Raw genomic sequence first — 115,343 nt, forward strand, 5'->3', positions numbered from 1 at the left:
TCATGGCCCGGCAGTTCCCGCGTGCGAAGATCACGGCGGTCTCCAACTCGCACTCGCAGCGCCGCGCGATCGAGGAGATGGCGGCCGCGCGCGGCCTGCTCAACCTGCGGGTCGTCACCGCCGACATGAACGGGTTCGCTCCCGACGCGCGCTTTGATCGCATCGTCTCGGTCGAGATGTTCGAGCACATGATGAACTGGCGCGAGCTGCTGTCGCGGGTCAGATCATGGCTCGCGCCGGACGGCCGCCTGTTCATGCACATCTTCACCCACCGCACCGGATCCTACCTGTTCGACCGCAACGATCGCGAGGACTGGATCGCGCAGCACTTCTTCACCGGCGGCATCATGCCGAGCCACGGCCTGATCCGGCAGTACGCGGATCTGTTCGCGGTCGAGAAGGAATGGCGCTGGAGCGGCACGCATTATCAGCACACGGCACGGGACTGGCTCGCCAATTTCGATGCCGATTACAACCGCATCCTGCAGGTGCTGCAGCCGGTCTATGGCGACGACACGGCGCTGTGGATGCGCCGCTGGCGCTGGTTCTTCCTCGCCACCGCGGGTCTGTTCGGGCACGACGAAGGCCGTGAATGGGGCGTCAGCCACTACCGCCTGCGGCCGGCGAACTAATTTGTTCGCTGCGGCGGGATGCCGCAGTGCTGGAGGGGGATTCGCGTTTCGCTCTGCGGAACCTGCTGGGAACCTGCTGCCACAAAGCACTCACAATTAGGTGAGTCCCGAAAAAGCTTGATCTATCAGTTATGTAGTTCGTGTGACATCAAGCCGCCTGGGTTTCGCGTTGCGTCGCAGCAGCTCTTTTCTATGTTGCAGCAAGGCGAGCGCCAGAATGGCGCCATGACTGGGCCATCCGGTCGACTGGGTTTCATCATCATCATCGAGGGGGCTCCTCCACGCATGTCACGTTTTCGCGCGTCGCTGGTCAGCAGTGCATTGATGCTCGCGGCCGCCGCGCCGCTGCTGGCCGGCTGTAACGACCCCATCCAGGCTCAGGCCTCCGCCAATGAGCAGATCGTCATTCCGGACGTCGGCATCGTGACCGTCGAGCAGAAGGCGCGAGCGATCGTGCGCGAGCTGCCCGGCCGCATCGCGCCGACCCGCGTCTCCGACGTCCGTCCGCGCGTCTCGGGCATCATCGTCGAGCGGCTGTTCCGCCAGGGCAGCGAGGTCAAGGCGGGCGATCCGCTCTATCGCATCGATCCGAAGCCGTTCGAGGTGGAGATCCTGTCGAGCCGGGCGGCGCTGGCCAAGGCCGAGGCGGTGCATGAGCGCGCGGTGCAGCAGGCCCACCGCATCAGCCTGCTGTTCAAGGAGCGCGCAGCCCCGGCGGTCGAGAACGAGAAGGCGATCTCGACCGAGCGCGAGGCAGCGGCCGACATCGAGGCCCGCAAGGCCGATCTTGCGCGTGCCCAGCTCAATCTCGACTATGCGACCGTGCGCGCGCCGATCGACGGCATCGTCGGCGCGGCCCAGGTCAGCGAGGGCGCCATCGCGGTCCAGAACGAGACCTCGCTGGTCACGATCCAGCAGCTCGATCCGATCTATGCCGACTTCACCCAGTCGGTGAGCGAGCTCAACCGCCTGCGCCGGGCGTTCGAGTCCGGCGACCTCGACCAGATCGCGCCCGACGCGATCAAGGTCCGTCTCGTGCTCGACGACGGCACGCCGTATTCGATTCCGGGCAAGCTCCTGTTCTCCGACGCCAAGGTCGATGCCGCCACCGGTCAGGTCACCTTGCGCGGCGAGTTCGCCAATCCGAAGCGCGAGCTCCTGCCGGGCATGTATGTCCGCGTCCGCATCGAGCAGGGCATCGACAGCGACTCCGTCGGCGTGCCGCAGCAGGCGGTGCAGCGCAACGCGGCCGGCGGGTCCGAGGTCTACGTCATCCGCGACGACAACCGCGCGATCGCCAGGCCGGTGCGCACCGGCCCGACCCAGGATGGCCTGGTGCTGATCACCGACGGTCTGCGCGCCGGCGACAAGGTCGTGGTGGACGGCTTCCAGAAGTTCGCCGCCGGCGACAGGGTCGCGCCGCAGGTCTGGACCGAGGTCAGCGCCGCGACGCAGCTCGAATCGAAGTCGGCGACGCGGTAAGTCGCCATGCCGAGCTTCTTCATCGACAGGCCGATCTTCGCCTGGGTGGTCGCGCTGTTCATCTGCCTGATCGGCGCGATCGCGATTCCGCTGCTGGCGGTGGCGCAATATCCGATCATCGCGCCGCCCTCGATCTCGATCTCGACCAGCTACCCCGGCGCGTCGCCGGAGAATCTCTACAACAGCGTGACGCGGCTGATCGAGGAGGAGCTCAACGGCGCCTCCGGCATTCTCAACTTCGAATCCACCAGCGATTCGCTCGGCCAGGTCGAGATCACGGCGAACTTCGTGCCGGGCACGTCGACCAATGACGCCTCGGTCGAGGTGCAGAACCGCCTCAAGCGTGTCGAGGCGCGGCTGCCGCGCGCCGTCATCCAGCAGGGCATCCTGGTCGAGGAAGCCTCCGCCGCGGTGCTGCAGATCATCACGCTGCAGTCGACCGACGGCAGCCTCGACGAGGTCGGCCTCGGCGACTTCATGATCCGCAACGTGCTCGGCGAAGTCAGGCGCATTCCCGGCGTCGGCCGCGCCACGCTGTATTCGACCGAGCGCTCGCTGCGCGTCTGGCTCGATCCCGCCAAGCTGATCGGCTACGGCCTCACTGCCGACGACGTCACCAAGGCGATCGGCGCGCAGAACGCGCAGGTCGCCTCGGGCAGCATCGGCGCCGAGCCCGCGACGACCTCGCAGCGCACCTCGGCTCTGGTGCTGGTCAAGGGCCAGCTCGATTCGCCCGACGAGTTCGGATCGATCATCCTGCGCGCCAATCCCGACGGCTCGACGGTGCGGCTGCGCGATGTCGCGCGCGTCGAAATCGGCGGCCTCAGCTATCAGTTCAACACCCGCCTCAACGGCAAGCCGACCGCGGGTCTCTCGGTGCTGCTGTCGCCGACCGGCAATGCGCTGGCGACCGCGAGCGCGGTCGAGGCCAAGATGAAGGAGCTGTCGCGCTTCTTCCCCTCCAACATCAGCTATGAGATTCCCTACGACATCACGCCGGTGGTGAAGGCGTCGATCAAGCGGGTGCTGATGACCCTGGTCGAAGCCGTGGTGCTGGTGTTCGTGGTGATGTTCCTGTTCCTGCAGAACATCCGCTATACCATCATCCCGACCATCGTCGTCCCCGTGGCGCTGCTCGGCACCTGCGCGACGCTGATGCTGGTCGGCTACTCCATCAACATGCTGACGATGTTCGGCATGGTGCTCGCGGTCGGCATCCTCGTCGACGACGCCATCGTCGTGGTCGAGAACGTCGAGCGCATCATGACCGAGGAGGGGCTGTCGCCGAAGGAGGCGACGCGCAAGGCGATGGGCCAGATCACCGGCGCCATCATCGGCATCACGCTGGTGCTGATGGCGGTGTTCGTGCCGATGGCGTTCTTCCCCGGCTCGGTCGGCATCATCTACCGGCAGTTCTCGGTCACCATGGTGGCGGCGATCGGCTTCTCGGCGCTGCTGGCGCTGTCGCTGACCCCGGCGTTGTGCGCGACGCTGCTGAAGCCGGTCACGGCCGGCCACGGCCACGCGAAGAAGGGCGTGTTCGGCTGGTTCAACCGCTTCATGGACAACAGCCGCAACCGCTACACCGGCGTGGTCGGCGGCGCGCTGAAGCGCACCGGACGGCTGGTGCTGATCTATGCGATCTTCCTGGTCGGGCTGACCTTCGCCTTCATCCAGTTGCCCGGCGGCTTCCTGCCGGTCGACGACCAGGGCTTCATCACCACCGACGTCCAGACGCCGGCGGACTCGTCCTACGCGCGGACGCAGGCCGCGGTGGAGGCCGTCGAGAGGTATCTCGCCAAGCGCGAAGGGATCGAGGACGTCACCTTCCTGACCGGCTTCAGCTATGCCGGCCAGGGCGTCAACACCGCCCAGGCCTTCATTTCGCTGAAGGACTGGTCGGAGCGCGGCAAGCGTGACAGCGCCGCGGCGCTGGTCGCCGACATCAATCGCGATCTCGCCGGCTTGCGCGACGCCAAGATCACGGCGCTGCAGCCGCCGCCGATCGACAATCTCGGCAACTCCTCGGGCTTCAGCTTCCGCCTGCAGGACCGCGGCCAGAAGGGCTATGCTGCGCTGACCGCTGCCGCCGACCAGCTGATCGCGGAAGCCAATGCGAGCCCGGTGCTGCAGAAGGTCTATGTCGAGGGTCTGCCGCCGGGACCCCAGGTCAATCTGATGATCGACCGCGAGAAGGCCGGCGCCTTCGGCGTCACCTTCGAGGACATCAACAACACGATCTCGACCAATCTCGGCTCTACTTACGTGAACGACTTCCCGAACCGCGGCCGCATGCAACGCGTCGTGGTGCAGGCCGACCGCATCAGCCGCATGAACGTGGACGACATCCTCAACTACAGCGTCAAGAACGCCAAGGGGCAGCTGGTGCCGTTCTCGTCGTTCGCGACCATCCAATGGGCCAAGGGACCGAGCCAGATCGCCGGCTTCAACTACTATCCGGCGATCCGCATCTCCGGCGAGGCCAAGCCGGGCTACACCTCGGGCGATGCGCTCAAGGAAATGGAGCGGCTCGCCGCCAAGCTGCCGCGTGGCTTCGGCTATGAATGGACCGGACAGTCGTTGCAGGAGAAGCTGTCGGGTTCGCAGGCGCCGCTGCTGCTCGGTCTCTCGGCGCTGGTCGTGTTCCTGTGTCTCGCTGCGCTCTACGAGAGCTGGACGATCCCGCTCGCGGTGCTCTTGACCGTGCCGCTCGGCATCCTCGGCGCCGTCGTCGCCGCCAATCTGCGCGGCCTGTCCAACGACGTGTACTTCACGGTGGCGCTGATCACCATCATCGGTCTCGCCGCCAAGGACGCGATCCTGATCATCGAGTTCGCCAAGGATCTGCGCGCCCACGGCAAGCCGCTGGTCGCGGCGACGATCGAGGCCTGCTCCTTGCGCTTCCGCCCGATCATCATGACCGGTCTCGCCTTCGTCTGCGGCGTGCTGCCGATGTCGATGGCGACGGGCGCCGGCGGTGCCAGCCAGCAGGCGCTCGGCACCAACGTGATGGGCGGCATGATCGCGGTGGTGATCCTGGCGCTGTTGATGGTCCCCGTGTTCTTCGTCTCGGTCCAGCGCGTGCTCGCGGGGGATCGGGAGAAGACGGAGCCGGTGGCGGAGCTTGAGGCTTATGGGCCGCCGGCGCCGGTGAAGCCGTGAGTGAGGTTGAATAGGCCTTTTCGGAGGATTGTGCCGCGGTCTTGCCTCACAGGCGCTCCGCTTCCCTCTCCGCAAGGGGGAGGGGAGCACACCGCTCGTGCCGGGAGAACGGAACTCCACCGACGCCGGCTGGAGTTCGCCACTCTCCGCGTGTATGCTCCCACAGCATGTAAACGGTCACGGCATGTCGATGGTCTCTCGCAAATCTGTCTTCGCAATCGCGCTTGCTGGTTTCTCCTTTGTCAGCCACGCGGCTCACGCCCAGTCGGGCCCCGTGAAATACTGGCTGCCGGGCTGGCCGGTCGGCTTCAGCGATGCCGGCAGCCTCGACTCCTACGGCAACTTTCCGAGCTTCACGACGAACGGCAGCGACAGCGGCTTCTTCTCGCGGCGCTACAGCGTGACGAACAATTGGGCGGCGCTTTCGGGAGTCGGCCTGAGCCCGAACATCGTCAATCGCTATGGGGCGCTCGGCTCGTATACCACCGAGGGCGCGCAATACGGCTACACGTTCAAGAGCGGCGTCAGCCTCTACGGCGGCTTCGACACGCTGAAATACAATCCCGGCCTGGGCGGCCCGTTCGCAACATTCGACGGACGCTCGACGTCTGCGCCGGCCTACGCGATCAATGGCGGCGTCGAGTTCAAGCCGACATCCAATGTCAGCCTGTCGCTCGGCTTCAGCTATGCCGGCCAGTCGTCCGATCGCATCGACAGCGACATCAATTCCCCGGCATTGCCCGGCGCGACGCCACAGGCGTTCACCAGCGGGCGGCGATAGCGTTCAGCCTGTAGATAGCTTTCCGGCGGTAGAGCTCGGCCGCCAACTCCATCCTCGGCGTCGTCCCGGAGAAGCGCGCGTATGCGCGCGCGGATCCGGGACCCATACCCCCAGGGAGATGTTTGAGGCGCGCAGGTCGCCCCATCTCGCTCCATCAGAACAGCCGGTGGTTATGGGTCCCGGCTCAAGGCCGGGACGACACCGTATGTGAAGCGAGCGGTGCGAACGGCGTGGCCGCGCAGAAGCAAAGCTACGCCGCCGCCTTCAGCACCTTCACGAGCTCGCGGTGAATGACCTCGTTGCCGCACACGACGTGCCCGGTCGCCAGCGCGTCCTCCTTGCCGTCGATGCCCGACACGGTGCCGCCGGCCTCGCGCACCATGATCAGGCCGGCCGCGATGTCCCAGGGCTGCAGGTCGCGTTCCCAATAGGCGTCGAAGCGACCGGCGGCGACGAAGGCGAGGTCGAGCGAGGCGGCGCCGAAGCGGCGGAGCCCTGCGACCTTGACCTGCAGCGAGGTCATCTCGCGCAGGAACAGCTGGTGGTCGCCGCGGCCGATATGCGGCAGGCCGCAGGCGATGACGCATTCATGGAGCTGGCGCCGTGCGGCGACGCGCAGCCGCTGGTCGTTGAGGAACGCGCCCTTGCCGCGCTCGGCGATGTAGAGCTCGTCATTGGCGGGATTGTAGATCACGCCGGCGATCACGGTGTCCTCGCGCTGGAGCGCGATCGAGATCGCGAATTGCGGGATGCCGTGCAGGAAGTTGGTGGTGCCGTCGAGCGGATCGACGATCCAGGTGTGCGACTTGTCGCTGCCTTCCCGCTTGCCGCCTTCCTCGCCGAGAAAGCCGTAGCCGGGCCGGGCCTTCGAGAGGTCCTCGTACAGCATCTCCTCGGCTTTCTTGTCGGCGCGGGAGACGAAGTTCGCCGGGCCCTTCAGCGACACCTGCAGGTGCTCGATCTCGCCGAGATCGCGCTTGAGGTTGCGGCCGGCGCGGCGCGCGGCCTTGACCATGACATTGATGAGGGCGGAATGGATCATGAGCTCGATGCGCTGGGCTGACCGCACCTCGCGGTGCGCGCCTTCCCCGGAAGCGGACGAAGGCGGGTGAAATGGCTGGCTGTGGGTGCCCTGCCGGGGCCGCCGCGTCAAGGCCGGATCAGCGGCCGATCACTTGATGGTGCCCAGCCAGCGCTTGGCGGCCTGTTCGCCCTTGGCGCGGTCTTCGGGGGGCATGTCGGCGAATTTCTCGTCGAGCTTGGGATCGCCCTTGCCGGCTGTCTTGGCCACCAGGTGCCATTTGTAGGCCTCGACCTTGTCCATCTGGGTGGCGATTCCATACAGCAGCACCCATGCCAGTCGGTTCTGGGCGACCGGGCTGTTCTGCCGCGCGGCCCTGCGCAGCAGCGCGATTGCCGCGGGCTGGTCCTTCGGCACGCCGGTGCCGTTGAACAGCGCGATCGCGTATTCGACCTCGGCGTCGATATTGTCGGCGATCGCGGCCGCCTTCAGCAATTGGGCGGCCTTCTCGAGGTCTTTCGGCACGCCGGTTCCTTCCTTGTAGAAGGTCGCCAGCGCGTATTGCGCCTCGGCGTTGCCGGCATCCGCAGCAAGGCGCAGCAGCTCGGCCGAGCGTCTGAGGTCCTGCGGAAAGGTCTGGCCGTCGAGATAGAGCAGCGCGAGATTGTAGGCCGCCTTGGGCTCGCCGAGCTTGGCGGCGGAGGCCAGCAGCTTGACCGCCTCGAGCTTGTCGACAGGGCCGCCGCGCCCGGCCAGCCGCATCATCGCCAGCGCGAACATCGCTTCGCGGTCGCCGGCCTCGGCGGCGCGTTTGTACCAGATCGCCGCCTTGTCGTAGTCGCGGCGGATGCCCATGGCGTTTTCGTAGAGCTGGCCGAGCATCGCCATGGCCTTGGGGTCGCCGGCCTGGGCGCGCGGCGACGCCAGATCGAACGCGGTCTTGTACTGGCCGCGCTGATAGGCGCCGTAGACCACGTCGACATTGGGATCATTGGCGGCGGGCTGTGGCGTCGCGGCCGGCGCCGGGGCGGCCGGCTTGGCCGACGGGGCAGGGGCTGGCTTCTTCGCAGCGGACGGTGCCGGCGGCTTGGGCCTCTCCGCCGGCCTTTCGACCGGCTTGGGCTTTTCCGTCGGCGGCTGCTGAGCAGGCGGCGTCAACGAGATCTGCGCGGCCGCGCCCGTCGTCGCCATGGCGAGCGCAGCAACAACACATGTCAGGCGCAGGATCGTCATCGGCGGCCGTTCAGCTCTGTCCCGGCGCGTCGGCCGGAACGGCCGTATGCGCGCTCCGGATCGCGGCGCTGATCTCGTCAAGAGCGGCGGCCGGACCGCGGGCGTCGTTCCAGACGAGGTCGTCGACCAGCACGAAATCGGCTCCCGCGGCGACGAAGTCCGCGGCCTCCTTGAGCGAGATCGCATAGCCGACGCAGGGCGGCTCGAACAGCTCGGCCCACCAGGCCAGGCGCTCGTTGACGGCATCCGGCGAGGGCCGCCGGCCCTGCGCGTCGCGCTCGCCGAACAGCACATAGTCGGCGCCAAGCTCGCCGGCACGCATCGAATCATGCCGTGTCGACAGGCCGCCGCAGCCGGCGATGCGGTCCGGCTTCAGGCCGGGCAGCGCCTCTTCCAGCGCGGCGACGCCGGTCAGATGCGCGCCATCGGCGCCGGCGCGGGCCACGATGTCGGGATGGCCGTCGATCAGCAGCGCCGCACCGGCGCCCTGGATCGCCGGCGCCAGCGTCTTGACCGTCGTGATCATGCTGCGCGGATCGCTCTCCTTCAGCCGCACCAGCACCGCTGCCACATCGGCGCTGGCGAGGATCGCCGGCAGGCCGGCGGCCAGCGCCGCCGCGTCGGTCACGACCGGCGTTGCCAGATACAGGCGCGGCGCGGGCCGCGCGGATGTCGTCTTGCCGGACACTAGGCGGCCTCTTTCTCGAGCGCGGCGGTCCACTGGCCGCGGCTGGCAAGCGCGTTCATGCGAGCGCGGTGGGTGAAGGCCCGCTGGCCGGTAGCGACGTTCGCCGCCTTGCCGGCCCATGCCTGTTGCGGCGCGGCCTGCAACGCACGGCCATAGGAGAAGGTCAGCCTCCAGGGCAGCGGACCGAGCCGGTTCATCGCGTCGAGATGCGCGGTCGCGCTCTCGTCGGATTGTCCGCCGGACAGGAAGGCGATGCCGGGCACCGCCGCAGGCACGCATTCCTTCAGCAGTTGGACGGTCCTTTCGGCGACCTCCTGCACCCCGGCCTGGTCCGGCGATTGCTTGCCCGGGACCGCCATGTTGGGCTTCAGGATCATGCCTTCCAACGCGACGCGCTGGATGCGCAATTCACGAAACACCTCGTTCAGGACGCGGCGCGTGACGTCGAAGCAGCGAGCGATGTCATGATCGCCGTCCATCAGCACCTCCGGTTCGACGATCGGCACGATGTTCGCGGCCTGGCACAGGGCGGCATAGCGGCCGAGCGCATGCGCGTTGACATGGATCGCTGTCATCGAAGGGATATTGTCCTTGTCGATATCGATCACGGCCCGCCATTTGGCGAAGCGCGCACCCAGCGCGTAGTACGTCGCCAGCCGATCCGCAAGCCTGTCGAGCCCGGCCGTGACCCGCTCGCCGGGGCAGCCGGGCAGCGGTTGCGTTCCCTCGTCGACCTTGATGCCGGGAATGGCGCCGGCCGCTTCGATCAGCTTCACCAGCGGGGTGCCGTCGGCGGCGTTCTGCCGGATGGTTTCGTCATAGAGAATGACGCCGGAGATGAACGACATGCCTGCGCTGCGGAACAGCATCTCGCGATAGTCGCGGCGATTCTGTTCGGTCGATTCGACCTTGATGGCATCGAAGCGCTTCTTGATCGTCCCGGTGGATTCATCGGCGGCGAGAATGCCCTTGCCCGGCGCGACCATGGCAAGGGCCGTGGTGTTCAGTGCGGAGAGGTTCATGCTTGGCTCCAGACGCACCTGCCCTGCCCATCAAAATAGACGGTTCTCGGGCGGTTGCCGAGCAAACATTGGCCGTAGGTGAGGCGGACTCTCGGAGAGGTGAAGGGGAGGTTGCTGATGGGGCAACCTTGTCAACTCAGCGGCAGTCGGCTCCCCTCCCCGCACGGGCAGGGCGATCGCATTTGACGAAATTCGGCAATCGCGGCACGAACTGCTGCCAACGAGTTACTCCGTCATGGCCGGGACAAGCCCGGCCATGACGAAGTGGAAAAAGGCGGGCGCAAGACGTAAAGCGCCAGATGCGATAGCCCTACCCGCAAGGGGTAGGGGAGCACACCGAGTTCAGGGCGAAGGTCGAACTACACGACGAACGCTCACGCGACCTTCGGGGCGAGCTCGCCGTTGGCGTAGCGCTTGGCCATCTCGGCCGTCGTCAGCACGCGCTTGATCTTCGAGGCCTGGCCGGCGGTGTTGAACTCCTGCAGGCGCTGCTTGCACAGCTTGGCCATCGCCTCCATCGCCGGCTTCAGGTACTTGCGCGGATCGAATTCCTCCGGGTGCTCCGACAGCACCTTGCGGATCTGGCCGGTCATCGCCATGCGGTTGTCGGTGTCGATGTTGATCTTGCGGACGCCGTTCTTGATGCCGCGCTGGATCTCGCTGACCGGCACGCCCCAGGTCGGCTTCATCTTGCCGCCATAGGTGTTGATGATCTCCTGCAGATCCTGCGGCACCGAGGACGAGCCGTGCATCACCAGATGCGTGTTCGGCAGCTTGCGGTGGATCTCCTCGATCACGTTCATGGCGAGGATGTCGCCGTCCGGCTTGCGCGTGAACTTGTAGGCGCCGTGCGACGTTCCCATCGCGATCGCGAGCGCGTCGACCTGCGTCTCACGCACGAACTTCACGGCCTCGTCCGGATTGGTCAGCAACTGGTCGTGCGACAGCTTGCCCTCGGCGCCGTGGCCGTCCTCCTTGTCGCCCATGCCGGTCTCGAGCGAGCCGAGCACGCCGAGCTCGCCCTCGACCGAGATGCCGCCGAGATGCGCCATGGTGGCGACCGTCTTGGTGACGCCGACATTGTAGTCCCAGTCAGCCGGGGTCTTGCCGTCGGCCTTCAGCGAGCCGTCCATCATCACCGAGGTGAAGCCGGCCTGGATCGCGGTCATGCAGGTGTCCGGGCCGTTGCCATGGTCGAGATGCACGCAGACCGGAATGTGCGGATAGATCTCGGTGACCGCGTCCATCATGTGCTTGAGCATGACGTCGTTGGCATAGGAGCGGGCGCCGCGCGAGGCCTGGATGATGACGGGCGCGTCGACCGCATTGGCCGCCTCCATGATCGCCAGCGCCTGCTCCATGTTGTTGATGTTGAAGGCCGGGACGCCGTAGTCATTTTCCGCCGCGTGGTCGAGCAATTGACGCAACGTGATACGAGCCATGGCTGGAACTCCCTGATTAAGAATTGGACGGTGCGGCGGCTGACGCACGTGTCGAAACTGCTGCACCGTGCATAACGCGGTGGTCGGGAGATTCCAAGGGTTGCGGGCGACGCAGGCGACCAGACCGGGCTGTCAGCTGCCATTCACAGGTTAGCAGCCAAATCCGTCGCAACGGACACGTAAGAGCTGGCTCAGCTCTTCCTGGCTTCGAGAGCCGCGATGCGCTCCTCGACCGCACTGACCCGCTCATCGAAGTCACTGGCGGCCGCGCGCATCATGACCAGCATGCCGGCCGCATCGCGACGTTGCTTGCGGATCAAGGTTTCCAAGCTATCGAGCCGCGTCTCGGTCGATTGTCTGAACTGTCCAAACTCCGATCGGAACGCAGCAATGCTCTCCTGGATCTTGATCAGGATCGAGTGGACGGCGTCTGTGGGGCTCTCGGCCATGAATGGAACATAACAGAAACATCCATGGCCGACAAGCGTGGAAAGATCAGGCCTTCAGCACCTCGACGCCCGGCAGCGGCTTGCCTTCCATCCACTCCAGGAAAGCGCCGCCGGCGGTCGAGACATAGGTGAAGTCCGAGGCAACTCCGGCCTGGTTGAGCGCGGCGACGGTATCGCCACCGCCGGCCACCGAGACCAGCTTCTTGGCCTTGGTACGCTCGGCCGCGTGCTTGGCGGCGACCATCGTGCCGCGGTCGAACGGCGTCAGCTCGAAGGCGCCGAGGGGACCGTTCCACACCAGCGTCGCGGCGTCGTCGATCGCGGCATGGATGCGGGCGGTCGATTGCGGGCCGACGTCGAGGATCATGCTGTCCGGCGGGATGGCGTCGAGGCCATAGGCGAAGGACGGCGAGTTGGCCGCGAAGTGATACGAAACGGTGGCATCCACCGGCAGGATGATGGCGCAGTTCGAGGCCTCGGCCTTCTCCATGATCCTGAGCGCGGTGGCGGCGAGATCCTTCTCAGCCAGCGACTTGCCGATCTGCACGCCCTGTGCATGCAGGAAGGTGTTGGCCATGCCGCCGCCGATCACCAGCGCATCGACCTTGGTGACGAGGTTTTCCAACAGGTCGATCTTGGTCGAGACCTTGGCGCCGCCGACGATCGCGATGACCGGCTTGGCCGGCCGGCCCAGCGCCTTGTCGAGCGCGTCGAGCTCGGCCTGCATGGTGCGGCCGGCATAGGCCGGCAGCTTGTGGCCGAGGCCTTCGGTCGAGGCGTGGGCGCGGTGCGCGGCGGAGAAGGCGTCGTTGACCCAGATGTCACCGAGCTTGGCGAGCTCGGCGACGAACGCCGGATCGTTCTTCTCTTCCTCCTTGTGGAAGCGCGTGTTCTCCAGGCACAGCACGTCGCCGTCCTTCATCGCGGCGATGGCGGTCGCCGCCGGCTCGCCGATGCAATCGTCGGCAAAGGCGACAGGACGCTTGATCACCTGCGAGAGCGCAGTGGCGACCGGCTTCAGCGAGTCCTTGGCATCGCGCCCCTTCGGCCGGCCGAAATGCGCGAGCAGGATGACCTTGCCGCCCTTGGTCGCGATCTCATTGATGGTCGGCGCGACGCGCTCCAGGCGCGTCGCATCGCTGACGTGGCCATTCTCCATGGGCACGTTCAGGTCGACGCGCAGCAGCACGCGTTTGCCTTTGACGTCGACGTCGTCGAGGGTGCGGAATTGTTTCATTGAAGCCACCGTTGAACGAGGGACTATCAGGGCTGATTGTAGCCGTTGGTGTTTTCCGGCGGATCGCCTTCCTGCTTCGTCGTCACTCGCATGCCTTGGCGGAAACCATAGGCAATCAAGCCGATCAGCAGCAGCGCGCCGGGGATTCCAAGCCAGTTGGGAAGGGTCATCGCGCTTCCTCAGCCGTCGTTCCGGGGCGGTCCGCAGGACCGCACCCGGAATCTCGAGATTCCGGGGGCCTCTCTGCGAGGCGCCCGGAATGACTGGGCGAGAGTTAGAGCAGCTTGCCCATCGCGACGGCGGTGTCGGCCATGCGGTTGGAGAAGCCCCACTCGTTGTCGTACCAGGACATCACGCGCACGAGGTTGCCGTTCATGACCTTGGTCTGGTCCATGTGGAACGTCGAGGAGTGCGGATCGTGGTTGAAGTCGATCGAGACGTTCGGCGCGGTGGTGTAGCCGAGCACGCCCTTGAGCTCCTGCTCGGCGGCGCGCTTCATCGCCTCGTTGATCTCCTTCGGGTCGGTGTTGCGCTTGGCGACGATCTTGAGATCCACCACCGAGACGTTCGGCGTCGGCACGCGGATCGCGACGCCGTCGAGCTTGCCCTTCAGCTCGGGCAGCACCAGGCCGATCGCCTTGGCCGCGCCGGTCGAGGTCGGGATCATCGACATCGCCGCCGCGCGGCCGCGATAGAGATCCTTGTGCATGGTGTCGAGTGTCGGCTGGTCGCCGGTGTAGGCGTGGATCGTGGTCATGAAGCCGGTCTCGATGCCGACGGTGTCGTTCAGCACCTTGGCGATCGGCGCCAGACAGTTGGTGGTGCAGGAGCCGTTGGAGACGACGAGGTGATCCTTGGTCAGCGTCGTGTGATTGACGCCGTAGACGATGGTGGCGTCGGCGCCGTCGGCCGGGGCCGAGACCAGCACGCGCTTGGCGCCGGCGGTCAGATGCGCGGAGGCCTTGTCCTTGGAGGTGAAGATGCCGGTGCATTCCAGCGCGATGTCGACGCCGAGGTCCTTCCAGGGCAGCTTCGACGGATCACGCTCGGCGGTGACCTTGATCTTGCCGTTGCCGATATCGATCGTGTCGCCGTCGACGGTCACGGTATGGGGGAAGCGGCCGTGCACGCTGTCGAAGCGCAGCAGGTGGGCGTTGGTCTCGACCGGGCCGAGATCGTTGATGCCGACCACCACGATGTCCTTGCGACCCGATTCCGCGATGGCGCGCAGAACGTTGCGGCCGATGCGGCCAAACCCGTTGATCCCGACCCGGACTGCCATTTTCGTCTCCTTCAATGACGTTTCTCGTCCCTCGTAGCCGGCCCCTGGCAAGGGCTCTACGAGGGTTTGGACCTGTTGACGCCCGGTTCTGCCGGGCGCGAGCGGACGATATGGCCCTTTCGTAGTCCTTTTTTTGCGCTCGCTCAACCGTCGCGAATCATGTTCGCGCGGCGCTCCTGATTTGGTGAACCGCCGCGGAGGAGCGAGCGGGCTTTACGCCAGCCGCTGTACGGCCGCCGCAACAGCCGCCTCGGCGGTGATGCCGAAATGCTTGTAGAGCTCCTTGGCCGGGCCGCTCTCGCCGAACGAATGCATGCCGATGAAGATGCCGTCCTGGCCGATCACCGCATCCCAGCCCCAGCGCACCGCGGCCTCGATGGCGATCTTGACCGGAGCGTTGCCGATGATCTTGGCCCTGGCCTCGGCCGGCTGCTCGAGCAGCAGCTCCAGCGAGGGTACCGAGACGACGCGGGCTGGGATGCCACGCTCGGCGAGCTGCTTCTGCGCCGCAACGGCGATCTCGACCTCGGAGCCGGTCGCGAACAGCGAGACCTTGGCCTCGCCCTGCGCGGCGACGAGCTCGTAGCCGCCGCGGCTGCAGGGGTTGTCCGCCGGCGCGGAGGTGCGCAGCTGCGGCAGGTTCTGCCGCGTCAGCGCCAGCACCGTCGGGCCGTGGGTGCGGTTCAGCGCCAGCTCCCAGCATTCGGCGGTCTCGACCGCGTCGCACGGCCGGAATACGCGCATGTTGGGGATCGCGCGCAGCGCGGCCAGATGCTCGACCGGCTGGTGCGTCGGGCCGTCCTCGCCGAGGCCGATCGAATCATGCGTCAGCACATAGACGACGCCCGCGCCCATCAGCGCCGACAGCCTGATAGCACCGCGCGCGTAGTCCGAGAACACCAGGAAGGTGGCGCCGTTCGGCGCGAAGCCGCCATGCAGGAAGATGCCGTTCATGCAGGCGGCCATGCCGTGCTCACGGATGCCGTAATGGATGAAGCGTCCCTTCGGCGTCTTGGCCGAGAACGAGACGGCCGACTTCGCCTTGTTGTTGTTGGAGCCGGTGAGGTCGGCGGAGCCGGCCACGAACTCGAACGGCATCGCGGCTGCGATCACCTCGATCGCGGCCTCCGACGATTTGCGGGTGGCGACGTTGAGCGGGGTCTCCAGCAGCGCCTTCTTGTGGTCCTTCAGCGCCTTCGCCAGCGCGGTGGGCCGCTCGTGGCGCAGCCGGCGCTCGAACTCGGCGCGCTTGCGCGGGCCCATCTCGCCGAGCCGGGTCTCCCACTCGGCCCGTGCGGTTGCGCCGCGGCGGCCGGCCTCACGCCAGGCGGCGAGCACGTCGTCGGGCACGGAGAACGGCTCCTGCGAAATGCCGAGCTTCTCCTTGGCGCCCTTCAATTCCTCCGCGCCGAGCGCCTCGCCATGCACCTTGGAGGTGCCGGCCTTGGTCGGCGCGCCGTAGCCGATGGTGGTCTTGCAGGCGATCAGCGACGGCTTCGACGACTTCTGCGCCCGCGCGATCGCGCCCGCAATCGCCTCGGGATCATGGCCGTCGATCAGCTCGGCGGCCCAGCCGCACGCCTTGAAGCGCTTCACCTGGTCGACCGAGTCGGCGATCGACAGCGGGCCGTCGATCGAGATGCCGTTATCGTCCCACAGCACGATCAGCTTGTTGAGCTTCCAGTGCCCGGCCATCGCGATCGCTTCCTGGGAGATGCCCTCCATCAGGTCGCCGTCGGAGGCCAGCACATAGGTGTGGTGGTCGACGATCTTCTTGCCGTATTCCGCAGCTAGCATCTTCTCGGCCAGCGCCATGCCGACCGCGGTGGAGATGCCCTGGCCGAGCGGGCCGGTGGTGGTCTCGATGCCCTTGGTGCGGAAATTCTCCGGATGGCCGGGGGTGAGCGAACCGACCTGGCGGAAGCGCTTGATCTGGTCGAGCGTCATCTCCTCGTTGCCGGTCAGATACAGCAGCGCATAGAGCAGCATCGAGCCGTGGCCGGCCGACAGCACGAAGCGGTCGCGATCCGGCCAGGCGGGCGCTGCGGCATCGTATTTCAGCACGCGGGTGAACAGCACGGTGGCGACGTCCGCCGCGCCCATCGGCAGGCCCGGATGGCCCGATTTGGCCTTCTCGACGGCGTCCATTGCGAGCCCGCGGATGGCGTTGGCCATGCGGGAATGATCGACCTGCGTCATGCTGGAATCCGTCCAAACGTGAAATGCTGATGACAGGAGCGCCGCCGGTATTGCTGGCGGGCCGGGATTTTGCGGGCTGATTAGCACCTCGGTTCCGGGAATCAAAGGTTCTGCAACGCCGGGAACCTCCCAAAAGTTGCTTAGTAGTGCATAGTTTCGGCCGAGCGTTGCGCTTGGCTCGCCCACCACGTAAGATTTTGCCCGTAACCGCTTGCCGGACAGCGCTTTTGTCGCCTCCCGCTTGCTCCGAGGGCCTCGCATCCGTGCCATGAACGATCACCCTGCCAATCTTACCGGCCAGGTGGAACCCGGCGCCGCCGATCTCGAGGCGGCGACGCGGCGACTGATGACGGCCCTCGACGCGCTGGAGAGCGCGGTCGAGCGGCGGCGCGAGGCGGATCGTGACGAGGACGAGCTGGCGACGCGCATCCAGGCGCTGGGCGCCGACCGCTCGCGTCTCGCCGACGAGCTCGACGGCTCCCTGATGAAGACGCGCCGGCTCGAGCGCACCAACCGCGAGATCGCCGAGCGCCTGGACACCGCGATCGGCACCATCCGCGCGGTGCTCGCTGGCGGCGACGGGCAGGACGCCGCGCATGATGATGAGGACGAGGAATGAGCCACATCAACGTCACCATCAACGGCCGCCAATATCGCATGGCCTGCGAGGAGGGCCAGGAGCTGCGGCTGCTGAAGCTCGCGGAGAGTCTCGAGACGCGCATCACCAATCTGCGCGGCAAGTTCGGCGAGATCGGCGACGCCCGGCTCACCGTGATGGCGGCGCTCACCGTGTGCGATGAGCTGATCGATGCCAATCAGCGCGTCCAGGTGCTGGAGCAGGAGCTCGAAGGCCTGCGCAACGTCCGCAACCAGGCCAGCGACCGCGCCCGTGCCACGCAGGTCGCGGTGGCGAAGGCGCTGAACGCCGCCGCCGAGCGCATCGAGCGCACCACACAGGTGCTGAACCGCACCATCGGCGGTGGTGTGGCGATCGGGTGAGACGATTCAAGCCCTCGCGACAACGTATCATCGTGTTGTGGGTCTCTCCATCAGCGATTGTCTGACCTGCCGCCTCATCCAAGGTGTCGTCCCGGCCTTGAGCCCATTGGGGCGGCTGGTGCCGCCACGCGTTCGCATTCACAGCTGCGCCTCGATTGCGGCCTTGTCGATGACCGACCACACCTCCACGATCTTGCGCTCGCGGAATTCGTAGAACACGTTCTCGGTGAAGGCGACGCGCTGGCCGTCGATGGCGAGCCCGAGAAATTCGCCGGATGGCGTGCAGTCGAAGTACAGCCGGCTCGCGACGCGGGGCGGGTCTGATAGCAGCAGGCCGATGTTGAAACGGAGATCGGGAATGTCGGCGAAGTTTCCGATCAGCATGTCGCGATAGCCGGAGAGTCCGAGCTGCCGGCCGTTGTGAACGACGTGCTCGTGCACGAAATCGCCGAGCTGCGGCCAAGCCTGCGCATTCAGGCACACGATATAGCCGCGATAGTGATTGGCGAGCTCGGGTCCGGTCATGGCGCGGCTGTTTGGACGAACGCGTTGCATCGAACAACACGGGGCCGGCATGGCGGTTCCCAGCCCGTAGCCTCAATGAAGGTCAGCGATATCCGAGACCATCTCGGTGCCCGCGCTTTCCCGGACGTCGCTTCGCTCATGCGGGCTACATGGCCCTCGCGTCAAAGACCCTCCAACAGCGTCGCGATCGTCTCCAGCGGGTAGGCCGCCGCCAGGCTACCGACGCCCAGGCCGATGACGCCGAGGACAATGGCGCCGATCCAGCCATGATAGTGAAAGCCGACGGCTGCGCCGACGAAGGCTCCGGTCGCAAGCGTACAAATGGCCCAGAGCGTGTGAAGGATGAGTCCGATTGTCCTCAGCATGCGTGATCTCGCGTGTCAGCGGTCTCACCCGTCCCCTCCGATTGGTCGCGCGGATACGCCGTTGTGCGGCAGCGAAGCCGATCACGTCATCGCGATGCGATCGTGTTGCGACCGCTTGTCGTTCCTCCCTGTGTCCTCTACTCATTGTCCAGGCGGAGCCATTGAATCCCGTGGCGACAAACGGGATCGCCCGCGCATCAGGGAGTGCCCATGAAGACGCTGCTCAAGGCGGCCGTAGCCACAGCCTTCACCATGATCATCACGCAGCTCGCGGCCGCGCCGCTGCCGGAAGCCAAGCCCGACGAGGTCGGCTTCTCGCCGGCGGGTCTCGCGCGAATGGATGATTTCTTCGCCCGCGAGATCGCCGCCAAGCGCGTGCCCGGCGCGGTCGTGGCGATCGCGCGCGACGGCAAGCTCGTGCATTACAAGGCCTACGGCCAGCTCGATCCGGTCAAGGGCACGCCGATGCCGCTCGACGCGATCTTCGCCCTGGCCTCGATGACCAAGCCGATGACTGCGGTCGGCGGGCTGATGCTGATGGAGCAGGGGCGGCTGCCGCTGCAGGCCAGGCTCGCCGACTACTATCCGGCATTCGCCGACATGAAGGTCGGCGTCACCCAGGAGAACGGAGCGCTGCTGCTGGTGCCGCAGGCTCGCCCCATCCTGATCCATGATCTCTACCGCCACACCTCGGGCCTGATGTATGGCGGGCGGCCGGACAGCTCGAGCGCGGTGGCGCGGCTCTATCCCGACGGCACCGCGCCTGCGATCGAAGGCGACACCCAGGCGTTCATCGAGCGCATCACCAAGCTGCCGCTGGCGCATCAGCCCGGCACGCAGTTCGAATACGGCTTCTCCATCGACGTGCTCGGCGCCGTGATCGAGAAGGTCAGCGAGCAGCGGCTCGGCGAATATCTGTCGGCCAATCTCTGGAAGCCGCTCGGCATGGCCGATGCGACGTTCGCGCCGACCGACGCACAGCGCCCGCGGCTGGCGCATCCGTTTCCGAACAATCCGCTGACCGGCAAGCCGCAGGCGATCAAGCTGCTGGACACGCCGACCAGGTCGGACTGCGGCGGCGTCTGCTCGTTCGCCACCATCGGCGACTACGTCCGCTTCGGCCAGATGTTGCTCAATGGCGGCGAGCTCGACGGCGCGCGTATCCTGAGTCCGAAGACGGTGCACCACATGACCTCCAACCATCTCGGGCCCGAGATCAAGAACACCGTCGCCAATGTGGAGCCGCATCGCGCCGGCTTCAGCTTCGGGCTCGGCGTCGCCGTGCGCGTCAGCGAGGGCCTGTCGGCGGTGCCCGGCAATCCCGGTGAGTTCAGCTGGAACGGCGCCTATGGCACGCAGTTCTTCTGCGATCCCAGGGAGCGTCTCGTCGTCGTGGTCGGCACGGCGGCGCCCGGGGACTTGCGCAAATATTATCGCGAGCAGGTGCAGGACATCGTCTATGGCGCGATGGTGAAATAGCGCATGCTCACGGTTCATCACCTCGGCAAGTCGCAGTCCGAACGTATCGTCTGGCTCTGCGAGGAGCTGGAAATTCCGTACGAACTGAAATGCTACACGCGCGACGCCCGGACGATGCTGGCGCCGCCCGAGTACAAGGCGCTGCATCCGATCGGCGCGGCGCCCGTGATCACCGATGGCGATCTCGTGCTCGCCGAATCCGGCGCGATCGTCGACTACGTCACCGCGACCTACGGCCAAGACCGCTTGCGGCCTGGGCCTGATGATCCCAGCTTCGCGCCGTTCCTCTACTGGCTTCATTTCGCCAACGGTACGTTGCAGGCGGCGATGGGCCGACTGATGATCCTCAACCGGCTGCATCTGCCCGACGACAATCCGGTTCTCGGCGCCATCAGGGCGAGGCTCGACCGTGCCTTCGCGCTGGTCGAGGCGCGTTGCGGCGAGGCGGATTATCTCGCGGGAAACGCGCTCACCACCGCCGACATCATGACGGTGTTCTCGCTCACCACGATGCGCTACTTCCTGCCCTACGATCTCGGACCCTTCCCCAACATCCACGCCTATCTCGCCCGCATCGCCGCGCGCCCGGCCTATCAGCGCGCGATGGCCAAGGGCGATCCCGGCATGGTGTTGTTGTTGAGCTGATCGTCGCGGGTCGGAAGATCGCTTTGGCGGCTTGCTCGGTGTACCTCGCCCCGCTTGCGGGGAGAGGTTGGATTGCATCGTCAGATGCAATCCGGGTGAGGGGGGGACAGGTCTCACCACGTGCACTCCCGTGCGTCGGCCCCTCACCCCAACCCTCTCCCCGTGAGAACGGGGAGAGGGAGCAGACTGCCCGAGCCGCCATATCTCGTCCCACTATTTTTCAGCGTCTCGCAACACGCCAGCGTTAGGGCGAGAATGCAAATGAACTTATGGTCGACAGCCCACCACCTCGCCCGCTGTCATCAGCCCATCGCCTGCTCACTTCTGCCGCTTGCGGCTCCAGTCCAGGAAGGAGCGATACAGCTCCTCCTTCTCCGCCTTCGAGGTCGGCGCCTTGGCCTGCGATTCGAGAAAGGCATCGAAGCGCTCCTGCTGCGAGAGACTGCCGGCCGCGGCGGGCGGCAGGCCGACATTGGCCTCCTTCTTCATCCGCTCCAGCACGGCGTCGACATACGGATAGCGCTGCCAGCCCGGCACCTGGGCCTCGAGATTGAGATCCTTCCAGCCCGGATGGAACGGCGGCTGCTGCAGCCGCGCGAGGTTGGTGAACAGCGTGTCGACGAAGCGGTTGACGCGGTCGGCGCGGTCGCTGCCGGGCTTCCAGTTGTAGACGGCCAGCACCGACGGCACGGCGATGGTTTCCACGGCGGTGTCGGGTGCGACCAGCCCTGGATAGGTGTCGGCCTTGATGCTGGTCGGATAGTAGAAGTCCGAGAATTGCTGCGTGTACGGCACCGGCACGAAGTGGAATCCAGGATCCGCCTTCTTGCCGCTGAACAGTTCGCCGGGCTTGGAGGCGACATATACCATCGCGGCGATCTCGCCCTTGTGCAGCTTCTCCAGTGCGACGGGGCCACCGACCGCGACCGGCTCGATGTCGATGCCGAGGCGCCGGAAGATCAGTGGGCCGGTGTGGGCGGCGGCCACGCCCGCCGTGCCCACCGCGACCTTCTGGCCCTTCAGGTCCTGCAGCGACTTGAACTCCTCGCGCGCATAGATGTGCACGTCGGAGATGAAGAAGCGCAGCACGTAGCGGATGCGGTCGTTGATGTTGGAAAGGCCTGCCTGCCTGGCATAGAAGTCGAATGCATCGGCATAGGTGATCGCGACGTCGACACCGCGCAGATAGAGCAGGTCGGCGATGTTCGAGGTGGTGCCGCGCGTCACCATCGGGATCAGGCGCATGTTGTCGCCGTCGTCCATGGTCCGCGCCATCTCGCTGGCGAAGCGCACGAAGCCACCGTCGGGCAGGCCCGCGGCCAGGCCGACGGTCCATTGGTTCATGCGCGTCTTGATGGCGGCTTCGTCCGAGGCGCTCCGTGGCTCGGGCGCGCGGGTCTCGGAGACCCGAGGCTCGACGGCCCGCCGTTCCGACGCGCGCGCAGGCTTGATCGAGAGCGGAGCGGCGGACTGCCCTTGCGCAAGCACCGCGCCGACGGGGGTGAGCAAGGCAGCCGAAAGCGTTGCCAGCGCCAGCAGCGCCGGCCGGGCGAGTACTCTGTGCATGTGACTAGTCCCCGATCGCGTCTGCTCGCCATCCCCCGAGCAGACTGATGACACAGCTCAATCCAAGGTCGTATCTCAATGAGCCCTAAAGCTGGCAGTTTTGGGGCAGAAACTACCTAAGGTTTCAGGTAGCTCCAGCCGCTCTCCTGCAGTTCCATCAGCCTGACGGCGCCCGATGGCACCAGGCTCGCTTCGGTGACGATCGCAATCGGATGTCCTTCGCGTTTCTCCATGCCGCGCTTGGTGATGTTGCAGGCGGAGAACTTGATCTTGGCGGGAAAGCTGAGCTCGGCGATCTGCTTGAGCCGGTCCTTCACCGGCGAGGTATCCTCGCGCAGCATGTTCAGCCCGGGTCCATAGGTGACGAGTTCGATCTCGACCTCCTCGCCCTTCTCCTTGAACGTCTCCATGATGTTGGTGGCGTTGTTCAGCGCGAGATTCATGATCGCCGGATCGTTCTGATCGACCTGGATCGAGACGCGATGAATCTTGACGTCGGCGGCGAGGCTCGCAGCAGCCGACGCGATCAGTAGCGCGCAGGCGGCCGTGACGGTTTTGAGATCGAAGCGCATGCCAGGACTCCAATGTACGATACAGGGCATTGGGATGTAGGCATGATCTGCCACAACCTCAGCTCCAAGTCGATGAGCCTGAATCGTGGCAAGACTATGCGCTGCCGACGCGGCGCTGCCGCGGGAGCGCCGTCATCACCACGGCGTCATTGCGAGCGCAGTGGCGAGGCGAAGCAATCCAGGCTGCATCTGCGGAGAGATCCTGAATTGCCTCGGCGCAAGGGCGCGCGAGGCCGGGACGACGGCGGAATGTTGAGCTGGCGGCACGGGAGCAGATGCACGTCGTAAACTGCACGACGGGCAAACCGCGCATGTCGATCATGCGTAAACTGCCCGTCGCGTTACGATGTCGCAGGCCGCATGGCTTGCCGTGTCGGGCAAATCAGGCGGATGCTTCCGCTCGTCCTGCTGCCGCATGAGGGGCGTGTCGCGACCGTCACGAGGCGTTGGCAGTGGGATGCGATGGGCGTGGATTGCCGCAGCGTGAGTTGATCGCGCGGACGAACGGCGATGCACGTACGGTCAAGTCGCGTGGTCCTGACACCCCGATGCTGGTGTCCCGCGCAACGCGCGCAAGCGCGTTGTCGCGCATGGTGGCCAACAAGCCCGGCGCACCAGGGAGATCGCGAAGCAGCCGTTCAAACCGTCGCGCAGGGAAGGCCGGGTGTTTCCGGCTGCACCTGTGGTACCTGCCGCCTGCATTTTTTACGCAGGCGGGCCACGGGCGTCAGCCGACGCCCGGCCTTCCCTGTGCCCTCTGTGTCGAGAGGGCGAGCCAAATGAACAACTCGGACGCCGAGCGCCACGAGGACGCGATGCCATGCCTATTCTGATCTGCTCTGCCGTGTTCGGCCCGGCTCCTACCACCCGACAACTGTCATCGCCCGCGAAAAGCGGGCGATCCGGTACGCCGCGGCCTGTCGGCTCAACCACTGCTGCCTCGGCGTACGGGGGCGCCCGGTCAAGCCGGGCGACGACGCCGAGGTTGGACAACGGCAGCGCGCGTCAATCCGCTTCCACCGCTGGCAAAATCACCCCGCCATGGTTACATTGCGTCAGCGAGGCTGCGACGCGCGTCCGGAACCAACATATCCCCGGGGCCTTATCGATCCTTTAGGGAACTGTCCCTGGCCAGGTCCGTGGACCTGGACATATGGTGCCCACCTACTTTCGTAGGGAACTCCGGGATCGAGCGTTTCAACGGCGATTGCGGCTTCGCGCTTGTCTCTCTCCCTCTGTTCTGTCCCCTTGATTGCCGATCTGCTGCGTTTCTGAGAACGTTGGAGTGCCCGCGTCCGCGAGCTCTTGACGGAGATCCCGCCGCATGCCGATGAAGGCCGTCCAGCACACCAAGCAGCAGCTGCGGGCTGCAGCCCTCGCCGCGCGCGACGCGCTGAGCGACGAGGCGCGCAGCGCCGCCGCGCAGGCCATCGCGGCGCGCGGGCTCCCCTTCGCGCTGGAGCCGGGCCAGGTGGTCTCCGGCTATGCGCCGATTCGCAACGAGCTCGATCCGGTGCCGCTGATGCGCGTGCTGGCGGCGAAGGGCGCGCGGCTGGCACTGCCGGTCATCCTGGCGCGCGGCCATTCGCTCTCCTTCCGGGCGTGGTCGCCGGGTGATCGGCTGACATTGGGCTCGCTCGGTATCCCCGAGCCGTCGCCCGTTGCGGCCGAGCTGGTGCCGGACGTGATGCTGGTCCCGCTCGCCGCCTTCGACCGCACCGGCCATCGCATCGGTTACGGCGGCGGCTACTACGACTACACCTTCTCGCACTTGCGTAAATCGCATCACCTCATCGGCGTCGGCCTCGGCTTTGCCGTGCAGGAAACCGAGGCGATCCCGGCCTTGGCCCACGACGCGGCGCTGGATTATGTGCTAACCGAGCGCGAGACCTTGGATTTCCGGAGCAATTGAGTTGCGAATTCTCTTCGTCGGCGACGTCGTCGGCCGGGCCGGCCGCAGCGCCGTCTCGGACCACCTGCCAGGCTTGATCCGCGATTGGGCGCTCGATCTCGTCATCGTCAATGGCGAGAACGCGGCCGGCGGGTTCGGCATCACCGAGGCGATCTATCAGGAGCTGGTCGATGCCGGCGCCGACGCGGTCACGCTCGGCAACCACTCCTGGGACCAGCGCGAGGCGCTGGTGTTCATCGAGCGCGCACCGCGCCTGGTGCGCCCTGCGAATTATCCGGCGGGCACGCCCGGCCGTGGCGCGGCGCTGGTCGACGCCAAGAACGGCGCCCGCGCGCTGGTGGTCAACGTGCTCGGGCGCGTGTTCATGACGCCGTTCGACGACCCGTTCGCGGCTGTCGGCCGCGAGCTCGGCGCCTGCCCGCTGCGCGAGGCGGCGGATGCGATCGTGGTCGACGTGCATTGCGAGGCCTCCAGCGAGAAGCAGGGCCTGGGCTATTTCTGCGACGGCCGCGCCAGCCTCGTCGTCGGCACCCATACGCATGTGCCAACGGCCGATCACCAGATCCTGCCCGGCGGCACCGCCTACATGACCGATGCCGGCATGACCGGCGATTACGACTCCATCATCGGCATGCAGAAGGACGAGCCGCTGCGCCGCTTCCAGTCGGGCATCCCGTCGGCGCGCTTCGAGCCGGCCTCCGGCGAGGCGACGTTGAGCGGCGTGGCGGTCGAGACCGACAACGGCACCGGGCTTGCGATCAAGATCGCGCCGGTGCGCATCGGCGGCCGGCTGTCGCCGGCGAAGCCTTCGTTCTGGGGAGGATGAGAGCCTGGGTCAGGACTTGAGCCGAAAACCCATCCGGAACGCGCCCCAATGCCGGCCCTTGATGAAGATCGGCGCCGAGAGGTCCTTCATCAGCACGAACTGCCCGCCGCCCATGTCGCGGCGGTAGGTCTGCAGCAGAAACGGCTTGTTGCTGGCGGCGGCGACCTTCTTCACCGCGCGGTCCTCGAACAGCCGGCGGTTGCGGCAGTTGGCGTTGTTCCAGACCGGATCGGGCCCCTGCGGCTTGCGGTAGTTCGGATTGTGCGTCGGCAGGTAGCCGCCGCGCGCCCAGGCGACGCAGAACACGATGCGCGGATCGCTGCCCTGGATCGGGTCCTGGATCGCCGGCAGGACGCGGTCGGTGAATTCGACGTAGCGCGTCATGTACTGCTTGGGATTGGTGCCGGGGATCTCGCGATAGCTCTCGTCCATCAGGTCGGCGAGCGTGATCTCGCCGCGGTCGATCGCCGTTTCGAAGGTCGCCGAGATCTGCCGGGCGGTGTCGACGACGGTCTTGATCAGCGGCGCGTCCGCGGTCTGTACGCCGCTCTCGGCGATCAGCCCGATCAGCGCCTCGGAATGATCGAGCAGCTTGGCGATCCGGCTGTCGGCCTGTTTGAGCTCGACCGAGGACTGGTCGACGCCCTTGGCGAGCTCGTTGAGCTCGCTGATCACGGCGTCGCAATGCGCGAGGTTGGAGGTCGCGGCCTTCGCCACGCCGTCGATCTCCTGGCCGACGCTGGTGAAGCCGTCCTGGACGCGGACGATGATGCCGCCGATCTGCTGGGCGCCTTCACCCGCGGTCTTGGCGCGGGAGGAGGCCTGGCCGCTCTCGCCGAGCAGGCTCTTCACCTGCGAGTCGAGCCCGCGCAGGGTATCGCCGATCTCCTGGGTGGCCTGCCGCGTCGCCTCGGCGAGCGACTTCACCTCGCTTGCGACGACAGCGAAGCCCCGGCCGGCGCTGCCGGCACGGGCCGCCTCGATGGTTGCGTTCAGCGCCAGCAGGTTGGTCTGCTTGGCGATCGCCTCGATCGCGACCGAGACCTTGGCGACCTGCGACAGCGCATCGCCGACCGAGCCGAGCCGCTGCTCGATGCGCTCGACGGACTCGACCAATTCGGCGATGTGCCGCACCGCGGTGTCGACCACGTTGCGCGACTGGGCGATGTCGCCGACCGCGGCGGTCGTGGCCGATTGCACCGCCTGCGAGGCGGTGGCGATGTCGTGATTGGCCGCGACCATGGTCTTGGCGGTGGCCTGGAGATGCCCGAACCGCTGCGACTGGTAGCTGACGCGGTTGGCGACCTCCTGGACGTTGCCGGCGACATCGGCGAGCTCGACGCCGAGACCGCCGATGCGGTCGGCGATCTCGTCCATCAGCCGTTCGGCGCCGGTGCGCGCGTCGTGACTTTCCAGAATGGCGCGTTGCGCGACCGACATGTCCAGACTCCCGGGCTTGAAAGGATCAGAAAATCACGGCTTGGCTCACAATTTGTAGGCGGTGCGGAAGCCGCCCCAGTGCCGGCCGCGAACCCGGATCGGCACGTCGATTTCGCGCATCATGACGGTGTTGCCGTTGCCCATGTCGCGCGCGTAGCTCTGGATCAGATAGGGCCGCTGGTTGCGGCCTGCCGCGAGCCCGGCCGGATCGTTGAAGATGCGGCGGTTGCGGCTGTTGGCGGTGTTGAAGGCCGTATCGCCCGGCCGCTGCGGATGCGAATAGATCCGGTTGTGCACCGGCAGATAGCCGTTGCGGTCGATCGCCACGCAGAACGCCATGCGCTGGTCCTTGGCAAGGAAGGCCTCCTGGAAAGACGGCAGCACGCGCTCGGCCCAGTCGAGGATCCGGCTGCGGTGCTGCTGCGGATTGGTGCCGGGGATCTCGACATAGTTGGTATCGAACATGTCCTCGAGCGTGATCTCGCCGCGCGCAACGGCGCTCTCGAACATCCGGTTCAGCTCGGTGCCGGCTTCCATGGCGCGGGTGACGAACTCGTTGTTCTCCTCGTGCAGCGACCAGAGCTTGTCCTCGATCTTCTCGCGCAGCTCGGCACTGGGCGCATCGAACCGCGCCTGGGCGCCGGCCTTGACCTGCTCGGTGACGCGCAGGCGGCACGGGCCGACGTCCTCCAGCACGGCGTCGAGACGCTCGTTCACGGGCAGGCGGCTCGCATCCGGACCGGTGATCAGAAGGCCGTCGTTGGAAATCTCATAGACCGGCGCACCGATCGTGCGTGCGCCCGACTTGATCTCGATCTTGAGGTGGCAGGGCAGACGCTCGCTGCCGCTGCGCACGGGCCGATCGCCCTGCCGCAGCAGCACGGCGCAGCGCGCCTTCAGCTTCTGGGCGTACATCGTCACGGCGCGGCCGGCGTTCGTGACGCGCTCGCCATAGCTCTCGGCCTGCTGGGTGGCGCTGCTGATGTCGGCGGCGCTGTCGACCACCGAGGATATGAACTGCGAGGCCTGGGCCGCATTGTTCGACATCTCGCCGGTGGTCTGGTTCTGCTCGGCGACGGCGCCGTTGACGTTGGTGAAGACGGGGCGGATCGCCTCGATCGCCTGGGCGATGCGGTGGACGGCGTCGGCCGAGCCGGCGGCGTCCTTCTGCAGTGCCTCGATCTTGCGGGTGATCTCCTCGGTCGCGTTCTGGGTCTGGACGGCAAGCGCCTTGACCTCGGTGGCCACTACGGCAAAGCCGCGGCCGGCCTCGCCGGCGCGGGCGGCCTCGATGGTCGAGTTGAGCGCGAGCAAGGTGGTCTGGCGCGCGATCTGGGAGATCAGGTTGACGACGTTGCCGATCGCCGCCGAGGATTCGCGCAGGCGGTCGACGTTGGCCCGGGCTTCCGAGGCGGCGGCGCTGGCCTGGTCGGCGAGCTGGCCGGCGTCCTGGACCTGGGCACGGATACCGTGGGCGGATTGGGTCACCTTCTCTGCGGCGTGGGCGAACGTCGCCGCCGTTCCTTGCGCGGTGCTGCTGCGTCCGCTCAGCGCATCGGCGCGCTGGCGAATGTCCGTCAGCGTCCCCGCCGTCGCCTCGGCGCCGCTGGCGACCGCATCGGCGGCGCGCTCCAGCTGGCGAATCATGCCGCCGAGTTCCAGCTCCAGCAGGTCGAGGATGGCCTTGGCCGAATCGGCATCCGACGACGCCAGCGGCTCCGGCGCGGCTACCGGCTTCGGTTCGGCCACCGGCTCGGGCGCAGAGGCTCGTCTTGCAAAGAAACCAAACGCCATGGGGTAGGCCCCGGTGCGGGTGAAAAGGTGCAGAGGGGCGGCATCGTTGCACTTGACTGTGAAGCCATGGTTAACATTTGGCTTATGGTGCGGGGCAGCCAACTGGCTCTCCGAGGAGGGGGCAGCCACCCTGAAACCACCTCAAATCTTTGATTTTGACGATTCCCGGCCTATAAGGCCGCGCTTCCCCACCTGATCCCCTACGATTGCAAGAGACCTCGCATGGCCGGCCATTCCCAATTCAAGAACATCATGCATCGCAAGGGCCGGCAGGATGCGATGAAGTCCAAGCTGTTCGGCAAGCTGGCGCGCGAAATTACCGTCGCCGCCAAGCTCGGCACGCCCGACCCGGCGATGAACCCGCGGCTGCGCGCCGCCGTGGTCGCCGCCCGGGCCGAGAACATGCCCAAGGACAACATCGAGCGGGCCATCAAGAAGGCGCTCGGCGGCGAGGGCGACAACTATGCCGAGATCCGCTACGAGGGCTACGGCCCGGGCGGCGTCGCCATCATCGTCGAGGCGCTGACCGACAACCGCAACCGCGCCGCGTCCGACATCCGCTCCTTCTTCACCAAATCAGGCGGCAACCTCGGCGAGACCGGCTCGGTCTCGTTCATGTTCGACCGCGTCGGCATCATCGAATTCGACCGCAGCGTCGCCTCCGACGATGCCGTGCTGGACGCCGCGATCGAGGCCGGCGCCGACGACGTGATCTCGGGCGAGGGCGGCCACGAGGTCTATGCCTCGCCGGACAGTTTCCATGAAGTCGCCAAGAACCTCGAAGCCAAGTTCGGCGAGCCGCGCAAGGCGGCGCTGACCTGGAAGCCGCAGAACACGGTGGCCGTCGACGACGAGACCGGCGAGAAGCTGCTGAAGCTGATGGACCTCCTGAACGAACACGACGACGTCCAGAACGTCTACGCCAATTTCGAGATCTCGGACGCCCTGATGGCGAAGATGGGCGGTTGACGGACGATCAACCACGTCGTTCGTGCGTTCCGTTTATGTTTCCATCGGTGCGGCGCGAGGCTATCTCTAATCCATGAAAGCCCAGCCGATTCGCGCAGCCGTCCGCATCATCGGGATCGATCCCGGCCTCCGCCGCACCGGCTGGGGCGTGATCGAGAGCGAGGGCAACCGGCTGATCTATGTCGGTTGCGGCTCGGTCGAGCCGCCCGATGATCTGCCGCTGGCGAGCCGGCTGCTGGCGATCCATGAGGGGCTATCGGCGGTGCTCGGCCGGTTCGCGCCGATGGAAGCCGCGGTCGAGCAGACCTTCGTCAACAAGGACGGCGTCGCCACCCTGAAGCTCGGCCAGGCCCGCGGCATCGCCATGCTGGCGCCGGCGATGTTCGGAATTTCGGTCGCCGAATACGCCCCCAACCAGGTCAAGAAGACCGTGGTCGGCGCCGGTCATGCCGACAAGGGCCAGATCGCGGTGATGCTGAAGATCCTGCTGCCGAAGGCCGAGCCGCCGTCGGCCGACGCGGCGGACGCGCTCGCCATCGCCATCACCCACGCCCATCACCGCCAGGGCCAGGCGCTGCGCATGAAGGTGGCCGGGCTATGATCGGCAAGCTGAAGGGGCTGATCGATTCCTACGCGGAGGATTTCGTCATCCTCGACGTCGGCGGCGTCGGCTACCAGGTGCACTGCTCGGCGCGGACGCTGCAGGCCTTGCCGTCGCCCGGTGAAGCCGCCACATTGTCGATCGAGACCTATGTGCGCGAGGACCAGATCAAGCTGTTCGGTTTTCGCTCGGATGTCGAACGGGAATGGTTTCGCCTTTTGCAGACGGTGCAGGGCGTCGGCGCCAAGGTCGCCCTCGCGGTCCTAGGCACTCTGCCGCCGGCGGACCTCGCCAATGCGATCGCGCTGCGCGACAAGGCCGCGGTGGCGCGCACGCCGGGCGTCGGCCCCAAGGTCGCCGAGCGCATCGTCACCGAGCTGAAGGACAAGGCGCCGGCGTTCGCCGATGTCGATCCCGGTGTCGTCAGGCTGTCCGGCGCCATCGAAGAATCCCGCGCGCCGCAGCCGATCGCGGACGCGATCTCCGCGCTCATCAATCTCGGCTATGGCCAGCCGCAGGCGGCTGCCGCCATTGCCGCCGCGTCACGCGCGGCCGGCGACAAGGCCGAGACCGCGCAACTCATTCGCCTCGGCCTCAAGGAGCTGGCGAAATAGGCTATCGTCGCCCGGCCGGGCGAGCAGAAGGACATCCGTTTCCCCCATGGTGAGCAAGAAGGACAAGGAGCTGATCGAGGCGGCCGCATCAGCGGTCAAGAGCCGCTATCGCAACGATTGGCAGGAGGTCGGCGCCGCCATGCGCACGCGCGACGGCCGCATCATCACTGGCGTCAACATCGATGCCTATCTCGGCCGCAACGCTGTCTGCGCCGAGGCCATCGCGATCGGCCGCGCCATCACCGAGTTTGGCGACCACGGCATCGAGACCATCGTTGCCGTGCGCCATCCCAAGCCCGGCGAGCCCGGCGAGGTCGCCGTGGTCTCGCCCTGCGGCACCTGCCGCGAGCTGATCCACGACTATGATGCCAAGGCGCGCGTCATCGTGCCGTCGAACGGCAAGGGGCCTGCGGCGGTGACCATCGGCGAATTGCTGCCGAACAAATACAGGCGCGGCAACGAATGAAGCCGCCGGCGCGCATGGTCAGTCCGGAGCGGCGCTCCGACGATGTCGGCGACACTGCGCTGCGTCCGCAGCAGCTGTCGGAGTTCGTCGGCCAGCAGCAGGCGCGCGCCAACCTCTCGATCTTCATCGAGGCGGCGCGCAAGCGCGGCGAGGCGCTCGACCATGTGCTGTTCGTCGGTCCGCCCGGACTTGGCAAGACGACGCTGGCGCAGATCGTGGCGCGTGAGCTCGGCGTCGGCTTCCGCGCCACCTCGGGCCCGGTCATCGCCAAGGCCGGCGATCTCGCCGCGCTGCTGACCAATCTCGAAGAGCGCGACGTGCTGTTCATCGACGAGATCCATCGTCTCAGCCCGGCGGTCGAGGAGGTCCTTTATCCGGCGATGGAGGATTTCCAGCTCGATCTCATCATCGGCGAAGGCCCCGCGGCCCGCTCGGTCAAGATCGACCTGTCGAAGTTCACGCTGGTCGGCGCGACGACGCGCGCAGGCCTGCTGACCAATCCGTTGCGTGACCGGTTCGGCATTCCGATCCGACTGAACTTCTACACGGTGGAGGAGCTCGAAGGCATCGTCACGCGCGGTGCCCGCGTGCTCGGGGTCGGCATGACCGCCGACGGCGCCAACGAGATCGCGCGGCGCGCCCGTGGCACGCCACGGATCGCCGGCCGGCTGCTGCGCCGCGTGCGCGACTTCGCGTCGGCCGCCAACGCCAGTGCGATCGATCGCGCCATCGCCGATCACGCGCTGAGCGCGCTCGAAGTGGATGCCGCCGGGCTGGACGCGATGGACCGGCGCTATCTCTCGACCATCGCGCTGAACTACGGCGGCGGGCCGGTCGGCGTCGAGACCATGGCGGCAGCGTTGTCGGAGCCGCGCGATGCCATCGAGGACATCATCGAGCCGTATCTGATCCAATGCGGCTATCTGCAGCGTACGCCGCGCGGCCGGCTGCTGACGTCGCACGCGTTCAGGCATCTCGGCCTGGCCGAGCCCTCGAACCGCGATCCCGGCCAGTTCGGTCTGTTCGGCAGCGAGGACGATGATTAACGAAACTGCTGACAATCTGCACAGACGCACCCGAAATCGGTTGCAATGATCAGGGAGAAGGGAGCCGCTGCGAGGAGTTTATCGATGCTGTCACGCCGTCGCTTTCTGTCATTCTCAGGCGGTCTTGCCGCCACCGGTTTTTCGACCGCGACCTACGGCGTCGGCGTCGAGCCGCTCCGCCTGGGCGTCACCGACTATCACATCCATCCACGCAACTGGCCGGCTGGGCTAAGACTGAAGATCGCGGCCATCGCCGACATCCATGCCTGCGATCCCTGGATGTCGCTCGCTCATATCGACGGGATCGTCCAGCGAACCAACGCGCTGCAGCCGGATCTGATCGTTCTGCTCGGCGACTACGTCGCCGGTCATCGTCATCACATCGGACGCATCGACGCCGATGCCTGGGCGCCGGTGCTCGGCGGCCTGAAGGCGCCGTTGGGCGTGCACGCCATCCTGGGCAATCATGATTATTGGGATGATCGAACCGTGCAGCGCGACGGCCGCGGCGCGCCGTATGCCCAGAAGGCGCTCGAGGCCGCCGGTATTCCCGTCTACGAGAACGACGTCGTGCGTCTCACCAAGAATGGCCATGCCTTCTGGCTTGCCGGCCTCGGCGATCAGTTGGCCTACATGCCAGCGCGGCGCTTCCGGCCGATGCCGCGGATCGGCATCGATGATCTCGCAGCGACGCTGCGCAAGGTGACGGACAGCGCCCCGGTAATTCTGCTGGCGCACGAGCCCGACGTCGCGCTCCGGGTGCCGCCGCGCGTGGCGCTGCAGTTGTCGGGGCATACGCATGGCGGCCAGATCCGCGTGCTCGGCTGGTCGCCGGCCGTTCCCGCGCGTAATGGCGTCAATCTGGCCTACGGCCACATCCGCACCCAATGCGACGTGATCGTCTCCGGCGGCCTCGGCTGCAGCATCATGCCAGTCCGGATCGGCATGCCGCCGGAGATCGTGCTGGTCAACGTCGGCAGGGAACCCGTCGAGGTGACGTCCTAGCCGGCTCGCGCTGGCCTGCTCTTGCGTTGGCCGTTGAACTGGGCGAAACGATCGCCATTTCCGGCTATCGAGGGCTTCCCTTGACCCAACGACATCTCGACGGCGCGATCCGCGACGGCCGCCACCACATGCAGGTGCGGGTCTACTACGAGGACACGGATTTCTCCGGAATCGTCTATCACGCCAACTACCTCCGCTTCATGGAGCGCGGCCGCACCAATCATCTGCGGCTGATGGGCGCCGAGCAGCACGCGCTGTTCGCGGAGGCGGCAAGCGAGGCCCCGGGCTTCGCCTTCGTGGTGCGCTCGATGACGCTCGACTTCCTGCGGCCGGCCCGTATGGACGACGTGCTCGACGTCGTCACCTGGCCCGTGGCGGTGAAGGGCGCGTCGATCACGCTGGCGCAGGAGGTCAGGCGCGGCGAGGAGGTGCTCGTCAAGGCCGACGTCAGAGTTGCGTTCATCAGCGGCGGCAGGGCGCAGCCCATACCGAAAGCGCTGCGCGACCTGATGAAGGCGGACCTCGCCTAAAGACGTGGTAACGGCGGGCGGAGGGATGAGGATGCGCCCGCCGGCGATCGCGACCTCGCCGCGGTCCAGTCGGCCGCGCCATCTGCGCAGCGAATGCGACGGCAGCTGTATCGCCGCGGCGTAGGCACGGAAGCCATTCCGCTACGGTTCAGCGCAAGCCAGCTGGCGAGCACCGCCGCACTACGGTAGAGCGTAGACGGCGACCTGATCGCCGACCTGGTCCTTGAGGATCGTGTTGCCGCCCGCGATGAAGGCGACGTATTCGCGGCCCTTGTACTCATAGACGGCGGGATTGGCGACCGCGGGGGCCTGGACGATGTCGGACCAGAGCTCCTTGCCGTCGGCCAGCGCGTAGGCCCGCACCTTGGCGTCCATCGAGGCTCCGATGAAGATCACGCCTCCGGCCGTAACCGCCGGGCCGCCGATCGTCACCGATCCCATCGACTCCGGCATGTAGAAGCCCCACTTCTGGGAGGCGCCGATGGGACGGCGCCATTTGATGTCACCGGTGGTCATGTCGATGGCGGCGATCTCGCCGAATGGCGGCTTCCAGCAGGGCATGCCGAGCCAGTTCAGCGCGTTGTCGAGTGACATGCCGTATGGCGCACCCTCTTGAGGATAGAAGCCTTGCTCGTTGCCCGAGCCGGCTGCGCGCTGCTCATATTCTTTCCGGGGGTAGAGCTTGATGGATTGCACCACGTGCGAGAAGTTGACGATCGCGGTCTTGCCGCGCGGATCGAAGGCTACGCCGCCCCATTGCACGCCGCCGGCCGAGTCGGGATAGGCGAGCACGCCGCTGTCCTTGTGGGTCGGCGGTGAGTACATGCCGGCGTAATTGAGGCTCTTCCAGAGCCTCGAGCATTGGCCGAGCCCGAGGGCGTCGGCGACCCACCAGATGGGAGGCTTCTTCGACTGGTCGAGCAGCGGCGCCGGCCTGATCGGAAACGGCTGCGTCGGCGCGTAGATTTCGCCCTGGATCGAGCCGTCGCCACCAGGCACCTTGCGCTCCTCGATCGGCCAGACGTCCTTGCCAGTGCGTCGGTCGACGACGAAGAGGAACCCCATCTTGGTTGCCTGCATCAGCGCTGGGATCTGCTTCCCATCGACGGTGATGTCCATCAACGTCGGCGCGGAGTTGATGTCGTAGTCCCAGATGTCATGGTGCACCCACTGGCGAGACCAAACGACCTCGCCGGTTTCGAGGTTGAGGGCCGTTGTCGATGTGGCCAACGGGATCGGCTCGGTGCGGTTGCCGCCCCAGTAGTTCGGGGAGGGGCTGGAGACCGGGAGATAGACCAATCCAAGTCCCTCGTCGACCGACATGCCCGTCCACACATTGGCGGTGCCGGTGCGGGACGCGATCTTCGGCGGCAGCGTAGCGAAGGACCATTGTCGCTTGCCCGTTTGCGGATCGAGCGAGAATACGGTGCCGGGCGGTGCTTCAGCATAGGCCCAGTCCTTGCCGGCCCAGCCCAGGATCACGTGATTGCCCGCGACCGTCGGCGGCTGAAGCAACGAAAGCGGATATTTGTTGTTCACGTCGTTCCACTGATCGACGTTGAGGACGCCGCCGTTCGCGAAATCACGGCAGAGCTTGCCAGTATCCGCGTCCATGGCAAAGAGCTGCGCGTCCATGGTGCCGAGATAGACGATCTTCTGGCACGGCTGGCCCGCGACGGGATTCGCTGCCTCCCAATAGGCGACCCCGCGGTTCTTCAGCGCCGGCTGGGTCAAGGCCTTGAGCGTCGATTTGGAGTCGAAGGTCCATTTGACCTTTCCGGTCGCGGGCTCCAGCGCAACAACGCGATAGAACGGCGTGCCGATGTAGAGCGTGTCATTGGCAAAGATCGGCGTGGCGGACCAGACGCTGGTCGGCAGCTTGCCCGACCCATCCGAAACGTCGCCGGTGTGATACTCCCACACCTTTACCAGCGATCGGACATTGTCGGCTGTGATCTGGGTCAGGGGAGAGTACTTCTGGGCATTGAGCTGACCGTGAAACGTATTCCAGACGGCATGGGTCGGGACGAGCGGGATCGGCTTCGGCGTGGGCAAGCTGCCGGACGGCAGCTGAGCGCCTGCGTCGGCAGCTCCCGATTGCTCGTTGCCCGGTGCTGACGATGCGCGACCGGCATTGCTGTGGGGCTGCTCCGAGCCAGTGCTCGAAGGCCCATGCTGCTCTGGGCCTGGAATGCTTCCGGGGGTGGCAGCCGGATGAGCAGTGTCGTTCTGTGCAATCGCCGGCGGCAGCGCGACCATGACCGCCAGCGTAAGCGCCGCAAATGGGGCGCTACGGCAGAATGAACGGATTCTCATGCCACGGCTCTTCTTGGCTGGGGTGGGGCGACAAGCGTCACAATCAATCCGACGAGTGCGACGACCGTGGCCGCCGCCAGCCACCACGCATGCAGAAAGCAGGCGGCGGTTATTGTGCCGAGCGCGCCGAGCAGCCCGAGGGACCAGAACACCCAGAAGAGCCACCCGCTTCGACCAAACCACAGGACGAAGGCGTCGAAGACGAGTGCCAGACTGGATCCGATGACGAGCAACGCGCCCGGGGCGCCAGTGACCCCGGTCAAAGGAGCTAGGTAGTCGTAGAGGCCGAGCAGCGTGCCGGCGGCGGCTGCCACGAGGATGATGATCGGGCCGAGCGGCCTCTGCTCAAATGAGGTCAAGTCAACGCTCCAAGATTCATGGCCGACGAGCGCGGGGCAGCGGCGGTGATTCAACGGACGAGAAAAGAATGTCTCGTCGAAGCAGGGGTTCCACGCGCCGCATCCGTACCCGTTCGGGGCCGAGAAGGGCCCCCATCCGGTTTGCCAACCCAATTCCTCGGCGCATGGCGGACTATCTCTGGCACTGTCGGTATAGCGGGGGGCGTGAGACAATCCGCAGCTCAATACCAAACGGGCCTCGATCGGCCGCGGAGGTCGCTACTTCTTCTCCTTCGAGCCCCGAGTCAGAAGCCACCAGTTCGCCGGGTGGGAAGTGAGGAACCCAGGAGCACGGAACTCCGGGCTGCTGACCTTCACGAGCCGTAGACCTCCAGTCGCGTGCCGAGCACGTGTCGGAGGCCGTGGAAATGGCAAGTGTGAAGCCGTGCATTCCGACCGGCCAAGACGCGATCGAAATCGTATCGGCCTTGGCGGCCGCGATAAGCCCCTGGCCGAGCGACAGACCTCGCATCGGCGCAATCGTGAAATACCGGAAACGGCGTCCGAACCCGTAAGCGCGCAAAAAGTCGATGATCCAGACGGCGAGCATCTTCTCCGAGAATAGGCTTTTTCAGCCGAAGGCGGTTGCGACGAGGGACGTGGGGGCCAACGTCGCAGCCTTTGGCATGCTCGCAGTGATTGCCGCGCTCCCTCGCGTCGCGCTGAGTCGGACGGGCTTGATCCGAGTTGCCTAGCGATCCCGTCCCGCACCGTCCTCCGCGGAGCAACATGCGGGACGGACTCGCGGCGCCTACGGGCAGATCCAGGCCGGTCCGATCTGCATGCAGCCTGATCCCGCTGCGCAAGGCGCATCGGAGAGGCCGCCGGGCGGATCGCGCTGCGCTGACCCGCCAGAAGGACTGCCGCTCAATCAGACCGTGGCCGGGGAGGAACTCGCGCGTTGAAACCGTCAGTATCGCCCGCCGCTGCGCTCTTGTTGCTTGATCCAATCCGACAAGGTCCGGGGCGACGATCCTTGTCCGGGGCGCGATGGTTTCGCGGTGGCAGGCCTGTTGCTCCGGCTCGTCGTCTCCGTCGGCGCGCGCGGGCGCGTCGCGGCATGGGCGCCAGAGACGCCCCTCGGCGCCGTTGTGAGCTTCTCCGCTTCCTCCTTCTCCAGCCGCAGCTTGCGCAGCCGCTCCATCTTCTCGCGCTCAGGATCGACGGGCGGCGGTGGCAGCTCGCGCTGGCGGGCTTCCTCGGCGGAGATCAGCAGACCCATGATGGCGCTTTCGCCGAGGGCCTTGCAGGCTTCGAGGCGGTGCAGACCTTCGACCAGGACAAAATGGTCCTTGTCGCGGCGGACGAGGATCGGCTCGCGCTGGCCGACCTCCAAAATGCTTTCGGCCAGCGCGTCGATCGCGTCCTGCTTCAGCGCCTTGCGCTTCTTGTCGGGGATGTGGATCTTGTCGATGGGGAAGCTTTCCGGTGCGGACACAGTCGAAACTCCGTCGTGGGCGCGCCGTCCGGCGTCAGGGTCGGAGGGGGCACGATCCCCGGATCCGCACCGCAGGGCGGAGGGAGGCAGACCGGGCACGTGTGGCTACAATAGAGACATTCGCCATCTCGCCGCAAGGAGCGGTGATGGGGCGTGATGGCTCCTGTCAGACCGCAAGGTGGATCATGCCGCTGTGATGGGCGCCCAATCGGCCGCGCTCGAAAATCGCTCACGCGTCAATTCATGCTGCTATGCTGCATCGCTCATACAGGAGGACGCCGCTCATGACGATACGCACACTCGTTGCCGCGCTGGCCGGGATTGCTCTCGCGTTGCCCGCCGCTGCCCTCGCGCAGGAACCGCCGGTCGAGGAGCAACTCGTCAATGCGATGAACAAGGTGTTCGGCGTGCACGCCGGCTTTCGCGCCAATCACGCCAAGGGCGTCGTGGTCGAGGGCAAGTTCAAGCCGTCGACCGAGGCGGCAACCTTGAGCAAGGCGTCGCTGTTCAGCGGCGGCGAGATTCCGGTGACGGTGCGGTTCTCGGACTCCACCGGCGTGCCGAACCTGCCGGACGGCTCCGGCGACGCCAATCCGCACGGCATGGCGGTGAAGTTTCATCTCGCCGATGGCAGCGACATGGACCTCGTGATCAATTCGCTGAAATTCTTCCCCGTCTCGACCGGTGCGGAGTTGCGCGATCTGTTCCTGGCGATCGCGGACTCTGGACCGAACGCGGTCAAGCCGACCAGGCTCGAGCAGTTCATCGCCAGCCATCCCTCGGTGCCGGCGGCGCTCGGCACCATCGCGACGCCAGACAGTCTTGCCGACGAGGCCTATTTCGGCGTCAACGCCTTCGTCCTCGTCAACAAGGCCGGCGAGAAGCAGGCGGTGCGCTGGCAGATGCTGCCGGAGAAGGTCGTGCATATCGACCAGGAGGACGCGGCGAAACGCGCGCCGGACTTCCTGATGGCCGAGCTGCCGGCGCGGCTGAAGCAGGGGCCGGTGACGTTCCGCTTCAAGGCGCAGCTCGCCGCGGCCGGCGACGACACCAAGGATCCGGCCAAACCGTGGCCTGACGATCGCAAGCTGGTCGAGCTCGGCGTGCTGACGATCGACAAGGCGGTCGAAGACAGCGACGCCGCGCAGAAGAAGCTGCTGTTCCTGCCGGGCCAGCTCACCGACGGTATCGAGGCCTCCGACGATCCGATGATCGACATCCGCAACGGCGCCTATGCCATCTCGTTCTCCCGGCGCAATCCGTGATGATGGTGGCATGACACGCTATGTGCCGTGCGCACCGCGCGGCGCGGCGGATCACGCTGCGCTGATCCGCCCGACGGGCCTCAGTCTGTCGTCATGGCCGAGGCGAGCCCAGCCATGATGCGCGGGCGGCGCAGGCGGCGCTTGTGCTGATGACCGGACGATTTGGCGGCGAGCTCAAATCCGTATTTCCGGTCGCGATCGGCCGTGCCCTTGCTCCGTTCCATCCTCATCGCAATCCAGAACGAGCGGAAATGGGTGCATCTCTGCGGAGTGCAGGATCGGATCGACACCCTCTGCGGGGCCTTCGAGCCCGGCGAGTGAGCACGACACAACCGGCCGCAATTATGGATGCTTCGCGGCACGCGCCCCCGATGAGTTGCCGCAACGTTGACGGAGCCACGCCTCATTCGGTGCGATTACGGCGGCGTCCGCCGCTTTCTCTCCCGATCGATGACGTCGCACAGGCTGCGCGATAACGGCGAAACCAAGAGCAGGGGTTGTCGACACGCATGGACAGCCGAGCGTCGGCGCGTCGAAGACGATGGCGGCCGTGCAGCCGATATGCCGCCCTGCTCGATGTGATGCAATCGAGACGTGTAGTAGATGTGAAGGACGACGATCGCGAGGTGCGCGCGATCAGGAAGCATGCCGTCGAGCGCGGGGCCGCGCGCAGCGCATCCAGTGAGTTCGGTGCGCACGTTCGTCTACGAATGAACTCGTGAGCCGCGACGGCATCGCGCATCGCGCCGTTTGTCGCAATCGTGTCGCGCGCTGCTTCTTTTTGCCAGAATCCTGCATCTTGCGTGCAACAGTCAAAGCCGAATCTCGATCGCGTCGGGGGGCCGATCTGCATTCCTTCCGAATGACATTTTTCAATTCAGTTCGCGACACAATCTCACCCTCCTGATGCGGCCGCCGTTTGTTGCGGCACGTGTTCAGGAGTTGTGAGTTCGATGCGTCGCGTATTTGGCGTATGCCTTTGCCTATCTACTTTCGCAGGAAGTACGACATCGGTCTGGGCGACTGATCTCGCCCTGCCTCCCCCGCTCCCGCCGCCCGACGTCTTCGCCTACAGGTGGAGTGGCTGCCATGCCGGCGCGAATGCCGGGATGGCCTGGTCACGCCAGCAGCAGACGTGGAGTCAGGTCGCCAATGCCGCTGCCGCGCCCGTTCAGCCCGTGCAGCAACCGGTCGGTAACGCGAACAACCCGCCTGTGGTCAAGCCGCCTGTGGTTGCAAACCCTGCGCCGAACCCGCCGCCGCCGAACAACCCCGGCGGGAATAACGGCGGGTGGAAGCCGCCGCATAAGCCGCCGCAAAAGCCCCCGATCTGTGAGCGCGGCGACAAGGGCTGGTGGCAGCCCGGCAAGCCGTATGGCGACAAGGATCACGACTGGCCAAAGGTTGGATCGAAAGGCGGCGACAACAAGTCGTCCTGGCCGTCGGCGCCATCCAAGAACAAGGACAACAACTACAACGACGTCAAATATGGTGGCGGCTGGTTCGACAAGCATCACGACGACGACCATGACAAGTCGAGCGGCTGGTCGCAGCTGCATTCAAACGGCTACTCCGACAGATCGGCTTGGCTGCACCGTGATCGGCAGGACGATCACGACAAGCCGGCTTCCGGATGGGGTGGGAAGAAGGACGACGGATACGACAAGCCACTCGGTTTCGGCTGGTCGAAGCAGCCGCTGAAGAGCGAGCGTGACAGCTACGCCTGGCTGAAGCCGGATCAACGCGACGACGACAAGCATGGCGGCTATGGCTGGGGCGGCAAGCCGCGCGACAATGATGACGGCAAGGGCGGCTATGGCGACAAGCAGCCCGACAAGGATCATTGGCAGCAGCAGGGCGGCAACTACCATCATGGCGGATGGCCGTATCATCCGGACAAGCCCTGGCCGCCGAAGAATCCGCCGCCGAACAATGGCGGCGGCCAGCCGAACCCGCCGCCGCAGGGCAACAATGGCAACCCGCCGCCGCAGAACCAGCCGCCGGTGGCAGGCGGCGGCAACGTGGCGCCGCTGCCCGTCGCTGCCGTGCAGATTCCGACCGCCATCTCGAGCAATGGCAGCGACGTCATCGGCGGCCTGCAGCTCGGCTGCGATTATCAGATGGACCGCTTCGTCGTCGGCATCCAGGCCATGGCCGATATCGGCATCATCAACGCGTCGAGCCCGCTCGGGCCGGCGCTGACGATGAACACGCGGACGAGCAACCTCTACACCGCCACGGTGCGTGCCGGCTATCTCGTGACACCTGAGATCCTGGCCTACGTGCGCGGTGGTGCGGCGTGGACACGGACCAACGTTTCGGTCGTCAACACCGCCACCGGGCAGTCGGCGAGCGTGGCGTTCAACCGCAGCGGATGGACGGTCGGCGCCGGCGTCGAGTGGATGTTCGCCCGCAACTGGTCGGCCTTCGCCGAATATGATTACGCCGATTTCGGCACCGTGACCGGCACGCTGCCGGGCGCCGCCGCGATCACCGGAGGGCCGAACGTCGTCAGCCAGAAGACCCAGCTCCACACGGCGATGGTCGGCGTCAACTACCGCTTCGAGATGCTGTCGCGCGGCGGCCGCTGAGATCAGCAGCAGACGCATTGCATCCAACACGACGAGGCCGCCTGGCTCATCCAGGCGGCCTTTTCGGTTTTGGTCGGCCGGCGCTCAGCTCGCGCGGACCGAGCTCAGGAACTTGCCGACCTCGTCCCTCAGGCGGCCACTGTCACGCGACAGCAGCTTTGCGGCCGACAGCACCTCGGAGGACGCGGTCCCGGTGCTGCTTGCGCCGCGCTGCACATCCGTGATGTTCGAGGAGACCTGCTGCGTGCCCTGGGCCGCCTGCTGGACGTTGCGCGAGATCTCCTGCGTCGCCGCGCCCTGTTGCTCGACTGCGGCGGCGATGGTGGCCGAGATCTCCGACAGACGTTCGATGGTCTCGCTGATCTCGCGGATCGCGCCGACGGACTCCTGGGTGGCGGTCTGGATGCCCGCGATCTGCTGGCCGATGTCGCCGGTCGCCTTCGCGGTCTGCTCGGCAAGCGCCTTGACCTCGGTGGCGACCACGGCAAAGCCGCGTCCGGCGTCGCCCGCCCGTGCCGCCTCGATGGTGGCGTTGAGGGCGAGCAGGTTGGTCTGGCCGGCGATGCTGTTGATGAGCTCGACGACGTCGCCGATCCGCGCGGCCGCCTTCGACAGCTCGCCGACCCGCCCCGTGGTGGAGCGTGCCTGCGTGACGGCCTCGTTGGCCATGCGCGCGGACTGCTGCACCTGGCGGCTGATCTCGGTCACCGAGGAGGCCATCTCCTCGGTCGCGGACGCCACCGACTGCACGTTGGTGGACGCCTGCTCCGATGCCACGGCGACCGTCGTAGCCAGCGTCTGCGCCCGCTCCGCGGTGGCGCTCAACGAGCCGGCCGACGTCTCCAGCGTGCTCGAGGCAGCCGACACGGTTTCGACGATGCCGCCGACGGACGCCTCGAACTGATCCGCCATCTGGCTCATCGCGTGGCGACGCTGGGCGTCGGCGGCGGCCTGGTCCTCGGCGCGCTGCGCGATGCTCTGCTTCAGGTCGCCCTGCATGGCTTTCAGGGAGGTGGCGAGGGCTCCGACCTCGTCCGCCTGCTCGATGGTGAGGGTCTGGTTGAAGTCGCCTTTGGCGATGCCATTGGCAAACACGGCGCAATCCTGGATCGGACGGGCAATGCCCCGTGCCGCCACCCAGATGAGGAAGATCGCAAGCGCCGTGATCACCGTTCCGACCCCGAGCTGCCACAGCGTGTTGTTGGTCGAGCGGCCGCTGAGCGAGGCGTCGAGCTGCCGTGCGGAGGCGAGAACGACGTCGCGCGGGACGGAGATCACGACCGACCAGGGCGTGTCGGTGAGACCGAATGTGATCGGGGCGTAGATGTCGACGTTGGGATTGTTGGGCTCGTCGAGAACGGTGCCCTTGCCGGTTCGAACGATGGCGGCGCTGTCGGCCCAGCGCGAGTCGGCCTCGGCGGCGGATTTGCCGATGACGTTCTGGTCGGCGCTGTCGGCGACGACGAGGCCGGTGTCGTTGAGGATCACGACCTTGCCCTTGCCGTCGAACAGCGAGGTGTTGATCTTGACCGCCAGCTTCTGCACGAAGTCGAGATTGTAGTCGGCGCCGGCGAGACCGCGGAATTTGCCGTCAATCATGACGGGAACGGACATCGTGGCCAGGAACACCGGCTTGCCCTGGACGATGTAGGGCAGCGGTCCTAGGATGTTCTCCCTCCCGGTGGTGCTCGGGTTGATGTACCAGGCGCCCTTCACGAGGCCATTCTGATGGCGCTCGCTGCTGTCGTATTCGACCAGCGGCTGCACGGCGATTGCGCCGCCGGCGCTTCGCGTCCAATAGGGGAGGAAGCGGCCGGTGTGGTCGGAGCCCATTTCCTTGTTGGCCTTGAAGGCCGCATCGTTGCCGTCCAGCCCGTCGGGCTCCCAGGCCGAATAGGTGCCGTTGAAGGCGGGATTGAGCTCCAGCACGTGCCGCAGCACGGCGTTGAGCTGCGCGCGGCGGGCGCTCGTGGCGGTCCCGTTCTTGGCGTCAGCCAACACCGCAAAGGACTGCGCCAGCGTGCGCGCGGCGTCGAACCCGACCTCCAGCTCGGCCTTGATGACGTTGGCCTCGGTGGAGGCCCGGTTCATCAGGCTCTCCTTGGTCTGGCGATCGACCAGCTGCATCACCTCGTGGTTGACGTACTGGTTCATGCTCTGCGTCGAGAACAGACCGTAGCCGATCAGGATGACGCAGGTGAGCGCCAGGCAGAAGCCGGCGATCAAGGCGATCTTGGTCTGGATGGAGCGTATTGCCGCAAAGGATAGGCGCATGTTTCCCTCTCATGGTTGCCTCGCGACACCGGCAATGACGTTCGTCGGTGCGAAGCGCGTGCGGGAACCATCCGGGCTGAGGATTAATGTGCTTTAAGGCACCGGCTCCATTTCAGGGCGCACGGACCAGTTCGGGCGAGGGAGTGTCGCAGTGTTGCGACACCCCCGTAGTCGTCCGGGGAAAGTGAGGCATCGGTCGCGGCCCCGGCGGCGAGCGAAGGATTGCAGCCTGGTCGGCGTTCCTTGACGCCGGTCAAACCGCGGTGCTGTAGTTGCGCTAGTCTAGCAATAAGCCGCGCCAACGCGGGCAGAGCCGGGAGGAGGGACATGGGGCGTTCGCCCGGGAATGCCCATTCGGATCGCGTCCTGGAGGCCTTGGCCAAGGGGGATGCGAAGGCTGACGCTGACAGCAGAGCCGACAGAGGCGCGCCGGCGGTCTCGGCGCTCGCGGCATCATGGCGCCGCTCCGGCCATCTCCATGCGCTCGATCCCGCCACGCCGAAGCTGCCGGCTCGCCTGACTGCCGCCGAAATCGCGGACGCGCGCGCGCGGCTCGGGCGGCTGCTCGCGATCGCGCAGGCGAGCCTCGACCGGCTGTTCCTGGCGGTTGGGGGCGTCGGCTGCTCGGTGCTGCTCGCCGATGCCGACGGCACCGTGCTCGAGCGCCGCGGCGCCCGCGGGGACGACGCCACCTTCGAATCCTGGGGCCTTTGGACCGGCGCGGTGTGGAGCGAGCGGCACGAGGGCACCAACGCCATCGGCACCTGCCTGGTCGAGAAGCGGCCGCTGACCATCGACCGCGATCAGCACTACCTGTCGCGCAACGCGCGCCTGTTCTGCACCACGGCGCCGATCTTCGACGAGCACGGTCAGCTCAAGGCCGCGCTCGACGTCTCCTCCTGTCGTGCCGATCTGACCGAAGGCTTCAGCCGGCTGATCGCGACCACCGTCGCGGATGCCGCGCGCCTGATCGAGGCGGAGAATTTCCGCCAGGCCTTTCCGCACGCCCGCATCGTGCTCACGCCGGACAGCGAGCGCGAGATCAACTCGCTGCTGGCAGTCGATCGCAACGACCTCGTCATCGGTGCCACACGGGCGGCGCGCCGTGCGCTCAACCTTCCTTCGTCCGCGCTGGCGCGCCCGGTGCCAGCCGGCGACCTGATCAAGGACGCAACCACCGAGGGCGACGACATCGACGCCGCCGAGCGTGCTGTTCTGAAGCGCGCGCTGGCGCGCGCCGGCGGCAACGTCTCGAAGGCGGCGAAGGAGCTCGACATGTCGCGCGCCACCCTGCACCGGAAGATGAAGCGGCTCGGGCTCGAGCGGTGAACGCGCCGCGGCTGTCGAATCGCAGCCAAGATGTCGCAGAACTGCGACACTTCCTCGGACGCGCTCGCTCCGGCCTCTGGTCTGTTGCGTCGGTTTGATCGAGCCTGTCTCCAACGCCGTGTGCATCGGCGTGAATGGGAGAGACAGATGACCAAGGTTGACGTCAATGCGGCGTTCAAGCCGCCGTTCGCTGCGCGTTACGACAATTTCATCGGCGGCGCCTGGAAGGCCCCCAACGCCGGCAAATACTTCGACAACATCTCGCCGATCACCGGCCAGCCGGTGTGCCAGATCGCGCGCTCCGATGCCTCCGACATCGAGGCCGCGCTCGACGCCGCGCATGCCGCCAAGGACGGCTGGGCCCGCGCCAGCGTCACCGAGCGCGCGATGGTCCTCAACCGGATCGCCGACCGCATGGAGGCCAATCTCGACAAGCTCGCGCTCGCCGAGACCTGGGACAATGGCAAGCCGATCCGCGAGACGACCGCCGCCGACATCCCGCTCGCCATCGATCACTTCCGCTATTTCGCCGGCGTGATCCGCGCGCAGGAAGGCTCGATCGCCGAGATCGACCACGATACCATCGCCTATCACTTCCACGAGCCGCTCGGCGTCGTCGGCCAGATCATTCCGTGGAATTTCCCGATCCTGATGGCGGCCTGGAAGCTCGCGCCCGCGCTCGCCGCCGGCAACTGCGTCGTGCTCAAGCCGGCCGAGCAGACCCCGGCCTCGATCCTCGTGCTGATGGAGATCGTCGGCGATCTGCTGCCGCCCGGCGTGCTCAACGTCGTCAACGGCTTCGGCTTAGAGGCGGGCAAGCCGCTGGCCTCCTCCAACCGCATCGCCAAGATCGCCTTCACCGGCGAGACCTCGACGGGGCGGCTGATCATGCAATATGCGTCCCAGAACCTGATCCCGGTCACGCTCGAACTCGGCGGCAAGTCGCCCAACATCTTCTTCAAGGACGTCTGCGCCGAGGACGACGACTTCCTCGACAAGGCGATCGAGGGCTTCGTGATGTTCGCGCTCAACCAGGGCGAGGTCTGCACCTGCCCGAGCCGTGCGCTGATCCACGAGTCGATCTACGAGCGCTTCATGGAGCGCGCGCTGAAGCGCGTCGGCGCGATCGTGCAGGGCAGCCCGCTCGATCCCGCCACCATGATCGGCGCGCAGGCCTCCTCGGAGCAGCTCACCAAGATCCTGTCCTACATCGACATCGGCAAGAACGAGGGTGCGCAGCTCCTGATCGGTGGCGAGCGCAACATGCTCGGCGGCGATCTCGCCGGCGGCTATTACGTCAAGCCGACGGTGTTCAAGGGACACAACAAGATGCGCGTGTTCCAGGAGGAGATCTTCGGACCGGTCGTCTCGGTCACGACCTTCAAGACCGAGGACGAGGCGCTGGCGATCGCCAACGACACGCTCTACGGCCTTGGCGCCGGCGTGTGGAGCCGCGACGCCAACACCTGCTACCGCTTCGGCCGCAACATCCAGGCGGGGCGCGTCTGGACCAACTGCTATCACGCCTATCCGGCGCATGCGGCGTTCGGCGGTTACAAGCAGTCCGGCGTCGGACGCGAGACCCACAAGGTGATGCTCGACCACTACCAGCAGACCAAGAACATGCTGGTCAGCTACAGCCCGAAGAAGCTCGGCTTCTTCTGAGGCAGGGGGCGCCGGGCCGGTCGGGCATGAGCGCCCCGACCGGTCCGTGCGCGTCTCACGAGGTTGCGTGGCGTCACGTACGCACCTCCTGGTCCTTGTGCCACATCTTCCGACAAGGCGACGGCCGATGCGATCCTCCGGCCAGCGGTCCAGACCCAACGCCGACCATCGAGCCGGCGCGTCCCGTCCCTGCCGCGGGCGGTCTCTGTAGTTTGGCGGACCTCCCGGTTAACGCGATGTTTGACAGTTAACGTCAGATTGAGGCCGGTGAGGCGGACAGCCTTTTTCCTGAGCCGACGAAAGCCGGTCGATGGGGGTCTCGGCGACACCCGGCCGCATGCCGGACGACGCCGGTTCCGCCAGCGCGTCGACCGGACCGTCCGTGAAGGCCGGGACATCCCGTCTGTCCGCCCCGCATCGTGATGACCGCAAGGAGGACCAGCCATGGCCCACGTTGTGAAGCCGACGGGAATCGAGCAGATGCTCGGCGAAGAAGACCTGATCGTCTCGAAGACCGACCGCAAGGGACGCATCACCTACGCCAACGACGTCTTCGTTCGCATGGCCAGGTATAGCTATGACGAGCTCCTGGGAGCGCCTCACAGCCTGATCCGCCATCCCGAGATGCCGCGCTGCGTCTTCAAGCTGCTGTGGGACACGCTGGAGGCCAAGCGCGAGATCTTCGCCTATGTCGTCAACCTTGCCAAGGATGGCAGCCATTATTGGGTGCTCGCCCATGTGACGCCGACGCTGGACGACCAGGGCAATATCATCGGCTACCATTCCAACCGCCGCAGACCCGAGCGTGCGCCGATCGAGCGGCTCAAGTCCATCTACAAGGCGCTGTGCGACGAAGAGGCGCGCCACGCCAATGCCAAGGACGGCCTGCGCGCAAGCTTTGACATGATGGTCGCGGTGATCAAACAACAAGGCGTTGAATATGATGAGTTCGTGCTCTCTCTCTAAGGCGCAGATCGCGATCGCGGCGGCGGCGCTGCTGACACTCGGCGCGCTGGCCTGGCTCGTCGTCGCCGGCGCGACCCCGCCCGCGGCAGGCGGAGCGCTGCTCATCGCGGTCGCGCTGCTGCTCGGCCTTGCCCTGTGGCAGCTGCGGTTGGCGGCCGCCGTGGTCGCGGAAGCGGCCATGGTGTGTCACAGCGCGGCCAAAGGCAACCTCGAGCCGCGGGTGCTGAGCCGGCGCCAGCACGGCGACATCGGTTTGTTGCAGAAATCGATCAACGACATGCTCGACATCACCGACGCCTTCGTGCGCGAAGCGTCGGCGTCGATGGACTATGCCAGCCGCGGCAAGCATTTCCGCAAGATCATGGCGCGAGGCCTGCCTGGCGCATTCCGCCGGTCCGCGGCGATCATCAACCAGGGCACTGACAGCCTCGGCCGCCGGGTGGTCGACATTGCGGGTCTGGCCCGGCAGTTCGGCACCCAACTCGATCAGATCGTCGTCAGCCTCGTCGGTGCGGCGGAGGATCTCGAGTCCGATGCCGGCCACGTCGCGACGGCCGCGACGGAAACCAGCCGCCAGACCGAGGATGTGATCGCCGCCTCGGGGCGCGCGTCGTCCAATGTCCAGACGGCGGCAGGCGCGGCCGATCAGCTCGCGTCCTCGATCGCCGAAATTGGCCGGCAGGTTTCACGCTCCACCGAAAGCGCCGGGCGTGCGGTCAGCGAGGCCAATCGTGCCGGCGGGGAGATCCGCGAACTTGCCGATGCCGCGGTCCGGATCGGCGACGTGGTCAAGCTGATCAGCGAGATCGCGGAACAGACCAATCTCCTGGCGCTGAATGCGTCGATCGAAGCGGCGCGGGCCGGCGACGCCGGGCGCGGTTTTTCCGTCGTTGCGGCCGAGGTCAAGAGTCTTGCCGATCAGACCGCCCAGGCGACCGAAGAGATCAGCGCCAAGGTCAACGAGATGCAGCACTCGACCTCCACGTCGGTCGCGTCGGTCGAGGCGATCGCGCGAACGATCGCCGAGATCGACGAGATCGCTTCCGCCATCTCGGCCGCGGTCGACCAGCAGGCGGCGGCGACGCGAGACATCGCGCACAACGTTCAGGAAGCCTCGTCCGGCACGGCACGGGTCGCGTCCAATGTCGGCGCGATCAGCAGCGCTGCCGCCGACACCGGCCGGATCGCGGCGCGGGTCAACAATGCGTCCGAGCGGGTCCATGGTGAGGTCGAGACGCTGCGTCGCGAGGTCGACCAGTTCATGAAGCGGCTGATGGCAACGGGATAGCTGCGGCGGTGTGCGGGCAGGTGTCTGCCGCGCGACCGTCGAGCGCCCCGCGGCCGGCCTGGGCCCGATCAGCTCGCGGCGCGCGCCGGCTTCACCGGCCCGACATCCACCTGGATCTCATCGCCCTCGACCTGCAGCGGGTAGGCGTGCAGCGCATTGCGGACGAGATGGGTGACGCACTTGCCATGGGTGGCGTCGAAGCCCCATTGATGGTGCGGGCAGGTGATCGTCCGGCCGTCGAAGGTCGCTTCCGCCAGCGGCACGTCGGCATGCGGGCAGCGGCCGCGATAGGCCTTCAGCTCGCCGCCACGGGGCCAGAGCAGCAGCACGCTCTTCTTGCCGACCTGGTACAGGCCCATGCCGCGTTCGGTCATGGCGCTTGTTGGACAGACTGCGGTGAAAGCCATCGGATCGCCTGCTGATTGATGCCGTCAGGCAGGCCCACGCAAGTTCCGGACCAGCGGAAAGCGGGGACAAACAGGGGAGTCTTGTCGCAAACGCGACAGGGCGCTGATTGAGCGCGGTCCTATGCGCGGCCGAGCGCGGCGAGGAATTCCTGCTGTGGAATGGAACAGGCCCTGCGCCCGCACCAGGCCGCGGCCGAGATCGTCGAGCTTGGCAGCCATCCCCGGAGGAACCGCCAGCTCCAATGCCACCAGCGCAGGTTGAATTCCGCCGTCGAGAACGTTGATTGCCACATCTGCCATCGACGCGCGAGTCCGCGGCGATCGGTCGTTGAGGGCACGCCGACGAGACAGAATGTGGTTCCAAGCACAACGCCGCCCCAGAGAGGGCGGCGCTTCTCGATGCTTTCAATCAGATGCGGGTCGACGATCGAACTCTATTCCTTCCGCTCCGAGGTCCAACCCTTGTACTCGCCGACATTGTCGCGCGTGATCAGCTTGGAGGGCAGCAGCTCGACCGTCGAGGCCGGCTTCTGGCCATTGAGCAGGCCGACGCCGATCTGCACGGCGCGGCGGGCCATGAAGAACGGATCCTGCGAGGCCGAGGCTTGGATCTGCTGCGAGGCCGGATCCTTCAGCGCCGCCTCGATGTCGGGGGCGCCGTCGACCGCGGTGATGATGATGCCGGTGCGCTGCTGCTGACGCGCAGCGAGATCGGTGCCGATCGCCTGCGGATCGTTGATGGCAAAGATGGCGTCGATCTTCGGGAAGCGGGTGAGATAGCCCTGCGTCACCGTGAGGCCGCCCTCTCGCGAGCCCTTGCCGTCCTGGTCGCTGGAGAGAACCTTGATGCCGGGGGCCTTGGCGAACACGCTCTTGCAGCCGTTGACGCGGTCGATCACCGCCGACACCTGCGGCCCGTTCTCGATGATCACGTCACCCTTGCCGCCGAGTTTGTCGACGATGTACTGGCACGAGATCTCGCCGGCCTGCACGTTGTTGGTCGTCACGGTGGCATCGGCGCCCTCGGCGGCGGTGTCGACCGCAACGACGAGGATGCCGGCCGCCTGCGCCTTCTTGATCGCCGGGCCGATCGCCTTGGGATCTCCCGGGTTGAGCAGGATCATGTCGACGCCGGCGGCGATGAAATTGTCGATCTGGGTGACCTGCTTGCCGAGATCATATTCGAAGCCGACCGCGGTGATCTTGACGTTGGGATTGGTCTTCTTGGCCTCGAACTCGGCGCCCTTCGACAACGCGACGAAGAACGGGTTGCCGAGTGAGCCCAGCGACACGCCGATCGATTTCAGCTCCTTGGCCGATGACGGCGCGGAGCTCATCACGAGCGCCAGCGCGGCACCGGCTGATAACATCGACTTGACCATGTGTTTCCTCCCTGGTCCTTCCTGTTCGTCTACGCACGGCGGACCAGTGGCCGTGGAAGAATGCGTTGTGGCGGGCCCCGGTGGCGCCCGCCATGTTGTCTCAGGTGCGGGCCGAGCCCTGCAGCCGGTAGCGGTCGAGCGCGACGGCGCCGATGATCACGAGGCCCTTGATGACGTATTGCCAGATGTCGGACACGCCGACCAAGATGAGCCCGTTCGACAACACCGCGATGATGAGCGCGCCGACCAGCGTGCCCCAGATCGAGCCGATGCCGCCGACGAACGACGTGCCGCCGAGAATGACGGCGGTGATCGCGTCGAGCTCGTAGGACTGGCCGAGCTGCAGACCGTTCGCCGCATAGAGCCGCGCCGCCTGCATGCCGCCGCCGAGGCCGGCGAGCAGGCCGGACATGCCGTAGACGAAGATCAGCACCGCCCAGACCTTGATGCCGGCGAGTCGCGCGGCGCTCTCATTGCCGCCGACGGCATAGATGTGCACGCCGAGCACGGTCCGGCGCAGGATCAGCCAGGAGCCCAGGATCACCAGCAGCGCGATCACCGACAGCCAGGGGATCGAGACGACGCCGGGAATGATCGTCAGCGAGGCGTTGCCGATGAAGGCGTAGGGAATCGATGGGTTGAACACGGTGGTGTCGCCACCCATCAGGCGGGCGAGACCGCGCACCGCCGTGAGCGACCCGAGTGTCACGATGAACGGCGGCAGCCGCAATAGCGCGATCAACGCGCCATTGACGACGCCGAAGGCAAGGCCCGTCAGCACCGCGGCCGGCAGCCACAGTGCGCCGAGATCGGGCATCTTCGACAGTGTCAGGCCGGCCATGGCAGCCGCGGCGAGGATCGAGCCGACCGACAAATCGATGCCGCCGGTCAGGATGACGAAGGTCATGCCGGCGGCGAGCACGGTATTCACGGCGGCCTGCTGCAGCACGATGCCGAGATTCTGTCCTGAGAAGAAGCGTCCGTCGGACAGCATGTGGAAGCCGACGCAGAGGATCAGCAGCACCGGCAGCATGCCGGCAGCGCGGATCATCAGCCGTAGCCGCTGCTGCTTGTTGTCCGATGCGGACGGCAGGCCGGATGAAGGCGCGGTCTTGGCTTGCGACGAACTGTTGTCAGGCATCGACGTGCTCCGTCCCGGTGGCCAGCGCCATGATGTCTTCCTGGGTGATGGGGGATGTCGCGCTCTGCTGCAACTCGCCGGCCAGATGCCCTTCGCGCATCACCAGCACGCGGTCGCAGATGCCGAGAATCTCCGGCAGATCGGACGAGATCACCAGGATCGCGGTGCCGGACTTGGCGAGATTGTCGATGATCGAATAGATCTCGGACTTGGCGCCGACATCGACGCCGCGGGTCGGCTCGTCCAGGATCAGGACCTTCGGCGCGGTCGCAAGCAGGCGGGACAGCAGCACCTTCTGCTGATTGCCGCCCGACAGGCCGCCGACGGTGACGCCAGGATTGGGAGCGCGGATGCCGAGCGCGCTGAACGCCTCGTCGGCGCGTGCGCGCGCCTTGTCGCGGTCGAGAATGCCGCCGGGCTTCGCGTCCCGTCCGATCACGGCGAGGTTGATGTTGTCGGCGCAGGACATGTCGAGGAACAGCCCGAGCGCCTTCCTGTCCTCGGTCAGATAGGCGATGCCGGCATCGAGCGCATCGCGCGGCGTGTCGATGCTGACTTTCTCACCGTCGAGCTCGATGTGTCCGGTCGTCTTCGGCGCGGCTCCGATGATGAGATGCGCGAGCTCGGTGCGTCCGGCGCCGATCAGCCCGGCGAGGCCGACCACCTCGCCGGCATGAACGGTCAACGAGCAATTCTTGACGCGATGGCCGTCGCCGAGGTCGACGGCGCTGAGCACCGCGCGATCACGCTTGGCGTGCGGGTCGTGGTCCTTCTTGTAGAACGACGACACGTCGCGGCCGACCATCATGCGGACGATGCTGTCGGCGCGGATCTCCGGCTTGTCGAGCGAGCCGACCAGCCGGCCGTCGCGCAGCACGGTGACGCGGTCGCCGAGCGCATAGACCTCGTCCATGCGATGCGAGATGTAGATGATGGCGAGCCCTTCGGCGCGGAGCTGGCGGATCAGCGCGAACAGCTTCTCGCTCTCGCCGGCCGACAGCGAGGTGGTCGGCTCGTCCATGATCAGGATCTTGGATCGTGCATGCAGCGCGCGGGCAATCTCCACCAGCTGGCGCTGGCCCATCGACAACTCGGCCACCAAGGTGGAGGCCGTGAAATCGGCGCCGAGCCGGTCCAGGATCGGTCCGACGCCCTCGCGCATCGTGCTGCGCGCGAGCAGGCCGCTCTGCGACAGCTCGCGGCCGAGATAGATGTTTTCGGCGACCGTCAGGTTCGGCGCCAGCGACAACTCTTGGTAGATGATCGAAATGCCGGCGTTGCGGCCGCCCATCGGCCCTTCGATGCGCACCGGCCGGCCCTCGATGCGGATCTCACCGCCGGGATCCGGGCGATAGGCGCCGGAGAGAATCTTCATCAGCGTGGATTTGCCGGCACCGTTCTCGCCCATCAGCGCATGGACTTCGCCGGCGTAGACGGTGAGGTCGACCTTGTGCAGGGCCTTGATGGTGAAGAATGACTTCGACACCCCGCGCATCTCGAGGATCGGACCGCTCATCGTGCCTCCCAATGCACGTCGTCTCGTCGTCCGCGGCTCGTTGATCGCTGGCGCGGGAAGCCATTAAACTAGAGGCTGTTGCCGAATACAATATGAAAGAGACGCCGCCGCAACACGTCGCCGCGACGAATGCCTTTCGGAGATCCGGTTAGCTCGGCCGACGATAGAGCTGTCGCCAGCGCGGCCGCCGCTCGGCATAGGCTGCCGACAGCGCGACGTCCGGAGCGAAGGTCCGCACGCGCGCCGGCGGCGTGCAGACCGCGCCGATGTCCTCACCGGTGACGGCAAGACGTGCCAGCCGCGCCGCGCCGAAGGCGGCGCCGGTCTCGCCCTCGGCCAGCCGATGAACGGGAATGCCGAGCACATTCGCCAGGATCGCCAGCCAAAGGTCCGAGCGCGATCCGCCGCCGATCGCATCCGCTTCGGCAATGACGAGCCCGGTTTCCGTCAGCGCGTCGCGGCAGTCGGCCAGTGCGAAGGCGACGCCCTCGAGCACCGCCTGGACGATGGCGTTGCGGTCGGTGGCGTGGCTCAGGCCGTCGAGCAGGCCGCGGACATGGGGATCGTCATGCGGCGTGCGCTCGCCCGAGAGATAGGGCAGGAAGCTGACCGGCGACGGCGCGGCGGGGCCCGCGCCCAGCGGGGCGAGCAGCTCGGTCTCGCTCGCGCCGAGCAGCCGCGCGACCCAGGCGAGGCATGAGGCCGCCGACAGCATCGCGCCAGCCTGTAGCCACATCGCCGGGATGGCATGACAGAAGGTGTGAACGACGCGCTCGGGATTGGCCGTGACGGCGTCGACCGGCGAGATCACGGCGCCGGACGTGCCGAGCGTGATGAATGTGGCGCCCGGCCGGACAGCACCGATGCCGATGGCGCCGGCCGGGTTGTCGCCGGCGCCGCCCGCGAAGGCCGGACGCTTCGTCATGCCCCAGCGTTCCGCGAGGTTGCTGCGCAACCGGCCTGCCGGCGCGCAGCCTTCGACGAGGCGCGGCATCTGCGCACGGGTGAGGCCGGTGGCGGCGAGGCCCTCGTCGCACCAGTCGCGCCTGGTGACATCGAGCCAGAGCGAGCCGGACGCATCGGACATGTCCTCGATCGCATCGCCCGTCAGCACCAGCCGGACATAGGCCTTCGGCAGCAGAACCAGCCGCGTGGCCGCGAAGATCTCGGGCTCGTGCGCCGCGATCCACATCAGCTTCGGCGCGGCGAAGCCGGGCATCGCCTTGTTGCCGGTGATCGTGCGCAAGGCGGGCCAGCGCTGCTCCAGCGCAGCGCATTCGCGCTCCGACCGGCCGTCGTTCCAGAGAATGCAGGGCCGCAACGGATTCATCGCGGCATCGAGCAGCACCGGGCCATGCATCTGGCCCGACAGGCCGATGGCGTCCACCGCCGCCAACGCGCCGGGATGATCCGCCTTCAGCGCATCGAGCGTGGCGAATACCGCGCCGATCCATGCGGCGGGGTCCTGCTCGGCCCGGCCCGGTCGCGGCACGTCCATCGTCAAGGCGTGGCTGCGGCTCGCAACGACGCGCTGCGTGTCATCGACGATGATCGTCTTGACCGCGGATGTTCCAAGATCGATGCCGAGATACATGACGTCTCACGCCTGCGTGCGCAACGACGGATACGGAGTGGAGCGATACCAGACTCCTGATAGCCTTGTCATCCGAACGCGAGTCATCGCAGCGCGCCGAGGCGAGATCATTTTCACGGAGTCGAGACATGGAGCCATCTGACCAACCAGCCGAACGGGCGTCGCGTCTCGTCGGACACTACGCGCTGGTGACGGGCGCAACGCAAGGCATCGGCCGCGCGATCGCGGTGCGGTTTGCCGAGGAGGGTGCGCATGTCGCGATCAATTTCGGCGGCCCGTCGCCGTCCGGCGACGAAACCCTGGCGCTGGTGCAGGCCGCCTCTGCCGCGCATGGTCACCGCTCGCGCGATCACGTTGCCGTGAAGGCCGACATCGGCGTCGAGGCCGAGATCGCCGAGATGTTCGAGACGGTGCTGAAGCGCTGGCCCCGGCTCGACTGCCTGGTCAACAATGCCGGCTTTCAGCGGGAATCGCCCAGCGAGGCGCTCGACGTCGACACGTATCGCAAGATCCTCGAGGTCAACCTCAACGGTGCCGTGCTCTGCGCGCGTCACGCGCTGGCGCATTTCGTCACGCGCGGCGGCGGCAACATCATCAACACCTCAAGCGTGCACCAGATCATTCCGAAGCCCGGCTATCTCGCTTATTCGATCAGCAAGAGCGCGATGGCGGGCCTCACGCGGACCCTGGCGCTCGAATTCGCCGGGCGCGGCATCCGCGTCAATTCGGTCGGGCCGGGCGCCGTCGACACGCCGATCAACGCGGCCTGGACCGGGGACCCGGCCAAGCGCGCGGCGGTCGAGTCCCACATTCCGATGGGGCGGGTGGCGAGCCCGGAAGAGATCGCCGGCGTGTTCGCCTTTCTCGCCTCGTCCGAAGCGAGCTACATCACCGGACAGACGATCTATGCATGCGGCGGCATCACGCTGTTCGGCGAATTCCGAGACAATTGGGCGAGCTGATCCCGGCCCTGCATCGCTCATGCGCGCGTGCGCGCACCATCATTCGCATTGTATCCACTTGCATTGTCATCGTCGCGGTGAGGATCTCTTAAGCATCCGCGGCGCATGGCAGCCCTTCGCGGGTGCAGCGAGATTTCGTTAAGGCGCGGGTACGAGAGTGCGCGCGTTTGCGAACTGGAATTGCGATGCATCGATTGGACCCGGACATTCGTCGCGATCTCGCGCATCTGCTGTACAGCTCGATGCCGCTGGTCGGGACGATCTCGGCCGCCGCCGTCGTGATCGGCAGCGTGATGGCCTGGGTTGCGCGCGATCCGGGCTACGCCGCGATCACGGTGGTGCTGCTGGTGATCGGCGCCCTTCGTGTTCTCAAGCTACGGATGTTCGCCGCGCGCTTCGATCGGCTCGATCACGATGCGATCATTCGCTGGGAACGCCTCTACGGCCTCGGCGCCGCCGCCTTCGGTCTGGCCGTCGGTGCGTTGTCGGCACGCGCGTTTCAGATCGGCGACGGGCCGGGCATCTGGATGTGCTTCGGCCTGTCGATGGCCTTCTGCGTCGGCATCGTATCGCGGGTCAGCCCATGGATCGTCATGACCTCCTCGGCGGTGCTGCTGATTCCGACCGTGGTGGCCTGCCTGATGCAGCCCGAGCCGGTGTACCGGATGGGCGCCGGCATGGTGGTGCTGTTCTGGATCACGCTGCGCGGCACGTCGTATCGACTCACGGCCGCCTTCACCGAGCGGATCACGGCGCAGCAGGCCTTGGCGCGGCAGGCGCTGCGCGATTTCCTCACCGGCCTGCCGAACCGCGCCGCGTTCATCGCCGCGCTCGGCCGGTGCGATCGCCCCGTCGCCATCATCGCGGTCGATCTCGATGGCTTCAAGCTCGTCAACGACCGGTTCGGCCATCAGGCCGGTGACGAGCTGCTGTGCCAGGTCGGCGCACGTCTGCAGGATTGCCTCGGCGAAACGGGCCTGGCGGCGCGGTTCGGCGGCGACGAATTCATGCTGCTGCTGCCTGCGGTGGGACGTGACGCCGCTCTCGCGTTCGCGCAAGCGGCGGTGACGGCGCTGTCGCAACCCTTCACGCTGGCTGGAACGCGCGTTCAGATCGGCGCCAGCGCCGGCATCCTGGTCACCGAGGATCGGCAGGCGGACACCGAGGCGCTGCTCGACCAGGCCGATCGCGCGCTCTATGCGGCCAAGCGTGCCGGCGGCCAGCGTTGGTGCTGGGCCGACGAGCACATGGCCGTTGCCGTCGCATGCACGGCGAGCAGCGAGGCGCCGACGCTGGCGCTCGCGGACTAGCAGCACGATGGCAGCCTGACCGTTCCACGCGGACGCTGGCAAGCTCGGACCGCGGCCGCTAATGTAACCGGCAGAAGCCGACGAACGGCGCACGATGTCAGGAGGAGCGGCCGATGCGGAGCATCAGGATCGGCGCCGGAGCGGGCTATTCCGGTGACCGGATCGAGCCTGCGGTGGAGCTCGCGGCGAAGGGCGGCCTGGACTATCTCGTGTTCGAGTGCCTGGCGGAGCGCACGATCGCGCTGGCGCAGCAGGCGCGCATGAAGGATCCGGCCGCCGGCTATGATCCGCTGCTGGCGGCGCGCATGCAGGCCGTGCTGCCGATCTGCCGCGCCAACAAGGTCCGTATCATCACCAACATGGGGGCGGCCAATCCGGTCGCCGCGGCCGAAGCCACCCGCACCATCGCGCGCCGGCTTGGACTGAAGGGGCTGAAGATCGCGGCCGTGACCGGCGACGATGTTCTGGAGCCGTTGAAGACAGCGGATGTCATGCTCGACACCGGCGACACGATCCGGGCCCTCGGCAATCGGGTCGTCTCGGCCAACGCCTATGTCGGGGCGGGCGCGATCGCGGAGGCGCTCGCGGCCGGCGCGGATGTCGTGATCACCGGGCGCGCCGCCGACCCAGCGCTCTTTCTCGGACCTTTGATCCACGAGTTCGGCTGGGCCCTGGATGATTGGGACCGGCTCGGGCAGGGCACCGTCGTCGGTCATCTGCTCGAATGCGCTGGACAGATCACCGGCGGCTATTTCGCCGATCCCGGAGCGAAGGATGTTCCCGATCTCGCCCGGCTCGGCTTTCCGATCGGCGAGGTGCGCGAGGATGGCGAACTGATCGTGACCAAGGTCGCGGGCTCCGGCGGCTGCGTCACGCCGGCGACCGTGAAGGAGCAACTGCTCTATGAGATCCACGATCCCGTGCAATATTTCCAACCCGACGTCGTGGCGGATTTCTCGCAGGTGACCGTCGAGGAGCTTGGTCCGGACCGGGTCAGGGTGGTCGGCGGTCGCGGCCGGCCGAAGACGGGACTGCTGAAGACCTCGGTCGGCTATCTCGATTCCTATGTCGGCGAGGGTCAGATCTCCTATGCCGGCCCTGGCGCGGTCACGCGCGGCCGCCTTGCGCTCGATGTCGTCAGGGAGCGCCTCGCGCTCACCGGCGTGGCGGTGAACGAGCTGCGCTGCGACCTGATCGGGTTGAATGCGCTGCATGGCGACGATCGCGCACAGGGTACCGAGCCCTACGAGGTGCGCGTTCGCGTCGCCGGGCGGACCGAGACGATGGCGGAGGCGATTCGTATCGGCAACGAGGTCGAGACGCTCTACACCAATGGCCCGGCAGGTGGCGGCGGCGCCTGGAAATCGGCGCGCGAGGTGATCGCCGTCGCCTCCTGTCTCGTTGCCGAGGATGCGCCGCAGCTCTGCGTCGGCATGCTGACGGCCTGAGTTTTCAAGGGCTTCACGGATCGCTCTCGGCAGCGCAAGCTGGCCGTCATGGTTGCGGTGCCTGAGAACAAGCGAGAATTCAGTCCATGTATGACGTCATTGTGGTCGGCGGCGGCTCCGCGGGAGCGGTCGTCGCTGCGCGCCTGTCCGAAGACCCCCGGACGCGGGTCCTGCTGCTCGAAGCCGGCGCGGACTGGCGCGCGGACGACGCGCCGTGGGAGATCGTGACGCCGAACCCGATTCCGATCATCCACGATCGCGCCTTCCAGGAGAAATGGCAGTGGCCGGAGTTGATGTCCCGCCGCGTCGCCGGGCAGGACATGCGCTTCTACTGGCGCGGAAAGGGGCTGGGCGGCAGCTCGATGATGAACGGCCAGATCGCGATCCGCGGCGTGGCCGATGCATTCGATGAATGGGCGGCCAATGGCTGCACGGGATGGTCGGCCAAGGACATCATGCCGCTGTTCGCGGTGATCGAGGACGATCTCGCATTCGGTGATCGCGAGGGGCACGGTCGCGGCGGCCCGCTTCCAGTCACTCGCGCACCGCCTGACACATGGGGCCCGATCGATCGTGGCTTGCGCGATGCCGCGCTGGCGAGCGGCTATCGCTGGTGCGACGATCTCAACGGGCCCGATGGCGAGGGTGTTGCCTGCTATCCGATCAACAGCCGCGCCGGCCGCCGTATTTCCACCAATGAGGGCTATCTCGAGCCGGCCCGCGGCCGTCCGAACCTCGAGATCCGCGGACGGGCGCTGGTCGATCGGCTGCTGATCAGCGACGGCAGGGCGACCGGCGTGCGCGTCCACGTCGAAGGTGAAGGCGTGAAAAACGTCGCGGCGCGCGAGGTCGTGCTGTGTGCCGGCGCGATCCACAGCCCCGCGATCCTGCTGCGCTCGGGTATCGGCCCTGCGACCGATCTGCTGGCGATGGGAATTGCGGTCGTGCGTGATCTTCCGGTCGGCCGGCACTTCTTCGATCATCCGCTGTTCCGCACCACCATCCAGCTCCGCGAGGCGCTGCGTCCGACCGACCGCGACACGCGCCATACCAATTGCTGCGTCACCTACTCGTCGGGCCTCGCCGGCGGCGGCAAGCGCGACATGATCCTGATCGCGTTCAACCATCGGGGCATCGGCGTGCCCGGCGCGATCGGCGCCGGACTGTTCAACGCCTTCTCGCGCGGTACGCTCAGGCTCGCCTCGACCGATCCGAGCGTGGATCCGATCGTCGAGGAGAACATGCTGGCCGATCCGCGCGACGTGGCGCGAATGCGGGACGCGGTGAAGCGGCTGGCCGTGATCACGGTGCAGCCGGCGCTGCGCGACATCGCCGACTGGATTCGCCTCGGCGATACGGAGTTCACGCTGCCGCAGGCGGCTGCGCTGCCCGAGGCCGAGCTCGATGCGCTGCTGCGGCAGGTCACCGGCGACATCCAGCATGCGGCGGGGAGCTGCCGCATGAGCGGATTCGACGATGGCGACGGCGTGGTCGATCCGGACGGCCGCGTGAAGGGCATTGCCGGCCTGCGCGTCGCCGATGCCTCGATCATGCCGTCCGATTGCCGCGCCAACACGCATTTCACCACCGTCGTGATCGGCGAGGCGATCGCGCGGATGATGCGAGAGCGCCTGTAGAGCTCACGCGATGGCGAAGCGAAGCCCGGCGCGGGCGCGCCCGCCGGAGATCGCGATCGGGGTGCCGTCGGCGCGCCAGCACGCGGCTCCTGTCAGCGTGCCGTCGTCGCCGAACGCGATCGCGTTCATGCCGCCGGCCACGACCGGCTCGCGCTTGATCTCGTGCCCGCGTGCGGCGAGCTCCCGCGCCACATGGTCGGGAAACGCCGGCTCGAGCTCGAGCACGCCGCCCTGCGTCCAGAGCCGCGGCGCCTCGACGGCCTCCTGCAGCGACATGCCGTGGTCGATCAGGTTGACCAGCGCCTGGAAGGCCGAGGGAAAGATGCGCAGGCCGCCGGGAAGGCCGAGCGCATAGCGCAAGCGGCCGTCGCGAAGCGCCATCATCGGCGCCATCGAGGTGAAGACGCGCTTGCCCGGCTGGATCGACAGCGCGCGGCCCGGATGCGGATCGAAATTGTACATGTAGTTGTTGGCGGTCATGCCGGTGCCCGGGATCTGTACGCAGGCGCCGAACAGGCCGTTGATGGTCTGGGTCGCCGCGACGACGTTGCCCTCGGCATCGGCGACCGTGACATGGGTGGTGTTGGCGGACTCCGTCGGCGCAAGGCCCGGGCCGAAGCTCCGGGCCCGGCTCATGTCGATCTGCGCCCGCCGCTGCGCGGCATAGGCCTTCGACGTCAGCCGCTCGACTGGCACGTCGACGAAAGCGGGATCGGCGGTGGCGACCGCCCGGTCGGCAAAGGCGATCTTCAAGGCTTCGGCAAGCACGTGCACGCCATCGGCCGAACCGAAGCCGAGCCCGCCGACGTCGAAGCCCTCGAGGATGTTCAGCATCTGCACGATGTGCACGCCGCTGGAGGAGGGCGGCGGCGGGCCGATGATCTCATGGCCGCGATAGTGGCCGCGGATCGGCGCGCGTTCGATCACCTTGTAGGCGGCGAGGTCGCTCGCATCGATCAGCCCGCCATTGTCGGCCATGTAGTCGGCCAGCGCGATCCCGAGCGGCCCGCCATAGAGAGCGTCCGGTCCTTGCTCCGCGATCAGCCGCAGCGATGCCGCATAGTCGGTCTGGATCACGCGCGTGCCTGGACTGACGGGCTCGCCGCCCGGCACGAACAGCGTCGACAGATGCGGATCGCGCGCGAGGTCGTCCGCGACCAGCCGCACGCAATCGTTGAGATAGGGACTGGCGATGAAGCCGTGCTCAGCGAGCCGGATCGCCGGCGCCATCACTTCGGCCAGCGGCAGCCGGCCGAAGCGCGACAGGGCCTCGCACCATCCCTTCAGCGCGCCGGGCACGGCGACCGCGAGCGCGCCTGCGACGTTGCGGCGGCCGCGGGTCTCGCGCGCCAGCGTGATCTCGTCGGAGACCGGATCATACATTCCTGGCGTGGCGCGCCGCGGCGCGGTGCTCAATCCGTCGAGCACGATGTGCCGTCCATCCGCAAGGCGGATGTGCGACAGCCCGCCGCCGAGAATGCCGACCATCATCGGCTCGACCACCGTCAGCGCGAACAGCGCGGCGACCGCGGCATCGATCGCGTTGCCGTCACGCATCAGCATCTCGGCACCGGCGCTGGAGGCGAGCGGATGATTGGTCACCACCATGCCGCGCGAGCCCGTCGCCGGCTGCTTCTCGCAGGTGAAGTCGGCGATGCGCCGTATGTGCGAAGCCATTCGGGTCTCCTCTGTCGAACGGCGGATGCCGAGAGGTCGTCTTTCGCAATCCTGCCCGATCCCTTGCGCAAGGGGAAGAGCGGCGCCCCAGCTCGACGAACTGATAAGTGCGCCACGCATGGCTCGGAGAGCATCGATCTCTCCCGCCGCGTTCTCATCGCCGCGCATCTGTGTTAGGCCTGGGCGCAGTTCCACCTCGCGAGCCCAGCTGATTTCATGCCTCACTACGATCTGATCATTCGCGGCGGTCGCGTGCTCGACCCGGAAACGAAGCTCGACGCCACGGCCGATGTCGCCATCAAGGATGGCGCGATCGCTGCCGTGGGCGATGTCGGCGGGGCCGCCGATCAGGTGGTCGATGCGGCCGGCCTCGCCGTCGTGCCCGGCTTCATCGATCTGCACGCGCATGGCCAGTCGTTGCCGGCCGACCGCATGCAGGCCTTCGACGGCGTCACCACCACGCTCGAGCTCGAGATCGGCGTGATGCCGGTGGCGCGCTGGTATGACGAGCAGGCGGCGATCGGCCGCCTTCTGAACTACGGCGCAGCGTCGGGCTGGGTGTTCGCGCGGATCGCGACGATGACGACGCAGCAGACCGCGTCCAACATCGCCGGCATGGGCGAGGCGATGCGCGACAAGCGTTGGGTCGAGGAGGTCGCCACGGCTGCCGAGACCGCCGAGATCGTCGAGCGCACGCGGCAGGGTCTGGAGCAGGGCGGTCTCGGCATTGCCTTCCCGAACGCCTACGCGCCCGGCACCGGCATGAAGGAGCTGTCGGAGCTGTGCAGCCTGGCGGCCAAGCACGACGTGCCGACCTACACGCACATCGCCTATATGTCGAACGTCGATCCGCGCAGCTCAGTCGATGCCTACACGCGGCTGATCGGGCTGGCCGGCTCGACCGGCGCCCACATGCACATCTGCCATTTCAACAGCACCAGCCTGCAGGATGTCGAGCGCTGCGCCGAGCTGGTGCAGACCGCGCAGAAGCAAGGCCTGAAGGTCACGACCGAAGCCTATCCCTACGGCACCGGCTCGACCGTGGTCGGCGCCGGCTTCTTCGCCGATCCCGCGTTCTGCCAGCGCATGGGTACCGGCTATGACGCAATCGAGATGGTCGCCGAGCGCCATCGGCTCGGCAGCCGTGACGAATTGCTGGCGCGGCAGCAGGACGATCCCGGCGCATTGGTGCTGATCCATTTCCTCGATGTCGCCGTCAACCAGCGCCACCGCGACCTGCTCGACGTCTCCGTGCTGTTTCCGGGCGGCGCCATCGCCTCCGATGCGATGCCGTGGATCCTGTCCAACGGCACGGACTACACCGGCGACGCCTGGCCGCTGCCGGATGACGCGGTGTCGCATCCGCGCTCATCGGCGACGTTCACGAAATTCCTGCGCGAATGGGTGCTGGACCGCAAGGCGGTGCCGCTGATGGAGGGCCTCGCCAAGTGCACGCTGATCCCGGCCCGGATTCTGGAACCGTCGACGCCCGCGATGCGCAAGAAGGGACGGCTGCAGGCCGGCTGCGACGCCGACATCGCCGTGCTCGATCTCGCCAGCCTGCGCGACCGCGCCGACTTCCTCAACATGAACCGGCCGTCCGAGGGCGTACGGCATCTGCTCGTCAATGGCCGCGCCGTCATCACCGATGGCGAGCTCGTTCGCGACGTCCGGCCGGGGCAGGCGGTACGCCGTCCGGTCCTGTCATGATCGTCCCGGTCCTGCTGGTCGCCGGATCGCTCGGTGCCGGCAAGACGACCCTGCTCAATCATCTGCTCGCCAATCCGGACGGACGGCGCATCGCCGCTGTTGTCAACGACTTCGGCGCGGTCGATATCGACGCGCAATTGCTCGGCACCGTCACCGAGGAGGTGATCAGCCTCAAGAACGGCTGCATTTGCTGCTCGCTGCAGGGCGACCTGCTGCGCACGCTGTCCTCCGTCATCAAGCGCGATCCGGCACCCGACGCGATTGCGATCGAGACATCGGGCATTTCCGATCCCGCCGAAATCATCCGCAGCCTGATGGATCCCGTGATCTTCAAGGTGGCGCCGCTCGAGACCGTCGTCACCTTGGTCGACCCGCAGCGGCTGCGCGATGATCCCGAGATCGAACAGGATGTGCTGTGGCGCTCGCAGTTACGGGCCGCGGATTTCGTGCTGCTGACCAAGGCCGATCTGCTCGACCGCGCCGCGCTCGATGCGGCCCGCGCCGTCGTCGGCGGCACCAAGCCGCAATCGGCGATCTTCGAGATCGCGCATGGCGTCGTCGCGCCGGACCTGCTGTTCAGCCGCGACATTCGCGCGCCGCGAGAGCTGCCCAAGCAGGTGCCGACGATGTCGCAACCTTTCGCAACCCTCACCTGGACCTCCCGTGCTCCGCTGTCGCTGGCCCGCTTCCAGCAGGTGATCGGAAAGCTCGCGCCGCGCACCCTGCGCATCAAGGGCATCCTGCTGTTCACCGACCATCCGGGACAGCCGATCCTGTTTCAGTCGGTGGCGACGCGCGGCACCTTGGCGCCGTCGCCGGTGTCGCCCGCCGATGGCCTCACGGCCCAGCTCGTGCTGATCGGACTCGAAGGTGAGCTCGACGCCGGCGAGATCGACGCGCTGCTGCACGAGGTGATCGTCGCCTGAGATCGAAGGCCGCGCGTCAGCCCGCCTGCCGCAATGCGCCGTCCGCGGCCTCGGCCCAGGTACAGCAGCCGCCCCCGGCGCGCTTGGCGGCATAGAGCGCGCTGTCGACCTGGCGCAGCACCTCGTCCATGGACTCGTCCGTGAGCGGCCGGTCGTTCACCAGCAGGCCGGCGCTGGCGCCGATCACCACGGGGATGTCGGACAGCAGGAATGGCATCGACAGCGAGCGGATTGCTTCGCGCGCCAGCGCCAGCGCCTCGTCGCGTCCGTCCGCGCCGCCCGTCACCGGCTTCAGCAGCATGAACTCATCGCCGCCGAAGCGCGCGGCGAGACCGCCCTGGCCGACACAGCTCGATAGCCGGGCTGCGACCTGACGCAGCAGGTCGTCGCCGGCGTGGTGGCCATGGCGGTCGTTGACGGGCTTGAAGCCGTCGAGATCGATGGCAATGATCGCGACAGTCCGGGTCGTGCGTTCGAGCGCAGCCAGGAAGGCCGCCCGGTTGGGCAGGTCGGTCAGGAAATCATGGTTGGCCTGGCGGGCCAGCGCGTGCTTGGCCTCGAGCCGCTCGATGAACGCGGTGCTGAGATGGCGCGAGGCTTCGCGGATCGAGAACCAGAACAGCACCAGCAGGACGGCCCCGAGCTGATAGGGCAGCTCCGGGCGCATCAACCCGGCGATGAGCGTCGGGGCGAGCAGCACGGCGGTTGTCGTCAGCACGACCCACGGGCGGATCGCCGCGCGCGACACCATGCCGACGCAATAGGACATCGACAGGCCGAAGGCGATCCATGCGCCCGGAGCATCGTTGAGCTGGAACGCGCGGAAGGTGAGAGCGCCAAGCGCAAGGCCGAAGGCGGCGGCGCCCGCGGCGTAGACTTTCTCCCAGAGGATCACGTCGCGATCGGACAGGCGTCCCGCATATTGTTTGTAGCGCAGCAGGCTGACCACGCGACCGATGGCGTTGACGATGATCGCGAACGTGATCGCGATGTAGCCGGGATCGCCGTGCAGGACCGCAAGCGTGACCGAGCCGGTGATGGCGGCCGCGTTGATCGACATGACCTGCGGCAGAGACGTGTACAGCAGATCGACGAGCTCGCGCCGGATCGCCGGGTTCGGATGGATGAATCTGGAAAGCAGCCCATGTCCCATGGGAACACCATGGGACACCTTTCCTAACAGTTGATGGGCGCGAACGATTCGCGCGACGAAGGTTCGGAGTTACCTTAAATCTTCGTCAATCGCTCAGGGGGCGCGGCTGGGGTCGGTGGTTGGATAGACCGGCGTCGCCGTCGACATCCGCGAGGGCATCGGCGCCGCCGCCGCCACTTTCGGTGCCTCTGCCTTCGGCGTCTCCGCCTTGATGTCGGACTTTGGCGGCTCGAGCTTCAGCGGCCGCAGCGGCTGACGCTTCGCCATCGCGTCGAGTACGGCGCGGTTCGTCTTCTCGATGCGCTTTGCGGCCGCGACGTCGGCAAAGGCGCGGTCGAACTTGCGCATGCGATAGAACACGATGCCGCGGTCGATATAGGCCTCATGGTAGCGGGGATCGAGCTGGATCGCCGCGTCGAGATCGGCCAGCGCCGCCGCGAAGTCGCCCTTCTGGAACGCGGCCATGCCGCGATCGTGATGGGCCTGGGCCTCGTTCGAAGCCGTACCCCCGGCGAGCATTGTATCCGCCGTGCATGGCGCGGTCGCGCCTGCCGCGCAGGGCGCACGCTCCTGCTCGGCAGAATAGACCGTGTCGATCTTGCTGACGCGTAGCGGAAGCGGATCGGATACCGAGGCATTGCTGCCCGATGCGCTGCCGACCGTTGCGCTGGCAGCCGTCTCGCCGCCGGAATTCGCGGCCGCATCGCCGGTCGTCGCCGCGTCGGTGGCGCTATCGATCGGTTTGGCGGGAACCTCGTTCGGCTTGACCTTGTTGGTCGCAACCACGATCGGCTTGAGCGGCGCGACGGAAGCCGACGACATGTGGGTGAACAGCAGGTAGCCGGTTAGCGCCACGGCGGACGCACCGGCCAGCGCCATTACGCCGGACGCGACCTTGTGGACCTTGGCGACGACGGCCAGCTTGGAATCCTGCTGATGCTCGTCCTGCGCGGCGCCGAGCAGCCGGTCATAGGCCGTGCGCTGCTCCTTGTCGCCGAGAATGTCGTTGGCGCGGATGATCTGTCGAAACCGCAGCGCGGCATCCGGATCGCCGGGATTGACGTCGGGGTGGCTCTCTTTGACCGCTTTGCGGAAGGCCGCCCGGATATCGTCAGCGTCATCGTCCGGAAGAGCTCCGAGTAAATCGTAAAGCGTCTTCATCGTCGTTCTCGCTGCAGGCTTCCCTCGTCTCCGATCGAAATTCCTACGGCGAATTTACGCTGGAGCACTCGTACTAACTCTTTCCGCTTCGCATGATGGTTGGTCAATCCGGCGGAAAAATGACTGAAAATGGCGAAGTTCGTAGCCATTTTTGCCGTGTTTGAGGTCATCGCGCTCGTCCTTCTTCGCCACGGTGCGCGCAATCCCAGATTGAATCGCTGCCCTCTGACCGCCTCCGCCGCGGGACATGCACCTATGGTGGAGAGAAAGTTTGAAGCCGGATTTAACGTGAGCTGATTGGCAGCTCGGTTTGCGGCAACACCCCGCATTCCATCGCGGCAGTGTGGCGCTGCTACACACCGGCTCTTGTCCGCTGGTGTCAGGTCCCTGAGGCAGATGTCGCTGCGGGCAACAGGCCGGGCCTGAGAAGGGCGCCTCTCGCTTCGGCGGCCGCCTTGCGGAACCAGCGACCCGGCCGCTATACCGGCCGCATGACTGAATTTCATGGTGTCTTTCCCTACCTGGCCTCGCCGATCGGCGCGGATGGAACGATCCGTACGGAGGTGCTGGGGCGTCTTTGCGACGATCTGATCCTTGCCGGTGTGCACGGCCTGACGCCGCTCGGCTCCACCGGCGAGTTCGCCTATCTCGATCGTGCCCAGCGCATGACCGTCGTGGAGACAACCATCGATGCTGCCCAGGGCCGCGTTCCCGTGATCGCAGGCGTGGCCTCGACTACGATTGCTGACGCGGTGGCGCAGGCCAAGGCTTACCAGAAGCGCGGCGCAACCGGCATCCTGGCGGTGCTCGAAGCCTATTTCCCGGTCAACGACGCCGGTATCGAGGCATATTTCCGGGCGATTGCCGATGCCGTCGACGTTCCCGTCGTCATCTACACCAATCCCCAGTTCCAGCGTTCCGACCTGTCGCTCGACGTCATCGCGCGCCTCGCCGAGCATCCGCGCATCAACTACATCAAGGACGCTTCGACCAACACCGGCCGGCTGTTGTCGATCATCAATCGCTGCGGCGACGCCATCAAGGTGTTCGCGGCGTCCTCACACATTCCGGCCGCGGTGATGCTGATCGGCGGCAAGGGCTGGATGGCCGGGCCGGCCTGCATCATCCCGCGCCAGAGCGTCGCGCTCTACAATCTGTGCAAGGCGTCCTGCTGGGACGATGCGATGCTGCTGCAGAAGAAGCTGTGGCGCGTCAACGAGGCCTTCGCCCGCTTCAACCTCGCGGCCTGCATCAAGGCCGGCCTGTCGATCCAGGGCTACGACGTCGGCGATCCCGTGCCGCCGCAGGCCCCGCTCTCGCCCGAGCAGCGCAAGGTCGTCGAAGAGGTGCTGCGCAGCCTGGGGTGAGCTAGCCCCGGCTTTGGCCCCCGCTCTCTCCTCATCGTCATTCCGGGGCAGCCCAAAGGGCTGAGCCCGGATCCATACTCCGCGGCCTCTCGGGTGGGCAGACATGGAGACATCGAGCCTCCAAACTACCGGTCGTGGTTATGGAATCCGGGCTCGCGCTGCGCGCGCCCCCGGAATGACGGTTCGTCATGACGCACCAGCTTAAACACGTGTTGGCCACCGCAATGCCGATCCGCTAAGACCCTGCCAAATTCATTGAACTGACCAAGGACTGACGAATGAACATTCTTCCCAACAATATGCGGTTTGGTGCGGGGCAGCCCCTCAAGCGCCTGGAGGATCAGCGGCTGCTGACCGGGAAGGGGCAGTTCATCGACGACAAGGCGGAGGACGGCGCGCTGTGGCTCTACGTGCTGCGCTCCCCGCATGCGCATGCCAGGATCCTGTCGATCGACACCGCCGCCGCCCGCGAGATCGCGGGCGTGCAGGCGATTTACACCGGCGCGGACCTCGTCGCTGACGATGTCGGCACCATTCCGACCCTGGCAATCTTCAAGCGTCCTGACGGCAAGCCGATGACGGTGCCGCCGCGCCGCCTGCTTGCCCATGAGATCGTCCGCTTCACCGGCGAGGCGGTCGCCGCCGTGGTCGCGACCTCGCGCACGGTCGCGCAGGAGGCTGCGGAAGCGATCGTCGTCGATTACGAGGTGCTGCCGGCGGTGACCGATCCGGTGAAGGCGCTCGCGCCCGGTGCGCCCGTGGTCTGGGCGGAGGCGCCCGACAACATCGTCGCCGCGATGAGCTATGGCGATGCCGCCAAGGTCGAGGAGGCCTTCGCCAACGCCCCGCACAAGGTCTCGCTCGACATCACGAGCCAGCGCCTGGTGCCCTCGGCGATGGAGCCGCGCTCGACCATCGCCGAGATCGAGAAGAAGACCGGCCGGCTGCTGCTCCATGTGCAATCGCAGACCCCGGCCTCGACACGCGACGTGCTGGCGGAAGCCGTGCTGAAGCGGCCGAAGGAGAGCGTGCGCGTGCTGGTCGGCGACATCGGCGGCGGCTTCGGCCAGAAGACCAACCTCTATCCTGAGGACGGCATCGTCGCCTATGCCGCGACCAAGCTTAACAAGAAGATCCGCTGGCGCGCCGAGCGCACCGACGAGTTCGTCGGCGGCACCCATGGCCGCGACCTCACCTCGACCGCCGAGTTCGCGCTCGATGCCAAGGGCAAGGTGCTGGCCTATCGGGTGCGCTCGATCGGCGCCACCGGCGCCTATTCGTCGGGTGCGGCCAACATCATCCCGCTGGTGCTCGGGCCGTTCGTGCAGACCGGCGTCTATGATCTGCCGCTGGTGCATTTCGAGGTGAAGACCGTGATGACGCATACGGCGCCGGTCGGCGCCTATCGCGGTGCTGGACGCCCCGAGGCGGTGTTCATCGTCGAGCGGCTGTTCGATGCGGCCGCGCGCCAGATCGGGATCGATCCGCGCGCCATCCGCAAGACCAACTACATCAAGCCGGCGCAGCTCCCCTACACCAACGCCGTCGGCCAGGTGTATGATTCCGGCGCCTTCGCCCACATGCTGGAGCGCGCGTCCAAGCTTGCCGATTGGGACGGCTTCAACGCGCGCAAGCGCGAGGCGAAGAAGCGCGGCATGCTCTACGGCCGCGGCCTGACCAGCTACATCGAATGGACCGGCGGCCGCGCCCACACCGAGAAGGTATCGCTGCACGCGACCTCCGAGGGCCGCGTCATCCTGCATTCCGGCACCATGGCGATGGGGCAGGGCCTGCAGACCACCTATACGCAGATGATCTCCGATACGCTCGGCATTCCGCTGGACAAGATCGACGTCGTGCAGGGCGACACCGATCTCGCCACCGGCTTCGGCAGCGTCGGCTCGCGCTCGCTGTTCGTCGGCGGCACGGCGGTGGCGGTGTCGTCGAACGACCTCATCACCAAGGCGCGCGAGAAGGCGTCCAACCTGCTGGAGACCGCGGTCGAGGACATCGAGTATCGCGACGGCTTCCTCACCGTCGTCGGCACCGACCGCCGCATCAGCCTGTTCGACATCGCCGGGAAGGAGCAGGGCGCCAAGCTGTCGGTCGACAGCGAGGGCGAGGTCGACGGTCCGAGCTGGCCGAACGGCACGCATGTCTGCGAGGTCGAGATCGATCCGGAGACCGGCATCAGCCGCGTGGTGCGCTACACCACGGTCGACGACGTCGGCGTCGCCGTCAATCCGATGCTGGTCGCCGGCCAGATCCATGGCGGCGTCGCGCAGGGCATCGGCCAGGCGCTGTACGAGAACGTCGCCTACGATGCCGACGGCCAGCTCCTGACCGCCACCTATCAGGACTATTGCATCCCGCGCGCCGACGACGTGCCGCCGATCGTGGTCACGCTCGACGATTCCGCGCCGTGCAAGACCAACCCGCTGGGGGCCAAGGGCTGCGGCGAATCCGGCGCCATCGGCGGTCCGCCCTGCGTCACCAACGGCGTGATGGATGCGCTGTTCGAGCTGGGGATCACCAACCTGCAGACGCCGCTGACGCCGGAGAAGGTGTGGGCGGCGATCTCCGAGGCGAAGGCGGCAAAGGCCAAAGCGTCGGCCTGAGCGAGCGCGCGGGACGCTCCCGTGCCGGACGTGCTCCTGTTGCGTCGCTCAACGCGCGAGCTACGCCGAGCTGTTCAGTGACGAGAGCGGCGAGGGTCACGCCCGCATCTGGTCGCGCCCCCTGCATGCGCAGCGGCGACTGATCTTGCTGCGTCATAGCCCGCCATTCCGGGGCAGCCCGTCAGGGCTGAATCCAGAATCTCGAGATTTTCGGTGCAATTGCGCACCTGAGGGGACGATGCTGTCGGATCGCCCCCGCCGAGCCCGGCAAGACAACGATCTCATGCGAATCGTCGCGGCGCCGCGACCGACGATGATTGACCCAGATCAAGGTCGCCGACTCGCACTCGCCTCTAGATTGTATTGAACACAACGAGGAGCGTGACCATGCGGCGGTGTGCGGGCGTGGTGAGCGGGGCGATGGCTTTGGCAATCGTCGCGTTTGGATCATCTCTGGCGGACGCGTGTTCGCGCGTCCTCTGGGCCGATAATGGTCAGGCCGTTGTCACCGGGCGCAACATGGATTGGCCCGAAGACATGCGCACCGATCTCTGGGCCTTCCCACGCGGCCTTGCGCGCAAAGGCGAGAGCGGCGACGACAACGAACTGAGCTGGACGTCGAAATACGGCAGCGTCGGCGGGGCGGTTTATAATCTGGCGATCGCCGACGGCATGAATGAAAAAGGTCTTGTAGCCAACCTGCTGTGGCTCTCCGAGAGCGATTACGGAAAGCGCGATCTCAAGCGCCCCGGCCTCGCGCTGTCGCTCTGGGCGCAATACAACCTCGACAACTTTGCCACCGTTGCCGAGGCGGTGGCCGACATCGAAACCGGTCGCTATCAACTCATCGCCGCCGGCATGCCCGGATACGCGACGGCGACCGTGCATTTGTCGCTTTCGGACGCGACGGGCGATTCGGCGATCATCGAAATCGTCGATGGCGGCAAGGTGCGCGTTCATCACGACCGCCGCTATCTGGTCATGACGAACTCGCCGCCCTTCCCCGAGCAGCTCGCCAATCTGAAGAAATACCACGTCTTTGGCGGCACCGAAGCGCTGCCGGGGACGAGCGAAGCGGCCGACCGCTTCGTCCGCGCCGCCTATTACATCCAGAACCAGACCAAGCCGTCGGACACCCGCCAGACCGTGGCCCGCATGTTGTCGGTCATGCGCAACGTGGCGCAGCCTTTCGTGCGGCCAGAACCGAAGCGACCGGAGGCGTCGCATACGATCTGGCGCGCCGTCGCCGACTCGACCGACCGGCTCTACTTCTTCGAATCGACGCTCAGCCCGAACATCGTCTGGGTCAGCTTGCCGCTGCTGGACCTTTCCGTCGGCGCTCCGATCCGCAAGCTCGACCTGTCCGGGGCGGACAGGGATCTGGTCGGCGAGGTGAGCAGCCAGTTCAAGCCGGCCGCGCCGCTGGAATTCAAGAAAGGCGGCTCCTGATAGGGCAGAGCCCTACGGACAGATACAACGTCATCTTTATATCCGCGTTGTGGCGCTCGCACGCCGCGCGACATGACTGCGGAGCGCTCGCCGTGAAGCCCTGCCACCGCACTGGGCTGGAAGCGCCGCGCCGTTTGTTAAGGACGGATTGTGGTGCATTGCTGCACTGAGGCTATGCGCCGACGATGCTACCGCATTAGAGTATTCGTGCCACATCAGCACCTCTTGCTTTGGTCATGCCATGATCACGCACGACAGCGGCCCGGATGCCGACCGCAAGGTAAGGATTTCTCCGGTCAACTCGCACAATGAGTGGGATCCACTCGAGGAAGTGATTGTCGGAAGGCTCGAAGGCGCGACGATTCCATCCGCTCATCCGGTCGTCGCCTGTAACATTCCGGGAATGGCTGCACGGGCGCAAGCGCTGCTCGGGGGCTTTCGCTATCCAAGGATGATGATTGAACCGGCTCAGCGCGAGCTCGATGGCTTTATTGCGCTGTTGCAGTCGCTTGGCGTGGTGGTCACCCGGCCGGAACCGGTTGATTTCAAGAAGCGCTTCAGCACGCCCGAATGGTCTTCGCGCGGTTTCTGCAACTCCTGCCCGCGCGATAGCATGCTGGTGATCGGAGACGAAATCATTGAAACGCCTATGGCGTGGCCCAGCCGCTATTTCGAGACCCATTCCTTTCGTCCGGTCCTGAAGGACTATTTCCGTCGCGGCGCCCGCTGGACTGCCGCGCCACGGCCGCAACTCACGGACGAACTGTATAACGCCGATTTCAGACGGCCCGAAAACGGTGAGCCGATGTCATATATTCTGACTGAATTCGAACCGGTGTTCGACGCTGCCGATTTCGTCCGCTGCGGGCGCGATCTGTTTGTAACCCTCAGCAATGTCACCAATGCATCCGGCATCGAATGGCTGCGCCGCCATCTCGGCGACGGCTATCGCATCCACGAGATCGAGAGCCGCTGTCGTAACCCGATGCACATCGACACGACCATTTTGCCGCTGGGGCCGGGCAGGCTTCTGATCAATCCCGAATACATCGACGTCAGCCGCCTCCCGGACATACTGAAGAAATGGGACATTCTCGTCGCTCCCGAGCCTGATCCGATCACCGATCGCTTGCTCAATATCACGTCGCTCTGCGGAAAATGGCTCAACATGAATGTACTGATGGTGGACGAAAAGCGCATCATCGTTGATCCGCATCATGTGCGAACGATGCGTGCGATCGAGCAATGGGGTTTCGAGCCGATCCCCTGCGAATTCCTGCATTACGCCGCATTTGGCGGCGCATTCCATTGCGCGACACTCGACATCAGGCGGCGCGGGGCGCTCGAGAGCTATTTTTGAGGATTGGCACGCCTATCCGGACTCGAGGCGCAGTCCGACGATGCCAAGTACAATGAGACCAATCGAGGCGAGCCGGGTCGCGGTCGTCGGCTCGTCGAACAGATAGATTCCGAAGAGAGTGGCGACGGCGATGCTCGCGCCGGTCCACGCGGCGTAGGCCGTGCCCATCGGGATCGTCTTCACGGCGAGGCCAAGACAACCGACGCTGGCGCCCATAAAACCCACGGTGACCAGGATCGACGGCAGGCGCGAGAGACCTTCGGAATATTTGAGAGCGATCAGCCAACCCACCTCGCAAAGGCTGCCAATGAATAAGATCACCCAGGCCATGAGAGGTTCTCCCAAAAGATGGGCTTAACGATCCTCGACGGAGTTCGTGTCAGAATTCCACGGTCTCGCTATTCTGCCAACTCATTCCGCCAAGCCTTTACACTTTGCAAGTGCACGCTGGAAGGCTCCCGGCGTTCCCTGCGCCCTCTCGATCTTCGAAAGGGCATGTCGATCGCAAGACTCGGGCGTGATCCGCCGCGGGACGACGACGTCATGTCTGCTGCTGTTTGAGCTGTGAATCTGGACGTGGATCGACTGCCGTCGACCGATCCACCGGCAGCTCCAGTCGCACACTGAAGTCGCCTGCCACTCCGCTGAACCGCAGACGGCCGCCATGGGCCTGCGCGACCTCGCTCGCAATGGCGAGGCCGAGGCCTGAGCCGTGGGAGCCGTCGCCCTTCTGGAACGGGGTCAGCAGGCGTTGCCGCGCGTCGGCTGCGATCCCAGGTCCGTCGTCCCAGACCATGATCGCAACATGCGTCGCGGTTCTTCCCACCGTCACCATCAGCCGGGTCCGCGCGCCATGCGCCAGCGCGTTGTGGATGAGATTGGCGAGCGCCTCGCGCAGGCTGATGGCGTCGGCGGCGAGCATCACCTCGTCCTCCGATGGCACGAAGCTGACGGAGACCTCGCGATCGAGAGAGAGCGGCACGCTCTGCGACAGCACCGATTTCGCCAGCGCGTCGATATCGACCGCGGCGAAGCGCGGTGCTTGGGCGCGGTGCTGGATCATGGCGTGATCGAGCAGTTGGCTGGTGAGGCGGGCGAGATCCGCGATGCGGCCGCGCAGCCTGTCGAGCGCCCTCGGGTCCTTGGTCTGATCGCTCAGCAGCTCGACCTCGGCATCGATCGCCGCCAGCGGCGTGCGCAGCTGGTGGGTGGCGTCGGCGATGAAGCGCTGCATCAGCGCGATGCGCTCGGCGAGGCGCTGCATGAAGCCGTCGATCGCGCCGACCAGCGCGCGCACCTCGCGCGGCGGCGTGATCGCGATCGGGCTGAGATCGTCCGGCCGTCGCTTGACGATCTCGGCCTCGATCCGCGTCAGCGGCGCGAACACCAGCCGCAGACACAGCGCAGTCGCCACCAGCGCCAGCAGGCTCATCGCAGCGATCAGGCCGATCGCCTTGGAGGCGAGATCCCAGGTCAGCGCGTCGCGGGCGCGCAGGGTCTGCGCCAGCACGATCTCGCTCCAGCCGTCGCCGGGCGCGCCGTCGAGCTTGCGCGCCACGGCCGCGATGCGCACCGCCTGGTCGCGATAGATGCCGTCGCGCAGCAGGACGCCCTCACGCAGCGCCCTGGCGGGCGCGGTGACGGCGAGATCGTCATAGCCGGCGACGACGACGCCGCGCGGATCGGTGACGCGATAGAACACGAGGTCATAGGCCGACAATGTCGCAAACGCTGCCGCCGGCGGATCCAGCGTCACGACGCCACCCTGCATGTAGATGTTCTCGGCGATCTGCACGGCGCCGCCGGCGAGCAGCTTGTCATAGGCGTCGCGCGCGGCGGTGGCTGCATATTGCCAGGCGGCGAGGCTCAGCACGACGGCGCCGACGGCCAGGATCGCGCCGATCGCGATCAGCAGCCGCGCGCGCAGCGAGGTCCTGAGGTCACGAAGCGTGGAGCTGATAGCCAAGGCCGCGCTCGGTCTTGATCTCGACGGATGTCGCCGCCAGCTTGCGCCTGAGACGCGCGACGAACTGCTCGACGGCGTTGGGGCTCGGATCCTGGTCGAAGCTGAAGAGCTGCTCGACCAGCTCCTCCTTGGCGACGTAACGCCCAGGGCGTGCGGCGAGGATTTCCAGCACGGTCAGCTCGCGCCGCGTCAGGTCCAGCGGTTGGCCGGCGACGCTGGCGGTGCGCCCGGCGCGGTCGATCACCAGCGGCCCCAGGGTCAGCAGATTGTCGGACTGGCCGGCGGCCCGGCGCAGCAGCGCCCGCGCCCGCGCCTCCAGCTCGCGATAGTCGAACGGCTTGATCAGGTAGTCGTCGGCGCCGAGGTCGAGCGCGCCGATCCGGTCGTCGACCGCCGAGCGCGCGGTCAGCACCAGCACCGGCGTGCGCAGGCCGCGCTTGCGCAGGTGCTTGAGCACAGCAAAGCCGTCCATGTTCGGCAGCATCACGTCGAGCACGATAAGGTCATAGGTCTGCACCTCGATCAGCTCGCTCGCGGTGCGGCCGTCCTTTTCCCAGTCGACGGCATAGCCGATCCGTTCGAACCGGCTGGTCACGGCGGCGCCGATCTCGGGCGTGTCTTCCACCAGCAGGATGCGCAAGGTCTTGTTGTCCGCCTCGGAGTCAGGTTCGCGTCAGTCTCCTCCTCTATCACTTCGAATAAGGGCGCCGAAGTGCACCGAGCGAAATTTCGCATTGCAATATAAAGGAGGGGAGGACGATGACCGTCCATCAATCGCCATCTCAGTTCGAGCCGCTGCTCTCGGTCGAGGGCGTGACGCTCCAGTACAAGACGCCGGACACCTTGGTCACGGCGACCTACCGCGTCGACTTCAAGGTCTTCGATTCCGACCGTTTCGTGCTGCTCGGCCCCTCCGGCTGCGGCAAATCCACGCTTCTCAAGGCGATCGGCGGCTATCTGAAGCCGACCGAGGGCCGCATCCGCCTCAAGGGCCACGATGTCAGCGAGCCCGGCCCGGACCGCATGATGGTATTCCAGGAGTTCGACCAGCTGCTGCCGTGGAAGACGGTGCGCGAGAACGTCGTGTTCGCGCTGACCGCCAGCGGCCGGCTCGGCACCGCGGAAGCCAACGAGCGCGCCAAGTCCTATATCGACAAGGTCGGCCTCACCAAGTTCATCGACTCCTATCCGCATATGCTCTCCGGCGGCATGAAGCAGCGGGTCGCGATCGCCAGGGGCATGGCGATGGAGCCCGACGTGCTCTTGATGGACGAGCCGTTCGCCGCCTTGGACGCGCTGACCCGGCGCAAGATGCAGGACGAGCTGCTGCAGCTCTGGCAGGACACCCGCTTCACCGTGCTGTTCGTGACGCATTCGATCGAGGAGGCGATCAAGATCGGCTCCCGCATCCTGCTGCTGTCGCCGCATCCCGGCCGCGTCCGCGCCGAGCTCAACAGCGTGCCGCCGGGCACGATGGGCTCGCCCGAACAGGTCGCCCTCGAAGGGCGCATCAACGACATGCTGTTCGGCCAACACTGAGACGAGGAGAGCATCCATGAGCGAGACGCTGGCGCTGCGCCCCGAAATCGTCAATGCAGACACGCCCCTCGGCGACGTCAAGGTCGAGGCGAGCCTGTCCTGGCTGGAACGCATCTACCATATCGGTGCGGTCCGCAAGGCCATCATCCTGGTGGCGCTCGCCGCGCTGTGGCAGGCCTATGGCCTGTGGCTCGGCAATCCCCTGTTGTTTCCGACCTTCACCGACACGCTCTCAGCCTTCTTCGAGAACATCGGCAACGGCATCATCCCTGCGCGCACCCTCGTGTCGCTGGAGACGCTGCTGATCGGCTACGGCATCGGCATCGCGCTGGCGGCCGTGCTGACCACGATCGCGATCGGCTCGCGGATCGGCGCCGACATGCTGGAGGCGCTGACCTCGATGTTCAATCCGCTGCCGGCGATCGCATTGCTGCCGCTGGCGCTGATCTGGTTCGGCCTCGGCAAGGGCAGCATCATCTTCGTGCTGGTGCATTCGGTGTTGTGGGCGATCGCGCTCAACACCCATTCCGGCTTCCGCTCGGTGTCGAACACCTTGCGCATGGTCGGCCTGAACTACGGCCTGCGCGGGTTGAAGCTGGTGCGCTTCATCCTGATCCCCGCCGCATTTCCGGCCATCCTCACCGGCCTGAAGGTGGGCTGGGCCTTCGCCTGGCGCACCCTGATCGCGGCCGAGCTGGTGTTCGGCGTGTCCTCGGGGTCCGGCGGCCTCGGCTGGTTCATCTTCGAGAACCGCAACCAGTTGGAGACGGCCAACGTCTTCGCCGGCCTATTCACCGTGATCTTCATCGGCCTCGTCGTCGAGAACGTCGTGTTCGCGACCATCGAGCGCAAGACGGTGCGGCGCTGGGGCATGCAGCACTGAATTTCGAGTTATAAGCACAACAACAGGGAAGGAGACGACCATGTCCTGGAGCAAATCATTCACGGCCGCCGCGCTCGGCCTCACCGCGCTGCTCGGCGCCACCGGCGCTTCGCAGGCCGAGGTCAAGGAGATCAGGCTCTCCAAGGGCTACGGCATCCTCTATCTGCCGCTGATCGTGATGGAGGATCAGAAGCTGATGGAGAAGCAGGCGGAGAAGGCCGGGCTCGGTCCGTTCAAGGTGAACTGGCAGATGCTCGACGGCGGCAACATCATCAACGACGCGATGATGGCCGGCTCGCTCGACATCGCCGGCACCGGCGCGCCCGGCTTCATCACGCTGTGGGCCAAGGCCAAGGGCATTCCGGCGGTGGAGGTGGTCGGCGTCAGCGGCCTCAGCTCGACCTCGCTGTGGATGAACACCAACAATCCTGAGATCAAGTCGCTGAAGGATTTCAAGCCGAGCGACAAGATCGCCCTGCCGGGCATCAAGACCTCGCTTTCGGCGGTCATGCTGCAGATGATGGCGGCGCAGGAGTTCGGCAAGGAGAACTACGCCAAGCTCGATCCGATGACCGTCGGCCTGCCGCATCCGGAGGCGCTGGCGGCGCTCACCTCGGGCAAGACCGAGATCACGGCGCATTTCACCTCGCCGCCGTTCTCCTACATCGAGCTGAAGGATTCGAAGATTCGCCGCGTTGCCAATTCCGCCGACGTGCTCGGACGGATGACGATGGACGTGGTGTTCGCGCCCAAGCGCTTCGTCGACGCCAATCCCAAGGTCGTGCAGGCGTTCCTCGATGCGCTCGACGAGGCCTGCACGCTGATCGCCAACGACAAGGCTGCCGCAGCCGAGATCTATGCCCGCACCGCCAAGGTGAAGACCACCAAGGAGGACGTGCTGGAGATGCTGCAGGACAAGGACACCTGGTTCTCGTCGACGCCGGAGGGCGTGCTGAAGATCGCCGAGTTCATGCACGGCGTCGGCTCGATCAAGGTCAAGCCGGCGAGCTGGCAGGACATGTTCGTGACCCAGCTACGCGACCGCAAGGGCAGTTGAGCGTAAGCGCCTATGGTGTCGTCCGGGGCGCGCGGATGCCCCGGAATGCCGGAGTGTGTGGTTGGCGCAGGCCCATTCATCCAGCCGCGAGTCCCGCTGCAAAGACGACATTGCCTCTCTCCGCCGGTCATTCCGCGCGAATGACCCGCATCCGCGGCAGACCCGGAACCTCCCTGAACCGACGCACCGGCCGCCGCGACCCATGTCCGGCGGCCGGCTGCCGTCATTGCGCCGTCGCCAAAGCTGTGCTGTGTGAAGGCGGTACAACCGGATGAAGAGGGGGACGCGCGATGCGGAGATTGCTGACCGTGCTGGCGGCACTGATGACGCTGAGCCTGACCAATTGCGGCTACAACGCCATCCAGACCAATGACGAGCAGGTCAAGGCGGCTTGGTCCGAGGTCGTCAACCAGTATCAACGCCGCGCCGACCTCGTGCCCAACCTGGTCAACAGCGTGAAGGGCTTTGCCCAGCAGGAGAAGGACGTGCTGCTCGGCGTCACCAACGCCCGCGCCAAGGTCGGCAGCGTGCAGGCCACGCCCGACGTCGTCAACGATCCCGCGGCGCTGCAGAAGTTCCAGGCGGCGCAGAGCGAACTGACCGGAGCATTGTCGCGGCTGCTGGTCGTCACCGAGAATTACCCCCAGCTCAAATCGGACGCGCTGTTCCGCGACCTGATGTCCCAGCTCGAAGGCACCGAGAACCGCATCACGGTGGCGCGCAACCGCTACATCAAGGCGGTGCAGGAGTACAACGTCGGCATCCGCACCTTCCCGAACAACCTGACCGCGATGGTCTTCGGCTACAAGGAAAAGGCCAACTTCACCGTCGAGAACGAGCGCGAGATATCGGTCGCGCCGAAGGTCGATTTCAACGCGCCGTCGCCTGCGCCGTCGAAATAGCCGGAGCAGGGAATCGTGCGCGCGCTGCCGGTCCTCAAGGCGCTGCTTGCGACGCTGTTCGTCTGCCTCGCGACGATCGTGCTGGCGGACGTCGCGGTGCCGCAGCTCACCGGCCGCGTCGTCGACCAGACCGGCACGCTGTCCTCCTCGGAGATCGCAGGCCTCACGCAGAAGCTGAAGGACCTGGAAACCCGCAAGGGCAGCCAGGTCGCGGTGCTGATCGTGCCGACGACGCAGCCGGAGACCATCGAGCAGTTTTCGCTCCGCGTCGCCGAGGCCTGGAAGATCGGGCGCAAGAAGGTCGACGACGGCGCGCTGCTGGTGATCGCCAAGAACGACCGCAAGCTGCGCATCGAGGTCGGCTACGGCCTCGAAGGCAGCCTCACCGACGTCACCGCGCGGCGCATCATCGACGAGGTCATCACGCCAAGATTTCGCAGCGGCGATTTCGCCGGCGGCATCGACGCCGGCGTCGACCGCATCATCGGCGTGATCAATGGCGAGAGTCTGCCGGTGCCGCAGCCGCAGGCCTCGCACGGCACGGATCTTGATATCGACACCATCTCCTCGTTCGCACCTGTCGCCTTCTTCGGTGCGATCTTTATTGGTGGCGTGCTGCGGGCCTTGTTCGGGCGGCTGCTGGGTTCGCTTGCGACCGGCGGCGCGCTGGGGATTCTGACCTGGGTGCTTGTGGGATCGACCACGCTTGCGCTGCTGTCCAGCGTGGCCGGCATCGTCATTGCCTTCATCGCCGGCGGCTTGTCCTCGTCGATGCCGACGTCGGGCGGGCGCCGCGGCAGCGGCTGGTCGAGCGGCTCGTCATCCGGCGGCTGGAGCAGCGGCAGCTCGAGCGACAGCGGCAGCTTCTCGGGCGGCGGCGGCAGTTTTGGTGGCGGCGGCGCCTCGGGCAACTGGTGAGGACGAGGCGCGCGACCATGAGCATCAGGCGGATCGGCCGGCATCTCCTGCATCATCACTGGCAGCTGAAGCGCATCTTCACGCCGGCTGTGCTGGCACGCATCGAGCAGGCGATCAAGGACGGCGAGCGCACCCATGCCGGCCAGCTTCGCTTCGTCGTCGAGGGCGCGCTCGACGGCCGGCCGTTGTGGCGCGACCAGCCGCCGCGCGAGCGCGCGCTGGACATCTTTTCCAACCTGCGGATCTGGGACACCGCGCACAACAACGGCGTCCTGATCTACCTGCTCTTGGCCGATCGCGACGTCGAGATCATCGCCGATCGCGGCATTCATCGACATGTCGGCGCCGAAGGCTGGGAGACGATCTGCCGCGCGATGGAAGCGGAGTTTCGCGCAGGCCGCTTTGAGCGGGGCGTGGTCGATGGCATTGCCGCGGTGTCACGCGAGCTCGCCAGGCACTACCCGCCGCATGCCGGCGATCCCAACGAGCTGCCCGACACACCAGTGGTGCTTTAGCTCCGATCATACCGGTCGCGCTCACTTGCCGGTCGCGCTCATCCTGGCTGGACGTGAGCGCGCACCCCTCTCGCCAATGATGCGGATGGAAAATACGTCCGCAACTCACGCCGTCGCAGCTCATGCGCCGTAGCGTTCCGCCATCGCCCGCGCCAGCTCGGCCATTTTCGCACGCAGCTCGGGCGGGTCGAGCACCTCGGCCTCGGGCCCGAAGCGCAGCAGCTCGCCGGCGGCATGCCACAGCGTCGTTCCGATCGGGATCGTCACGATGCGCCAGCCGTCGGCATCGGTGTCGTCGGCGAGGCGCGTGCGGGCGCGCACGTAAGGCTGGCTCCACACCTCCAGCAGCTTCACACCGAGCGCTGACAGGCGCACCGTCGCCTGCTTCGGATGCAGCTCCGCCTCCAGCCGCTCCGTCGCGGCGCGCCAATAGGCGGCGAGGTCAAAGTCTGCAGGTCGCGCGAAGCACTCGTCGGTCACGGCACAGTCGAGAATGCGCGCGACGCGATAGGTGCGCACGCTGCGCTCGACCTGCCCGGCGAGATACCAATTGCCGCCCTTCAGCACGAGGCCGAGCGGCGCGACGCGGCGGCGCTTCTCGGCACGCCAGGTCTGATAGCGGACGTCGACCATGACGTCGCGGAGCAGGGCGTCGGCAATGGCGCGCAGATGCGTCGGCTCCTCGGACTCGCCGAACCAGCCAGGCGCGTCGAGATGGAAGCGCGCCTGCATGCGGCCGGCATTGGCGCGCAGGCTTTGCGGCAGTGCCGCCACCAGCTTGGTCTGCGCCGCGCTCATCGCGCCATCGAGCCCGAGCGCGGCGGCGGGGCCCGGCAGGCCCGCCATGAACAGTGCGTCGGTTTCCGTCGGCGACAGCCCGTTCAGCCGCACGCGATAGCCGTCGAGCAGGCGGAATCCGCCTTCGGCGCCGCGCTCGGCATAGACCGGGATGCCCGCCGCGGCGAGCGCGTCGATGTCGCGATAGATCGTGCGCACCGAGACCTCGCAGGCGCCTGCGAGTTCGGGCGCCGTGACCTGTCCCTTGGCCTGCAAGGTGGTGAGGATGGAGAGCAGCCGGCTCGCGCGCATGCCCTTCTTTAAACATACCTGACACACCTTGTCAGGTATGGTGTGCGACAAGCCAGCACCGCAGCCGGCAATGGGAGGACACCATCATGACCGCCGACGACAAGATCACGCTGTATTACTCGCCGCAGACCCGCGCCGCCGGCACCCGCGTCCTGCTCGAGGAGCTGGGCGCGCCCTACGATCTGCATGTCCTCAACATGAAGGCGGGCGAGCAGCGCAAGCCGGAGTTCCTGGCCGTCAATCCGCTCGGCAAGGTGCCGACGATCGGACATCGCGGCCAGATCGTGACCGAGCAGGTCGCGATCTTCATCTATCTCGCCGATCTGTTTCCGCAAGCGGGCCTGACGCCGGCGCTCGATGATGCCATGCGCGGGCCCTATCTGCGCTGGATCGCCTATTACGGTGCGTCGTTCGAGCCCGCCGTGATCGACCATTTCATGAAGCGCGAACCGGCCCCGATCACGCAGTCACCCTATGCCGACTACGATACGATGCTGGGCGCGCTGGAGCAGCAGCTCGCCAAGGGGCCGTATCTCCTCGGCGAGCGCATGACCGCCGCCGACGTGTTGTGGGGCGTCGCCTTCAACTGGACCATGATGTTCGGCGTCGTGCCGCGCAAGGACGTGTTCGCGCGTTACGCCGAGCGCATCACCCAGCGTCCGGCGTTCCAGCGCGTCACCGCCGCGGATGCCGAGATGGCGGCCCAGCACGCGGCCGCCACCGGCGTTTGAGCGCCAGCATTGACGCAATCGAGCGAGGTCCCGCCGGCAACGGGACCTCACTGATGTGATTGCACGTTGTCCGGCAGGCGCAGCTCGCCAAATGCCGGGTTTCCCGCGGCGGCGTCGCTAGTTCAGGCTGATCCCCGTGAGCGGCGTGCCGTCGACGCCGTTGTTGCTGATTGCGTTGTTCTTGAAGGACGAGACGGAGCCGCCGCCGGTCTGGACGACGCCGTTGGAATTGCCCTGGATGACGGAATTTCCCAACGTCACGATGGCGCCGCTGCCGCTCGCCAGAACGCCGGTGTTGTTGAACTCGGAGGTCAGCCGGTCGAGAAACACGCCCATCCCCGGCTTTCCGGCCGGGACCGTGGCGGATATCCCGGCATTGCCATTTTCGATGGCCTTGGTGTTCGAGACGAGCACGCTGATCGCGCTGCTCGAATTCGCGGTCGAGACCGTGACGCCGAACGCGGACGCCTTCAGCGAGGAGTCCGCGATCACCACCTGGGCCGCACCGGTCGGCGCGACCGAAATCGCGCTTTGCGAGAAGTTCTCGAAGGTACAGTTCTCGACGACGAGCTTTCGGCCGGCCAGGAAATTGACGCCATTGAGGCCAAGGGTCGTACCGGCGCCGTTGATGCTCAAATTGCGCAGGATGATGACGTCGTTGGCGCCGGCATTCACGTTGATGCCGTTGGTCGCCGACGCCAGGATCGAGGCCATCGTCCCCCCGCCGTCGATCGTGATCGATTTGGTGATCGTGACGGCGCCGTAGCCGCCGGGATCGAGCACGTCGATCTCACCGCCCGCGGCGGTCTTCGAGATCGCTCCGGCGAAGGTCTTGCAGGGCGCCGTGCGGCTGCACGGGTTGACGTCGTCGCCGACGCCGGACACCCAGGTCCGCGTCGCCTGCGCGTGAGCCTCTGGCGAGGCAAGGATCAAAAACGCGGCGCACAAAAATCCGATCGAAGAAATGAGCTTTCGCATGAGCGCTCCCCCTTGAAATGCTGGAAATGAAAAATAGCCCGAACGCAGAGTATTAGTCTACGAAAGCAACCAGAGCGTTCATCGAAAACGGCGCGCTGCACGGGACATTATGCAATCGGTGGTTGCCGCGTCGGCCGGAGGTGATTTCGCTGACGGTGCATGCCCTCCATCTGTCGATTGCATTGCTGGACTACAACATTCGCGAGCCTGCAGTCGCCCATCGCCCACCCACCCGACGGGCAATTCCGGCAATACGTCCATGCGCCAACTGCCCGTCGAGCCAGTTTGTCGCATGTGTGCCGCCTTGCAGCGTCGGGCAAATCACGACGATGATCCCGGCCATCCCGTTCGCGATGAGGAGGGGCGGCTCGGCCGATCGTCACGAGGCGTAGCAGCGGGGAGCGGTGGCCGTATCAGGCTTGGGGCTCTGCGCGAGCGGGCCGGCGAGCAAGCGAGGTACGGACGGTCAAGTCGTAGGGTCCTGGCATCCCGATGCCGATGCCAAGTTCGCATGCAGGCTTAGCCTCGTGCGGATGACGGTGACCAGAAAGCCCGGCGCACCGGGGAGACTACGAAGCAGCCGTAACACCATCGCGCAGGGAAGGCCGGGTCGCTCCGGCTGAACCTGTGGTTCCTGCCCCGTGCAATCTTTCCGCACGGGGGCCACGGGTGCCAGTCGGCACCCGGCCTTCCCTGCGCCCTCCGACTGACGAGGAGGGAATGATCGGCAAAGCTCGGGCGCAATCGCGCCGCGAGAGCGGCTCCGTTTGACGCCGCGTCGACCGCGCTGCGCCGCGTGCCGATCGAACTTGCTGCCCCCGGGCGCGTCCGCCAGAGCTGAATAATCGGGCACCGTCCGCCACATCTGCTCCACTTTGTCGGCGCAAATCCGCCCCGTATGAATCCCTAAAACTCAGGTAAGCCTTCCAAAAGTAAGATTTTGGCAATCAATCGAACGCTAACTAAGGTTACCAAGTGCTCAACGTCATGCGGAGACTCTGAACGTGAGCGACCAAAAGCCCGAACGGGCCAGCCTTGGCGTGGCCGGTACCACTGGCAAGGCCAGTGCGAGTGTCGACCCGATGCCGAAGACATCCGCAGTCCCCGATGCAGTCGATCTGGCCGTGCCTGCGATCGCGACCGTCGCCCCGCCCATGATCGCGCCGGATCACGAAGCGCCGGCGGCTGACCGTCCGGGCATCGACCCGAAGGCGAAGATCGTGGAAGCGGTGATCGCGCCCGGGCCACAGCCGGAGGCCAGCCAGTCCGAGATCAAGACCGAGGTGATGGCCGACACCGAGATCGGGACGACCAAGGTCGAGCCGGTCAAGCCCGAGCAGGTCAAGGTCGAAACCCTCACGGCCGAGCAGGAAAAAATCGAGCCCTCCAAGATCGAAGCGGTGAAGCCGGAGCGAGCCAAACCCGAGCCCGCGCGGCTCGACCTGGTCAAGTCCGACAAGGGCAAATCCGACAAGGTCAAGCCGGAGCTGACCAAGCCCCAGGCGGTGGGGGGCAACGTTGCGGCGCCGGGCAAAGTCGAAGCTGCAGTAGCCTCGAGTGCTGCGAAACCTCCCTCGACGATCCTGGATCTGATCAGGACGGAGCCGGTCAAGTCGGACCCGATCAAGACGGCTGCGGCCGGTGAGCTCCTCAAGGTCGAGACACCAAAGCTGTCGATGCTCGCGGCCAATGCGCCGAAAGTCGGCCCGATGGCAGCGGCCGCGCCGAAGCCGGAGACGGCCATCAAGCCGGACGCGCCGATCAAGTCGGTGGCTGCCACCAAGACAGAAGCCGTCGTTCGGCCTGAGCCGGCTGCCAAGCCGGAGACTGTTGCCAAGTCGGATGCCAAACCGGATGCCAAGTCGGAGCCCGTTGCCAAGCAGGCATCCGCGGCCAAACCCGGGGCGTCCGCGACGCGCCCGGTCACGCCAGTCCAGGCGGATGCCGGACCGGCGACCAGGGCGGGTGCTTTTGCCGCGGTCGACAAGGCCGCGGCCTGGGCCAAAGCGAAGTTCAAGACCGAGCCCTTCAAGTTCAATGCGGCGTCCAAGCCGGCGGCCGCTGCCGCAACGGCGGCCAGCACGGCCGCTGCGGGAGCGACGCTGCCACCTCCGCAGCCGGGCCAGACCCCGCCGCCGCATGCCGTGAACGGCAGGCTCGGCCTACCGGCCATGGCTGCGATCCTGCTGCTGTCGATGGTTGTCGGCGGCGTTGCCGGTGGTCTGGTCACGGCCAAATTCGTCACGCGCTCCGGCGGCGGCGACGCGGCCGATGCGACGGCCGGCGAGGCTGCGGATTCCACGCTTGGCGCGACCGTGGCGCGAATCGACAATGATGTCGCCGCGCTGAAGGCGAGCCTCGACCAGACCAATCAGACGAGCCTCGTCGAGCTCAACAAGTCCGCGGAGCGTCTCGACCGGCTCGAGAAGATCCTGGGTGACCTGTCGACGAAATCGTCGGCCAAGCCGAGCGAGTTGCAGCGTCTGAGCGAGGCCGTGGACCGGCTGCGCGCCGCGCAGGCGTCCGCGACCGCGCAAGCCCCCGCGCGTGACAGCGCCGCGTCCGCGCCGCAGGCGGTGGGGGCGATCAATGCGGCGGCGCCGCCCGCGGGCGTGGCGAGCCGGGCCGACGCGGCCAGGACCACCGAGGCAGCCAGGACCGAAGCAGCAAGGGCAGAGGCGAGCCGGGCCGAGCCGGCCAGGGCGGAGACCGCTCGCCCCGAGCCGAACCGCACGGAGGCCACCAAGCCCAAGGTCGTCGAGGGCTGGGTGCTGCGCGACGTCGGTCGTGGCGGCGCGCTGATCGAGGGCCGCGGTGGCCTCTACGAGGTCTATGCCGGCGATCCCGTGCCGGGCCTCGGCAAGGTCGACGCGATTCGCAAGCAGGACGGTCGCTGGGTGGTCGTCACCACCAAGGGGCTTGTCGTCGCGCGCTGACGGACCATCTGTTTTTGGAGACGAATCTGGACGAGGCGCCTCACCGCGACGTGAGGCGCCTCGTCGCACAATTGTCCGAAGCCGCCCGCCTTTCGGCTATCTTCGAGGACTAGCAGGCCCTCAATTGCATGTTCGTGGAAGTGAGGAGGCGCGTCTTGCGACTGTCGGTATTCGGCCTTGTCATGCTGTGCTGCGGCCCGCTCGCTCATGCGGACGAGAGCCCGCCGGTCGAGCGCGGCGCCGCCATCCTCGAGCCGTTCGCGCTGCGTGAGCTCGACAACGGCGCGTTCGGCCTCGGGAAGATGCTTGCGCACGCCAGTGATGCGCCGCTGACCGACGCGGCGTTGTTTGCGCTGCCGTCGATGATGCCCGTACGCAAGGCGCTCGACACGGAGTTCGACCGCTACGTCGACAAGCACAAGACGACGTTGCCGAACGAGAGCATCGGCGTCGGTACGTCCTACGCGTTCCAGCTGTTCGACCGCACCGTGCTCGATTCGCCCGATGCCCGCTTCGTGCTGGCCGGCGTCGTCAATCGCATGGATCGCGCCTTCGTCGATCCCGATCATTGCGGCGAGGTGCGGCTGCTGTACCGCCTGACGCGGACCACGCCGCCCGAGGCCAAAGATGGCGAGGTCGCCTCGCCGCGGCTGCCGATGACGCTCAACATCGTGCTCAAGGCGCGCAGCGATGCGGAGGCCAAGAGCAATTCGCCGAGTTGTGCCGAGATCGCCAAGCGGTGGCTGGCGACGTCCGATCTGCAACTGACCGGGCCTGAGCTTGCCGCGAAGCTGACGGCGCCGGACGGCCCGCTGGCGCTGATCAGGTCGGAGAACATCCATCGCATCGAGACCAACCTGCAGATCGCGCATGCGCCGAAATCGGCGATCCGCGATTTCCGCACCGACTACATGATGAAGGTGTTCGACTATCAGGCCGCGAGCGGGACGTTCGAGGAGGCGGTGCTGGAGGATCAGGTCGATCGCGACCGGCTGCTGGCGGATGCCGCGCTGGCGCGCGAGTTCAAGGCCTGGCTGCTCGACCCCGTCCATCTCGGCGAGCTCGACCGCGGCACCGCGGTGATCCCCGAGCAGTTCCTGGCCAAGGTTGCGGTGGCGCCGACCCCGGTCGGATTCGTCAATTCCGATCTGCTGCCGGCCTACGGGCTGGTGCAGGGGAGCGCGGCCGGGCAGGGCGCGGTGTTCACCGAGGCCGACGTGGTCGGTGCGCTGGAGAAGGCGGCCGCGCAGGGCATCGTGCTGCAGAACATCCGGTCGGTCGCAGGCTTCGAGCGACGCCTCAACGATTCGAGCTGCGGCGGCTGCCATCAGACCCGCGGCATCGGCGGCTTTCACTTTCCCGGCGTCGACTGGATGGCGGAGAAGCCGTCCAACACCGTCGTGGTGCCGGGCTCGCCGCACTTCTTCGGCGACCAGGTCCGCCGGCGCGACATCCTCAACGCCTTTGCCGAGGGGCGGACTCCGGATTTCTCGCGCGGCTTCGCCAGCCGCCCGCAATTGCGCGGCAGCGATGAGCTCGCCGGCACGGTCTACAATGACGGCTGGGGCGGGCATTGCTACGCGAGCCACGCCGCGGCCGCGGACAACGACAAGAGCTTCTCGAGCTGGACCTGCGCCGCGAACCTGTCCTGTCAGACCGGCCCGGCGACGCGGTTCGGCATGTGCTTCATCGCGACGCGCTAGCTCAGGCCACCGCACCGCGCGCGCGCAGGTCGCGGATGGCCTCGTCGTCGAAGCCGGCGCTGCGCAGGATCTCGTCGCTGTGCTGGCCTATGCCGGGCGGCTTGCGCGGGGTGACCTTGCGCTGGCCGTCGATGAAGATCGGGCTGTTGACCGTCAGCATGGTGTCGTTCTCGAACGGCACCAGCACCTCGTTCTCGATCATCTGCCTGTCGTTTGGAATGTCGTCGAGAATCCCGACCACCCCGAACACGAGCCCGCTGCCGTCGAGGATCCGGCGCCATTCGGCCAGCGGCCTGGTCGCGAACACCGCGTCGAACTCGTGGATCAGTTCGACCGAGCGGGCGTGGCGATCGGCCTTGGTGACGAAGCGCGGATCGTCGATCAGCTCCTCTCGGCCAAGGCAGCGGGCGAGGATCGGCCACTGCTTCTCCTCATTGAGGAGCGAGAGCATGATCCAGCGGCCGTCCTGGCATTTGTAGTGATTGGCGACTGCGTTCAGCGCGCGTTCGCGCGGCCGCCGCTCGACGAAGGTCGCGCCGCAAAGCTTGGCCTGAGCAAGCACGGAGGCCGCCCAGACCCCGTTGGCCATCAGGTTGGAGGCGACGTGGCAGCCCTTGCCGGTCTTCTCGCGCTGGTAAAGCGCCGTGACGATCGCGCCATAGAACGCCATTGCGCAGGGGTGGTCGCCCATCCCGGCGACGGAGCGGGCGGGTGTCGTGCTCTCGTCGGCACGGACCAGGTCCATCAGTCCGGAGCGCGCCCAATAGGCATTGCTATCGAAGCCGGGTTTGTCGGCTTCCTCGCCTTTCTCGCCATATCCGGTGAACGACGCATAGATCAGCCGCGGATTGAGCGGCGCCAGCTTTTCGTGGGTGAGGCCGAGCTTGGCGCGGACCGACGGCGGGAAATTGGTGATGAAGACATCGGCTTCACTTACCAGCCGCTGCAGCACGGTCTGCGCTTCCGGCTTCGACAGGTCGAGTGCGAGGCTGCGCTTGTTGCGGGCTTCGAGATACCACGCGTAGTTATGCTCGCTGCGCGGATAGCCCGGCAGGTTCGGCAGGTTGCGGTAGGGATCGCCGGCGCCGGGCGGCTCGATCTTGATGACGTCAGCGCCGAAATCGGAAAGAACGGTGGCGGCTGCGGGGGCCGCGATGAAGCTCGCGCAGTCCAGCACCTTCAGGCCATGGAAAATGCCCTTGTCGTCCATGTTGCGTCGCTCCCGTCGCTTGTTTCCGCGCGCTGGAATTACGTTGACGGCGCGGTTCGAGGCGCATTTGACCCGGGTCGGGCGGGTGAGGCAATGGCGGGGAGGGAGCTGAAACTACAAACAAACGCAAAGATGTGATCAGGAGCGGGCACCGCTCCTGTCTATTTCGACGTGTCGACAATCATGCTGGCTTGGTGAGGGAAACGATCGCGCCGAATAGCCGCGAGGCGGAATGGCGCGCCAATTGATCCGCTACACTTTCAGGTTCTCGGCCGAACTCCTGCCGCGGTTGGCAATCTCGTCGTACTCGATGGTCTGGCCCTCGTTGAGGGTCGCCAGCCCGGCCTTCTGCACTGCGGAGATGTGAACGAAAATGTCCTTGCCCCCGGCCGCGGGCTGGATGAAGCCATAGCCCTTGGTCGGGTTGAACCACTTGACCGTACCTTTAGCCATACGTCGCCTCCGCGGGACCAATCCGAGTACGAGCCGCGGTCCCCGCAAACCGTCAGGCCCGGAATTCGAGACTACTGCGGTTGTGACAGGCGTGATAGCGCAAACAGCGGGCGGTTTTGGCCCGAAATGATCGATATCGTGGCGACTTTGCGGCTTTTGACCGCAGTGCCACCGTTCCGCCAGTCACCGCGGACCCGCTGCAACCGTTCTCGGTATGACAGCGCAGGCTGCAAACAGGTTCAACGCAACTCGTCACGCAGCCGTCCCCTCGTCCGAGAGCATCGCGAGTTCAGCGGCGTCAATGGCCGTCCTGACGCGCATCGGCTCGGCGCGGCCGCGAATCTCGACCTCGCGCTGCGGCAGCACGTCGGAGCCGAGTCGCGCCCGCGCGTAGACCTCGTCCGAGATGATGACCTGGCAGCCGAGGGTCTTCGTCATGTCCTGCAGTCGTGATGCGACGTTGACGGCGTCGCCCAGCGCGGTGAACACCATGTGGTCGCGATAACCGATCTCGCCCACGATCACCTCGCCGCCGTGAATGCCGATGCCGAAGCGGATCGGGTCATGCAGATCATGGCTGAGGAACGCGTTCAGCTCGGCGATATTGGCCGCGATGTCACGCGCCGCCTGGATCGCCTGGCCGCAGGCGACATGTGAATCGGTGGCTAGTCCGAACAGCGCGAGCATACCGTCACCGACGAACTGATTGGGCTGCCCGCCATTCGCCAGCACGGCCTGGGAGACGGCGCTGAGGAAGCGGTTGACGATGAACACCACGTCGAACGGCAGCCGTTTCTCAGCGAGGCCGGTCGATCCACGCATGTCGACGAACAGGCTGACGAGGTAGCGCTCCTGCCCGATTCCGGCACGCGAGCTGCCGCGCTCGCCGGGTGTCGGGTTCGGCATGAACAGTTGGAAGAATGAAAGATCGCCGGTGGGGCGCAACTGGCAGGCCAGCCTGACCGACGGGTCCGCCGCGCCGATCTGCGCGAGCACGAAGGCCTCGCGAGGCGAGGGCGGCGGCAGCGCGCCGGGATCTCCGATCACCCTGATGCGGCAGGTCGAGCAGCGCGCGCGGCCGCCACACATGCTGGCATGCGGTACGTTGTTGCGCAGACTGGCCTCAAGCACGGACAAACCCTTTGGCACCCGGATGGAGCGGCCATTGTTGTAGGACAGCGTGACCATGCCGCCACGTCGCTCATGGACTGCTCGCACGCCGCGCGCGGCGAGCGCCAAGCCGATCAGGCCGCCATAGCCGATCAGGAAGCCGTTCATGATGGTCTCCAGCACCGCCTGTTCAGATGGCGTGCCGGTCTGCCTCAACGAAAGATTTTCGGCGCGCCACTGCGGTGTTGCGTTGGCGGCGATGACGTCTCGGCCTCCACGGTAGAAGCCGAGCAGCGCCAGCGCCGGGAGCAGCACGGCGCAGGCGAGCAGCCACGGCGCCGCGCGCTTGTAGAACGGCTTGAGCCGCAGCCAGAAGTGCAGCCCGATGCAGCCATGCGTCCATGACGTCAGCAGGGCTGCCGACATCAACCAGATCCGCCAGGACGGGCCGGTCCAATACGAGTACAGGACCTGCGGGTACAGCTTCTCCTGTCCGTACAGGGTCTGTCCGATGCGGACGCCGGCGATGTGGCTGAAGATCAGCGCCGGAATGCTTAGGCCGAGCAGCAGTTGCAGCGGCTCCATCGTGTTGCGGCTGAATTGCCGGCGCTGATAAAGCGCCCACACGCCGAGCCCGCCATGGGTAAGAGCGGCCGCATAGAACAGCACGGCGATCGGAAGAAACTGCCAGAACGCCACATGATAGGACACGCCCTCGGCGAGCGCCTGCAGCGAGATGTTGCCGAGCGCATGGTTGAAAAAATGACTGAGCAAGTAGCTGAAGAGTATGAAGCCGCAGATCAGCCGCACCTGCCGCACACCGATGCCGCGACAGGTCGACCGCAAACGATGGTAAATCGAAATGGTCATGTGGTCCGTATGATCTGGAGCCGCAATGCTAGAGATTTATTCCCTGTTGTCCTAGAGGGCTGGTGGCGGCGGTCATCCGGCGGCGCGAGCTGCGCGCGAACGTTGACTCGCCCGGCGGAGTCGGGGAAAAGCACCGCGTGACGGCCATTTCCCCAGGCATCGACAGCCCAAAGTCTCGATCCACGCGCGCTGCGTGGCTGATGGCTGCGGCCGTGATCGCAAGCATGACGATCATCCGCATCGTCTATGCCGGGACGCTCGATCTGCGCACCGACGAGGCCTATTACTGGACCTGGTCGAAGGAGCTGCAGCTCTGCTTCCTCGATCATCCGCCCATGATCGCCTGGTTCATCCGGCTGGGCACTGCCCTGTTCGGCGATACCAATCTCGGCGTTCGCTTTGCCGGCATCCTCGCGATGGGGGTGACGCAGCTCCTGCTCGCCGACATCGTTCGCCGTACCACTCACGATATGCGGGCCGTGATCCTCGCGGTGCTGCTGCCCGAGGCCGCGCTCTACTATGGCCTGCTGATGGCCAAGGTGGCGCCGGACGTCGCGGCGATCCCGTTTGCACTCGCGGTGATCTGGGCGCTGGTGCGCCTCGCCGAGAGCGGCGATGAACGCTGGTGGCTCGCCGCCGGACTGTTCGGCGGACTGGCGTTGTTGTCCAAATTCACGGTGGTCATGCTGCTGCCGGGCGTGGCGGCGTTCCTGCTCGTTCCGGCCTGGCGCAGCCGCTGGCTTCTCAGTCCCTATCCATGGTGCGGAGCATTGATTGCGCTGGCGGTGTTCTCGCCGGTGCTGATCTGGAACGTACAGCACGACTGGGCCTCGTTCCGCTTCCAGTTCGTTCGCGCCACCGCGCCGCATGAGTTTTCGTTGCGGACGCTTGGCGATTATCTCGGATTGCAGTTCGGACAGGTCGGCTTCGTCCTGCTGCCGGTCACATTGTCGGCGCTGAGTTTCACGGCCTGGCGCGGCTACCGCACGCGTGAGCCGGTCGCCATCCTGCTGTCGACGGCGGTGCTGGTGCCGTTTCTCTACTTCCTCTGGAAATCGTTTACCTTGCGGATCGGCGACACCTGGCCGATGTTCATGTGGCCGATCGGGTTTGCGGCGGTCGCGATCAACATCGTCAAGCTGCCGCAGGACGGCGCGTCCGCCTGGTTCGTCCGATCGACCGTGCGCTGGGCGCGGATCGCCGTCGTCAGCGGCATTGCGATGGTGGTCCTGATCTTTCTCTACTATGTCGTCGCGCCGTGGAATTTTCTCGGGCGGGCCGATCCGATCGGCGCTGAGGCGGGCTATCAGCAGGTGGCGGCGCGGGTCGAGCAGGAGCTGCAAAAGACCGGCGCGACTTGGATCGCGACCTCCGACTATCGCACCTATGCGATGATGCGGTGGTTCTTTCGCGGCCGCGTGCCGGTGCTCCAGATCAACGAGCGGGCCCGCTTCATCGGCTTCCGTGATCCCGGCATGGACCTGATCGCAGGACATGCCGGCCTCTATGTCGTGCGCGAGCCGGACAATACTGGCCCGCTGCTCGCGGATACGACCGCGCACCGCGAGCCGCTCGGACACGTCGAGCGGAGCTGGCGCGGCCGCGTCATGGACAGTTACGCGTTCGGCAGGCTGACGGGCTGGACTCCCGAACTGGCGCCGCCACCGGACTCGCCATTGTACCAATGGCGCTGGCTCGCCGGCGCCCTCGATTCCACGCCGCGGGCCTGAGCCTCATTCCCGGTCGTCCTGCTTGCGCAGCAGATCCTTGGCGAGATCCGCCAGCGCCGGCCGCGGCAGCGCGGCGAACGGCATCGGCCGCGTCACGTCGATGGCCGCGAGGCCGAGCCGCGCCGTGAGCAGTCCGTTGAGCACGCCTTCGCCGAGGCGCTGCGACAGTTTTGCCGCGATGCCATGGCCCAGCACCTGCTGGATCAGGCTGTCGCTCGCGGCCATGCCGCCGGTGATGGCGAGATGCGCGACGACGTGGCGCAACAGGCTGATCATGCCGAGCGCGCCGGGACGTCCGCCATAGAGCCGCGCGAGCTGCCGGATCATCCGCAAGCTTGCCACGAAGACGAACAGCACGTCGATCAGCGCGCGCGGGCTCACGGCCGTGACCACGGAAACCCGTTGCGCCGCAACCGACACCAGACGCCGCGCCTCGCTGTCGAGCGGCGCCATCAGCTCGCGCTCGGCAAGCTTGATCATGTCGCCGCCGTCGATGATGTCGTCGGCGTGGCCGGCGAGCGCGGCACGCGGACGCGCCAGGCGGGGATTGGCATGTGCGATCCGCAACAGCTCGGCGACCACTTCGCGGCTCTCGGCGCGATCGTCGGACAGCAGCACCGCGGCCGCGCGCTGGTGCAGCTTCTCGATGGTGGCGAGACGCACCAGCCCGTAAGTCTCTCGGGCAATGACGGCCGCCAATGCGATCGCGGCTGCGGCCGCGAACCCCGCGCCGACATAGCCAAGGGCCTCACTGCGTGCGAACAGATCCTCGATCAGTCTGACGACGCCGAGGCCGAGGCCGAGCAGGACGAGGCCTGCGACCGAGCCCCAAAAAAGTGCGCCCCAGCCGAAGCTGCGCCGCGCCGGCAGGACGGTCTCGACCGGCACCGGCAATTGCGCCGGATCAGCCTCTGGCGTGACCTGGATGGTGCCGCGGCCCGGCCGGGCGGCCTCTTCGGCATCGACCACGACGACGTCGGGATCATCGAGCCGGAAGGTCTGGGGACGACGATGCTTGGCGCGTTCGCTCATTGCAGCCGGTCTCCGATCAGGAACTGAAGGGCGCGGTCCATGCGGATATGGGGCAAAGCGGGCTCGCCGCCAGGATCGGGGGCCAGCAAAGGCGGACGGAAGCGAAGAAAGCGGAAGTCGGTGCCGTCGGCGGCAGCGCTCGACAGGCCGCGATAGGCGCCGCCCTTGAACAGCTCCTCCGCATCGGCCGGCAGCTCGCCCGGAAAGGTTGCCACCTCGGTGTCGCCGTCGAAGATCTCGCCATTGGCGCTTTCGCCGGCCGCCGGCGTGCCAAGCAGCGACGGCAGCTTGTCGCGGCCGCGGGCGACCAGCGCCTCGCGCGTCGCCCTGACGGCGGCCAGCGCCACCACGTCGATTGCGGCGCCCGTGCTCTCGGCTCGGGCCACCGCGCGGTTGACCGCGCGCCGCAGCACAGCTTCGAGCCGGTCGTGGCTGGTGTGATGCAGATGGTCGGCCTTGGTCGCCGCGAACAGGATGCGGTCGATGCGCGGCCGAAACAGCGCCGTCAGCATGTTTCCGCGTCCGACGCGGAAGCAATCGAGAATGCCGGTCAGCGCGGCCTCGAGATCGTGCAGCGCCTCGGGGCCCGCATTGAACGCCGCCAGCGCGTCGACCAGCACGATCTGGCGATCGAGCCGGGCGAAATGGTCGCGAAAGAACGGCCTGACAACGATGTCCTTGTAGGACTCGTAGCGGCGCGCCATCATCGCCCATAGCGAGCCGGCCGGCGCCTGGCCGTCGGCCGGGACATCGAGCGGCGCGAAGGTCAGCGCCGGCGAGCCCGCGAGATTCCCCGGCATCAGGAAGCGGCCGGGCGGCAGCAGGCTCATGGCGAAGCGCTCGTCGCGGCAGGCACGCAAGTAGTCGGTGAACAGCCGTGCGGCCTCAAGTGTCGCCGACTCGTCCTCGCGGCCTTCGGGGGCGAGCGTCGCCAGATGCGCGTGCCAGTCCTTGGCGACATGCGCGCGCGGCTCGCTGCGCGACAGCGCGAGGCTTTCCCGCGCCCACTGCTCATAGCTCTTGTTCAGCAGCGGCAGGTCGAGCAGCCATTCGCCGGGATAGTCGACGATGTCGAGCGTGAGCGTCCGCTCGGCGCCATTGGCGCGCTGGAATTCGATCACCAGTCTGAGCTCGCTGATGTCGACGGTCGAGCTCGGCCAGCGTCGCTCGGTGACCAGCGCCCGCATATGGCTCTCATAGGCAAAGCGCGGCACGCCGTCGTCGGGTTGCGGCGTCAGATATGCGCGGGCGATGCGGCCCGATGCCAAGGCCTCGAACACCGGCATGCGCCCGCCGCGAACGAGGTCGTGGATCAGCGCCGTGATGAACACGGTCTTACCGGCCCGCGACAGCCCGGTGACGCCAAGGCGGACGGTCGGGTTGAGGAAGCTCTCGCCATAATCGAGCAGGGCACGGGCCGACAGCCGCGCTTCCTCGACGAGTTCGGAAAAGGTCACCATGGGAGGAGGGGAATTCGCCAGTTGAAAAGGGCGTGAGCGATTTTTGACAGGTGGCGATGCAAAACGCCGGATTCAAGCTCACAATTCCGGCCCGTTTCCGGATAGAACCAGACTTTGAACGGAACGTTGACCACTGGAAACCATAATCCTTCCGGCACAATTGTCCCGGAAAACCGGCACCAGGTTCTGACATGACCGTATTTCAACTGAAGCAGTTCGCCTCGACCTCCGTCCATGCCGCCACCGGCGCGATGCGTTGGAACTACGACAAGGTCGAGATGATCGCGGACGGCGTCGTCCACGTCGTCGGCATCGCCGCCGGCCTGGTCGCCGCAACCGTGCTCGTCGTGCTGACCTCGATCTATGCCAGCGCCGTCGACATCGTGGTGGTGTCGATCTACGTCGCGGGACTGCTCTCGATGCTGACGCTGTCGGCAACCTATAATCTGTGGCCGGTGTCGCCGACCAAATGGGTGCTGCGCCGCTTCGACCACTCCGCCATCTACGTGCTGATCGCAGCCACCTATACGCCGTTCATCGCCGCCCTGAAGGATACGGTGTTCTCGGCCGCGCTGCTGCTCGGGGTCTGGGGCGTCGCCATCTTCGGCATCGTGCTGAAGCTGCGCTGGCCGGGCCGCTTCGACGCGCTCTCGATCGGGCTGTATCTCGCGCTCGGCTGGAGCGGCGTCATGATGTACGACCGGGTGATCTCGGTGATGCCGCCCTCGGTCCTGGCCTGCGTGCTCACAGGCGGCATCCTCTACAGCCTCGGCGTCATCTTCCACTCGTGGCGGCGCTTGCGCTTCCAGAACGCGATCTGGCATGGTTTCGTGTTGCTGGGCGCCGGCTTTCATTATACCGCAGTGCTCGACCTGGTCTTGACCTAGAAAATTCCACGAGGAGGGCTTTGCATGCAGGTGACCGGCAAGATTGTTGTGGTCACCGGCGGAGCCCGCGGCATCGGCAAGGCGCTGTGCGAGGCCTTCGCGGCCGCCGGTGCGGCCAAGGTGATCGTAGCCGATCTCGACGAAGCCGGCGCCAAGGCCGTCGCTGATGGCATCGGCGGCGCCGCCTTCAGATGCGACGTCTCCCAGGAAGCCGACATCCGGCACGTGATCGAGGAAACCGAGCGGCAGTTCGGGCCCATTGCGCTGTTCTGCTCCAATGCCGGCATCGGCGGCGGCTTTGACCCGCTGTCGGTCAATGTCGGCGGCACCTCCGACGAGCCGTGGGCGCGCAGTTGGGCCATTCACGTGATGGCGCATGTCTACGCGGCGCGGCATCTGATCCCGCGCTACAAGGCGCGCGGCGGCGGCTATTTCCTCAACACGATCTCGGCGGCCGGCCTGCTGTCGCAGGTCGGCAGCGCGCCTTACTCCACCACCAAGCATGCCGCGGTGGGATTTGCGGAGAATCTCGCGATCTCGCACAAGGCCGACAACATCAAGGTCTCGATCCTGTGCCCGCAGGGCGTCGACACCGACATGCTGCGATCGATTCCGAAGGGGCCGCAATCCGGCGACGGCGATCTGACACCGGAGCAGGTCGCGCAGGACGTGCTGAAAGGCCTTGCCGAGGAGAGCTTCCTGATCCTGCCGCATCCGCAGGTCCTCGGCTACATGCGCAAGAAGACCGAGAATTACGACCGCTGGCTCGGCGGCATGGCGAAGATCCAGGCAAAGATGCGCGAGGAGTTCGGGAAGTAGGTCTGCGACCATCGTCGGTCGACGTGACGGCGCCCGGCCTCAACGCCCTCCGCGGTCGTCCCCGCGACCACGGAGACCCATAGTCCCAGGGTGCAGTTCGAGCCACGCGCGTCGACCATCTCGCCCGAGGTTTTCGACCGCGGCGTATGGATCCGGCGTTCGCCGGAATGACGCTAAGGAGAGATCGTGCGGACATCATGGGCAGCGGACTTGATCCGACATCGATAGACATCATTGCGCCTTCTCGCGGCACATCATGCCCGAGCTGTACAGTTGACTTGTCCCTTCAAGATTCGAAGGGCGCAGGGAATGCCGGGTGAAGGCCTCACCCATGGCCCGCCTGCAGCAAAAAATGCAGGCGGCAGGTACCACAGGTGCAGCCGATCACCGGCATTCCCTGCGCGATGGTCTTCACGCTTATACGCAGTCTCCCTGGTGCGCCGGGCTGTTGGCCACCATTGTCCGCGCGGTGCATCAGCGCCATCGCGAACGTAACACCAGCATCGGGGTGTCAGGACGCTGCGACTTCACGTCCGCGGCCACGCCGTTCGTCCGCGTAGCAAGCTACGCTGCGGCATGGCCACGGCCATCGCATCCCGCCTCGCGTGTCGTGACGATCGCGCGCAACGCCCCTCCGTGGTGAGGCGGGATGCGCGGAAAGATCGTCCTGATTTGCCCGACGGCGCAAGGCCGCATGCTGCGGCATTTCAACACGACGGGCAGTTTCGTCATGGTGTGTATGCGCAATCTGCCCGTCGGGCGCCCTCATGGCTCCGACGGTTGCATGTCCTGCTCTGCCGCGCGCCAGGCTTCGAGCGCGCGGGCGTACAGCAACAGGCCCTCGCGCACCGTGCGCCGCTCGGTCTTCGACAGGGCCGACAGGGCGCCGCGGACCTGCTGGCGGCCGAAGGCGTGCAGCGTGGCCACCCTCTTCCGTCCCTTCGCGGTGAGGCAGAGCGGCTTGATGCGGGCGTCGCCGGAATCGATTGTCTCCTGCAACTCGCCGCTGTCGATCAGCTTGCGGACCATGCGGCTGACGCCGGATTTTTCCAGGTGCAGGACCGCGCCGAGCTGCATCGCGGTGAGACGCGTCGCCCTACGTCGTCGGCCACGTCCTGGCGGCCGACGGCGGCTTCCTCGCGGTCTGAATCTGAAAGGCGTCGGCTGTCGCCGATGGCGCAAGGCCCGCGATCGCCGAGCGGTCTCGGACGCGAGCGATCGTGGTCGAAACAGCTTCATGCTGAAGTCGGAATTTCGCCAGCTTCCGCGAAGCCGCGCAGCGATCGTCACCGTTTCAACTAATTAGTGCTTTCTACGAACGCGAAGATGCTTAGGCGCCGCTCCGCGGCGGCTCGTTGCGAACAGCTCTCAATCTCGCCTGAAATGTTCCCAGCTCGGCAAAACTTCCGCCGACGTTTGCCGGCTATCTCCAAGGCAAGGGGCTTCGTCGCGTGCATGCGCTGCGTATTCATCGCGACGGCGCCCTGACCCGACCTCGTCGCGTGATATTGGCATACCCCGGCATTTGCTTTGCAGGCTCATTCACCACACAAGACCGGCGCGTTCGCGGTGCGGACCAAGCGGCTCATGGTGACGCGATCCCACCGCGGGGTCACGCTCGCGCTCGTCGAGGTGCTGCTGCTGACCGTGATGGTGGTGGACGGCGCGTCCGCGCAGCAGACCATCAAGGCCAAGCCGACGGACGTCGTCCCGGGACGCGCCGACCGGCTGTTCTTTCGTCACGTGACGGCGCGCAGCATCTACTACAACGTTCCGCGGATCACCAACGACAGCCGGACGCTGATGATGCGCCAGGACCCGCGTGGCGTGAGCGCATTGCTGCGTCCGGTGCGCGAGGCCGGTGCGCCGTCGCTGGCCGCGCCGGGCAGGCCCGGCGCGCCGGTCGGCAGCTTCGGATTCTCCGCGTTTCAGCCCGCCCGTGGCGCGCGCGTGGCCACGGCCGAGCCGGCGGGAGACGCTCAACGCGCCGCGCCGCAACCGGCTGCGCGGCAGATCGCGGCAAAGCCCGCGGCAGCCGCCGAGGCGCCGCCGGCCAAGCCAGACGAGACCGTGGCAACCGCCCAGCCCGCGGCCGTGCTGCGCAACCGTGACGTTCTTCCCGATCGCAACCTGAATACGGTGAAGCCGCAGCCGGTGACCGCCGACGCGAAGCCCTATGATCCGACGGGCGTGACGGTCGGGTCGTTCCTGGTGAAACCGGCCGTCGAGATCCAGGCCGGTTATGACACCAATCCCACGCGGCGCAACGGCGGGCAGGGCTCACCGGTCGCCATCGTGGCGACGGAGGTCGCGGTCCGCTCGCAATGGGAGCGGCATCAGCTCAACGCCGATTTCCGCGGCGCCTACACCGAGGACAGCAACGTCCGCTCGCTCAGTCATCCGACGTTCGAGGCGCGGGCGCAAGGACGCTACGACGTCACCGAGGGCACCGCGATCACCGGCGAGGCGCGTTTCGTCAACGATGCATTGGCGCTTCCGGGGGCGCTCAAGCTGCCGCGCGCCACGACGTTCGGCGGCAGCGCCGGCGTGCTGCAGAAGATCGGTCCCGCCGAGATCGCATTCAAGGGATCGGCCGACCGCGTCATGTTCAACGACGCGCTGATCTTGGCCAACGTGCCGTTGCGGACGCAGGATCGCAACTACACCCAGCCGGGCGCGCAGGTCCGCGTCACCTATGTGCTCACGCCGAACATCTCGCCGTTCGTCGACATGAGCTTCGATCGGCGCAACCACGATCTGCAGGTCGACTTCAACGGCCAGCGCCGCGATTCCAGCGGCATCACCGCGCGCGGCGGCGCCGTCGTCAACATGGGATCGCTGACCGGCGAGGCCTCGGTCGGCTATCTCTCGCGCCGCATGGACTCGCCGCTGATGCCGAACATCAACGGCGTGATCGCGGATGCGACGCTCGCTTGGGCCGCGACCGACGCCACGACGTTCGTGCTGGTGGCGCGCTCGCAGGCCTCGGAGACGCCGGCGATGAACGTCTCGGGCATCCTGTCGCGCGACGTGATCCTGCAGATGGACCATCAGTTCGAGCCGTGGCTGATCGGAACGCTGCGCGGCGGCTACGGTCAGGATCAGTTCGTCGGCATCGGCCGCGTCGACCAGCGCATGTTCGTCGCCGCCGGCGGCACCTACAAGATGAACCGCAACGTTCAGCTCAAGAGCGAGGTCCGCACCGAATGGACCCGCTCCAACATCGCGCTCAACAGCTTCATGGCGGTGGTCGGCGTCGTCGGCGTGCGATTCCAATATTGAGCAGCGGCCGGGTCCGGTTGCGCACCTTCGCCGCCCTGCATCTCCGCCGTCGTCCCGGGCAAGCCGCGCGACAGCGCGGGTGCGACGCCGACGGGGACCCAGACGCCGCGACGGATGTCTGACCGGATTGCGAACGACGCGGCTGGTCTGCATCGACCACAAGCGGCTGGTCTGTCGCGCTCAAAAGAAAAGCCCCGCAGGGGACGGGGCTTGAAGGCAATGCATGCCGGTCGGGTGGGGGGGACCCGGGCGTCTCACGCGGCGGGATGAGGTCAGGTCGCCGACGCGTGGGTCGTCCCGGATTGGTTCGGCATGCGGCTGGTGATGGTCTTGTTATCGTTATCCGTGTCCGCGCCGCCCGGCGTAAGCCGACAGGCGGCGCGGAGCGCAGCGGTCTCACTGTTCGAGCGCGGCCAGGGCAGCGTTGCCGATCTGCTGCGCCTCGGCCCAGGCGGCCTGGGTGGCCTGCTGGGCGGCGGTGTAGCCGGCCTGGATCTGCTGCTGAGCCGCGGCCCGCAGCGCCTGCTCCTGCTGCTCGCCGGTCTCGCGGGCCTGGGTCAGGGCCTGATTGTCGGCATTCAGCGTCGCATTGGCCTGGTTGAAGGCGTTGGCGGTGGTCTGCGCCTTGGCCTGGGCCGCCGCCAGTGCGGCCTGGTTGGCCGCATTGTTGGCGCGTTCGAGGACCTCGGCGGCCTCCTGTGCGTCCTGCTTGGCCTGCTGCGCGGCCTGACGCGCCTGCTCCAGCGCCTGCCGGTCGGCGTTCACCTTCTGCTCGGCCGCTTCCACCGTCGCATCGATCGTGCCGATCTTCTGGTTCAGCGCGGCCTCGACCGTCTTCTGGTTCTGGGTCGCAGCCGCCTGCGCGGCCTGGGTCTTCTGCTGGGCGACCGCGCGTGCCTGCTCGCCGGTCTTCAACGCCGCCTGCAGCGCGGCCTGCTCGGCGGCTTCCTGGGCCGCCTGGTTCTGCTGGTTGTTGTTATTGTTGTTGTTGCCGTTGCCGGCCGCCGCTCCGCCATTGTTGGCATTGCCGCCATTGTTGGCGTTGCCGGCCGCCTGGCCGGCCTGCTGGGCCGCCTTGCCGGCGGCCTCGGCCGTCTCGCGCGCGGTGTCCTTGGCGGCGTTGGCGGCTTCCTTGGCCTCGTTGGAGACGTCGATGTCCTTGTCGAGCTTCTGGAACGCGGCCTGCAGCGCGGCCGAGGCTGCCGTCAGCTTCGCAGCGTTCGCGGTCGCCGCGGCCTGGTTGGCGGCGGTCGGGTTCTTCTCGGCCTGCTCCTGGGCCTCGATCGCGGCGCCGCGTGCGTTCTGCTCGGCCTGACGCGCGACGTCGATTGCCTTGCGGTCGGCAGCGACCTGCGCCTCGGCGGCGGCGGCGGTCTGCGCGGCGGCCGCGGCCGCTGCGTTGGCCTTGGCGACGGCATCGGTGCTGCTCGACGCCGCGGCAGCCGCCTTGGCCGGCGTCGCTGTGGCGGCAGGCGTGGCGGTGGCCTTGGCGACCGCGACGGTAGTGGTCGCTGCCGCGGCGGCCGCAGCGGCCGGCTTCGCCGCGCTCGTCGTGGTGCTGGTCGCGGCTGCGGTCTTGGCCGTACCGGTCGTCGTCGTTGCGGCGGTGGCGGCAGCGGCGGGCTTGGCGGCGGTCGTCGCGGCCGTGGCGACGGCAGCGACGGGCTTGGCCGCAGCCGTGCCGGTCGTTACGGCCGCCGTCTTGGCGGCGGTGCTCGCCGCGGTCGCCGCGGCGGTGGTGGCGGCCGTGGTCGCAGCGGTGTTCGCAGCCTTGGCGGCGGCGCCGGCCGCGGCCTTCGCAGCGGCGCTGGCTGCGGCCTTCGCTGCCGCGTCGGTCGCCGCCTTCGCGGCAGCATTCGCTGCAGCCTTGGCCGCAGCGTTTGCCGCAGCCTTGGCGGCGGCGTCCTGCGCGGCCTTGGCGGCGGCAGCGGCTGCAGCCTTGGCAGCGGCATCCTGGGCCGCCTTGGCGGCTGCCTGGGCCGCGGCCTTCGCCGCCGCCTCCTGCGCCGCCTTCGCGGCGGCGTTGGTGGTGGCCGAAGTGGCAAGGGCGGTGGTCATGGCCTGCGCATTGGCCTGATGCGGCAGCGCCGTCACCGCCAGAGCGGACACCAGGGCCAGCACGCTGACATGGCGATAGAGATCGGTCCTCGACGCCGCGGTTTGAAGATTCTTCTTATCCGCCATCAGCTCAACTCCCTTGGTACGCTGGATTGGATGATGGAACCTTTTGAAAATGATTTTGGCTTGCAGAATGGTCGGACCTTGCAAGCAGCAAGGCGTCTGCCTGCAAGCTGACGGCAGGATTTCGCGATGTTTGCGGCAAGCCGGCCGCGACGAGATGGTGCAGGGGAACAGAAAGCTTTTGAAACAAACGGTTGCAGTCGGAACGCCGGTTGCACGGTTGGGGCGGGCCGATGAGCATTTCGCGGCGAGCCATGCCGCCGCCATTGAAGATGCGACGCATTGTCGCATATGCCGTGAAAGTCGTCCGCTGTGCGAACGGCGGCTCAGCCCTTCTGGGCGTAGAGCAGCGGGACCGCGGCGTCGACCATCACCTCAACGAGGCTCGTGCCGGCATGGGCGAGGGCTCGCGTCAGCGCACCGGCGAGATCGGCGGCATGGTTCACGCGCACTGCGTCGCAGCCCATGCCTTCCGCGAGCTTGACGAAATCGAGGCCGGGCAGCTCGAGCCCGGGCACGTTGCGCACCTGCATGACCTGGCTGAACGAGCGCATCGCGCCATAGCCGGAATTGTTGATGACGACGACCGTCAGCGGCAGCCTGCGCTGCGTGGCGGTCCACAGCGCCTGCAGCGAATACATCGCCGAGCCGTCGCCGATCAGGCACACCGTGCGGCCGGTGCGACGGCCCAGCGCCATGCCGACCGCCGCCGGCAGGCTGTAGCCGAGCCCGCCGCTCGCCATCGTGTAGAACGACTCCGCGCCGGGCATTGGCATGTACTTGTGCATCACCGGCCGGTGCGAGGGGATCTCCTCGACCACGGCGCTGCCCGCCGGCAGCGCCTGCGCCAGCGTGTGCAGGAGATAGTCGACCGGAATCGGATCGGATGGCTTCGGCGCGTCGGGTAGCACGCGGCCCTTCGGCGCCGCGCGCCTGGTCTCCGGCAGCAGCTCCAGCAGCAGCGACAGCGCCGGCCGCATCGTGGCGATGATGCTGGTGCCGACCGGCGGCACCGCGGCGCCTTCGGCGTCGTCGGTGATCTGATAAAGCGTGGTGGCGCCGTCGAAGATCGCGGCGTGGCCCTCGACATGGAAGGTGAACACCGGCGCGCCGATCACGACGACGAGGTCGTGCGGTTTCAGGGCGTCGGACAATTGTCCGGGCGAGGCGTGCAGAAAGCCCTGGAATTGCGGATGGCGCTCGGGAAACGAGCAGCGCGCCGAGAACGGGCTGACCCAGACCGCGGCCTTGGCCTTCTCGGCGACCTCGACCATCAGTTCGACGCAGCCGGCGCGGTCGATGCCGGGGCCGACCACGAGCGCGGGATTCTTCGCGGCGGCAAGTGCGCTCACCAGTTCGTCCATGGCGGCGCGATCGGGGCCGAGCTCGCGGCTCACCTTGCGCGCGGTGATCGGTTGCGCCGGATGCATCCAGTCGTCGATCGGGATCGAGACGAAGGTCGGCCCGCAAGGCGGCTGCATCGCGGTGTAGTAGGCGCGGGCGATCGCGCCCGGCACGTCCTCGGGCCGCGCCGGCTCGACGCTGTATTTGACGTAAGGGCGCGGGAATTCGGACGGGCGTTCGGCATAGAGAAAGGCCTGCAGCGGCAGGATCGAGCGCGCCTGCTGGCCGGCGGTGATGACCAGCGGCGTCTGGTTGCGGTGCGCGGTGTAGATGTTGCCGAGCGCGTTGCCGACGCCGGCCGCCGAATGCAGATTGACGAAGCCGGCATTGCGCGTCGCCTGGGCATAGCCGTCGGCCATGCCGACGACGGAAGCCTCCTGCAGGCCGAGCACGTAGTCGATGTCCTCGGGCCAGTCGCTGAGGAACGGCAGCTCGGTCGAGCCGGGATTGCCGAACACCTTTTTGATGCCGAAGGCGCGCAGCAGCTCGAAGGTGGCCTGCTTGACGGTGACGGGTTTGGCGCTTTTCTTGGTGGTCAAGGCGTATCCTCGAAAGACGATTGTTGTTGTGTCGTCATTGCGAGGAGCGAAGCGACGAAGCAATCCAGAGTCGTCGCGGGGCTCTGGATTGCGTCGCTTCGCTCGCAATGACGGGACCTATGTCACCAATTCGCGGTGCCCTTCATCGTCGGCTGCCGCTCGGCGTTGGCGGTCCACAGCTCCAGGCCGCCATCCTTGTCATTCGCATTCACCGAGAACGCGCTGCCCTCGAACAAAGGCTGCACGCCGCGATAGGCGAACTTGGCCGGCGGTTTGCCCTTAAGTCTGGCGGCGAACTCGACCAGCAGCGCGGCCTGCAAAGGTCCGTGGAAGATCAGGCCCGGATAGCCTTCGACCCTGGTGACGTAGTCGCGGTCGTAATGGATGCGATGGCCGTTGAAGGTCAGGGCGGAATAGCGAAACAGCAGCACGGCATCGGAGACGCGCGTCTCGCTGTGCTGCGCGACCGGCGGAGGCGGCGGCGCCTTCGCCGGCGCAGCCTGGGCGCCACCCATGTCGCGATAGACGATGTCCTGGCGCTCGCGGATCGCGACGCCGCGCGGCGTCGATACGACATGCTCCACCGACACGAAGCAGAGCTGGCCGGTCGAGCCGCTCTTCAGGGTGACGTCGGTGATGGTCGAAAGGCGCGTCGCGACATCGCCGACGCGCAAGGGATCGATGAACTGCACCTCGCCGCCCGCCCACATGCGGCGCGGCAGCGGCACCGGCGGCAGGAAGCCGCCGCGGGTCGGATGGCCGTCGGGGCCGAGCTGATCGTGTGGAAACACCGGCTGGCCCAAACACCAGTGCACGGTGTAGGGCGCGATGTCGCCGGTTGTCGGTTCGCCGATCTCCTGGAACAGCGTCGCGCGCAGCCCCTTGGTGAGCTGCGGGGTGACGAGGTCGGTGGCCTCGGCGCTGCGGCCGACCCATTGCCGGAGGTGATCGAGATCGAGCGTGTCCGTCATGATCATCCCTTTCGCTGATGCGGCGAGGCGGCCTCGCCGATCGCGGGCACGGCGCCGTAATGCCTGTCGTCGCCGACCACGATCGCCGCCGGCGCGGGATAGCTGACGACGCCGTTCGGCGTGTTCACCTCGATCCGCCGCAGATGCGGATGAACCGCGAGGTCGGCCATGCTGTTGACCTCGGCAAAGGCGATGTCGGCGCTCGCGAGCTTCGCCAGCAGCTCATCGCGCGACAGCGCCGCGAAGCGCTCCGCAACGATCCCGTCGGTCAGCGCGCGGTTGCGCACGCGCGCGACCATGTTGGCGAAGCGCGGATCGTCCGGCAATGTGGGCTGGTCCAGCACCTTGGCGCACAGCGTCTTCCACTCGCGCTCGCTCTGGATCGAGATCAGGATGTCCTTGCCGTCCTTCGAGGTGAACACGCCATAGGGTGCGATCGAGGGATGGGCGAGGCCGATGCGCTTCGGCGCATTGCCGGCTTCCGCGTTGAGCAGCGGCACGGTGAGCCAGTCGGCCATCACGTCGAACATCGAGATCCTGATGTCGGCGCCTTCGCCAGTGCGGCCGCGCCTGATCAGCGCCTCCAGGATCGCGGCATGCGCCGTCGCGCCGGTCGCGACGTCGACGATCGACATGCCGACGCGGGAGGGGCCGTCCGGCCCGCCGGTGATCGAGGCCAGCCCGCTCTCGGCCTGGATCAGCAGGTCATAGGCCTTGCGATCGGCGTAGGGACCGGAGTCGCCATAGCCGGTGATGGTGCAGCAGATCAGCTTCGGATAGTCCTTGCGCAGCCGCTCACGGGCAAAGCCCATTCTGTCCATCGAACCGGGTTTCAGGTTCTGCAGCAGCACGTCGGCGCCGGCGATCAGCTTCTCCAGTTCGGCGCGACCTTCCGGCCTTGAGAGGTCGACGACGACGGAATCCTTGCCGCGGTTGAGCCACACGAAATAGCTGCTCTGACCCTTGGCGGCGGCGTCGTAGCCGCGGGCGAAATCGCCCTCGGGCCGCTCGATCTTGATCACGTGAGCGCCGGCATCGGCGAGACGCGACGAGCAGAACGGTGCGGCCACCGCCTGCTCGACGGCGACGACAATGATCCCTTCAAGCGGCAGCATGGCCCGACCTCAATACGAGCGCGGCATGCCGAGCACGTGCTCGGCGACGTAGGAGAGAATGAGGTTGGTCGAGATCGGCGCCACCTGATACAGCCGCGTCTCGCGGAATTTGCGCTCCACGTCGTACTCCTCGGCGAAGCCGAAGCCGCCATGGGTCTGGATGCAGGCATTGGCCGCCTCGAACGACGCATCGGCCGCGAGCATCTTGGCCATATTGGCCTCGGCGCCGCAGTCGAGCCCGGCCTCGTATTTGCGCGTGGCCTCCTTGACCATCAGCTCCGCGGCCCGCATCGACGCATAGGCCTTGGCGATCGGGAACTGGATGCCTTGGTTCTGGCCGATCGGGCGGCCGAACACGACGCGCTCCTTGGCATAGGCGGTGGCTTTCGCGATGAACCATTTGGCGTCGCCGACGCATTCGGCCGCGATCAGGATGCGCTCGGCGTTCATGCCGGAGAGGATATAGCGGAAGCCCTTGCCTTCCTCGCCGATCAGGTTCTCCGCCGGCACCCGCATGTCGGTGAAGAACACTTCCGTCGTGGCGTGGTTCATCATCGTCCGGATCGGGCGGATGGTGAGCCCGGCCTTCTTGGCCTCGCGCATGTCGACGATGAAGACGGAGAGACCATCGGTGCGCTTCTGCGCCTGCTCTTTCGGCGTAGTGCGCGCGAGCAGGATCATCAGGTCGGAATGCTCCGCGCGGCTGGTCCAGATCTTCTGGCCGTTGACGACATAGCTGTCGCCGTCGCGCTTCGCGACCGTCTTCAGCGACGTCGTGTCGGTGCCCGAAGTGGGTTCGGTGACGCCGAAAGCCTGCAGCCGCAACTCGCCGCTGGCGACCTTCGGCAGCCACTTCGCCTTCTGCTCGGCGGAGCCGTGGCGCAGCACCGTGCCCATCGTGTACATCTGGGCGTGACAACCGCCGCCATTGCAGCCGGCACGCTGGATCTCCTCGAGGATCGCCGCAGCGGCCGACAGCTTCAATCCCGCGCCGCCATATTCCTCGGGAATCAGCACGGAGAGATAGCCCGCCTCGGTCAGCGCATCGACGAAGGCCGAGGGATAGGCCATCTCGCGATCGAGCTTGCGCCAATATTCACCAGGGAACTGCGCGCACAGCTTGGCCACCGCGTCGCGGATATCGGCGTAATCGTCGTGCTGATGCTGGTCTGTCATGTGTTGCTCCGCCGGCCGCCGTGACGCGGCCTGGGCTCTCTCTCCCTGGACTTGTTTCCTGATAGCCTATGACCAAGCGGGTCACGCTTGGCAAGCTTGGAATGCCAGCGTTGCAGCCGAGCAGCCTTGCCGGAGCGACAGAGCAGGCCGCCTGCGGCGACGTTCTAGCTGACGGGAAATCCGAGATGACCGCGGAAACGGTTTTTGAGGAAGACACCGTCGCGTGCGGGCAGCGCGCGGTCAACGTGATCGGTCGAGATCGCGACGCGGGCGAAGTGCGGCCCGGAGAACGCGTGCAGCTTCGGCCGGAAGGCGTCGAGCGCCGCGCTGTCCTCGAGCGTGCTGACGGAGGGAAAGCCGGCTCCGGTCGCGATCAGCTCGAGATTTGCGCCGAGCCCGGAATGGCTCATCTGCATCCCGGTCTCGCCGAAATGGGCGTTGTCGAGCACGACGATCGAGAGATTCTTGGGCTTCTTCGCGGCTGCAGTCGCGAGGCTGCCGAGCCCCATCAGTTGTTCGCCGTCGCCGGTGATGACGACGACCGGGCGCGATGGCTGCGCCAGTGCGAGACCCAGGCCGATCATGGCCGCGCCGCCCATCGCGCCCCAGAGATAGAAGTTGGCGTCGTGATCGCCCGCGGCGAACACGTCGTAGGACGATGAGCCGAGGCCGCTGACGACCAGCAGGTCGCCACGGTCCTGCAGCAGCGCCTTGACGGCGGTGCGGCGGTCGAGCGGTGCTCCCATCACTTCGCCTCCGTCCACTTCTTGGCGCCGATCATGCGCTGGGAGATCAGCACCGCGATCGGCTGATCGCTGTCGAACGCGAGCCTCGCTGCAGCGGCCACCATCTCGCCGGCGTCTTCGGGACGTTCCAGCCGGAACACCGTGACGCCCATGATCTCGAAGGCCGCCTGCGTCGCCTTGCCCATCGGCACCTGCCACGGATTGAACTCGGCCCACTCGCCGCGCATCGTCACGAAGGCGAGGAACGGGAAGCGGCAGCTCTGAAGCAACGACAGCATGTTGACGCAATTGCCGACGCCGCTCGACTGCATCAGCAGCACTGCGCGCTGCCCGCCGAGCCAGGCGCCGGCGGAGAGCGCGACACCTTCCTCTTCGGTGGTCAGGACCGTGGTGGCGATCGCGGGATCGTCATGGGCGAGGCCGATCAGGCGGGAATGGCCGGCGTCGGGGACGTAGCACAGCTGACGGACGTCGGCCGCCTTCAGCGCCTCGTAGATGGCGAGCGGCCAGTCGGTGGTGGGCGTGTCGGAAGCGGCCATGGCGTCCTGAGGTTCATGAGCACCGATGGTGCAGCGGATGATTTAGCCAGAAACGACCGTCGAAGCCCATTGAATCTCGTTCAACCCGCCATGCCGGATTCTCATAGGCAGCCTAGGGCCTCGTGGTCCGGCTGGGGAGGCCTCATGGTTCGAGACGCCGGTGCGCGGCTCCTCACCCTCATGGTGAGGAGCGCCGCTCGCGGGCGCGTCTCGAACCATGAGGCCCCATGCGGCCGACCACGCGATCGTCATGTGGAGTGGCGGGAGCAACAGGAACTCACCCCGGGATCCGCACCGGCAGCGATTCATAGCCGCGGACGAAGCTGGAATAGACCCGCTTCGGCTCGCCCACGACCTCGATGCGGTCGAAGCGCTTGAGGATCTCTTGCCAGACGATGCGCAGCTGCAACTCGGCGAGTCGCATGCCGACGCAGCGGTGGATGCCGAAGCCGAATGAGAGATGAATGCGCGGCCGCTTGCGGTCGATGATGAAGGCGTCGGGGTTCTCGATCACCTCCCCGTCGCGGTTGCCCGAGACGTACCACATCACGACGCGGTCCCCCTTCTTGATCGTCTTCCCGCCGAGCTCGGTATCGACCAGCGCGGTGCGGCGCATGTGGGCGAGCGGCGTCTGCCAGCGGATCACCTCGGGCACCATGGTCTCGATCAGCGCCGGATTGTCGCGCAGCTTCTGATACTCGGCCGGGTTCTCGTTCAACGCCAGCACCGATGCCGTCATCGTATTGCGGGTGGTGTCGTTGCCGCCGACGATGAGCAGGATCAGGTTGCCCATCAGATTGTCCGGCGTCATGTGCCGCGTCGCCTCGCTGTGCGCCATCATCGAGATCAGGTCGCGGCCGGGCTCGGCCTGACGCGCCTTCCACATCCGGCCGAAGGTCTCGGCGCATTCGCCGAGCTCGCGGCGGCGCTCCTCCTCCGACGAAACGATGCCGCTCTTGGGCAGGGCGGTGGAGACATCCGACCAGCGCGTCAGCTTGCGGCGCTCCTCGAACGGGAAGTCGAACAGGGTCGCCAGCATCTGTGTCGTCAGCTCGATCGAGACCTTCTCGACCCAGTTGAAGGTCTCGTTGCGCGGCAGCGAATCCAGCACCTTGGCCGAGCGCTGCCGGATCAGCACCGCCATCTCGTCGAGATGGTCCGGCGTGAACATCGGCTGCACGGTCTTGCGCTGCTCGCCATGGCGGGGCTCGTCCATCGCGATGAAGCTCGGCCACTCATAGCCCGGCGGCACGTCGCGGATCATGATTCCGCCATTGCTGACGTCCGACGAGAAGACCGCGTGGTTGGTATCGACATGCATGATGTCGTGATAGCGCGTCACCGACCAATAGGGCTCGATCGGCGCCTTGGTGCAGTAGTGCACGGGCGCCTCCTTGCGCAGCCGCTCGAACCACGGCCAGATCGTGTCGTTCTGGAACAGCCGGGGCGCGCCGGGATGGAAGTCCTCGATCGGCGTCGAATAGGCCTCGAGGCGCGTGTCGCGCAGCAGATCGGCCTTATCGGAGCGAAGCGCGGCCTGGACGGTCATGGGGTGGTCCTTTTCTTGCTGCTGTTTCTTGCTGCCGTACCGATCGTACTCACGTCATCCTCCGCAAAGGCGGACGATCCAGTACGTCGAGACGTCAATCATATTGCAATATCGTTCTCCGGAATACGGGATGCCCCGCCTGCGCGGGGCATGACGGCAAAGTTGATCTGCACCGCAATCAGTTCACACTGCAATCCGTACCGGCAACGTCTCATATCCCTTCACGAAGCTCGAATAGACCCGCTTCGGCTCGTCCATCACGTCGATATGATCGAATCGTTTCAGGATCTCCTCCCAGATGATCTTGAGTTGCAGTTCGGCCAATCGCAAGCCGACGCAGCGGTGGATGCCGAAGCCAAATGACAGATGCTGGCGCGGCCTGACACGGTCGATGATGAAGTCGTAGGGACGCTCGATGGCGGCCTCGTCGCGGTTGCCCGAGACGTACCACATCACGACCTTGTCGCCTTTCTTGATCTGCTTGCCGCGGAACTCGATGTCTTCCAGCGCGGTGCGGCGCATGTGGGCGAGCGGGGTCTGCCAGCGGATGACCTCGGGGACGAAGCTGTCGATCAGCGCGGGGTTGTCCTTGAGCTTGCGGTACTGATCAGGGTTCTGACTGAGCGCATAGATGCTGCCGGACATGGTATTGCGCGTGGTGTCGTTGCCGCCGACGATCAGGAGCACGAGATTGCCGAGGAAGTTCTTCGGGTCCATGTTCCGGGTCGCCTCGCTGTGGGCCATCATCGACAGCAGGTCGCTCTTCGGCGGCTGGTTGACGCGCTCCTGCCAGAGCCGGGCGAAATAGCGCGCACAGTCCATCAGTTCGGCCTGCCGTTCGTCCTCGGTCGCGACAAGCCCATCGGGGCCGGGGATCGTGGTCGCGATATCCGACCAGCGCGTCAGCTTGCGGCGGTCTTCCCAGGGGAAGTCGAACAGCACCGCCAGCATCTGCGTGGTCAGCTCGATCGAGACGCGATCGACCCAGTCGAACACCTCGCCGACAGGCAGATTGTCCAGGCATTCGGCGGAGCGCTTGCGGATGTTGATCGCGAGCTCGTCGAGATGTGTCGGCGTGAACATCGGTGCCACGGTCTTGCGCTGCGCGGCATGGCGCGGCGGATCCATCGCGATGAAGCTCTCGCGGCGCAGGTCAGGATCGACGTCGCGAATGGTGATGCCGCCGAGCGCGGACGCCGAGGAGAACACCGCGTGGTTTGTCTCGATCTCCATGATGTCGTCGTATCGGGTGATCGACCAGTAGGGACCGAACATCGACTCCTTGCAGTAGTGCACCGGATCCTCGCGACGCAGCCGGTCGAAATAGGGCCAGTGCGTGTCGGTACGGAACAACTCCGGATGACCGGGGTCGAATTCGGCGAGCGGCAACGATGCGGCGCGGCTGGCGGCCGTGTCGTCGACGCGCTCGCCTGCTGCGGCGTGTCGCTGTGCCTCGGCCGTCGTGGTGGTCCCGTGCATGGACGTCTCCCTGATGGCCGGATTTGAGCTGTCCGGCGATGTTGGGTGCGATTACATCCTGCCCGGGAGCGCGGGGCAAGCGCGGAGTGGGGCCGCCGGGCCGGTCTTGCGTCGCAACGCTGGTATTTGTCCGGACGTCGGGCGTGACAAGCGCCACGTCACGGAATATGGCTTTGGGCGATTGTTGCAAAGCAGAAGACTAGCAGGAGGCCGCCCCATGATCGCCAACGCGCAGCGCATGTTCAATTTCGATCTCGGCGAGACCGCAGACGCGATTCGCGAGACGGTGGCGAGCTTTTCGCAAGAGCAGATCGCGCCGCGCGCTGCCGAGATCGACCGCTCCAACCAGTTTCCGCGCGATCTCTGGCCCAGGATCGGCGAGCTCGGCCTGCACGGCATCACGGTGGAGGAAGAGTATGGCGGTGCCGGCCTCGGCTATCTCGAGCACTGCATCGCCATGGAAGAGATCTCGCGCGCCTCGGCCTCGGTGGGCCTGTCCTACGGCGCCCACTCCAACCTCTGCGTCAACCAGATCCGCCGCAACGGCAACGAGGCGCAGAAGCGCAAATATCTGCCGAAGCTGATCTCGGGCGAGCATGTCGGCTCGCTGGCGATGTCCGAGCCGCAGGCCGGCTCCGACGTGGTGTCGATGAAGACCCGCGCCGACAAGAAGGGAGACCGCTTCGTCCTCAACGGCAACAAGATGTGGATCACCAATGGTCCGATCGCCGAGACGCTGGTGGTCTATGCCAAGACCGATCCGCAAGGAGGCCCGCGCGGCATCACCGCGTTCATCATCGAGAAGGGCATGAAGGGCTTCTCGACCGCGCAGAAGCTCGACAAGCTCGGCATGCGCGGCTCCGACACCTGCGAGCTGGTGTTCGAGGATTGCGAGGTCCCGGAGGAGAACGTGCTGGGGCAGGTCGGCCGCGGCGTCAATGTGCTGATGAGTGGCCTCGATTACGAGCGCGCGGTGCTCGCGGCAGGTCCGCTCGGCATCATGCAGGCCTGCATGGACGCGGTGCTACCCTACGTGCACGAGCGCAAGCAGTTCGGCCAGCCGATCGGCACCTTCCAGCTCGTGCAGGGCAAGGTTGCCGACATGTACACGACGATGAATGCCGCGCGCGCCTATGTCTATGCCGTGGCCAAGGCCTGCGATCGGGGCGAGACGACGCGTGAGGACGCCGCCGGCGCGATTCTGTTCGCCGCCGAAAAGGCGACGCAATGTGCGCTCGATGC

99 protein-coding genes and 1 other RNA gene (2 of these 100 running past the window's edge) are annotated in these 115,343 nt (G+C 66.5%); 49 read left to right on the forward strand and 51 right to left on the reverse strand.

The features are described from left to right. The 4 genes from QX048_RS01780 to QX048_RS01795 all read left to right on the forward strand — a co-directional run. Positions 1-632, forward strand: partial view of a cyclopropane-fatty-acyl-phospholipid synthase family protein gene (locus QX048_RS01780; RefSeq protein ID WP_315826020.1) — the 3' portion only. The gene continues 397 nt to the left of window position 1, outside the view; only the last 632 of its 1,029 coding nucleotides appear in the window; its start codon lies beyond the left edge, outside the window; its stop codon occupies positions 630-632. A gap of 285 nt (positions 633-917) precedes the next feature. Next, on the forward strand, positions 918-2,114 hold the full coding sequence (locus QX048_RS01785) for an efflux RND transporter periplasmic adaptor subunit (RefSeq protein WP_315713900.1): 1,197 nt from the start codon (positions 918-920) through the stop codon (positions 2,112-2,114). A gap of 6 nt (positions 2,115-2,120) precedes the next feature. Next, positions 2,121-5,276 (forward strand): multidrug efflux RND transporter permease subunit, encoded by a 3,156-nt coding sequence (locus QX048_RS01790; RefSeq protein ID WP_315826021.1) that lies wholly within the window; start codon positions 2,121-2,123, stop codon positions 5,274-5,276. A gap of 184 nt (positions 5,277-5,460) precedes the next feature. Further along, positions 5,461-6,057: a hypothetical protein gene (locus tag QX048_RS01795; RefSeq protein ID WP_315826022.1), complete on the forward strand. Its 597-nt coding sequence runs from the start codon at positions 5,461-5,463 to the stop codon at positions 6,055-6,057. A gap of 250 nt (positions 6,058-6,307) precedes the next feature. Here the strand turns inward: QX048_RS01795 and QX048_RS01800 are convergent, their stop codons facing one another. The 10 genes from QX048_RS01800 to tkt form a co-directional block, all read right to left on the reverse strand. Further along, the gene (locus QX048_RS01800; RefSeq protein ID WP_315713903.1) at positions 6,308-7,099 is read right to left on the reverse strand and encodes an inositol monophosphatase family protein; all 792 of its coding nucleotides are present in this window, start codon (positions 7,097-7,099) and stop codon (positions 6,308-6,310) included. Between the two features lie 129 nt (positions 7,100-7,228). Next, positions 7,229-8,311, reverse strand: coding sequence for a tetratricopeptide repeat protein (locus tag QX048_RS01805; protein WP_315826023.1), 1,083 nt, complete (start codon positions 8,309-8,311; stop codon positions 7,229-7,231). A 10-nt stretch (positions 8,312-8,321) separates the two neighbouring features. Then, entirely contained in the window at positions 8,322-8,999 is a 678-nt protein-coding gene (locus QX048_RS01810; RefSeq protein ID WP_315826024.1) for a thiamine phosphate synthase, read from the reverse strand. Next, entirely contained in the window at positions 8,999-10,021 is a 1,023-nt protein-coding gene (locus QX048_RS01815) for a class I fructose-bisphosphate aldolase (protein ID WP_315826025.1), read from the reverse strand. The genes QX048_RS01810 and QX048_RS01815 overlap by 1 nt, the downstream gene beginning before the upstream one ends. Positions 10,022-10,395: 374 nt before the next feature. Further along, positions 10,396-11,463: a class II fructose-bisphosphate aldolase gene (gene fba / locus QX048_RS01820; RefSeq protein WP_315826026.1), complete on the reverse strand. Its 1,068-nt coding sequence runs from the start codon at positions 11,461-11,463 to the stop codon at positions 10,396-10,398. A gap of 191 nt (positions 11,464-11,654) precedes the next feature. Continuing rightward, on the reverse strand, positions 11,655-11,912 hold the full coding sequence (locus QX048_RS01825) for a hypothetical protein (RefSeq protein WP_315826027.1): 258 nt from the start codon (positions 11,910-11,912) through the stop codon (positions 11,655-11,657). Between the two features lie 46 nt (positions 11,913-11,958). Continuing rightward, the gene (locus tag QX048_RS01830) at positions 11,959-13,149 is read right to left on the reverse strand and encodes a phosphoglycerate kinase (RefSeq protein WP_315826028.1); all 1,191 of its coding nucleotides are present in this window, start codon (positions 13,147-13,149) and stop codon (positions 11,959-11,961) included. 26 nt (positions 13,150-13,175) lie between these two features. Beyond that, complete coding sequence (locus tag QX048_RS01835; RefSeq protein WP_315713910.1) at positions 13,176-13,319, reverse strand: hypothetical protein; 144 nt, start codon at positions 13,317-13,319, stop codon at positions 13,176-13,178. Positions 13,320-13,423: 104 nt separating this feature from the next. After that, positions 13,424-14,431 (reverse strand): type I glyceraldehyde-3-phosphate dehydrogenase, encoded by a 1,008-nt coding sequence (gap, locus tag QX048_RS01840; RefSeq protein ID WP_315826029.1) that lies wholly within the window; start codon positions 14,429-14,431, stop codon positions 13,424-13,426. 213 nt (positions 14,432-14,644) lie between these two features. Next, the gene (tkt, locus tag QX048_RS01845; protein WP_315826030.1) at positions 14,645-16,630 is read right to left on the reverse strand and encodes a transketolase; all 1,986 of its coding nucleotides are present in this window, start codon (positions 16,628-16,630) and stop codon (positions 14,645-14,647) included. A 268-nt stretch (positions 16,631-16,898) separates the two neighbouring features. Here tkt and QX048_RS01850 point away from each other — a divergent pair, with 268 nt between their 5' ends. Both QX048_RS01850 and QX048_RS01855 read left to right on the forward strand, forming a co-directional pair. After that, entirely contained in the window at positions 16,899-17,249 is a 351-nt protein-coding gene (locus tag QX048_RS01850; RefSeq protein WP_315713913.1) for a DUF4164 domain-containing protein, read from the forward strand. After that, entirely contained in the window at positions 17,246-17,629 is a 384-nt protein-coding gene (locus QX048_RS01855; protein WP_284423241.1) for a cell division protein ZapA, read from the forward strand. The genes QX048_RS01850 and QX048_RS01855 overlap by 4 nt, the downstream gene beginning before the upstream one ends. A gap of 138 nt (positions 17,630-17,767) precedes the next feature. Here the strand turns inward: QX048_RS01855 and QX048_RS01860 are convergent, their stop codons facing one another. Both QX048_RS01860 and QX048_RS01865 read right to left on the reverse strand, forming a co-directional pair. Further along, positions 17,768-18,154, reverse strand: coding sequence for an ester cyclase (locus QX048_RS01860; protein ID WP_315713914.1), 387 nt, complete (start codon positions 18,152-18,154; stop codon positions 17,768-17,770). A 161-nt stretch (positions 18,155-18,315) separates the two neighbouring features. After that, on the reverse strand, positions 18,316-18,519 hold the full coding sequence (locus tag QX048_RS01865) for a hypothetical protein (protein WP_315713915.1): 204 nt from the start codon (positions 18,517-18,519) through the stop codon (positions 18,316-18,318). Positions 18,520-18,729: 210 nt separating this feature from the next. On the opposite strand from QX048_RS01865, the gene QX048_RS01870 reads away from it, so the two are divergent. Continuing rightward, the gene (locus QX048_RS01870) at positions 18,730-19,998 is read left to right on the forward strand and encodes a serine hydrolase domain-containing protein (protein WP_315752614.1); all 1,269 of its coding nucleotides are present in this window, start codon (positions 18,730-18,732) and stop codon (positions 19,996-19,998) included. Positions 19,999-20,001: 3 nt separating this feature from the next. Then, entirely contained in the window at positions 20,002-20,643 is a 642-nt protein-coding gene (locus QX048_RS01875; RefSeq protein WP_315752615.1) for a glutathione S-transferase family protein, read from the forward strand. Positions 20,644-20,961: 318 nt separating this feature from the next. Here the strand turns inward: QX048_RS01875 and QX048_RS01880 are convergent, their stop codons facing one another. Then, complete coding sequence (locus tag QX048_RS01880) at positions 20,962-22,209, reverse strand: TAXI family TRAP transporter solute-binding subunit (RefSeq protein WP_315713918.1); 1,248 nt, start codon at positions 22,207-22,209, stop codon at positions 20,962-20,964. Between the two features lie 116 nt (positions 22,210-22,325). Beyond that, positions 22,326-22,781, reverse strand: coding sequence for a DsrE family protein (locus QX048_RS01885; RefSeq protein ID WP_315826031.1), 456 nt, complete (start codon positions 22,779-22,781; stop codon positions 22,326-22,328). Positions 22,782-23,839: 1,058 nt separating this feature from the next. Here QX048_RS01885 and ssrS point away from each other — a divergent pair. From ssrS to QX048_RS01900, 3 genes are all read left to right on the forward strand, one after another. Beyond that, positions 23,840-24,001, forward strand: a non-coding RNA gene (gene ssrS, locus QX048_RS01890) — 6S RNA. Between the two features lie 110 nt (positions 24,002-24,111). Beyond that, the gene (locus QX048_RS01895; protein ID WP_315714372.1) at positions 24,112-24,693 is read left to right on the forward strand and encodes a 5-formyltetrahydrofolate cyclo-ligase; all 582 of its coding nucleotides are present in this window, start codon (positions 24,112-24,114) and stop codon (positions 24,691-24,693) included. A 1-nt stretch (position 24,694) separates the two neighbouring features. Beyond that, on the forward strand, positions 24,695-25,519 hold the full coding sequence (locus QX048_RS01900; protein ID WP_315713920.1) for a TIGR00282 family metallophosphoesterase: 825 nt from the start codon (positions 24,695-24,697) through the stop codon (positions 25,517-25,519). Positions 25,520-25,528: 9 nt separating this feature from the next. Here QX048_RS01900 and QX048_RS01905 read toward each other — a convergent pair whose 3' ends face one another. Together QX048_RS01905 and QX048_RS01910 are read right to left on the reverse strand one after the other, a co-directional pair. Continuing rightward, positions 25,529-26,959 carry a methyl-accepting chemotaxis protein gene (locus QX048_RS01905; RefSeq protein ID WP_315826032.1) on the reverse strand — a complete coding sequence of 477 codons (1,431 nt, stop codon included), beginning with the start codon at positions 26,957-26,959 and terminating at the stop codon, positions 25,529-25,531. Positions 26,960-27,004: 45 nt separating this feature from the next. Further along, positions 27,005-28,753 carry a methyl-accepting chemotaxis protein gene (locus QX048_RS01910; RefSeq protein WP_315826033.1) on the reverse strand — a complete coding sequence of 583 codons (1,749 nt, stop codon included), beginning with the start codon at positions 28,751-28,753 and terminating at the stop codon, positions 27,005-27,007. Positions 28,754-28,975: 222 nt separating this feature from the next. Here QX048_RS01910 and QX048_RS01915 point away from each other — a divergent pair, with 222 nt between their 5' ends. From QX048_RS01915 to ybgC, 7 genes are all read left to right on the forward strand, one after another. Then, complete coding sequence (locus tag QX048_RS01915; protein WP_315826034.1) at positions 28,976-29,722, forward strand: YebC/PmpR family DNA-binding transcriptional regulator; 747 nt, start codon at positions 28,976-28,978, stop codon at positions 29,720-29,722. A gap of 73 nt (positions 29,723-29,795) precedes the next feature. Next, a complete protein-coding gene (gene ruvC / locus QX048_RS01920) occupies positions 29,796-30,323 on the forward strand; it encodes a crossover junction endodeoxyribonuclease RuvC (RefSeq protein WP_315775405.1) in 528 nt (175 codons plus the stop codon). Further along, entirely contained in the window at positions 30,320-30,937 is a 618-nt protein-coding gene (ruvA, locus tag QX048_RS01925; RefSeq protein ID WP_008961684.1) for a Holliday junction branch migration protein RuvA, read from the forward strand. Before ruvC ends, ruvA begins: the two co-directional genes overlap by 4 nt. A 46-nt stretch (positions 30,938-30,983) precedes the next feature. Then, positions 30,984-31,403, forward strand: coding sequence for a cytidine deaminase (locus tag QX048_RS01930; protein WP_315713925.1), 420 nt, complete (start codon positions 30,984-30,986; stop codon positions 31,401-31,403). Further along, the gene (gene ruvB / locus QX048_RS01935) at positions 31,400-32,449 is read left to right on the forward strand and encodes a Holliday junction branch migration DNA helicase RuvB (protein ID WP_315713926.1); all 1,050 of its coding nucleotides are present in this window, start codon (positions 31,400-31,402) and stop codon (positions 32,447-32,449) included. Before QX048_RS01930 ends, ruvB begins: the two co-directional genes overlap by 4 nt. 84 nt (positions 32,450-32,533) lie before the next feature. Beyond that, complete coding sequence (locus tag QX048_RS01940) at positions 32,534-33,454, forward strand: metallophosphoesterase (RefSeq protein WP_315713927.1); 921 nt, start codon at positions 32,534-32,536, stop codon at positions 33,452-33,454. Positions 33,455-33,534: 80 nt separating this feature from the next. Continuing rightward, positions 33,535-33,984 (forward strand): tol-pal system-associated acyl-CoA thioesterase, encoded by a 450-nt coding sequence (gene ybgC / locus QX048_RS01945; RefSeq protein WP_315713928.1) that lies wholly within the window; start codon positions 33,535-33,537, stop codon positions 33,982-33,984. Positions 33,985-34,164: 180 nt separating this feature from the next. On the opposite strand, the gene QX048_RS01950 is transcribed toward ybgC, so the two are convergent. From QX048_RS01950 to QX048_RS01965, 4 genes are all read right to left on the reverse strand, one after another. Continuing rightward, positions 34,165-36,039 (reverse strand): pyrroloquinoline quinone-dependent dehydrogenase, encoded by a 1,875-nt coding sequence (locus QX048_RS01950; RefSeq protein WP_315713929.1) that lies wholly within the window; start codon positions 36,037-36,039, stop codon positions 34,165-34,167. A gap of 257 nt (positions 36,040-36,296) precedes the next feature. After that, complete coding sequence (locus tag QX048_RS01955) at positions 36,297-36,659, reverse strand: hypothetical protein (protein ID WP_315713930.1); 363 nt, start codon at positions 36,657-36,659, stop codon at positions 36,297-36,299. A gap of 172 nt (positions 36,660-36,831) precedes the next feature. Beyond that, positions 36,832-37,248, reverse strand: coding sequence for a DUF4396 domain-containing protein (locus QX048_RS01960; RefSeq protein ID WP_315713931.1), 417 nt, complete (start codon positions 37,246-37,248; stop codon positions 36,832-36,834). Between the two features lie 360 nt (positions 37,249-37,608). Continuing rightward, positions 37,609-38,136 (reverse strand): ParB N-terminal domain-containing protein, encoded by a 528-nt coding sequence (locus QX048_RS01965; protein ID WP_315713932.1) that lies wholly within the window; start codon positions 38,134-38,136, stop codon positions 37,609-37,611. A 284-nt stretch (positions 38,137-38,420) separates the two neighbouring features. Between QX048_RS01965 and QX048_RS01970 the strand changes: the two genes are divergently transcribed. Next, positions 38,421-39,401, forward strand: coding sequence for a catalase family peroxidase (locus QX048_RS01970; RefSeq protein ID WP_315713933.1), 981 nt, complete (start codon positions 38,421-38,423; stop codon positions 39,399-39,401). Positions 39,402-39,481: 80 nt separating this feature from the next. Here QX048_RS01970 and QX048_RS01975 read toward each other — a convergent pair whose 3' ends face one another. After that, complete coding sequence (locus QX048_RS01975; protein WP_315713934.1) at positions 39,482-39,625, reverse strand: hypothetical protein; 144 nt, start codon at positions 39,623-39,625, stop codon at positions 39,482-39,484. 885 nt (positions 39,626-40,510) lie between these two features. Between QX048_RS01975 and QX048_RS01980 the strand changes: the two genes are divergently transcribed. Then, positions 40,511-41,992, forward strand: a complete 1,482-nt coding sequence (locus tag QX048_RS01980) for an outer membrane protein (protein WP_315713935.1) — start codon at positions 40,511-40,513, stop codon at positions 41,990-41,992. Between the two features lie 84 nt (positions 41,993-42,076). Here QX048_RS01980 and QX048_RS01985 read toward each other — a convergent pair whose 3' ends face one another. Continuing rightward, positions 42,077-44,266 carry a methyl-accepting chemotaxis protein gene (locus QX048_RS01985; protein WP_315713936.1) on the reverse strand — a complete coding sequence of 730 codons (2,190 nt, stop codon included), beginning with the start codon at positions 44,264-44,266 and terminating at the stop codon, positions 42,077-42,079. 327 nt (positions 44,267-44,593) lie between these two features. On the opposite strand from QX048_RS01985, the gene QX048_RS01990 reads away from it, so the two are divergent. The 4 genes from QX048_RS01990 (at position 44,594) to QX048_RS02005 (ending at position 49,514) form a co-directional block, all read left to right on the forward strand. Then, a complete protein-coding gene (locus tag QX048_RS01990) occupies positions 44,594-45,595 on the forward strand; it encodes a helix-turn-helix domain-containing protein (RefSeq protein WP_315826035.1) in 1,002 nt (333 codons plus the stop codon). A 147-nt stretch (positions 45,596-45,742) separates the two neighbouring features. Then, positions 45,743-47,260 carry an aldehyde dehydrogenase gene (gene adh, locus QX048_RS01995; protein ID WP_315713938.1) on the forward strand — a complete coding sequence of 506 codons (1,518 nt, stop codon included), beginning with the start codon at positions 45,743-45,745 and terminating at the stop codon, positions 47,258-47,260. A gap of 444 nt (positions 47,261-47,704) precedes the next feature. Continuing rightward, a complete protein-coding gene (locus QX048_RS02000; RefSeq protein ID WP_315826036.1) occupies positions 47,705-48,226 on the forward strand; it encodes a PAS domain-containing protein in 522 nt (173 codons plus the stop codon). Further along, positions 48,204-49,514, forward strand: coding sequence for a methyl-accepting chemotaxis protein (locus QX048_RS02005; protein ID WP_316200327.1), 1,311 nt, complete (start codon positions 48,204-48,206; stop codon positions 49,512-49,514). Before QX048_RS02000 ends, QX048_RS02005 begins: the two co-directional genes overlap by 23 nt. Before the next feature lie 68 nt (positions 49,515-49,582). Here QX048_RS02005 and QX048_RS02010 read toward each other — a convergent pair whose 3' ends face one another. The 5 genes from QX048_RS02010 to xylB all read right to left on the reverse strand — a co-directional run bounded on the left by QX048_RS02010 (position 49,583) and on the right by xylB (position 55,554). Continuing rightward, the gene (locus tag QX048_RS02010) at positions 49,583-49,921 is read right to left on the reverse strand and encodes a Rieske 2Fe-2S domain-containing protein (protein ID WP_315826038.1); all 339 of its coding nucleotides are present in this window, start codon (positions 49,919-49,921) and stop codon (positions 49,583-49,585) included. 434 nt (positions 49,922-50,355) lie between these two features. Further along, a complete protein-coding gene (locus tag QX048_RS02015; RefSeq protein ID WP_315713942.1) occupies positions 50,356-51,303 on the reverse strand; it encodes an ABC transporter substrate-binding protein in 948 nt (315 codons plus the stop codon). A 100-nt stretch (positions 51,304-51,403) separates the two neighbouring features. After that, the gene (locus QX048_RS02020) at positions 51,404-52,444 is read right to left on the reverse strand and encodes an ABC transporter permease subunit (protein WP_315713943.1); all 1,041 of its coding nucleotides are present in this window, start codon (positions 52,442-52,444) and stop codon (positions 51,404-51,406) included. After that, on the reverse strand, positions 52,437-53,960 hold the full coding sequence (locus QX048_RS02025) for a sugar ABC transporter ATP-binding protein (protein WP_315713944.1): 1,524 nt from the start codon (positions 53,958-53,960) through the stop codon (positions 52,437-52,439). Before QX048_RS02025 ends, QX048_RS02020 begins: the two co-directional genes overlap by 8 nt. Positions 53,961-54,108: 148 nt before the next feature. Continuing rightward, positions 54,109-55,554: a xylulokinase gene (gene xylB / locus QX048_RS02030; RefSeq protein ID WP_315826039.1), complete on the reverse strand. Its 1,446-nt coding sequence runs from the start codon at positions 55,552-55,554 to the stop codon at positions 54,109-54,111. Positions 55,555-55,682: 128 nt separating this feature from the next. Between xylB and QX048_RS02035 the strand changes: the two genes are divergently transcribed. From QX048_RS02035 to QX048_RS02050, 4 genes are all read left to right on the forward strand, one after another. After that, positions 55,683-56,516 carry a glucose 1-dehydrogenase gene (locus QX048_RS02035; RefSeq protein WP_316200326.1) on the forward strand — a complete coding sequence of 278 codons (834 nt, stop codon included), beginning with the start codon at positions 55,683-55,685 and terminating at the stop codon, positions 56,514-56,516. Positions 56,517-56,701: 185 nt separating this feature from the next. Next, positions 56,702-57,826 carry a GGDEF domain-containing protein gene (locus QX048_RS02040; protein WP_315826041.1) on the forward strand — a complete coding sequence of 375 codons (1,125 nt, stop codon included), beginning with the start codon at positions 56,702-56,704 and terminating at the stop codon, positions 57,824-57,826. A gap of 113 nt (positions 57,827-57,939) precedes the next feature. Then, entirely contained in the window at positions 57,940-59,274 is a 1,335-nt protein-coding gene (locus QX048_RS02045) for an acyclic terpene utilization AtuA family protein (RefSeq protein ID WP_315826042.1), read from the forward strand. Between the two features lie 86 nt (positions 59,275-59,360). Next, positions 59,361-60,911 carry a GMC family oxidoreductase gene (locus QX048_RS02050; RefSeq protein ID WP_315826043.1) on the forward strand — a complete coding sequence of 517 codons (1,551 nt, stop codon included), beginning with the start codon at positions 59,361-59,363 and terminating at the stop codon, positions 60,909-60,911. Between the two features lie 3 nt (positions 60,912-60,914). Here QX048_RS02050 and ggt read toward each other — a convergent pair whose 3' ends face one another. Then, complete coding sequence (gene ggt / locus QX048_RS02055) at positions 60,915-62,588, reverse strand: gamma-glutamyltransferase (RefSeq protein WP_315826044.1); 1,674 nt, start codon at positions 62,586-62,588, stop codon at positions 60,915-60,917. Positions 62,589-62,804: 216 nt separating this feature from the next. Between ggt and QX048_RS02060 the strand changes: the two genes are divergently transcribed. Beyond that, positions 62,805-64,298 (forward strand): amidohydrolase family protein, encoded by a 1,494-nt coding sequence (locus QX048_RS02060; protein ID WP_315826045.1) that lies wholly within the window; start codon positions 62,805-62,807, stop codon positions 64,296-64,298. Then, a complete protein-coding gene (locus QX048_RS02065) occupies positions 64,295-65,224 on the forward strand; it encodes a GTP-binding protein (RefSeq protein WP_315826046.1) in 930 nt (309 codons plus the stop codon). Before QX048_RS02060 ends, QX048_RS02065 begins: the two co-directional genes overlap by 4 nt. Positions 65,225-65,240: 16 nt before the next feature. Here the strand turns inward: QX048_RS02065 and QX048_RS02070 are convergent, their stop codons facing one another. Next, positions 65,241-66,377 (reverse strand): GGDEF domain-containing protein, encoded by a 1,137-nt coding sequence (locus tag QX048_RS02070; RefSeq protein WP_315713953.1) that lies wholly within the window; start codon positions 66,375-66,377, stop codon positions 65,241-65,243. A 93-nt stretch (positions 66,378-66,470) separates the two neighbouring features. Further along, on the reverse strand, positions 66,471-67,538 hold the full coding sequence (locus QX048_RS02075; protein WP_315752637.1) for a J domain-containing protein: 1,068 nt from the start codon (positions 67,536-67,538) through the stop codon (positions 66,471-66,473). 129 nt (positions 67,539-67,667) lie between these two features. Here QX048_RS02075 and QX048_RS02080 point away from each other — a divergent pair, with 129 nt between their 5' ends. The 5 genes from QX048_RS02080 to QX048_RS02100 all read left to right on the forward strand — a co-directional run bounded on the left by QX048_RS02080 (position 67,668) and on the right by QX048_RS02100 (position 74,332). Next, the gene (locus tag QX048_RS02080; RefSeq protein ID WP_315713955.1) at positions 67,668-67,835 is read left to right on the forward strand and encodes a hypothetical protein; all 168 of its coding nucleotides are present in this window, start codon (positions 67,668-67,670) and stop codon (positions 67,833-67,835) included. Positions 67,836-68,029: 194 nt separating this feature from the next. Continuing rightward, entirely contained in the window at positions 68,030-68,905 is an 876-nt protein-coding gene (locus QX048_RS02085) for a dihydrodipicolinate synthase family protein (protein ID WP_315752639.1), read from the forward strand. Positions 68,906-69,183: 278 nt separating this feature from the next. Continuing rightward, positions 69,184-71,523: a xanthine dehydrogenase family protein molybdopterin-binding subunit gene (locus QX048_RS02090; protein ID WP_315826047.1), complete on the forward strand. Its 2,340-nt coding sequence runs from the start codon at positions 69,184-69,186 to the stop codon at positions 71,521-71,523. 420 nt (positions 71,524-71,943) lie between these two features. Then, a complete protein-coding gene (locus tag QX048_RS02095) occupies positions 71,944-72,972 on the forward strand; it encodes a linear amide C-N hydrolase (RefSeq protein WP_315826048.1) in 1,029 nt (342 codons plus the stop codon). A 241-nt stretch (positions 72,973-73,213) separates the two neighbouring features. Beyond that, a complete protein-coding gene (locus QX048_RS02100) occupies positions 73,214-74,332 on the forward strand; it encodes an amidinotransferase (protein WP_315826049.1) in 1,119 nt (372 codons plus the stop codon). 12 nt (positions 74,333-74,344) lie between these two features. Here QX048_RS02100 and QX048_RS02105 read toward each other — a convergent pair whose 3' ends face one another. From QX048_RS02105 to QX048_RS02115, 3 genes are all read right to left on the reverse strand, one after another. Next, on the reverse strand, positions 74,345-74,662 hold the full coding sequence (locus tag QX048_RS02105; RefSeq protein WP_315713960.1) for a multidrug efflux SMR transporter: 318 nt from the start codon (positions 74,660-74,662) through the stop codon (positions 74,345-74,347). A gap of 211 nt (positions 74,663-74,873) precedes the next feature. Continuing rightward, the gene (locus tag QX048_RS02110) at positions 74,874-76,298 is read right to left on the reverse strand and encodes a sensor histidine kinase (protein WP_315826050.1); all 1,425 of its coding nucleotides are present in this window, start codon (positions 76,296-76,298) and stop codon (positions 74,874-74,876) included. Beyond that, positions 76,273-76,938 carry a response regulator transcription factor gene (locus tag QX048_RS02115; RefSeq protein ID WP_315713962.1) on the reverse strand — a complete coding sequence of 222 codons (666 nt, stop codon included), beginning with the start codon at positions 76,936-76,938 and terminating at the stop codon, positions 76,273-76,275. The genes QX048_RS02110 and QX048_RS02115 overlap by 26 nt, the downstream gene beginning before the upstream one ends. A gap of 119 nt (positions 76,939-77,057) precedes the next feature. Here QX048_RS02115 and QX048_RS02120 point away from each other — a divergent pair, with 119 nt between their 5' ends. The 6 genes from QX048_RS02120 (at position 77,058) to QX048_RS02145 (ending at position 82,112) form a co-directional block, all read left to right on the forward strand. Next, a complete protein-coding gene (locus QX048_RS02120; RefSeq protein WP_315713963.1) occupies positions 77,058-77,837 on the forward strand; it encodes an ABC transporter ATP-binding protein in 780 nt (259 codons plus the stop codon). Between the two features lie 16 nt (positions 77,838-77,853). Beyond that, on the forward strand, positions 77,854-78,720 hold the full coding sequence (locus QX048_RS02125; protein ID WP_315713964.1) for an ABC transporter permease: 867 nt from the start codon (positions 77,854-77,856) through the stop codon (positions 78,718-78,720). A gap of 40 nt (positions 78,721-78,760) precedes the next feature. Continuing rightward, the gene (locus tag QX048_RS02130) at positions 78,761-79,777 is read left to right on the forward strand and encodes an ABC transporter substrate-binding protein (RefSeq protein ID WP_315713965.1); all 1,017 of its coding nucleotides are present in this window, start codon (positions 78,761-78,763) and stop codon (positions 79,775-79,777) included. A gap of 290 nt (positions 79,778-80,067) precedes the next feature. Further along, a complete protein-coding gene (locus tag QX048_RS02135; protein WP_315713966.1) occupies positions 80,068-80,679 on the forward strand; it encodes a LemA family protein in 612 nt (203 codons plus the stop codon). A gap of 15 nt (positions 80,680-80,694) precedes the next feature. Continuing rightward, entirely contained in the window at positions 80,695-81,597 is a 903-nt protein-coding gene (locus QX048_RS02140; protein WP_315826051.1) for a YgcG family protein, read from the forward strand. Between the two features lie 17 nt (positions 81,598-81,614). Beyond that, the gene (locus tag QX048_RS02145; protein ID WP_315713968.1) at positions 81,615-82,112 is read left to right on the forward strand and encodes a TPM domain-containing protein; all 498 of its coding nucleotides are present in this window, start codon (positions 81,615-81,617) and stop codon (positions 82,110-82,112) included. A gap of 120 nt (positions 82,113-82,232) precedes the next feature. Here QX048_RS02145 and QX048_RS02150 read toward each other — a convergent pair whose 3' ends face one another. Next, positions 82,233-83,201: a YafY family protein gene (locus tag QX048_RS02150; RefSeq protein WP_315826052.1), complete on the reverse strand. Its 969-nt coding sequence runs from the start codon at positions 83,199-83,201 to the stop codon at positions 82,233-82,235. A gap of 86 nt (positions 83,202-83,287) precedes the next feature. Here QX048_RS02150 and QX048_RS02155 point away from each other — a divergent pair, with 86 nt between their 5' ends. Then, positions 83,288-83,932, forward strand: coding sequence for a glutathione S-transferase family protein (locus QX048_RS02155; RefSeq protein ID WP_315713970.1), 645 nt, complete (start codon positions 83,288-83,290; stop codon positions 83,930-83,932). Between the two features lie 117 nt (positions 83,933-84,049). On the opposite strand, the gene QX048_RS02160 is transcribed toward QX048_RS02155, so the two are convergent. Beyond that, positions 84,050-84,910 (reverse strand): hypothetical protein, encoded by an 861-nt coding sequence (locus QX048_RS02160; protein WP_315826053.1) that lies wholly within the window; start codon positions 84,908-84,910, stop codon positions 84,050-84,052. A 1,004-nt stretch (positions 84,911-85,914) separates the two neighbouring features. On the opposite strand from QX048_RS02160, the gene QX048_RS02165 reads away from it, so the two are divergent. Both QX048_RS02165 and QX048_RS02170 read left to right on the forward strand, forming a co-directional pair. Then, on the forward strand, positions 85,915-87,846 hold the full coding sequence (locus QX048_RS02165; RefSeq protein ID WP_315826054.1) for a hypothetical protein: 1,932 nt from the start codon (positions 85,915-85,917) through the stop codon (positions 87,844-87,846). 128 nt (positions 87,847-87,974) lie between these two features. Next, on the forward strand, positions 87,975-89,549 hold the full coding sequence (locus QX048_RS02170) for a hypothetical protein (protein ID WP_409999211.1): 1,575 nt from the start codon (positions 87,975-87,977) through the stop codon (positions 89,547-89,549). Between the two features lies 1 nt (position 89,550). Here the strand turns inward: QX048_RS02170 and QX048_RS02175 are convergent, their stop codons facing one another. The 3 genes from QX048_RS02175 to QX048_RS02185 form a co-directional block, all read right to left on the reverse strand. After that, positions 89,551-90,759, reverse strand: a complete 1,209-nt coding sequence (locus QX048_RS02175; RefSeq protein WP_315713974.1) for a CoA transferase — start codon at positions 90,757-90,759, stop codon at positions 89,551-89,553. A gap of 252 nt (positions 90,760-91,011) precedes the next feature. Next, the gene (locus QX048_RS02180; protein ID WP_315713975.1) at positions 91,012-91,212 is read right to left on the reverse strand and encodes a cold-shock protein; all 201 of its coding nucleotides are present in this window, start codon (positions 91,210-91,212) and stop codon (positions 91,012-91,014) included. Between the two features lie 252 nt (positions 91,213-91,464). After that, positions 91,465-93,192 carry an adenylate/guanylate cyclase domain-containing protein gene (locus QX048_RS02185; protein ID WP_315826055.1) on the reverse strand — a complete coding sequence of 576 codons (1,728 nt, stop codon included), beginning with the start codon at positions 93,190-93,192 and terminating at the stop codon, positions 91,465-91,467. 224 nt (positions 93,193-93,416) lie between these two features. Here QX048_RS02185 and QX048_RS02190 point away from each other — a divergent pair, with 224 nt between their 5' ends. Continuing rightward, positions 93,417-94,922 carry a glycosyltransferase family 39 protein gene (locus tag QX048_RS02190; RefSeq protein WP_315826056.1) on the forward strand — a complete coding sequence of 502 codons (1,506 nt, stop codon included), beginning with the start codon at positions 93,417-93,419 and terminating at the stop codon, positions 94,920-94,922. A gap of 3 nt (positions 94,923-94,925) precedes the next feature. On the opposite strand, the gene QX048_RS02195 is transcribed toward QX048_RS02190, so the two are convergent. Together QX048_RS02195 and QX048_RS02200 are read right to left on the reverse strand one after the other, a co-directional pair. Beyond that, a complete protein-coding gene (locus QX048_RS02195; protein ID WP_315826057.1) occupies positions 94,926-95,954 on the reverse strand; it encodes a TIGR01620 family protein in 1,029 nt (342 codons plus the stop codon). Further along, entirely contained in the window at positions 95,951-97,414 is a 1,464-nt protein-coding gene (locus QX048_RS02200; protein WP_315826058.1) for a YcjX family protein, read from the reverse strand. Before QX048_RS02200 ends, QX048_RS02195 begins: the two co-directional genes overlap by 4 nt. Positions 97,415-97,605: 191 nt before the next feature. Between QX048_RS02200 and trhA the strand changes: the two genes are divergently transcribed. Together trhA and QX048_RS02210 are read left to right on the forward strand one after the other, a co-directional pair. After that, positions 97,606-98,301 carry a PAQR family membrane homeostasis protein TrhA gene (gene trhA, locus QX048_RS02205; protein WP_315826059.1) on the forward strand — a complete coding sequence of 232 codons (696 nt, stop codon included), beginning with the start codon at positions 97,606-97,608 and terminating at the stop codon, positions 98,299-98,301. Between the two features lie 24 nt (positions 98,302-98,325). Continuing rightward, entirely contained in the window at positions 98,326-99,120 is a 795-nt protein-coding gene (locus QX048_RS02210) for an SDR family oxidoreductase (RefSeq protein ID WP_315752654.1), read from the forward strand. A gap of 765 nt (positions 99,121-99,885) precedes the next feature. Here QX048_RS02210 and QX048_RS02215 read toward each other — a convergent pair. Next, positions 99,886-100,197: a MarR family winged helix-turn-helix transcriptional regulator gene (locus QX048_RS02215; protein WP_409977923.1), complete on the reverse strand. Its 312-nt coding sequence runs from the start codon at positions 100,195-100,197 to the stop codon at positions 99,886-99,888. A 510-nt stretch (positions 100,198-100,707) separates the two neighbouring features. On the opposite strand from QX048_RS02215, the gene QX048_RS02220 reads away from it, so the two are divergent. Further along, complete coding sequence (locus QX048_RS02220) at positions 100,708-102,402, forward strand: outer membrane beta-barrel protein (protein ID WP_315826061.1); 1,695 nt, start codon at positions 100,708-100,710, stop codon at positions 102,400-102,402. A 396-nt stretch (positions 102,403-102,798) separates the two neighbouring features. Here the strand turns inward: QX048_RS02220 and QX048_RS02225 are convergent, their stop codons facing one another. The 10 genes from QX048_RS02225 to QX048_RS02270 all read right to left on the reverse strand — a co-directional run bounded on the left by QX048_RS02225 (position 102,799) and on the right by QX048_RS02270 (position 114,101). Further along, entirely contained in the window at positions 102,799-104,586 is a 1,788-nt protein-coding gene (locus tag QX048_RS02225) for a hypothetical protein (protein ID WP_315826062.1), read from the reverse strand. 4 nt (positions 104,587-104,590) lie between these two features. Beyond that, positions 104,591-104,866 (reverse strand): hypothetical protein, encoded by a 276-nt coding sequence (locus QX048_RS02230; protein ID WP_315826063.1) that lies wholly within the window; start codon positions 104,864-104,866, stop codon positions 104,591-104,593. Between the two features lie 43 nt (positions 104,867-104,909). Then, positions 104,910-106,526 (reverse strand): benzoylformate decarboxylase, encoded by a 1,617-nt coding sequence (gene mdlC / locus QX048_RS02235; RefSeq protein ID WP_315826064.1) that lies wholly within the window; start codon positions 106,524-106,526, stop codon positions 104,910-104,912. 122 nt (positions 106,527-106,648) lie between these two features. After that, a complete protein-coding gene (locus QX048_RS02240; RefSeq protein WP_315826065.1) occupies positions 106,649-107,497 on the reverse strand; it encodes a MaoC family dehydratase N-terminal domain-containing protein in 849 nt (282 codons plus the stop codon). A gap of 2 nt (positions 107,498-107,499) precedes the next feature. Continuing rightward, positions 107,500-108,612 carry a CaiB/BaiF CoA-transferase family protein gene (locus QX048_RS02245; RefSeq protein ID WP_315826066.1) on the reverse strand — a complete coding sequence of 371 codons (1,113 nt, stop codon included), beginning with the start codon at positions 108,610-108,612 and terminating at the stop codon, positions 107,500-107,502. A gap of 9 nt (positions 108,613-108,621) precedes the next feature. Beyond that, entirely contained in the window at positions 108,622-109,788 is a 1,167-nt protein-coding gene (locus tag QX048_RS02250) for an acyl-CoA dehydrogenase family protein (RefSeq protein ID WP_315713988.1), read from the reverse strand. 164 nt (positions 109,789-109,952) lie between these two features. Further along, complete coding sequence (locus QX048_RS02255; protein ID WP_315826067.1) at positions 109,953-110,534, reverse strand: thiamine pyrophosphate-dependent enzyme; 582 nt, start codon at positions 110,532-110,534, stop codon at positions 109,953-109,955. Beyond that, complete coding sequence (locus QX048_RS02260) at positions 110,534-111,073, reverse strand: thiamine pyrophosphate-binding protein (protein WP_315826068.1); 540 nt, start codon at positions 111,071-111,073, stop codon at positions 110,534-110,536. Before QX048_RS02260 ends, QX048_RS02255 begins: the two co-directional genes overlap by 1 nt. A gap of 277 nt (positions 111,074-111,350) precedes the next feature. Continuing rightward, positions 111,351-112,622 (reverse strand): cytochrome P450, encoded by a 1,272-nt coding sequence (locus QX048_RS02265; protein ID WP_315826069.1) that lies wholly within the window; start codon positions 112,620-112,622, stop codon positions 111,351-111,353. Between the two features lie 183 nt (positions 112,623-112,805). Next, complete coding sequence (locus QX048_RS02270) at positions 112,806-114,101, reverse strand: cytochrome P450 (protein ID WP_315767816.1); 1,296 nt, start codon at positions 114,099-114,101, stop codon at positions 112,806-112,808. Positions 114,102-114,318: 217 nt separating this feature from the next. On the opposite strand from QX048_RS02270, the gene QX048_RS02275 reads away from it, so the two are divergent. After that, positions 114,319-115,343, forward strand: the 5' portion of a protein-coding gene (locus QX048_RS02275) for an isovaleryl-CoA dehydrogenase (protein ID WP_315713993.1). 148 nt of this gene lie beyond the right edge of the window; the window shows 1,025 of its 1,173 coding nt (coding positions 1-1,025); it begins with the start codon at positions 114,319-114,321; its stop codon lies off the right edge, out of view.

Origin of the sequence: Bradyrhizobium sp. SZCCHNS30572, assembly GCF_032484415.1 — a bacterium.
Lineage (GTDB): Bacteria > Pseudomonadota > Alphaproteobacteria > Rhizobiales > Xanthobacteraceae > Bradyrhizobium.

Bases quoted from the DNA above. Each gene is read 5' to 3' on its own strand.
- QX048_RS01785 (WP_315713900.1), top strand. From the start codon at position 918: ATGTCACGTTTTCGCGCGTCGCTGGTCAGCAGTGCATTGATGCTCGCG.
- QX048_RS01790 (WP_315826021.1), top strand. From the start codon at position 2,121: ATGCCGAGCTTCTTCATCGACAGGCCGATCTTCGCCTGGGTGGTCGCG.
- QX048_RS01795 (WP_315826022.1), top strand. From the start codon at position 5,461: ATGTCGATGGTCTCTCGCAAATCTGTCTTCGCAATCGCGCTTGCTGGT.
- QX048_RS01800 (WP_315713903.1), bottom strand. From the start codon at position 7,099: ATGATCCATTCCGCCCTCATCAATGTCATGGTCAAGGCCGCGCGCCGC.
- QX048_RS01805 (WP_315826023.1), bottom strand. From the start codon at position 8,311: ATGACGATCCTGCGCCTGACATGTGTTGTTGCTGCGCTCGCCATGGCG.
- QX048_RS01815 (WP_315826025.1), bottom strand. From the start codon at position 10,021: ATGAACCTCTCCGCACTGAACACCACGGCCCTTGCCATGGTCGCGCCG.
- fba (WP_315826026.1), bottom strand. From the start codon at position 11,463: ATGGCTCGTATCACGTTGCGTCAATTGCTCGACCACGCGGCGGAAAAT.
- QX048_RS01825 (WP_315826027.1), bottom strand. From the start codon at position 11,912: ATGGCCGAGAGCCCCACAGACGCCGTCCACTCGATCCTGATCAAGATC.
- QX048_RS01830 (WP_315826028.1), bottom strand. From the start codon at position 13,149: ATGAAACAATTCCGCACCCTCGACGACGTCGACGTCAAAGGCAAACGC.
- QX048_RS01835 (WP_315713910.1), bottom strand. From the start codon at position 13,319: ATGACCCTTCCCAACTGGCTTGGAATCCCCGGCGCGCTGCTGCTGATC.
- gap (WP_315826029.1), bottom strand. From the start codon at position 14,431: ATGGCAGTCCGGGTCGGGATCAACGGGTTTGGCCGCATCGGCCGCAAC.
- tkt (WP_315826030.1), bottom strand. From the start codon at position 16,630: ATGACGCAGGTCGATCATTCCCGCATGGCCAACGCCATCCGCGGGCTC.
- QX048_RS01850 (WP_315713913.1), top strand. From the start codon at position 16,899: ATGAACGATCACCCTGCCAATCTTACCGGCCAGGTGGAACCCGGCGCC.
- QX048_RS01855 (WP_284423241.1), top strand. From the start codon at position 17,246: ATGAGCCACATCAACGTCACCATCAACGGCCGCCAATATCGCATGGCC.
- QX048_RS01860 (WP_315713914.1), bottom strand. From the start codon at position 18,154: ATGACCGGACCCGAGCTCGCCAATCACTATCGCGGCTATATCGTGTGC.
- QX048_RS01865 (WP_315713915.1), bottom strand. From the start codon at position 18,519: ATGCTGAGGACAATCGGACTCATCCTTCACACGCTCTGGGCCATTTGT.
- QX048_RS01870 (WP_315752614.1), top strand. From the start codon at position 18,730: ATGAAGACGCTGCTCAAGGCGGCCGTAGCCACAGCCTTCACCATGATC.
- QX048_RS01875 (WP_315752615.1), top strand. From the start codon at position 20,002: ATGCTCACGGTTCATCACCTCGGCAAGTCGCAGTCCGAACGTATCGTC.
- QX048_RS01880 (WP_315713918.1), bottom strand. From the start codon at position 22,209: ATGCACAGAGTACTCGCCCGGCCGGCGCTGCTGGCGCTGGCAACGCTT.
- QX048_RS01885 (WP_315826031.1), bottom strand. From the start codon at position 22,781: ATGCGCTTCGATCTCAAAACCGTCACGGCCGCCTGCGCGCTACTGATC.
- QX048_RS01895 (WP_315714372.1), top strand. From the start codon at position 24,112: ATGAAGGCCGTCCAGCACACCAAGCAGCAGCTGCGGGCTGCAGCCCTC.
- QX048_RS01905 (WP_315826032.1), bottom strand. From the start codon at position 26,959: ATGTCGGTCGCGCAACGCGCCATTCTGGAAAGTCACGACGCGCGCACC.
- QX048_RS01910 (WP_315826033.1), bottom strand. From the start codon at position 28,753: ATGGCGTTTGGTTTCTTTGCAAGACGAGCCTCTGCGCCCGAGCCGGTG.
- QX048_RS01915 (WP_315826034.1), top strand. From the start codon at position 28,976: ATGGCCGGCCATTCCCAATTCAAGAACATCATGCATCGCAAGGGCCGG.
- ruvC (WP_315775405.1), top strand. From the start codon at position 29,796: ATGAAAGCCCAGCCGATTCGCGCAGCCGTCCGCATCATCGGGATCGAT.
- ruvA (WP_008961684.1), top strand. From the start codon at position 30,320: ATGATCGGCAAGCTGAAGGGGCTGATCGATTCCTACGCGGAGGATTTC.
- QX048_RS01930 (WP_315713925.1), top strand. From the start codon at position 30,984: ATGGTGAGCAAGAAGGACAAGGAGCTGATCGAGGCGGCCGCATCAGCG.
- ruvB (WP_315713926.1), top strand. From the start codon at position 31,400: ATGAAGCCGCCGGCGCGCATGGTCAGTCCGGAGCGGCGCTCCGACGAT.
- QX048_RS01940 (WP_315713927.1), top strand. From the start codon at position 32,534: ATGCTGTCACGCCGTCGCTTTCTGTCATTCTCAGGCGGTCTTGCCGCC.
- QX048_RS01960 (WP_315713931.1), bottom strand. From the start codon at position 37,248: ATGCTCGCCGTCTGGATCATCGACTTTTTGCGCGCTTACGGGTTCGGA.
- QX048_RS01970 (WP_315713933.1), top strand. From the start codon at position 38,421: ATGACGATACGCACACTCGTTGCCGCGCTGGCCGGGATTGCTCTCGCG.
- QX048_RS01975 (WP_315713934.1), bottom strand. From the start codon at position 39,625: ATGGAACGGAGCAAGGGCACGGCCGATCGCGACCGGAAATACGGATTT.
- QX048_RS01980 (WP_315713935.1), top strand. From the start codon at position 40,511: ATGGCCTGGTCACGCCAGCAGCAGACGTGGAGTCAGGTCGCCAATGCC.
- QX048_RS01985 (WP_315713936.1), bottom strand. From the start codon at position 44,266: ATGCGCCTATCCTTTGCGGCAATACGCTCCATCCAGACCAAGATCGCC.
- QX048_RS01990 (WP_315826035.1), top strand. From the start codon at position 44,594: ATGGGGCGTTCGCCCGGGAATGCCCATTCGGATCGCGTCCTGGAGGCC.
- adh (WP_315713938.1), top strand. From the start codon at position 45,743: ATGACCAAGGTTGACGTCAATGCGGCGTTCAAGCCGCCGTTCGCTGCG.
- QX048_RS02000 (WP_315826036.1), top strand. From the start codon at position 47,705: ATGGCCCACGTTGTGAAGCCGACGGGAATCGAGCAGATGCTCGGCGAA.
- QX048_RS02005 (WP_316200327.1), top strand. From the start codon at position 48,204: ATGAGTTCGTGCTCTCTCTCTAAGGCGCAGATCGCGATCGCGGCGGCG.
- QX048_RS02010 (WP_315826038.1), bottom strand. From the start codon at position 49,921: ATGGCTTTCACCGCAGTCTGTCCAACAAGCGCCATGACCGAACGCGGC.
- QX048_RS02015 (WP_315713942.1), bottom strand. From the start codon at position 51,303: ATGGTCAAGTCGATGTTATCAGCCGGTGCCGCGCTGGCGCTCGTGATG.
- QX048_RS02020 (WP_315713943.1), bottom strand. From the start codon at position 52,444: ATGCCTGACAACAGTTCGTCGCAAGCCAAGACCGCGCCTTCATCCGGC.
- QX048_RS02025 (WP_315713944.1), bottom strand. From the start codon at position 53,960: ATGAGCGGTCCGATCCTCGAGATGCGCGGGGTGTCGAAGTCATTCTTC.
- xylB (WP_315826039.1), bottom strand. From the start codon at position 55,554: ATGTATCTCGGCATCGATCTTGGAACATCCGCGGTCAAGACGATCATC.
- QX048_RS02035 (WP_316200326.1), top strand. From the start codon at position 55,683: ATGGAGCCATCTGACCAACCAGCCGAACGGGCGTCGCGTCTCGTCGGA.
- QX048_RS02040 (WP_315826041.1), top strand. From the start codon at position 56,702: ATGCATCGATTGGACCCGGACATTCGTCGCGATCTCGCGCATCTGCTG.
- QX048_RS02045 (WP_315826042.1), top strand. From the start codon at position 57,940: ATGCGGAGCATCAGGATCGGCGCCGGAGCGGGCTATTCCGGTGACCGG.
- QX048_RS02050 (WP_315826043.1), top strand. From the start codon at position 59,361: ATGTATGACGTCATTGTGGTCGGCGGCGGCTCCGCGGGAGCGGTCGTC.
- ggt (WP_315826044.1), bottom strand. From the start codon at position 62,588: ATGGCTTCGCACATACGGCGCATCGCCGACTTCACCTGCGAGAAGCAG.
- QX048_RS02060 (WP_315826045.1), top strand. From the start codon at position 62,805: ATGCCTCACTACGATCTGATCATTCGCGGCGGTCGCGTGCTCGACCCG.
- QX048_RS02065 (WP_315826046.1), top strand. From the start codon at position 64,295: ATGATCGTCCCGGTCCTGCTGGTCGCCGGATCGCTCGGTGCCGGCAAG.
- QX048_RS02070 (WP_315713953.1), bottom strand. From the start codon at position 66,377: ATGGGACATGGGCTGCTTTCCAGATTCATCCATCCGAACCCGGCGATC.
- QX048_RS02075 (WP_315752637.1), bottom strand. From the start codon at position 67,538: ATGAAGACGCTTTACGATTTACTCGGAGCTCTTCCGGACGATGACGCT.
- QX048_RS02080 (WP_315713955.1), top strand. From the start codon at position 67,668: ATGGCGAAGTTCGTAGCCATTTTTGCCGTGTTTGAGGTCATCGCGCTC.
- QX048_RS02085 (WP_315752639.1), top strand. From the start codon at position 68,030: ATGACTGAATTTCATGGTGTCTTTCCCTACCTGGCCTCGCCGATCGGC.
- QX048_RS02090 (WP_315826047.1), top strand. From the start codon at position 69,184: ATGAACATTCTTCCCAACAATATGCGGTTTGGTGCGGGGCAGCCCCTC.
- QX048_RS02095 (WP_315826048.1), top strand. From the start codon at position 71,944: ATGGCTTTGGCAATCGTCGCGTTTGGATCATCTCTGGCGGACGCGTGT.
- QX048_RS02100 (WP_315826049.1), top strand. From the start codon at position 73,214: ATGATCACGCACGACAGCGGCCCGGATGCCGACCGCAAGGTAAGGATT.
- QX048_RS02105 (WP_315713960.1), bottom strand. From the start codon at position 74,662: ATGGCCTGGGTGATCTTATTCATTGGCAGCCTTTGCGAGGTGGGTTGG.
- QX048_RS02120 (WP_315713963.1), top strand. From the start codon at position 77,058: ATGACCGTCCATCAATCGCCATCTCAGTTCGAGCCGCTGCTCTCGGTC.
- QX048_RS02125 (WP_315713964.1), top strand. From the start codon at position 77,854: ATGAGCGAGACGCTGGCGCTGCGCCCCGAAATCGTCAATGCAGACACG.
- QX048_RS02130 (WP_315713965.1), top strand. From the start codon at position 78,761: ATGTCCTGGAGCAAATCATTCACGGCCGCCGCGCTCGGCCTCACCGCG.
- QX048_RS02135 (WP_315713966.1), top strand. From the start codon at position 80,068: ATGCGGAGATTGCTGACCGTGCTGGCGGCACTGATGACGCTGAGCCTG.
- QX048_RS02145 (WP_315713968.1), top strand. From the start codon at position 81,615: ATGAGCATCAGGCGGATCGGCCGGCATCTCCTGCATCATCACTGGCAG.
- QX048_RS02150 (WP_315826052.1), bottom strand. From the start codon at position 83,201: ATGCGCGCGAGCCGGCTGCTCTCCATCCTCACCACCTTGCAGGCCAAG.
- QX048_RS02155 (WP_315713970.1), top strand. From the start codon at position 83,288: ATGACCGCCGACGACAAGATCACGCTGTATTACTCGCCGCAGACCCGC.
- QX048_RS02160 (WP_315826053.1), bottom strand. From the start codon at position 84,910: ATGCGAAAGCTCATTTCTTCGATCGGATTTTTGTGCGCCGCGTTTTTG.
- QX048_RS02170 (WP_409999211.1), top strand. From the start codon at position 87,975: ATGTTCGTGGAAGTGAGGAGGCGCGTCTTGCGACTGTCGGTATTCGGC.
- QX048_RS02175 (WP_315713974.1), bottom strand. From the start codon at position 90,759: ATGGACGACAAGGGCATTTTCCATGGCCTGAAGGTGCTGGACTGCGCG.
- QX048_RS02180 (WP_315713975.1), bottom strand. From the start codon at position 91,212: ATGGCTAAAGGTACGGTCAAGTGGTTCAACCCGACCAAGGGCTATGGC.
- QX048_RS02185 (WP_315826055.1), bottom strand. From the start codon at position 93,192: ATGACCATTTCGATTTACCATCGTTTGCGGTCGACCTGTCGCGGCATC.
- QX048_RS02190 (WP_315826056.1), top strand. From the start codon at position 93,417: ATGACGATCATCCGCATCGTCTATGCCGGGACGCTCGATCTGCGCACC.
- QX048_RS02195 (WP_315826057.1), bottom strand. From the start codon at position 95,954: ATGAGCGAACGCGCCAAGCATCGTCGTCCCCAGACCTTCCGGCTCGAT.
- QX048_RS02200 (WP_315826058.1), bottom strand. From the start codon at position 97,414: ATGGTGACCTTTTCCGAACTCGTCGAGGAAGCGCGGCTGTCGGCCCGT.
- trhA (WP_315826059.1), top strand. From the start codon at position 97,606: ATGACCGTATTTCAACTGAAGCAGTTCGCCTCGACCTCCGTCCATGCC.
- QX048_RS02210 (WP_315752654.1), top strand. From the start codon at position 98,326: ATGCAGGTGACCGGCAAGATTGTTGTGGTCACCGGCGGAGCCCGCGGC.
- QX048_RS02215 (WP_409977923.1), bottom strand. From the start codon at position 100,197: ATGCAGCTCGGCGCGGTCCTGCACCTGGAAAAATCCGGCGTCAGCCGC.
- QX048_RS02220 (WP_315826061.1), top strand. From the start codon at position 100,708: ATGGTGACGCGATCCCACCGCGGGGTCACGCTCGCGCTCGTCGAGGTG.
- QX048_RS02225 (WP_315826062.1), bottom strand. From the start codon at position 104,586: ATGGCGGATAAGAAGAATCTTCAAACCGCGGCGTCGAGGACCGATCTC.
- QX048_RS02230 (WP_315826063.1), bottom strand. From the start codon at position 104,866: ATGCGTCGCATCTTCAATGGCGGCGGCATGGCTCGCCGCGAAATGCTC.
- QX048_RS02240 (WP_315826065.1), bottom strand. From the start codon at position 107,497: ATGACGGACACGCTCGATCTCGATCACCTCCGGCAATGGGTCGGCCGC.
- QX048_RS02245 (WP_315826066.1), bottom strand. From the start codon at position 108,612: ATGCTGCCGCTTGAAGGGATCATTGTCGTCGCCGTCGAGCAGGCGGTG.
- QX048_RS02250 (WP_315713988.1), bottom strand. From the start codon at position 109,788: ATGACAGACCAGCATCAGCACGACGATTACGCCGATATCCGCGACGCG.
- QX048_RS02255 (WP_315826067.1), bottom strand. From the start codon at position 110,534: ATGGGAGCACCGCTCGACCGCCGCACCGCCGTCAAGGCGCTGCTGCAG.
- QX048_RS02260 (WP_315826068.1), bottom strand. From the start codon at position 111,073: ATGGCCGCTTCCGACACGCCCACCACCGACTGGCCGCTCGCCATCTAC.
- QX048_RS02265 (WP_315826069.1), bottom strand. From the start codon at position 112,622: ATGACCGTCCAGGCCGCGCTTCGCTCCGATAAGGCCGATCTGCTGCGC.
- QX048_RS02270 (WP_315767816.1), bottom strand. From the start codon at position 114,101: ATGCACGGGACCACCACGACGGCCGAGGCACAGCGACACGCCGCAGCA.